This window comes from Pandoraea sp. NPDC087047, assembly GCF_044745225.1.
Lineage (GTDB): Bacteria > Pseudomonadota > Gammaproteobacteria > Burkholderiales > Burkholderiaceae > Pandoraea.
On record NZ_JBIUZU010000008.1, the window covers coordinates 284,197 to 384,017 of the forward strand.

Genomic DNA, 99,821 nt, shown 5'->3' on the forward strand with positions numbered 1-99,821 from the left:
CACCTGGTCCTCGGCATGCTCCAGATAGCCCGTGCTGCCCTTGCGGGAACTGCTCATCATCAAGATCTGTTTCACGACGCATGCCTCCTGGGCAGATGGTCTTGGGGGATGGGTACGCTTTGCGCGAAAACATCGAGTGTACCCGTCGCGCGAACGAACCCATCCACCGCGCGACCGACGTCACGCCACGTCTTCAAACCCGCGCCCGCATTTCTCATAAAGTGAAACGCCATACCGAATGCTGCAACCGCACACCAGAATTCGGACGTCGGACGCAAACCCTTGTGGCGCCGATGTCATACGAAAACCCTTATCCCACCTATAAGCTGCGGGGGTGTCACGACTCGAATTACCGGGTTTCCGAGCGCCCGGAGAAGGATTACACTCAGACTCTTATATAAGACTGCCCCTTATCGTCTGTCCTCCTGACGATGTGTCTGTCGCGAAATGCGTCGGCACGCCCGGCAAGAGGGCGAATGAAGTCGCGTCAACCTGGTTTTCAAACTCGAGTACAGCATCATGACTTCCACTTCCCAGCGTGGCGGCCTGAAGGTCGCAGACAATCTGATCGCGTTCATCGAAAAGGAAGCCCTGCCGGGCACCGGTGTCGATGTCGATGCGTTCTGGAAAGGCTTCGACGCCATCGTCCACGACCTCGCCCCGAAGAACCGCGCACTGCTCGCCGAGCGTGACCGTCTGCAAGGCGAGCTCGACAACTGGCATCGCGCCCATCCGGGCCCGATTGCCGACGCCGCCGATTACCGCGCTTTCCTCGAAAAGATCGGTTATCTGCTGCCCGCGCCTGCGAGCGTCAAAGCCACCACGGCCGACGTCGATTACGAAATCGCCGAGCAGGCCGGCCCGCAGCTCGTGGTGCCGCTGTCCAACGCCCGCTATGCCCTGAACGCCGCCAACGCGCGCTGGGGCAGTCTGTACGACGCCCTGTACGGCACCGACGCCATCCCCGAGACCGGCGGCGCCGAGAAAGGCACCGGCTACAACCCGAAGCGCGGCGAACGCGTGATCGCCTTCGCGCGCGGCTTCCTCGATCAGGCCGCCCCGCTCGCGCAAGGCTCGCATAAGGACGCCACCGGTTACAGCGTCGAGAACGGCAAACTGGTCGTCACGACCGAGAGCGGCAAGACCGCACTCGCCACGCCGGCCCTGTTCGTCGGCTATCAGGGCGACGCCGCCGCACCGCGCGCCGTGCTGCTCAAGCACAACGGTCTGCACTTCGAAATCCAGTTCGACGCCAGTCACCCGATCGGCAAGACCGACGCCGCCCATATCAAGGACGTGCTCGTCGAAGCGGCCGTCACCACCATCATCGATTGCGAAGACTCGGTCGCGGCAGTCGATGCCGACGACAAGGTCGAGCTGTATCGCAACTGGCTCGGTCTGATGCAGGGCACGCTGACGGAAGACGTCGCCAAGGGCGGCAAGACCTTCACGCGCCGTCTGAACCCGGACCGCGAATACACCGGCGCCGATGGCAAGCCCGTGAAGCTGCATGGCCGCTCGCTGCTGTTCATCCGTAACGTCGGCCATCTGATGACCAACCCGGCGATCACCGATCGCGAGGGCCGCGAGATTCCGGAAGGCATTCTCGACGGTGTGGTCACCGTGCTCGCCTCGCTGCATGACCGCAAGCATCGTCTGAACTCGCGCACCGGCTCGATCTACATCGTCAAGCCGAAGATGCACGGCCCGGCTGAAGTCGCGTTTGCCGACGAGCTGTTCGGTCGCATCGAAGACCTGTACCGCCTGCCGCGCAACACGCTCAAGATGGGCATCATGGACGAAGAGCGCCGCACCAGCGTCAACCTCTCGGCCTGTATCGCGGCAGCCGCCGCCCGCGTTGCCTTCATCAACACGGGCTTCCTCGATCGCACGGGCGACGAAATGCACACGGCGATGGAAGCCGGTCCGATGATGCGCAAGGGCGACATGAAGTCCTCGGCGTGGATCACGTCGTACGAAAAGAGCAACGTGCTCGTGGGTCTGGCGGCCGGCCTGCGTGGCCGCGCCCAGATCGGCAAGGGCATGTGGGCGATGCCGGATCTGATGCACGCCATGCTCGAGCAGAAGATCGCGCATCCGAAGGCCGGTGCGAACACCGCGTGGGTGCCGTCGCCGACCGCTGCCACGCTGCACGCCTTGCACTATCACGTGGTCGACGTGCAGGCCGTCCAGCAAGAACTCGAGAAGATCGATTACGCGAAGGAGCGCGACGCGCTGCTCACCGGCCTGCTGACGGTGCCGGTCGTGGCCAGGGCCGAATGGAGCGCCGACGACATCCGCAAGGAAATCGAGAACAACGCGCAAGGCATTCTGGGCTACGTCGTGCGCTGGATCGATCAGGGCGTGGGCTGCTCGAAGGTGCCAGACATCAACGACATCGGCCTGATGGAAGACCGTGCCACGTTGCGTATCTCGAGCCAGCATCTGGCGAACTGGCTGCGTCATGGCGTGATCACGCGCGAACAGGTCGAGGAGACCCTCAAGCGCATGGCGGCCGTGGTCGACAAGCAGAACGCGGGCGACAAGCATTACGTGCCGATGGCCCCGAACTTCGACACATCGCTGGCGTTCAAGGCGGCCAGCGCGCTGGTATTCGAAGGTCTGACGCAACCCAACGGCTACACCGAGCCGCTGCTGCACAAGTACCGTCTGGAGCTGAAGGCGAAGCAGCGCGGCTGATGGCCTGAGAGGATCGGCCTGCGAACTGTCTGACGACGGGTCGCTGCCCGAGACTTATCACGAGACGCCTGACGGGGTAACCTGTCAGGCGTCTTCGTTTTTTCAGGAGCCAGTTGCCCAATGGACTCAGCGGCCCCCACGGACCCCACGCCTCGTCCCGACCCCGCAACGCACGCCGCCATCGCCCTGCAACGCGCCGAACGGCGCGCGCTGTCGCTCCTTCTCGTGGCGCTCGCGATCTTCATCGCCACGCTCTTCATGCCGGTGAGTTTCTTCACTGGCTGGATTCGCGCAGCGGCCGAAGCGGCGATGGTCGGCGGCCTGGCCGATTGGTTCGCCGTCGAAGCGCTGTTCCGGCGCATTCCGATCCCCGGGCTCGCGCGGCACACGAACATTCTGATCCGCAAGAAAGATGCGCTCGGCGACGGCCTTGCCTGCTTCGTGCGCGAAAAGTTTCTCGATACGCCATCGGTCGTGCGCCTCATCGAGCAACAGAATCCGGCCGACGCCGTTACGCGCTGGCTCGGCTCGTACGAGAACACGCGTCAGTTGAGCGCCGTGCTCGTGAAGGTCGCGGGCGGCGTGCTCGATGTGATGGACGAGCGCAACGTGCAGGCATTTATCCGGCGCGCGCTCGATGCCATGATCGACCGTCTGGATCTGTCGCAATCGGCCGCCGCGATTCTCGACACGCTGACGCGCGACGGCCGTCATCAGGCATTGCTGGACGAGACGCTCGACTATCTCGTTGAGCTGCTGAACGAGCCGCAGACACGCGAATTCATCTCGGCGCGCATTGTCGACTGGCTCAAGAGCGATCATCCGAAGAAGGAAAAGGTGTTGCCGTCGGAGTGGATCGGCAGCAAGGGCTCGGACATGATCTCGGCGGCCGTCACGCGCCTGCTCGCGCAGATGGAGGCCGACGAGTCGCATCAACTGCGCAAGGCATTCGATCGCGCGGTGGCGGGGCTCATCGAGCGGCTCAAACACGACGCCGCACTGGGTGCGAAGCTCGACGACTTCAAGGCACAGCTCAAGGGCGACACGGCGTTGAACGCGTATGTCGGCGGCCTGTGGAACGAATGGCGTGGCCGGGTGAAGCAGGATCTCGCACGCCCCGATTCGGTCATCGGCACGAAGATCACCGGTGCGGCAGCGTGGATCGGTCAGGAACTCGCGCGCAGCGAGTCTTTGCGAAAGGCGCTCGATGCGCAACTGCGCGACGCTGCCGAGCGCATGGCCCCGGGCTTCGCAGACTTCGTGACGGAACATATCCGCGCGACGGTGCGCGGCTGGAACGCGGCGCATCTGTCGCAACAGATTCGCCTGAGCGTGGGGCAGGATCTGCAATACATCCGCATCAACGGCACGCTCGTGGGCGGCCTGATCGGCGCCGTGCTTTATCTGATTGCCCAGGCCCCGGTGTTACTCGCACGCGGGGCGTGAGCGCCCACGGCTGCCCCTCGATCGGGTCGTCTTTGGTCGTCTTTAGCTGTCGTTCCCGCCCGTCAGCCGCTCCCTCACTCCGCCCGCGCCCCACGTCACTGTCGGCCGCACGCAACGCCCGGACAGACGCCCCATTTTGGGGCAAAGCCCCGCCACACAAGTCCCACGGGGCTTTCCGGCTTATATCGATTTGTTTTATCGATATATAAAAAATCAAAATTATATTTATACAACCCCCTTCCCTATAGTTCCGTCCGAACCGCGCCCACTCTCGCTTAGCGCGCGGACAGACCTTAGAGAAAGCCACACGTCATGAAGACCACGATTCTGGCCCGCCTGGGCCTCGCCGGCGCATGCGCCGCCATGGGCCTCGCCGCCACCACTGCACACGCACAAAGCAACGTCACCATTTACGGCCTGATCTCGGGCGGCGTGGGTTACGTGAGTAATCAAGGCGGCAGCAAGACGTGGCAGGCACTCTCGGGCACCAACCAGAATCCGCGCTGGGGCTTGCGTGGGTCGGAAGACCTCGGTAACGGCACCAAGGCCATCTTCACGCTCGAAGCCGGCTTCAACATCATGAACGGCACGGGTGCGCAGAACGGTCGCGCCTTCGGTCGCCAGTCGTTCGTCGGCCTCTCGGACAAGACCTGGGGCACGTTCACGCTGGGTCGCCAGTACGACACCATTCACGATTACGTCGGCCCGATCATCATTTCGAGCAACGGCGTGAACATTGGCGATAACGACAACGGGTACAACGATATCCGTATGCAGAACTCGGTGAAGTGGGTCAGCCCGACCGTGGGCGGCTTCCACGGCACGGCGCAATACGGCTTCTCGAACTCGGCCCTCGGCTTTCGCAACAACAACGCCTACAGCTTCGGCCTGGGCTACAAGTACGGCGACTTCGACTGGAACGCCGCCTACGCGCAATACAACAATCCGTTCAGCGGCACGAATAACGACGGCGCCATCGCCAACGATTACGCCAGCCCGCTGCTGATCTTCTCGAAGAGCGCCACGCGTGCGAACGTCTTCGCGAGCCAGCAGCGCATCTTCGCCACGGGCGGCTTCTATCGCTGGGGCCCGGCCCTCATCGGCGCGATGTTCTCGGACGTGCAATACATGTACCTCGACAACTCGCACCTGAATCTCCAGAACTACAACCTGACGCTCAACTACAACGTCACCCCGGCCCTGGTGCTGGGCGCCGCGTACGGTTTCACGGCAGGTAAATACGATGTGATCAACACGCGTCCGCAATGGCACCAGGTCAACCTGCAAGCCGACTACTGGCTGTCCAAGCGCACGGACGTCGCACTCACGCTCAACGCACAGCAAGCCGCAGGCGACGCGAAATATGCGCAACTGTTCGGCTACGCCGCGTCGAGCACCAAGCGTCAGATGGCCGTGACGCTGGGCATGCGCCACACGTTCTGATGCGCACAGCGCCTCTTATTGCTTTACGGGTTCGACCACATGACGACAATGAACGAACTGAATGACACGGGTAGCCCGGCCGAAGGCAGCCAGGGCCACGACATCGCGCGCCACCAGCCTAGCCGCCGCAGCTTCCTGCGTACGTCGCTCGCGGCGTCGCTCGCCACGCTTGGCGTGACGGGTGCCGGCAGCGCTTTCGCCGAACTCACCTCGACCGATGGCGCAACGCGTCTGGCGGCAGACGGCTCGCCGCGCCGCACGGTCATCATCGACTGCGACCCGGGTCAGGACGACGCGATCGCCATCCTGTTCGCCCTCGGCGCACACGACCAGATCGACCTGAAGGCGCTCACCACCGTCGGCGGCAACGTGCCGCTGAACCTGACCGAGCGCAACGCCCGTATCGTGCGCGACTGGGCCGACAAGACCCAAACGCTCCCGGTCTACGCCGGTTGCCCGAAGCCCCTCATGCGCGAGCTGATCACCGCCGCGAACGTGCATGGCCGCTCGGGTCTGGACGGTGTCACGCTGCACGAGCCACGCGGCCCGCTGGAAAAGCAGCACGCCGTGACGTACCTGATCGACACCCTGCGCGCCGCTGCGCCGGGTAGCGTAACGCTCGTCGGCATCGGCCCGCTGACCAACATCGCGACCGCCCTGACCGCTGCGCCGGAAGGCGCGAAGGCGCTGCGCGAAATCGTGATTATGGGCGGCGCGTGGTACCAGCGCGGCAACATCACGCCCGCGGCCGAGTTCAACATCTACGTCGACCCGGAAGCCGCGAGCATCGTGCTCGGCGCCGGTGTGCCCGTGACCGTGGTGCCGCGCGACGTCAGCGTCAAAGCACCGATCACGCCCGAGCGCATCGTGCCGTTGCGCGCCCTGAAGAATCGCTGCGGTCCGATCGTGGCAGACATCATGGCCGCCGAAGTCGCGTATCAGAAGGGACGTATCGGTGTGGAATCGGCGCCGATGTACGACCCGTGCACCGTCGCCTATCTCATCGACCCGACGATGTTCGGCGGACGTCGCGTGAACGTGGCCGTCGAGACGACGGGCCTGCTCACGCTGGGCGAAACGGTGGTGGACTGGAACGGCCGCTCGAAGCGTCCGGCGAACGCCATGTGGCTCACCGACGTGGACGCCGATCGCTTCTACGACACACTGCTCGCCCGGATCTCGCGTCTGCCGTAATCGGGCAGGGCAGCAGGAAAGCGCAGGACGAAGCAAAGCGCGGTGGCCCGTCATGCGACGCGGCCGCCGCGTTTTCACGTGGCGAGCGAGCGCGGGGCAACCGCCGTCACCGCGCCAGATGCCTGGCGATCCAGTCTCGGCAAGCGCTCACTTGCGGGCCGCGCTCCTTGCCGACGAGCGACATCAGCGCAACGGTGCGCGTGACGCGCGGCGCGACGACGTCGAGCGCAACGAGCACCGGGTCGTGCAGGTGCAGTGTGTAGAGCTTGGGCAGGATCGCCAGCGCGAGCGAGCTGCGCACCAACGCGTAGAGCGGTTCGGTGTACTCCATGCGGTACTTCGGTTCGAGCCGCAGATTGTGCGAGCCGCCGGTGCGTTGCAGGGAATCGCTGACGTTGCCGCGCACGAACACGGCGAGATCGCGCTCGGCGAGTTGTGACCAGGTGACGAACGCCTCCGAGGCGAGCGGATCGTCGCGGCGCGCCACGAGCACGATCTCGTCGTCGAACAGGTCGTCGCAACGAAAGCCTTCGGTGTTGGCCGCGTGGCCGGCTTCGTCGGCCTCGTCGCGAATCCCGACGCCGAGGTCGATTTCGCCGCGCGCAAGCGCTGCGACCAGTTCGCTGTTCGGCAGATCGGACAGCGCGAAACGCACATTCGGATGCGCCTCGCGCAGACTGCCGAGCACCGGCAGCAGCCGCGCAGCGACCGACGGAATGAAACCGATGCGCACCGTCTGGGCTTGCAGCGTGAAGGTGCTCGTCATGTCGTCGAAAGTCCCGCGTGCGGCGTTCAGCAGTCGTTCGGCCAGCGGCAGGATGGTGATGCCGGCCTCGGTCAGCGTCAGACGGTGCGCCGAGCGTTCGAACAAACGGCCGCCGAGCAGGAACTCGATTTGCCGGATGGCGGCGGTGAGCGCCGGTTGCGTGACCGAGAGCGCCTGCGCCGCCTGCGTGAAGCTGCGCGAGTGCGCAAGCGCCACGAAGTACTGCACCTGGCGCAGCGTGAGCGCAGGCAAGGGCAGCACCTGCGGCGCCGGGGTCGACGTGGACGCCCCCGACGAAGCAGGTGAAGCAGGTGAAGCGGGAGACGTTCCCGCCTCGGCAGCCTTGGATGCCCGCGACTCGCTGGTGCGGGCCGCAGTGTTCTCGGTACGACGGGACGAAGTCGCCATGGCGCGCTCCTGTGGTGACGTCATGATGGTGACGGCGGAACAACGATTTCGCGATGCCGCTGGCAATGATGGCTGGCGTGAATCGCGCGGACGGCGCGGACAGCCCGGATATCCCCGGAACCCGCGAGCGTCGCGAAGAATAGATTCGAATTATCGAATCATAAGTAATTTCATTTTTTATTTATAGTCGCGCGCACGTAAAGTGCCACGCAAAGACCTTCTATTCTTGGCTTATGCAGACTTCTTCTCCTGAGCGCGACACGGCGCCTTCGCTGTCCCCGGGCCACACTGCGACGGCGCAGGGCGGCTGGCTCGAGCGCCGCTTCGCCATCGCCGCACGCGGCTCCAGCGTGCGCACCGAAGTGCTGGCCGGCATCACCACATTCCTCGCTGCGGCCTATCTGCTCGTCGTGATTCCGTCACTGCTCGCCACCGGCGGCATGGACCGCGGTGCGGCCACCACGGCCGTGATGCTGGTCTTCGTGCTGTTCTCGGTGCTGATGGGCTTCTACGCGAATCTGCCGTTCGTGGTCGGTCCCGGCATTGGCGGGTCGGTGATCGTGGGCGTCACGCTCGCCGCCACCGAACACGTGGCCTGGCAAACCGGCATCGCCATCGCGTTCCTCTCCGGCGTGCTGTTCCTGCTGCTGACCGTAATCGGCGCACGCAGCGTGGTGGCGCGTCTGATTCCGACGGCCATCAAACTGGGTCTGGGCGCCTCCATCGGTCTGTTTATCGCCGTGCTCGGCGTGCGTAACGCGGGGATGGTGATCGCCAACGCGAAGACGAATGCGTTCGCGTTGGGCGACTTCAGCAAGCCGGGCACCATCGTCGCCCTGATCGGTCTGGGCGTAGCCGTGTTGCTGCAAGGCCGCAAGGTGCCGGGCGCGATCCTCTGGTCGATTCTCGTTGCCGCGCTGGCCGGTGTGCCGCTGGGCGTGACGAAGGTGCCCGAGTCGTTCATCTCGCTGCCGCACAGCATGGCGCCGGTGGCGTTCCAGCTCGATCTGAAAAGCGCGCTGACGATTGCGTCGCTGCCTTACCTGTTCGCGTTCTTCGCGGCGGAATTCTTCTCCACGCTGGGCACCACGCTCGCGGTCGGCGGCAAGGCCGGCCTGCTCGACGAGCACGGCAACATGCAGAACATCAACCGTCCGTTCCTCGTCGATTCGATCGCGGCGACCGGCGGCGCGCTGCTGGGCATTCCCGCGCTCACCGCGCTGGTCGAGTCCGCCGCCGGCGTCGAAGCCGGTGGCCGCACCGGCCTGACGTCGATCGCGGCTGCCGTGATGTTCGCGCTGGTGTGCTTCTTCGTGCCTGTGGCCCTGGCCATTCCCAAGGAAGCCACGGCCCCCGCGCTGATCCTGATCGGTCTGTCGATGTTCAGCACAATCCGACATGTGCCGTTCGACGACTTCAGCGACGCGTTCCCCGTGCTCGCCATGGTGCTGCTCACGCTGCTCTCGAACAGCTTCGGCACCGGGATTGCCGGCGGTCTGCTGTGCTATGTGCTGGTCAAGGCGTTGATGGGCCGCTTCAAGGAATTGCCGTGGGGACTGTATGTGCTGGCGTTGCCGCTGGCGTATTACTTCTGGACGGTCGTGGGACGTCACTGATACGTCGCTGATACGTCGCTGATCGAGGGCCGGTAATCGACGGCCGGTTATGGATATACGCGCCCGAAACCCAACCGGCACCGGCGGGTGCCAATGAAATCACCAAGACTAGACGTTATGACAGAGACACCGGGCCATGTGCCCGCCGCACGCACCGGCGTGCAGATTCAGGAGGCGCATCGCACGTTCTTCCGTGCGATGCCGAAAGTTGAATTGCACTGCCATTTGCTGGGCGCCGTGCGTCACGACACGTTCGTGGCGCTGGCAGAAAAGTCGAACGCACCGCTCGAGCGCGCGGAGATCGACAGCTTCTACACGCGTGGCGAAAAGCCCATCGGGGTACTGCGCGTGCTGCGCGCGCTCGACGAGTATTTGCTGACCTCGCCGGACGATCTGCATCGCATCGCCTACGAGTATCTGGCAGACGCCGCCGCGCACAACGTGCGCTACAGCGAGTTCTTCTGGAACCCGACGGGCACCGTTCGCACCTCGGGCATTCCGTATGCGAGCGCACAAGGCGCCATCGTGGCCGCCATTCGCGACGCCGAGCGCGATCACGGCATCGTCGGCCGTCTCATTCCGAGCATCGACCGTGAAGCCGATGCCCGCGAGGCCGTCGAGATGGTCGAGTGGATGCGCGCGCACCGTGCCGACGAAGTGATCGGCATTGGCATCGACTATCGCGAAAACGACCGTCCGCCGGAGCTGTTCTGGAAGGCCTATCGCAACGCGCGTCTGGCCGGTTTCAAGACAACGGCGCACGCGGGCGAATTCGGGACGCCCTGGACGAACGTCGAGACCGCCGTCGAGCTGCTCAAGTGCGATCGTATCGACCACGGCTACACCATCGTCGACGCGCCGGATTTCGCCCGTGAATGCGCCGAGCGCGGCATCGTCTTCACCGTGGTGCCGACGAATTCGTATTACCTGCGCACGCTCACGCCGGAGCGCTGGGCGGAAGATCACCCGATCCGCCGCATGCCGGGCCTCGGCCTGAAGCTTCACCCGAACACCGACGATCCGACGCTGCACAAGGTCAATCCGGCGCAGGCGTGGGAGCTGATGTACAGCCACTTCGGTTTTTCGCTCGACGACCTGCGCGGCTTCATGCAGAACGGTCTCGACGGCGCGTGGATCGACGACAGCACGCGACGTGCATGGCAGCGCCCTTTCGCGCAGGCGTTCGACGCCGCGCGCGACGCGCTCACCGAGTCGCTGGCGGCCTGACCCGCAGCAACGCTTTTCCTTGGTCTCACCCGACCTTGAGCCGCCTTCGGGCGGCTTTTTTTTGCCTGCCGACAAATAAAAAACAAAAGGTTCCGAATCAGACTGCGGAAATTGAAAGCCGGGAAATATCAGATTCATTCCCGATGATTCACCCCAAAACCGCAGCCCTGTCTATTCGCCGTAACGGCAACCGATTAACATTCGCCCGAATTACAACGATTATTGGGCGAAAGTATCATGCAACCGAATTTCCGCGCACCCCCCTACGGCACGGAACTCACTGACGCAGCAGCCCGGAGTTCGCAATCTCCGGGGATGTCGCAACGTCGACTCAACGATTTTCTCGACGCCTTCGGCCGCCGCAACGGGCTGTCCGGCTTACAGGCCCGAACGTCTCCCGGCGCGGGTGTGACGCTGGAGAACGGCGACGCGATCTATTTTCGCGCCAACGACTCGGTCGATACGTTCGACGTTTACTTCCGGATCGACGTGCCACCGGCAATGCTGAGTCGGCCTGAACTAATTAACTTGATAATTAAAAACTGCATTTCAGGAGACATATGTCCCCCGACGCTCTTTATTTCCGAGCCGGAGGGATTTTTGCTTTTCGGATTAACTGACATTGAATATGGTGATACGCCTGAAAATTCAGAGAACCGCATCAATGCCTGTTTTTCCGAATATCGAAACCTGGTTAAATTTTTAAGAAATGAGGTGAATTAGTTCATTATGTTGACCGTTCAGTCAAACATTGCACGCGTACATTCCACCGGCAATCTTCTGGAAATGGCGCTTAGCACCCAGTTTCTGAATCGGGCACGCGTTGCGAGCGAGCCCGACAACCAGACACTTGAACGGCAGGTGCAAATGGCGCCGGAACGGCCCATGCCCGCGTTGCGAATCGATGTGGGTTTGAGAACGCGCTCCGATTCGTTGGAATCGCTGCCCGACAGTGCGGCCTTCGATAAGTATCGGAGAGTGGATGCAGGCCGCAATCTCTTCGACTGCGAACCCTACTATCCGAAGGCGGCCGCGCGCGTGGAGTTCGAGCGCAAGTTGGGACAGGCGCTGTGCGATGAGCCGCAGATACGCGATATTGCACGGCGCATCCGTGAGCTGACCGGAACCCCCATGCGCTTCGAAGATTTCGACGACTTCGCCCGGGCCAAGATTCAGGCGGAGCGGGTGGGTATCGGTGGCGCGGACGAATGCCTGAACTCGCGGGACACGCTCGACGCCCACGTACTGGCAACCCTCATCAAAGCCGAAGCGCCGCAGTACGACGCTCCCGATGCACCCAACCCGAAACGGCGCCGCAATATGTTCAACGCCGCGCCGCACCCCGACAATCCAATGAATCCGTGGAACCTGCGCGAGTTCGACGTGCCGATTGCCGAGATCACTTCGCCCATCCAGATACCGGTCCGGATCAAGAAGGTCATGCAAGACCGATGGGAAACGCTGAGAGGAATTGCTGTCGACGCAGCGTCGTTCGGCGAAGCCCTCACACATTTGGGCGTCGGGCGCGTGTGCAATGAGGAGGGCAACTCGGCGACGAAGGACGTCGTGGCATACATGTTCAAATGCAACCCTGAAGAACGCCATCGCCTTCTGCACGATGTTCTCGACATTACATGGAGCACCGCGGAGTACACCAGTGACGAAGCGAACGGCCGCGATCTGAATCCGATCGGGTCGCATGTGCGTCAACACCGTACGGGTGATCGCTCGAACATGGTCAAGACTTCCGATCGCAGCGATCCGCAGATCGCCGGATTTGCGTTGGGGGCGATCGTGCACGACAAACCAGTCATCTCCGGTCCGAGCGGCCATACGCTGCGTTATCTGAATCACTACGCGCAGTGTCGGGAAATGGCGGCTTACTCGGGAGACGTGTCCGATTGGCCGTCACTGGCCGAGGCTCGCATGGTCATGATGGCGAACCTGATGCCGCCCAAGAACCATCACTCATATCACGAGATCATGTCGGCTTCGATCGGTGTGACCGACGGCAGTGAAATGCTTCACTACCGCGATCGCGCGACCTATGCCGACCTCAAGGATACGGCGCTCGGCGCGGACATGCTCTCGCGTCTGAAGGATGACGCGTTACGCGCATCCCCCACCCCGGAAAATCTCGAGTAAAACGAGGTTCGGGCGAGAGTCACGACTCGTCGCCCGAACTTTCGCTTTCGGTGTCGAGCGAGTAATCCAGCACGACGGGCTCATCGTAGGCGCGCAACGCCTGCGGTGCGCGGAGAAAACGATCGGCAATGGTCTGTGCTCGCCGTGCCGCCGCGTCCGGTGTCGCCGCCAATGTGGCCTGCGCGATGTGCTGGACTTCGTTCGCGAACGCCATGCCGATTCGGCGACTGCTGCGATGCAGCGCAAACCGTCCGTTGGCCGGATCGAACAGGCCGCCGTCCGTGCGATTTTCGGCTTCCACTTCGGCACATGCGGCGCACGGTACGAAGCGGCCAGCCATCGGTACGACGATCAACGTATCGGATGGCAGGTTCAACCGCGCGAGCGCATCGCGATGCCAGACCTCGGCATTTTCTGCGATTGCCGCCTCGATACACTGCTCGGCGTGCATGGTCTGCGTGATCCCGGGCGGCAACGACGAGAGCCGGGGCACGCCGTCCATGGGGGTGTGCACCACGAGATTACGAAATGTCGGTGCGGCATCCGCGGCGTCTCGCAGCACGTCACGCAACGTGTCGAAAGCGTCGTCGAGCTGACGCAGCGCGCTGTCCGTCGGGAGCGCTCCCTGCGCCGGCAGACCCACGCCCGCGGTAATTTCGACGCGCGCCGCCGCACGCCTGTCGCGCAGACCACGGCCGTCGACATAGTGATCCCTGAGTTTGGCAATGTCGCGCACACGCCGGGACATGATCATCGCATCCCAGTCGCGTTCATCGCCCGGCGCGGGGCGTCGTGGCGCGCCCGACATGAGGGTGTCGTCCGTCAGCGCGAGATGCAGGGCCTCACGAATGCGGTCGGCGTGGAAATTCGAGGCAATGTGCATGCGGCCGCCGAAAACGCTCGCCTGAACTTCAAGCGGATCGATTTGCAGTCGAGTCCGCATCGTCATGTTCACGGCGATGGCGATATGCCGCAGTGACTGAGCGACGCGATCGAAGCCGAGGTAGCGCTTTGGCGCGGGTGGCGCGATCGGTCGTCGAACGATCCGCGAAACCTCGGGCTGACTCAGCAAGTAGTACCGGGCCTCCGCCGGTGCCGACGCCTGCGGCACCGCCTGCCGTGCCACCACATCGGCACCATGACGCGCGATCACGTCTTCCAGCGCTTGCTCGGCTTGCGGGGCAAGCGGACGAGCGCCCCGCAGGGCATTGGCGACGATGGCGTTCTCGACGCGCTCAGCGTTGGCGGGCACGTAGGGGGCGCCCTGCGATATTTGACTGTGGGAAGACGAGTGCAGCATTCAGGGAAAGGAACCAGGTGGGGATTTTCGTCCGGACGACATTCGACGGCGCCCGTGGGGTGTACGCGCTTTCCGGCATTGCGGTCAAAGCGGCCGCGCAAATTCTACGGACAATCCTGGTGAGCGCTTCTGAATTTGCACCGCGACTTGTCGTGCAGCTTCGCAGCGGACGACGGCACACCTCTGAAGGTGGTGCTTCCGGCGGCCCATAAAAAACCGCCGGCCTTGACGGTCCGGCGGCGGCGCATCGCTTGGGGTCGATGCGTGGATATTGCGGTGTTGCGGTGCTACAGAACGACTGTGCTGCGAAGACGCCGGATTACGAACGGTTGTCTTGGGCGAACACGATGTGCTCGCTCAGTTGCGCACGCACGTCGGCACGGGTCAGCGAGTCGGCCGGCGCTTCGATGGCGGCTTGCGCTTGCGTTGCCGTCACCAGCGGCGCACCGGTTTCGGTCTGGCTCAGTTGACCGTTCGCGGCGGCCTGCACCAGTTCGGCACGCACTTCGGCACGGGAAACCTGGCTTTGTGTGGCCACTTGCAGATCGGGGGCGTTGTCATCGTAACGGGCGTCGGCGAAAGCAGAGGCCGAAACAAGCGAAGCAGCGGCGACAACGGCGGCAAGGATACGGGTGTTCATGGTCATACTCCTGTCAATTTGGTTGATTTCGTCTCAAACAGCTAGCGTTCGGGGCATCGGCAGCAGGGAGGCCGGGGGGCACTTCGTTTTGCTGCGTTGCGGTGTCCGTCGCGTTGGCATGAGTGAATCTTAGGGAAAACCCGTGGTTTTTTCGCAACTGAGCGTCTACGAAATGCAACCGATCGTCCGATTCGAAAAATCGATTGAAAATCAACCACTTAACGCCGTTGAACTGGATATATGGCGCCTATCTGACGCGCTTCAGGCGGGATTCCGACGGGAAATGCCGCGGCGCGCAACAGCGTGTTTGATCCGAAGGGGTTTATTGCAAAGTGCGCCAGCAGTAGAGTGACAACATGATGAAGTTGGTCGACATCGTGACTCGCAAGGTGCGCCGCACCGCAGACGATGCCGGCTCATACAGGAGCATTCCCATGGCTGCCCTCGGTTCCTTCCTTTTGCTGGCGAGCGCCTCGCTGCTCACCGCCTCGTATCTGCGCAGCCGTGCCGCCCGTTCGCGTCGTGAGCAAGCTCGCGTGCGCGTGACGCGTCGCTGATCACCGGAGGTCGGGAGTCGACCCGGCGGTTTCGCCGGTCGCGACGAAGAATCTGCTTCGTCAGCCTTTGATTATTTCGTTTTCAGCAATGCGTCCTTATCCGGGAACGCATTTTTCTCCTTGTTACGCGCGCGTAAATTGGCGGCAATGACGGCGCCCATGGTGGACGTCTCGCCAGACAGGAGAAATGAAAATGAAACAGGTTCTGATCGCTTCGACGATTGCTGCCGCGCTGCTCGGTGCAGCCGCCATGACGAACGCTAACGCCGCCGAGAACACGCAACCGGCCGCACAACCCCAGCAAGCCCAGCAGCAGGCCCAGGTGCAGGTGCAGGCACAACCGGGTCCGGTGGCCGCCCAGCAAGGCACGGTCGTCTCGCCGGTGTACGAAGTTCCGGGTCGCGTGAATCGCGCCGGCTCGATCTACTTCGGCCAGTAAGTGCTCGCAAGCGTCGACGAGCGCCAGCGTTAAAAAAACACGGCAAGCCGGGGAGCCATCCGCCGGCCTGCCGTGGTTCCGATTTCCGGAACGTCCCCCACATGCGCCTCAAGCTCCCCTCAGCGCCCTCAGTAAGTCCGCTTCATCGCCTTCGCACACGCTGCTGACAGGCATCCGACCGCCAGCACGTACACCGCGATCCACCACGGCTTGTGACCGCCGTATTCGAGCAGCGTCGCCGCCACCAACGGTGTGATCGAGCTGGAGACGATGCCCGAGACCTGATACACGACCGAGATGCCGGTGTAGCGCACCCGTGTGTCGAAGAGCTCGCAGAACATCGACGCTTCCGGTCCGTACACGAACGCATACACCACGCCCAGCGGCACGATCACCGCCAGCGACACCCACCAGACGCTCGACGAGTAGTGCATGACCGCCAGCGCCGGGATCGCCGACACGCCGCATGCCAGCGCACCACCGGCGAACACCCGTCGGCGGCCGATACGGTCGGAGAGCTTCGACGCGTAGGGAATCGTCACGACCAGCACCGCCGCAGCGAGCGTGACGGCCAGCAGAATCGGCGTCTTCGGAAAATGCAGCGTGCCGACGAGATACGAGATCGCGAATACCGCGTAGACGTTGAACACCACGCCGTCGATATAACGCGCGCCCCAGCCGAGCAGGACATTGCGCCGGTAGTCGCGCACGATCTCCGAGAGCGGCACATGGGCCACGTGCTGACTGTCCTTGATGCGCGCGAACTCGGGCGTCTCCAGCACCCGCAGCCGGATGAACATGCCGACCGCCACGAGCACCAGACTGAGCATGAACGCGAGACGCCAGCCCCACGACATGAACTGCGCGTCGGTCAGCGTTGACGAAAGCAGCGCGACCACCCCCGTCGACAGACACAGCCCGACAGCCAGCCCGATCTGCGGATATGCCGCGAACTGCCCGCGTTTGTCGCGCGGCGCGTATTCGAACGCCATCAACACCGCACCGCCCCATTCGCCGCCCAAACCGATGCCTTGCAGCAGCCGCAGAAACAGCAGGATCAGCGGCGCAGCAATGCCGATGCTGTCGTAAGTCGGCACGAGTCCGATCAGGAACGTCGACACGCCCATGATGGAGAGCGTGACGATCAGCAGTGGCTTGCGTCCGATCCGGTCGCCGAAGTGACCGAAGAGAATGCCGCCGAGCGGACGCGTGGCGAAACCCACGGCGTAGACGGTGTAAGCGAGCGCGGTCGCCACGAAGGCGTCGCCGCTGGGAAAGAAAAGTTTGTTGAAGACGAGGCCGGTAATGGTCCCGTACAGAAAGAAGTCATACCACTCGACGGTCGTGCCGATCAGGCTGGCCAGCGCGACTGTGCGCACCGCTTTTTCGGCGTTGACGGCATCCCGCGCGCCAACCCCGGTGAGAACCTGTTCCATTGCGCCTCCTGTTGATGCGCCGCGCCACGGCGGCGCGCTGCGACGCGCCGGTCTGCACCGGGCGTCTGTCTCCTGGATGTCTCGATACCGCGATATCGGCACGCGGCTGTTTTTTTGATGATGGGTGTTGCGGGGACTGCGGGTAAGACTCGAAAACACGCATGCGTCGTCATGACGCGATAACGCACACGAAAACCGCCATACCGGCGTCGATCAGGCAACGACGCCAATGAAGTTGCGACCGCGCGGACCGTCGAGTGCCGCGGCGATCATCGCGCTGGATTCCGGCTCGCTCACGCCGTACGCGGAGAATTCCGTCGCCACACCCAGCCCGTTGAGGAACGCCGTGAGCACATCGGGCGCCCCCGCGACATCGCCATCGAACACTTGCGCGAGCACGGCGTCGCGGTCGGCACGGCGCCCGATCGCCAGACGCATCACCGCCGGCAACGTGAACGAGCAGGCGATACCGTGCGGCAAACCGTAGCGAATCGTCATGTCGTACGAAATCGAGTGCGCGAGCGCCGTCTTCGTATTCGAGAACGCCATGCCTGCCTGAAGCGCGGCGAGCGCCGCCTGCGTACGCAGCGCCATGTCGTGCGGCAACGCCATGAGCTTCGGCAGCACGTACATCATGTTGCGTGCGGCCGCCACGGCGAACGTGTCGGAAACCGGATTGGCGTTGACGTTCCAGATCGCTTCGAGCGCATGCGAGAGGGCGTCGAGACCGCTTTGCAGCGTGACGGCGCGCGGCAGCGAGCGTGTCAGATGCGGATCGACGATCGCCGCCTCCGGCCACGTCTCGGGCAGATGCAGCGAGTATTTCTTGCGCTTCACGTGACGATCCCACAGCGTGGCCCACGGCGTGACTTCGCTGCCGGTGCCTGCGGTCGTCGGGATCGTGATGAGACGCTTGGTGCGCGTAGGCCGGAAGGCGCCCCCGGCATCGAGCGCATCGACGAGGGTGGCGAAACGATCGTCGTCGCCCGCCACCATCAACAGCTTGGCCGTGTCGAGCGCACTGCCGCCACCCAGCGCCACGATCACTTCGCACTGCGCGTAACGACGCCAGAAGTCGCCGTACATCGGCGCGAGTTCGCGCACATCCGGGTTCGGGCTGACTTGATCGATCACCCCTGCGAGGCGCTGACCGAGCAACGCTTCGATCTGTCCGGTCATGCCGAGCGCACGCGCTTCGGGCATGGTGACGAGCACCGCGCGGTGGTGGCCAACGAGTTCGGGCAAATGGGCGAGGGCGCCCGCACCGAAGTGGACGTCGACCGGATTGTGAAAACGCGAACGTGCATTCATGGTGAGGACGGTGCCGCAGCGCCCGAAGACATTGCGATCGATTGACGAAGATTGAGCTGGATTATGGTCAGCGCCGTCCTATACTTCCAATTCACATTTTTTCGCCAATCTATTGGCAAAACCTATACCTCGTCACGGGAGCGTCACCGATGCGAATGACCCAGTTGCGCTCGTTTCATGCGGCGGCGCACCACGGCAGCGTCACGCGTGCGGCGCAGGCGCTGCATGTGAGCCAGCCCACGATGACCACGCAGATTCGTGCGCTGGAAGAGACCTACGGCGTCGAGCTGTTCTACCGTCATGGCAGGGGACTGACGCTCACGCCGACCGGCAAGGCGCTCTATGCGGTGAGTCTGCGCATCTTCTCCGACGAGGTCGAAGCGCTTGGCCTGCTCAAGGAACACGGCGGGCTGCGCACGGGCGAATTGCGTCTGGGGGCGGTCGGGCCGCATCACGCCATGGAGATCGTGGCGGCCTTCCAGCCGCGCTTTCCGGGCATCCGCATTTCCATGCGGCCGGGCAATTCGGAGGAGATGATCGAGAGCCTGCTGGTGTACCAGACGGACGTCGCCGTGCTCGCGCGCTATCACGACGATGGGCGTCTGCACGCGGTGCCTTATCGCACGCATCCTGTAGTGCTGCTGGTGCCGAGCACGCACCGCTTCGCACAACGCCGCAGCGTGAAACTCGCCGAGCTCGCGGACGAGCCGATGCTCATGCGCGAGCCGGGATCGACCACGCGTCACGCGCTCGAAGCGGCATTGCAGGAGGCCGGGGTCACGCCAAACGTCACCATGGAGATCGGCAGCCGCGAAGCGATTCGCGAAGCCGTGATATTGGGGCTAGGCATTGCTGCGGTGTCCGCGCGTGAGCATACGCCCGACGAGCGGTTGGCCACGGTCGCGATCCGCGACGCGCGCGTGGAAACCACCACCGTCATCGTGTGTCTGGCGGAACGGCGCGAGTCGCGCGTGATCGCTGCGTTTCTGGAGGTCGTGGCGGGACTGGTGTGATGCCGAAAGGCATCGCGGGAACGACGCGAGGGCAGCCGCTCGATAGGGCTGCCCTCGGAAGGCTTCAACTCTTACAGGTACTGACTTGCTGCGAGCACGACGGCCGAGGCGACGAGGCAGTAAATGCCGAACAGATACCAGCGGCCGTGTTCGAGCCAGCGCGACAACCAGCGCAGCGCCACGAGGCCGGCGAGAAAGCTGAACACCATGCCGACGAGGCTCGGCGTGAGCACCGACATGAAGTGACCGGAGAACGTTTGCGCGCCGCCCGATTTGTACAGACGGTAAGCCTCTTTGACGATCACCGGCGGCGTGAGCACCACGGCCAGTGCGAAGCTGAATTCTTCGACACGTACCTTGTCCAGGCCGCGCAGCATGCCCGTCGAGATGGTCGAGCCCGAGCGCGAGAAGCCGCGGAAGGGCAGGCAAATGCCCTGCACCGCGCCGATCCAGGCGGAATCGGCACCCCGCATCGGACGATCCCCCATCGGCGCACGCTTGCGGCCCGAGATCAGGATCAGAATGCCGGCCATCGCGAGACCGGCCGAGATGATGTACAGGTTGCCGAACAGATGCTCGATCTCGGCATGCTCGGAGCCGCGCATCAGCACCTTCTCGATGAAGAACATCAGCGCCAGACCGATCACGCCGGTGAAAGCCGTCGCAATGATGACCTGCTTCGCGTTGTGGATGAAATCGTGTTTCGACGAGAAATAACGTTCGCGCCACGACTTCCAGAAATAGACGATGACGGCGAGCATCGTGCCGGTATGCAGCATGACGAGCAACAACGTCATGGCCGGCGACGACGGATCGAGGCCCATCAGCTTCTCGGCCATGATCACGTGCGCCGAGCTCGACACGGGAAGCAGCTCCGCCACGCCTTGCACGATGGCGAGCACAAGCACTTGCAGATAATCCATGCGCAATCCTTGGGAAATGGGCAAGGACAGTACGCCGTCATTGTGACTTTTTCGTGACAGTCACATGACCGCGGCGCCGGTCGCCTGCCCTCAACCGGCTGCCGCGCATGATACTCCGACAGAATTGGCAGGCAATGAGGTTGCCAGGGGCGGCGCCAAAAACCGGGCCGCAAGTCGACGCGATCTGATGCAACGATTCGCGGCCTCGCGTCGGTGCCTTCGTCAGCGTTTTCGTCAGCGCCGCGCGCGCTTACTTGCGCAGCGCCTGATCCAGATCCGCGAGCAGATCGTCGATGTGCTCGATACCGATGGACAGACGCACCGTCTCCTCGCTCACCCCCGCCTTGCGCAATTCCTCCGGCGACAGTTGACGGTGCGTGGTCGACGCCGGGTGCGTGGCGAGCGACTTGGCGTCGCCGATGTTGACCAGACGCGTGAAGAGTTGCAGTGCGTCCTGAAACGCCGCACCGGCGGCACGTCCGCCCTTTACACCGAAGGTGAGAATGCCCGGCCCGCGTCCCGACAGGTATTTCTTTACGAGCGCGTGATCCGGATGCTCCGGCAGCCCCGCGTAATTCACCCATTCCACCTTCGGGTGGGTCTTGAGGAACTGCGCGACCTTCAGCGCGTTGTCGGTAATGCGGTCCAGACGCAGCGCGAGCGTCTCGATGCCCTGGAGGATCTGGAAGGCGTTGAACGGGGAGATGGCGGCACCGGTGTTACGCAGCGGCACCACACGGGCGCGGCCGATGTAGGCTGCCGGGCCGAAGGCTTCCGTGTACACCACGCCGTGATAGCTCACGTCCGGCTCGTTGAGTCGCTTGAAACGCTCCTTGTGCTCCGCCCACGGGAATTTACCGGAGTCGACGATCGCGCCACCCAGGCTCGTTCCGTGTCCGCCGAGGTACTTCGTCAGCGAATGCACCACGATGTCGGCGCCATGCTCGAACGGACGCAGCAAATACGGCGACGTCACCGTGTTGTCGATGATGAGCGGAATGCCATGACGATGCGCAATCCCGGCGAGCTTCGCGATATCGGTGATGTTGCCCAGCGGGTTGCCGACCGACTCCGCGAAGATGGCCTTGGTCTTTGCGTCGATGAGCGGCTCGAAGGATTCCGGTTCGCGCGGATCGGCAAAGCGGGTGGTGATGCCCGAGAGCGGCAGCGTGTGCGCCAGCAGGTTGTAGGTGCCGCCGTAGAGCGTGCTGGCCGCGACGATGTTATCGCCCGCTTCGGCAATCGTCTGAATGGCATAAGTGACGGCGGCCTGACCGGACGCGAGCGCCAGCGCGGCCACACCGCCTTCGAGGGCGGCGACGCGCTGCTCCAGCACGTCCTGCGTCGGATTCATGATGCGGGTGTAGATGTTGCCCGGCACCTTGAGGTCGAACAGGTCTGCGCCATGCTGCGTATCGTCGAAGGCGTAGGCCACCGTCTGATAGATCGGGACGGCCACGGCGCGCGTAGTCGGATCGGGGCGGTAGCCGCCGTGCACGGCCAGCGTCTCGAGTCGCCATTGCGGGGCTTGCGATGTTGCGTCGTTGTTGTCGGTCTTGTCAGTCATGCCGAATGTCTCCGGATAAGCGTTTCATCGGTTAGGTATCCGATGGCATTCTAATCGGTGGCATGCGGCGGCCTTATCTCCGATTGGCGGATGCTTAGCGCCTGATACGACGAATCGCTCGCAACCATTCGTAATATCGCGAAAGACACAGGGGACGTTGCGCGCGCTATCGTGCGTGCAGTAGCGGCACCGAGACGAGTCGCCGCACGTTCCGGGAGGGTTTCCCATGCCATTGCGTTTCGCCGCGCGCACGCGCCGCCCCATCTCCTCGTTCGCTTTCGCCCTCGCATGCCTGTCGTTCGCCGGGCTCGGCTTATCCAGTGGCAACGCGAACGCACAGGAGAAGATCAGCATCGCCTCGCTGGATACGGACGGCAACGGCGCGCCCGTGATGATCGACGCCTATCTGTTCCGAGCCGCCAACCCCAGCGGCCCGACACCCGCCGTCGTCTTCATGCACGGCTGCAATGGCATGTTCTCGCGCAAGGGCACGATCGCGCCTCGCGAACTGGACTGGGCGCACCGATTCAATGCGCAGGGCTATGCGGTGTTGATGGTGGACAGCTTCACGTCGCGCGGGCAAGGCAGCGAGTGTGTTCGCGGCGGGCCGGTCCGGCCGTGGGTCGAGCGTCCGCGCGACGCCTACGGGGCACTGCGCTATCTGCAATCGCTGCCCGGCATTCGCGCCGATCGCATCGCTTTGATGGGGTGGTCGCACGGCGGTGGCACCACGCTGTTCTCTATCGGCCCCAAGCGTCCCGGCCGGACGCAGGATGCGACGTCTGCCCCGGACTTCGTCGCGGCCGTCGCCTTCTATCCGGGCTGGTGCAACGCCAGGGCGCAGGGCGCGAACTGGACGACGAAGATTCCGTTGCTGCTGCTCACGGGCGCGGACGACGTCTGGACCAAAGCCGCGCCGTGCGAGGCCTTCGTGAAGGACGTCACGGCGCAAGGCGCCCCGATCACGCTCCACATCTATCCGGGGGCGTATCACGATTTCGATGCGCCGAATCTGCCGGTTCGCGCACGCACCGAATTCACGAATCCGAAAACCCACGTCGTGCCGATTACCGGCACCCAGCCCGAAGCGCGAGACGATGCCATTGCGCGCGTCACCGCATTTTTGGCGAAGGCATTTGGCGGGTGAATTTCCTGGAGAATTCGCTCCTGCCATCGATGGATGGCCGCAATGACTTGCCCCGCGGTCGTTTGCGGGCATTCGCATGACAGTTGTCCACCGGCCACCCACAGCTTACTCACAGAAGACGCGGGGATTTCCACAGGAAATCCACCGGCTTACCCCCGGTTGTTCAAGGCATATCCACCACATATCCACGGGATATCCACCGATTATCCCCATCGATTCGGTGACTTTTCCCTGAGCTTTCCACCGGCTATCCCCCGATCATCCACAGGGTTGCCCACAGGCGTGGCACAGCTTGTTCACAGCGTTATCGACAGACTTGTCCACAGCCGCCGTTTTACCGGTAAAACGGCGACATCGACAAAGCACGCGCCCAAAACAAAATCGGCCGCCATGAATGCGGCCGATTAGGTATCGGAGACGGCTACCCGGAGTCGCGTAGCGCGGTATTAGCGCCGGCTCACAGGTGATAAAGCAAGTACAGCGATTCGCGAACGCGATCAGTTGCCGAAATTAGTTACCGAAGTACGTGCTACCGGCGCGTTGCAGGCCACCCACCGAACCCATCGCGACCGGAGCGCTGGCCGTTGCGGGCTGTGCGCTAGGGGCGGCCTTCGGGTACACGGAATCGTGCTGGACCACGAGCCCCGCCTTCTGAGCCTGCACCAGTTCTTCACGAACCTGTGCGCGGGTCAACGCGCTGGTTTGGGGCACCCACGAAAATTCCGAAGGACCGTCGAACGCGTCGCTGGCGAGGGCCGAGCCGGCCGACACAGCCAACATTGCGGAAACCAGAGCCGAGGTAATAAGCGTGCGCTTCATGATGTTTTCTCCTGTCTGTTTGGAAAAGGCGATGTGTTATTCATCGTCGACAGATGCAGTCTATTACCACCATAAATCGCAATAAAGTCGATAGTTGTCTATTTATAATTTCTTTATTTGAAATAATTGGAGACGGGCTATGGAGATTATTGTGATCGTGCGCTCACCCAAAGAGTAAGTGCACGCTTCCGATAGAAACCTTATGAAACGGAGATTGAGTGAGGGACATATAAAATATATTTTTGCGTATATTTTATGAATTCGACCGACGCATGGGCGGCAGCGCTTTGCCGTGCATCCCCGGGAGCCACGACGAAATCCCCAGCGTTCTTGAGATGTCGAAATGAAAACGGGACGCCCTTTATCAGGCGTCCCGTGGGAGTTCCAGCTTGCCGTCGAGCCAAATGCACTGGCAAGCATTGCACCACTGATAGGGCTGGCTCGACCGGAGAGGCCGAGCCGCGTCTTGCTGGCGTTACTTCACCGTGGCGGCTTCCTCCGGCGTCGTCGCCGTCGCACTCGATTCCGCCGTGTGCGCCAGCACCGGTTTGAGCGCGATACCAGTGTGGCTCGCCTTGACCTTCGCCAGCGCGTCCGGTGAGGTTGCGGCGACCACCGTCCCCCCGTTCTTGCCGCCCTCGGGGCCCATGTCGACGATCCAGTCGGCTTCGGCAATCACATCGAGGTTGTGCTCGATGACGACCACCGTATGCCCACCGTTCACCAACCGGTGCAGCACGTTGATGAGACGCGCTACGTCCGCCATGTGCAGCCCGACGGTCGGCTCATCGAGCACATACAGCGTGTGCGGCGACTTCTGTCCGCGACGCGTGATGTCGTCGCGCACCTTGGTCAATTCCGTCACCAGCTTGATGCGCTGCGCCTCGCCTCCCGACAACGTCGGCGACGGCTGCCCCAGCGTGAGGTAGCCAAGTCCGACGTCCTGCATCAGTTGCAGGGGATGCGCAATGCTCGGCATCGACGCAAAGAACGTCACGGCTTCGTCCACTTCCATCGTCAGCACGTCGCCGATGCTCTTGCCGCGCCACGTCACCGCCAGCGTCTCGGCGTTGAAGCGTTGACCGTGGCAGACGTCGCACAGCACCTTCACATCCGCGAGGAAGCTCATGCCGATGGTGCGCACCCCTTGCCCTTCGCAGGCCGGGCAACGGCCCTCGCCAGTGTTGAACGAGAAGCGCGACGCCGAGTAGCCGCGCGCCCGGGCTTCGAGCGTGTCGGCAAACAGACGCCGGATCGTGTCCCAGAAGCCGATATACGTCGCCGGGCACGAGCGAGGCGTTTTGCCGATGGGCGTCTGATCGACTTCGAGCACGCGGTCGATCGTCTCCCAGCCAGTAACAGACTCACAGCCGTGCCAGGCATGCACCACCGGGCGGCGTGGCTCTGCCGGTGCCTCCGACTTCGCACGCGGCTTGCCGTCCGCCTTCACCGCATGACGCACGGTGCCCTTGCGCGCCCGGCGCTCAGCCGGCGACGACAACACCGAGCGGCCCACCGCGTCGAGCAGATTCGTCATCAGCACGTCGCGAGCGAGCGTCGATTTACCCGAGCCGGAAACGCCGGTAATCGCCGTCAACCGCGACAACGGCAGCGATGCCGTCACGTTCTTCAGGTTATGGAGCGTTGCACCGTGCACCGTCAGCCAGTTCGGGGGCACCGCCTCGACACCCTTCGCCGGCGCGACCACCTCACGGCGCGGCTGAATCGGATGCAGCAGCGGATGCGCGAGGAACTTGCCGGTCAGCGAATCGGGATGCGACGCGAGATCCGCCACCTTGCCCTGCGCGACGAGCGTACCGCCGCGTTTGCCAGCGCCCGGACCGATATCGATGATGTGATCCGCACGACGAATCGTATCCTCGTCGTGCTCTACAACGACCAGCGTGTTGCCCTGATCGCCCAGCTTGCGCAGCGCACCGAGCAGAATGCCGTTGTCACGCGGGTGCAGACCGATGGTCGGCTCGTCCAGCACGTAGCAAACGCCTTGCAGATTGCTGCCGAGTTGCGCCGCGAGACGAATACGCTGCGACTCGCCCCCCGAGAGCGTTGGCGCGGCACGCTCGAGCGTGAGGTAGCCAAGACCGACCTCTTCCAGAAACGCCAGACGCCCCTGAATTTCGCTGATGAGATCGCGCGCAATGCTCGCATCGCGACCTTGCAATTCGAGGCCCTGAATCCACTGACGCACATCGGTCACGGTCCATTGGGCGACGTCGGAAATCGCGTGTTCGTCGAACGTCACCGCACGCGCCACGCCATTGAGTCGTGCGCCGTGACAATCCGGACACGGCTGATCGCCCACATCCTCCGGTTCCTGGTCCTGCGACGGCAGCGAGTACTCGCGCCCGCGATTGTCCTGATTGAGCACGGTATCGTCGAACGCTTCGCGCTGCTCGCGCGTGAGAGCGAGGCCCGTGCCTACGCAGGTCGTGCACCAGCCGTGTTTGCTGTTGAACGAGAACATGCGCGGATCGAGATCCGGATAGCTCGTACCGCACACCGGACAGGCGCGCTTGACCGAGAACACCTCGATCTCGCCCACGCCTTCGCCCGGTTGTTCTTCGCCCATGGTGTCGCCGAGGCCGTCGAGCGGCGCGAGCAGATGCATCACGCCCTTGCCCAATTCCAGCGCCGCCGCCAGATGCGTGCGCAGCAGACCCTCGTTCTCGGGCACGATCACCACGTCGCCCACCGGCAATTCGATGGTGTGCTCGCGGAAACGATCGAGCTTCGGCCACGGATCGACCGGCAGGAACACACCGTCGACACGCAAATGCGAATGCCCGCGCGCTTTGGCCCACTTCGCCAGATCGGTGTAAATCCCCTTGCGGCCAACGACCAGCGGGGCGAGCAGCCCGACGTGCTGGCCGCGACGATCGCGCATCAATTGCGCCACGATGGAGTCGGGGCTTTGCGCAGTCACCGGTGCGCCATCGTGAATGCAGTGCTGAATGCCGAGCTTCACATACAGCAGACGCAAGAAGTGCCAGACTTCCGTGGTCGTCGCGACGGTACTCTTGCGCCCGCCGCGCGACAGACGTTGCTCGATGGCGACCGTCGGCGGAATGCCGTACACGGCATCCACTTCCGGACGCCCCGCCGGTTGCACGATGGATCGCGCATAGGCGTTGAGCGATTCGAGATATCGGCGCTGGCCTTCGTTGAACAGAATGTCGAACGCGAGCGTCGATTTGCCCGAGCCCGAAACGCCGGTAATGACGCTGAATTTGCCGCGCGGAATCGCGACATCGAGCGACTTGAGATTGTGCTCGCGTGCGTTGACGATGCGAATGTCGTCGCCCCCCGCCGGCTTGCGATGGGCACGCGCCGCGCGCAGTGCCGTTTGCAGCGGCATGCCCGCATCGCCCGACGCCTTGGCCGCCGCCACCGCTTGCGCAGGCGCGACCACGGTGCGCTCATAGTCGGCCAATGCGCGGCCGGTGTGCGACCCCGCGCACGCGACCACTTGCGCGAGCGTGCCGGCACACAGTACTTCGCCGCCGCCTTCGCCACCCTCGGGCCCCAGATCGATGATCCAGTCGGCGGCGCGCACCACGTCCAGATTGTGTTCGATGACGAGCAGCGAGTTGCCGCCGTCGAGCAACTTGCCGAACGCGCGCATGAGCTTGGCGATATCGTCGAAATGCAGGCCCGTCGTCGGCTCGTCGAAGATGAAAAGACGACCGCGATGCGCCACCTTCTGGCCACTCGCCGTCTTCTTCTGCGCGGCCTCCGCGAGAAAACCCGCGAGCTTCAGACGCTGCGCTTCACCGCCCGAGAGCGTGGGCACCGGCTGGCCGAGCTTTACGTATTCCAGACCGACGTCCACGATCGGCTGCAAGACACGCAGCACGTCGCGATCCGACGAGAACAGCTTGACGGCTTCGTTGACCGTGAGTTCGAGCACATCCGACACGCTCAGCTCTCGCATCGCTTCGCCCGGCACGGCGCGCTGAATCTTCACATCCAGCACTTCGGCGCGATAGCGCTTGCCGTCGCAATCCGGGCAGCGCAGATACACGTCGCTCAAGAACTGCATTTCCACGTGCTCGAACCCCGAGCCGCCGCACGTCGGACAGCGGCCGTTGCCGGAGTTGAAGCTGAACGTGCTGGCGTTGTAACCGCGTTGCAGCGCCGCCGGTTCGGCGGCGAACAACTTGCGGATTTCATCGAACGCGCCGACGTAGCTCGCGGGGTTGGAACGCGCCGTCTTGCCGATGGGCGACTGATCGACGAACACCACGCCCGAGAGTTGCTCGGCACCGATGAGTTCGTTGTGCGCCCCCGGCGCTTCGGTCGGATCGCCGAAGTGACGCGCGAGCGCCGGGTTGAGAATGTCCTGCACCAGCGTCGACTTGCCCGAACCGGACACGCCGGTCACGCACACGAGGCGGCCCAGCGGAATATCGACGTCGACTTGCTTGAGGTTGTGTTCGCGAGCACCGGTCAGCGACAGACGCGGCGTCGAATCATCGACCGGGCGCGCACGCCAGTTCGACGCATTCGCCACGTGCTTGCGTCCGCCGAGATAGCTGCCGGTCAGCGTGTCGGCATGACGCACTTCGTCGGGCGTGCCGTCGAAAACGATCTGACCGCCGCGCTCACCCGGGCCCGGTCCCATGTCGATGACCCGGTCGGCGGCGAGCATCACGGCCGGATCGTGTTCGACCACCACGAGCGTATTGCCCGCGTCGCGCAAACGATGCATGGCCGCCACAATGCGATCCATATCGCGCGGGTGCAGACCGATACTCGGCTCGTCGAGCACGAACAGCGTATTGACGAGCGACGTACCGAGCGCCGTCGTGAGATTGATACGTTGCACTTCGCCGCCCGAGAGCGTGCGGCTCTGACGGTCGAGCGTGAGGTAGCCGATGCCGACGTCGCACAGATACTTCAGACGCGTGCCGACTTCCTCCTGCAGGAGCTTGAGCGCGTCGTCGAGCAGGGTCGACGGGAGCGTGAGCGAATCGAAGAACTGACGCACGCGCGAAATCGGCATCAGCATCAGATCGTGCATGGTCAGGCCGGGCAGCGCTTCGAGCTGCTCGCGCGACCACGACACGCCACGCGGCATGAAACGCTGGGCGGGCGGCAGCACGGCGTCGGCATTGTCTTTCGTGCCGAGCCGCCACAGCAGGCCCTCCGTTTTCAGACGCGCACCGCCGCAGGTATCGCACGTGGTGTAACTGCGGTACTTCGAGAGCAGCACACGGATATGCATCTTGTACGCCTTCGACTCGAGATAGCCGAAGAAGCGGCGAATGCCGTACCACTGCTTGTTCCACTCGCCCTTCCAGTCGGGATCGCCCTCGACGACCCATTCCCGGTGTTCGGGCGAGAGCTTCGACCACGGCGTATCACGCGGAATGCCGGCTTTCCCGGCGTACTCCAGCAGGTCTTCCTGGATCTCTTTCCACGCGGGCGTCTGGATGGTCTTGATCGCACCGCCGCGCAGCGTCTTGCGCTCGTCGGGGATCACCAGACCGAGGTCGACGCCGATCACGCGACCGAAACCGCGGCAGGCTTCGCAGGCACCGTACGCCGAGTTGAACGAGAACAGCGCCGGCTGCGGATCGGCGTAATGCAGGTCGCTGTCCGGGCAATGCAGATCCTGCGAATACCGCCAGATCTCGGGCTCGCCTTCTTCGGCCAGCACGTAGACGTTCACGCGTGCGCGCCCGCGCTTGAGCGACGATTCGATGGCCTCCATCGCGCGCGCTTTCTCGGTGTTCTGCAATCGGAAGCGGTCGGCAACGACGTCGAGCACCTTGCGCGTACCGTCAGCGCTCGCCACTTCGCGCTCGGCCTGCACCCGGGTGTAACCGGACGCCGAGAGCCACTGCTCGACCTCATCGGGCGTCACGCTGCCGGGCAATTCCACCGGGAACGTGACAACCAGACGCGGATCGCCCTGAGCGGTGCGCGCCATCAGGTCGGCGTAGATCGTCTCGGGGGTGTCGTGACGCACTGCTTGCGCGGTTTCGCGGTCGAACAGCGCCGCCGCTCGCGCGAACAGCAGCTTGAGGTGATCGTTGAGTTCGGTCATCGTGCCGACCGTCGAGCGCGAGCTGCGCACGGGGTTGGTCTGGTCGATGGCGATGGCGGGCGGGACGCCTTCCACATGGTCGACCTGCGGACGATCCATGCGGTCGAGGAATTGGCGCGCGTAGGCGCTGAAGGTCTCGACGTAACGCCGCTGACCTTCGGCAAACAGGGTGTCGAAAACCAGGCTCGACTTGCCGGAACCGGACGGGCCGGTCACGACGGTCATCTCACCGGTCTGGAAATCGACATCGAGATTCTTGAGATTGTGCTGGCGAGCGCCACGAATACGGATGGCGTGGCTCGCCGACGGGTCGGGTTTCGAGGAGGACTTATCCACTTGAGATCAGGGCCGCTTGATAGACACTATAGACACGTGATGGACGACGCAGAGACGACAGAGCCAAACAACAGCGCGCGTTAGCGCATTCGCGCATTCGCGCCTCGGGGTAACTACTCTATCAGGCCGGTGCGACAGTCGCTGGCAGCTTCCAGGCATCGCTCGGCACGCTGCGATTGTACTGTATATTTGTACAGCATCATCGATTCCCACATCGGCGGTGGTCTTAATTCGGAAACCCTTATTCACCTCGACAAGCTGATCGCATCTCACGCGATTTCACTGGACGTTACGCTCGTGACGAACAATGAACGCGATTTCGCTGCGTACCCCGGCCTCCGGATCGAGAACTGGCTGAACACCTGACGCTTCTTGTCGGTCCGGGCAATTGGCGCTCCATTCAAGCCCGTATCGCGCCTGCCGCTTGCTCCCCCCGCTTGCCCACGGCATGCCCCCCACCCTCGATTTATCTCCCATCCCTCACCGAAGCATACGCACATGATATGATGCGAATGATTATCATTAACCTCAGAAGCTGCTAAATCAGCGAAGGTTGCGTACTCACGCGGCCGAGCCAAGATCATGATGCGTGACGACACCGGGGGACGCAAAGACCACGCACGCGCCGATGCGTCCGGCGTGGCCACGCTCTATCACGATCATCACGGCTGGCTACGCAACTGGCTGCACCGCAAGCTCGGCAACCACGGCGACGCCGCCGACCTCGCGCACGACACCTTCGTGCGCCTGCTCAGCAAAGAGACGCCCGTCTGTGTGCGCGAGCCGCGCGCCTTGCTCACCGTCGTCGCCCAGGGGCTGGTCGCCAATCTGCATCGTCGTCGCAAGATCGAAGCCGCTTACCTCGACGCACTCGCCGCACAGCCCGAGGCCGTTGCGCCCGATCCGGAAACGCGCGCGATCCTGCTCCAGACACTCATCGACATCGACCGTCGCCTCGACGGCCTGCCGCCAGTGGTACGTCGCGTGTTCCTCATGTCGCAACTCGACGGCCTCGCACAGCGCGATATCGCCGAGACGGTCGGGATCTCCATCGCCACCGTGCAACGCCATATCGTCAAAGCGTTGCACGCCTGCTGCTTCGGAGGCACCGCCACGTGAGTACCGGCAGACATCCGCACCCTGGCGCCGCCGCGGCTTCGGCTGCGCTGCCCGAATCGGTCACGCTGGCGGCCACCGAATGGTTCGTCCGCCTGCAAGCGCCCGATGCCGATGCCGACACCCACGCCAGCACGCAGGCCGCATGGCAACGCTGGCACGACGCCGACCCGCAACACGCGCTCGCTTGGCAGCGGCTGGTCGAGTTCGGCACGCATCTGCGCACCATTCCGCCGCTCGTCGCGCACAAAACGCTCGTGCGCGCCCGCGCCCCACAGACAAACTCGGGCCGACGCCGCCTGCTCGGCCTGATCGCCGTCGCCGGGGTAACGAGCGCCGTCTGGTCGGCCACAGACTCCAACACCGTGCGCGCCTGGCGCGCCGATCTGCGCACGGGCGTCGGTGAACGACGCACCGTGCAACTGGCGGACGGCACCGTCCTCACGCTCAACACCGACTCCGCCGTCGACGTGCACTTCTCGGAGGACGTCCGTCGCTTGCGTCTGGTGCGCGGCGAGATCGCGATCACGACCGGGGCAGACGCCGATCGCGGCCATCGCCCGTTCTTCGTCGATACCGCTCAGGGCAGCCTCCAGGCGCTCGGCACTCGCTTCGCGGTACGTCAGCACGACGACAGCGCCGCCGTCGCGGTTCTCGAAGGCGCCGTGCGCGTCGTGCCGGCCAACGCCGCGAACGCCACCGTAGTGCTGACGGCCGGACAAGGCGCCACCTTCGACGCCTCCGCACTGCGCTCTCGCTTCGACGATGCGAGCCTCGCCAATGCCGCGGCCGCGTGGACTCAGGGCATGCTCGTCGTGCACGCCATGCCGCTCGGCGACTTTCTCGCGGAACTCGGCCGCTACCGTCGCGGCCACCTCGGCTGCGCGCCGGAAGTGGCCGCGCTGCGGGTCTCGGGCATTTATCCGGTCGACGACACCGACCGCGTGCTCGACATGCTCTCGCGAGCCCTGCCGGTCGACATACAGCGCTTCACGCGCTGGTTCGTGCGCGTTCAACCGGGCAGTCGCACGAGCACCCGCAGCGGAACCGGCCGCGAGGAATCGCCCGACAACGTGCCGACACGGCGCGCCATCGGCGGCGAGCGCACACACACCTGAAACGCCAGAGGCCACCCGCCAGGAAATATTTCTGACGCCGGATGAGGGGTTTTCGAATCTCGAGGGGCATAGACAGGAAAGCCCATCTCGATATTTCGATGCTCCATAGAAAGGAATCCGCCGTCATGCCTTCTCACGTCAGCCACACGCTCACGCGTGCCGCACGTGCCCGCACGTTCGTCCGTGCCGAAACTGCCACCGCCCGCCGGGCCGTCACGCTCGCCGCCAGCACCCTGTTTGCGCTCGCCGCGATCAATGCCCTCACCGCCGCGAACGCTCACGCGCAGTCTGCTGCCTCGTCTGCTGCATCTACTGCGGCCGCCCCGGCCACCGCCGCACGCGCCGCGCAGTTGCTGCACATCCCCGCCGGATCGCTGCAACAAGGACTCGTGGCCTTCGCTCAGCAGACCGGGCTGATGATTTCGTACGACGCAGCCCAAGTGGCCGACAAGCGCACTGCGGGCGTCTCCGGCACGTACACGCCGTCGCTCGCGCTCGCCCTCCTGATCGAGGGCACGGGCCTGCAAGCGACCGGTCAGCCCAATGGCGGCTACATCGTCGCTCCCGGCCCGAACGCCGCCGGTGCGGGCGGCGCGGCCGTTGCGCTGCCGCAAACCAATGTGAACGCCCGCGCCGAGCGCGACGTCGCCCGCGGCCCCGTGGTCGGCTACGTGGCCACGCGCAGCGACACCGCGACCAAGTCCGACACGTCGATCATGCAGACGTCGCAATCGATCAGCGTGATCCCGCGCGACCAGATGAACGACCAGGGCGTACAGACCGTAAGCGACGCGCTCAAGTACGCCGCCGGCGTGACTGCCGACCCTTACGGCAACGACACGCGCGCCGACTGGTTCTACATTCGCGGCTTCAACGCCGATGTCTATTGGGACGGCCTGCGCGTGCCGCAGATCGCCAATCGTCCGGGCAGCTACGCCGCCATTCGCGTCGATCCGTACACGCTCGAGCGTGTGGAAGTCCTGCGCGGTCCCAGCTCGATTCTCTATGGCGCGGGCAACCTCGGCGGCCTCGTCAATCTGGTGAGCAAGGTGCCGAGCGCGGAGCCCTATCGCGAGATCGGCATCGACTACGGCACGTTCGACCGTCGCCAGTTGCGTGTCGACATGACGGGCCCGGCCAATGAAGACGGCACGCTGCTGTACCGCATCACCGGTCTGGGCCGTCTGTCCAACGCGCAGACCGACAACGTGAGCGACGACCGCATCATGATCCAGCCGTCGATCACGTGGCGTCCGAACGCGCAGACGAGCCTCACCTGGTTCTTCAACTACATGCAGGACAACATGGGCTCGTCGGTCAGCTACGGCCCGGCACTCGGCATGGTGAACGAGTCCCGTTGGGGTCGCATCGACCGTGACCTGCTCACCGGCGATCCCGCCTTCGACCGCTACCGCAAGACGCAGGTCGCCACCGGCTATCGCTTCGAGCATCGCCTGAACGACGCGCTGCAATTCCGCTCGACGGCGCGCTTCACGCACATGAATCTCGACTACAAGTCGATCTATGGCACTGGACTGCTGCCCGATCAGCGCACGCTGCAACGCACCGCGTATCAGGCCGAGCCGATCCTAAACGGCTGGCAGCTCGACAACAACGTGCAATACGACACGGCCACCGGCCCCGTGGCGCACAAGGTGGTCGGTGGCGTGGACTTCCAGACGCAACGCTTCCTGAACCGCGTGTGGAGCGGCTCCGCACCGTCGCTCGATCTCTATGCGCCGGTCTATGGCGTCAAGGGCGTGCTGCCCGCCAACCCGACGACCAGCACCGACCAGACACAAACGCAGCTCGGCCTGTACCTGCAGGATCAGATGCGCTGGGATCGCTGGTATCTCACGCTCGGTGGGCGCGAGGACTTCACATGGTCGACGACCGACAACAACATCGCCAAGACGACGGTGAAACAAACGCCAAGCAAGTTCACCTGGCGTGCCGGCCTGCTGTACGAATCGGCCATCGGCCTGTCGCCGTACTTCAGCTATTCGACGTCGTTCCTGCCCACGCTCTCGACCAACCTCGCGGGCACGCCGCTGCAGCCCACGACAGGCCAGCAGTACGAAATCGGCCTGAAGTACCAGCCGTTGAATACCAATGCGATCTTCACGGCGTCGCTCTTCAACCTGACGCAACAGAACGTCTCGACCGCCGACCCGGCCAACACGCGCAACACCATCCAGACGGGCGAAGTGCGCTCGCGCGGTGTGGAACTCGAAGCGCGCATGAGCCTCACGTCGAAACTCAACGTGGTGGCGAGCTACACGTATCAGGACGTGGAGGTCACGCGCAGCAACAACGTCGATCTGGGTAAGCGTCCGTATGGCGTGCCGCGCAACATGGCATCGTTCTGGGCCGACTACAACTTCGGCAGTGTGGGCGACGCGAAGCTCGGCGCGGGCGCGGGCATCCGTTATCTCGGCCAGACGGCGGGCGACACGGCAAACTCGTTCTCGGTGCCCAGCGTGACGCTCGTCGACGCGTCGCTGCACGCCGACATCGGCTGGCGCTGGCGTCTGCAACTGAACGCGACCAACCTGTTCGACCGCACCTATGTGGCCGGTTGCAATACCACCGTGCAGTGCTATTACGGCACGGGCCGCACGGTGATCGGTAGCGTTACTGCGCGCTGGTAAGCCACGCGCGGCGCAGGCAAGACCGGCGGGGCGCGCCCGTGTCGATGGGGTAGCATGGCGGCATTCAGGCTCTCTCTCGCACGACATGGGCGCAATTCTCGCAGCGCGCGGCGTCATTCTGCGCGCTACCTCTGCTGTCTTTGCCACCTCCGCCATCGCAGCCCCCCTCGCACCTCCCATCAAGCAGGGCGATGTTTGTGCGACGCGGGGACACCGTCACGGCGCGTGGCTCACCACGCTCCTGCCGCTCGTGGTGCTCGCCGCCTGCGCGAGTGCGCCCGAGCCGCATCAGGCATCCGAGGTGTCCCTGGCGTCCCGGCCTGCGGCGCTCGCCGCGCCGACCACGCGCGACAACATCGAGCGCTTCCCCATCGAGCATTACGATCAGAACGTCGATCACTGGATCCGGCCTGACGCTCCCGGCTACGACCAGCCACTGCTCTCCGCACAGGCACAGACCCGGCAACTCGACGCCTTTCGCGCACGCTACTTCGGCACCGCAGCGCACGATCCGTCGCCGTGGAATGGCGCATGGCTCGCGACGTCGCTGCTGAACGCCGCCGGAGCGCAGGAGGTCGCCGCGACTCAAGGGCGTCGCGTCAGACGCTTCGACAACGGCCGCCCCGGCGTGCGCAAAACCTACGGCGCGAACTTCCAGCCGCACACGTCCGCATGGAATCGCGCCATCGAAACCAATATGGCGCTCGCGCAACTCGACGCCGATCACGCCAACTGGCGATACGATCCGCGCCGTCGCGGCATCACGGTCGATAACGCGCTCGTGCGCCTGCTCCCGACCCACGACCCCGCGTTCTACGATTTCCACGAGGCGGGCCAGGGCTATCCGTTCGACGTTTTGCAAGACTCTGTGCTGCGGCCCGGCACACCGGTCTACACGCTGGCGCGCAGCGCCGACGGCGCCTGGCTGCTCGTCTGTTCCCCCGACCTGGTCGGCTGGGTCGACGCACGTACGGTGGCGTCCGTCGACGAGCGCTTCGTCGCCACCTGGCGCAACGCCGCACAGCGCAACCTCGGCGCCATCGTGCGGGCCAACGTACCGCTGGCCGATACAGCGCCGGGCACGTCGTCGGCCGTCTATCGCACGTTCGCCCCGATCGGCACCGTCCTGCCGATAATGCGCGCGCACGACGGACGTCAACTGACGATGTTCCCCGTGGCCGATCGGGAACGCCGGGCGCAGATTCGCGTGACTGCGCTCGACGCATCGAGTGTCGTGCCGATGCCGTGGACACTGACGCCACGCCATATGGCGCAGGTGATGAAGCAACAGATCGGGCGTCCGTACGGCTGGGGCAACACGCTGGTCTACAACGATTGCTCGGCCGAGACGCGCAGTCTCTTCGCGCCGTTCGGCGTGTGGCTGCCGCGTCATTCGTCCGATCAACTGAACGCGGGCCAGCGCACCGATCTGCGCGCCGCCGATATCGACACGCGGCTGCGCACACTGGCCGAGCGCGGTCGGCCGCTCATGACGCTGATTCACATCAACGGTCACATCATGCTGTATCTGGGCAATGTCGAGCGCAACGGCGTGAGCGTGCCCATGACGTATCAGAACGTGTGGGGCCTGTCGCCCGCGGATAACAGCCGACGCAACGTGATCGGCGGCTCGGTGATCCTGCCATTGCTCAAGACCTACCCGGAAGACCCCGAGGCGCGCTCGCTCGCGGGTAAGCCGCTGTTCGAGATCAGTGTGATCGGTGGCGACGTCGCACATGCGCCCGGTGCCGCAAGCGCTCCGAACCTCAATTCGCAGGAAGAAATGCCGCAGTGAGTGCGCGGCACACGGCCGCGATCAGCTCGCGATGTTCCGTCACGCAACGCGCGACGAGTGTGCTGTAGTGCCGTGCGATCTCTGCATGACGTGCGGGTGCCGAGTGGTACCGGTAGCGCGCGAGAAAGGGCGCTATCGTTCGCATGGCGGAGGGGTGATAACGCACGTCCGTCGAACGATTGCGCGCATAGCGCAGCAGCGTGCCGAGGTCGCGCGCAAACGCATACGGATACACGCCTTCACGTTGCATCAGCCCGGCGTTGCCGAACGACGTTTCGTTGCCGGGGGACTTGCGGTCGACGAGCGCGACCGACAGGCCGCGTCGCCGCAAGTGGACGGCCACGGAAACACCAACGATACCGGCACCAAGCACTAGCGCGTCGAACGTCATGGGGGGGCTGTCGATCGAAAAAGGGGGGAGGGGAGGGGCGGGGCTCACGCGCGAGGCACGCAGCGGTGAGCCCGTCAGACACCTATCGTGCCGCGCGATTACACCAGTGCGGTCACGGCGATTTCGACTTCGAGACCGGCGCGCATGAGCGGCGACTGCACGCAGGCACGCGTGGGGGCGTGACCTTCGGGCACCCAGGCGTCCCACACGGCGTTGAATTCCGCGAAGTGCTTGGCGTCGGACAACCAGATGTTGGCGGTGAGCAGACGCGACTTGTCGACACCCGCTTGTGCGAGCAGCGAATCGATACGGGTGAGGATTTCGGTGGTTTGCTGCGTGACCGACACATTGGCCGTGTCGGGAACCTGACCGGCCAGATACACGACGCCGTTAGCGATCACGATCTGGCTCATGCGAGCGTTGGTATGCAGACGCTTGATTTCGTTCGACATAGGGGGGCACCGTAAAAGAAGAAACGGGCCGGGAGTCGGCCCGGGTGCCGTTATCTTATACGACGCTTGCGGATAGCTCCCCTCGTCGACAAATCGCCGACGGTATTACTGACGGATCAGCGCCATCGCGCAATCGAGCACGGTGCGCTTGAGATCGGCCATGCCTTCGGGCGGCAGGAACGGCCCCATCATGTGACGATACGAAACCGTCTTGCTGATGGCCGACGTGAGCATGAAGAACATCACGTCTGCGTCAGACACGGGGCGCTTCTGCGCTTCGAGCCAGTCGGCGACGAGCGGCACCATCGCGTCGCGATACGGACGCACCAGCCGCTGCGTGAGGATATCGAGTCGCTCGCCTTCTTCAGTCGCTGCCGTCGAGAAGAACATGCCGACATCCGGATTCTCGAACACCGCCTCCACGAAGACCCGCACCGCCTGCTCGATGCGCTCTGCCGGCTCCAGCGGCGCCTCACGCAACGCGTTCGTCTGCTCGATCATCGAATGCGTGAGCGTCGCAATCTGATCGACGACGGCGACCCACAGCGCCTCCTTCGAGCCGAAATGGTGCGAAATCAACGCAGCATCGACCCCCGACGCCTCGGCAATCTGCCGCACGCTACTCGCATAGAACCCTCGCTGCGCAAAGATGCGCCGGGCGTTGAGCAGCAACGCGTCGGCACCATGCGTGCAGTCGCACGTAGGACGCCCGCGCGTGCGTTTGCGGGGCGGTTCGGCTTGCGAGACGGGTTTATTTAGAGTCATTGAACGATGGGTTAGTCGAATTCGCGACAGCAATGCGCCAAGTCTACCCGACCCGAACGCGCCTGCCTGCCCAGACACTTCCTATTTGACACGCCGGGGCCACGGTCGCTATTATGCGCTTATTCATCACTTGTTGAATTTGACATTTCCCCCCAAATGTCTCGCGCAAACCGAATCGTGATTGTCGGTGGCGGTATCGCCGGCCTGATGCTGGCAACCCGTCTGGGCCGTACGCTCGGCCGTGCCGGTGCTGCGCGCGTGACACTTGTCGACAGTCATCCCTCCCATCTCTGGAAGCCAATGCTGCACACCGTGGCGGCAGGCACGCGCGACGTTGCGCACACCCAGGTGGCCTATCTCGCCCATGCGTGCGGCAACGGTTTCACGTATCAGGCGGGATGCATGGGCGCGCTGGACCGCACGCGCCGGGAGGTTGTGCTCAAGGAAATGGAAGGACACGACGGCAAGCGCCTGCTGGGCGAGCGCCGTGTGCCTTACGACGCGCTGGTGCTCGCACTCGGCTCGCAGGCCGACGACGCCTGTCTGCCCGGCGTGCGTGACGTCTGTCATTTCATCGACAGCCAGCCGCAGGCGGAGGCCTTCAACGCTGCGTTGCATTGCGAAGCGCTGCGTAGCGCCGTGAACGACGACGCGTTGCGTATCGTGATCGCCGGTGGTGGCACGACCGGCGTGGCCCTTGCCGCCGAGTTAAGCCGTACGTTCGCACTGGCGGCCGGATACGGCGATCCGCAGATTGGCGAGCGGCTCAAGCTCACGCTCGTCGAGAGCGAGTCACGTCTGCTGGGTGCATTTCCGCCCGATATTTCCGCATCGACACAGGACCAGCTCGAACAACTGGGCTTTCGTGTGCTGACGGATACGCGCATCGTGTGCGCCGATCGCGACGGCTTCTATCGCGACGACGGTCAGCTCATTCCCGGCGATCTGCTGGTGTGGGCGGCGGGCGTGAAGGCGCCCGACGTGCTGCGCGGCATTGGCGGGCTGACGACCAACGGCGCGAATCAGATCGTGGTGCGCGCGACATTGCAGACGGCGCAAGACGAGCGAATCTTTGCGCTCGGCGATTGTGCGTCGCTCACGCTCGCAGAAGGTGAGTGCGCGTTGCCACCGACGGCTCAGGTGGCAACACAACAGGCGGAGCATCTGGGCCGCCATCTAGGCGCGTGGCTTGAAGGCCGCGCAATCCCGCCGTTCGCTTATCGCGATCCCGGCGCGTCGCTGGCGCTGTCTGGCTACAACGCGTTCGGTGCTCTCGGGCGATTCGGCTTTTTCAAAGGTGGCATCGTGCGCGGACGCTTCGCGCAGTGGAGCCACGCCATGTTGTACCGGCGTCATCAGCACGCGCTGCACGGGTTCGCCCGAGCAACGGTGTTGCTGGGCGCGGAAAAACTCGGCGGCCTTCGCGGGCCGCGCATCCGGCTGGCCTGATCATGCGAAGCGACCAAACTAATTGCCCAAACCGAAGCGGCAGCAGCCGCGCGCCGGGGACTTCCCCGTCGACATCAACCTCCCGTGCCTCGCGCTCGTCGCGCGCTGCCTTGCGCGATCAAGGCGTGTGGCAACACACCGTCGCGATGCTCGATGCCGAGCCCGTCGTGTGCCAGCCGGTGATTCCCTACACGCGACGTGCGCCCATCGTCCGCGTGCTGGAGCTCTCCAGCGAGTTGACGATTACCGTGTCGTGGAACGACGCCACCGGCGGCAACTACGGTGCGCAGATCTGGCGCATTCGCAAAGCGCCGCACCCGGGCGTTTGCGCATTGACGAACGAGACCATCGACGCCGGCGACTTCGTCTACCGTCCGCTGTTCGGTGACGTCCCCCCGCTTAATGCGGATGCGATGATCTCCGCCGAGGCGATTCGCGCCATGCGTGAAGCCGAAAGTCGAGAACTCGAACCCGCGTTGTAAGACCCGCAGGCGATTCACCCGAAATACCCACGCGCTGAAAAGCTGTCCCCTCCCCCCCGTTTGGTTTCAGCGTGTTGCCGCCCCCCAAGGGCGGCTTTTTTTCGTCCGCGAACTTTGCAATACACCCACTTCGCGTAGTCATGTGCGCATTGCGCACCCTCCATATCGCTAAAAAGCGGCTGACGCATCGTGTCGGCACTCGCGGGCCGGAAAGCTGAAGTATGTGAACTTTCACAAAAATCTGGATTTGAGCGAGCGCTTACATTGGCAGCGGTCATCATTCGTGCCCCCTCTATAAGTTACCTCGCGATAGTTAATGCTCATTAAGCAAACAAGGGCCCTGTTAGTGGCCTTTTCGCTGCTGACGTCAGGGGCCCAGGCCCAGCAAGCTCCCCCACAGGCACCTTCACCTACAGATAGCGCAGCCGCAGCTCGCTTGCGTGCGGAGCAAGATCAGCAGCGCCAACAACAACGAGAAGCACGGGAGCGTGACGCCATGATCAATGCGCCGTCCGTGCGCTCGGCGAGCGAGCCGGTCTCCGGCTGGCCGGTACTGCCGAGCGAAACCCCATGCTTTCGGATTGACGCCATCGTCCTGGAGACGCCGCAGGCGTTGCCCGAGTCGACGAGGACACTCGGTGCCTCAACGCTCCCGCTGGACCGATTCAGCTTTGCCCAGGAATGGGTGAATCATTACGCAGGGAGTTGTCTGGGCAGGCAGGGGCTCGATACGGTTGTCAAAGGTCTGCAACGGGTCATTCTGAGTCGCGGCTACATCACGACACGCGTCCTGTTGCCGGAACAGGACCTCTCGGCCGGCACACTTCGAGTCGCATTGATTCCCGGCGTTATCGGTCAGGTACGTTTTGCTGATCCGACGCTACGCGGCACATGGAAAAGCGCGTTTCCTGCGCGAGAGGGAGACCTGCTGGACCTGAGAGACCTTGAGCAGGGACTTGAGCAAATGAAGCGCGCGTCGAATCAGGACGTCTCGATGCAGATCATGCCAGCCGACACCGATTCACCGGGCCAGAGCGACGTCGTGCTAGACGTCAGACGCACCAAACCATGGACGCTCATCGCGTCGGTAGACAACGCCGGAACCCGCGCGACCGGCAAACTGCAAGGCAGCCTGTCTGTCTTGAAGACCCGAACGCTATCGGCGGGGTATTCACCACACGGCCACGGGCCGGAGAGTGGAACAGCGACTACCTCTACACGTCCTACTGGGGAGTCGCGACGGCCAACACCGTGACATCGATCAGTCCGCAAGCGCAAATCATGTCCGGCGCGAACCTGGATGCATCAGCGGTGAATTTGTTCCAGAACTACTGGAGCGCGGTGTCCGCCGCGGGCGACATCAAGTCGCCACATACGCTGGACCAGAACAGTTGGCAGGGCCAGGCCGCCCCCGCCGTTCGCGTCAGATACTCGGGGCAATATCACTACGACAATTACGACAAGAGCAAAGGTAACTGGCAGCTTCCATTTGGGGATGCCACATTCGTGACGCAACGCCCGGGGGGCTATACACAAGCGGCGCCCGCAGATATCCGTAACTACGCACTTCCGGCATACGAATCCACCTTTGTCGCAAACGGCACGCTGTCCGGCACGGGCGTGAGTGTCGACAACACGGCGGGGAACGCGGGGCTACCGTCGCTCGGCCTGGTCCCCGGCCAGATCGGGGTGAATCCGCAAACTACCGCGAAGCGTCTGGGAGACGGCATGTACGAGCAGCAACTCGTGCGAAACCAGCTCACGGCGCTGACCGGCAAGACGGTGCTCGGTCCCTTCGCCGATACACAGTCGATGTACGAGGCGATGATGGCGTCGGGTGCGGAACTCGCGAAGTCGCTGGACCTTGCGCTGGGGGGCGGGTCTGTCGGCGGAGCAAGTTGCGGCGCTCACCAGCAATGTCGTCATCATGCAGACGCAAATCGTGGACGGGCACCCCGTGCTCGTGCCCGTGGTCTATCTGGCGCAGGCAAATCAGCAGCAGACGAACGGGCCGCGGATCGCCGCGAGCGACATCGATCTGAAAAACGCGAAAACGTTCATCAACAGCGGGACAGTTCAAGCGGATCGATCGTTGAGTGTCGATGGCGAGTCCATCGATAACGCGTTCGGCGCGCTCAAGAGCGGTGGCGCGATGACGTTGACGACGGTGGGTGATGTCGACCTGAGTTCTGCGACCGTGAGTGCGGGAAGTCTGGCGCTCAATGCCGGGGGCGACCTGCTGCTGAACACAACGACGAATACGCTCGATCAGGTCAGCGACAGCGGCGCCACGCGTGTTTCGACAACGCTCGGGCCGTTGGCTTCATTGAATGTCGCCGGCAATGCTGCGATCACGACGGGCGGCAACTTCGAACAGAATGCGGGCGCCTTGAACGTTGACGGGAATCTCGGCATGGCTATCGGCGGCGACTGGCGTCTGGGCACGGTGCAGACCGGTGAGCAGAAGGTGGTCAGGCGCGCGAACGGGGTGTCGGACACGAATATCAACACCGCGACGGGTAGCACCGTCAACGTCGGTGGTGTCTCGACGATTGGCGTGGGTGGCAACCTGAATGCCACCGGCGCGAACCTGAATCTCCAGGGCGGCGGTGTGCTGGCGGCGAAGGGCGATGTGACGTTGGAAGCCGCGGTGACCACGTCCACCGTGAACAGCAGCAGCGCCGGCGCGGATCGTGGCGGCAGCTATTCGGAGTCGTCGTATCGATCCGACGACGTGGTGCTAGGCACCACCGTGCAAAGTGGCAACAGCCTCACCGTGGCTTCCGGCAAGGACATCAACGTGCTCGGTAGTGGCATCACCTTAGAGCAGGGTACGGTCACGCTGGTAGCTGCGGGCGACGTGAGCATCGGTGAAGTTCGAGAGACGCACGAATACAGTAAGCGCGACAGCGTGGTGGGATCGGCACTGACGAGCGGCCTGTTATCTAGTTTGGGCTACGGCGTAGGAAAATTCGGTGAGTCCAGTCTTAACAACGCCACTAGGCCAACCATAGGCAGAGATAAGAATTGGGTAGCCACTGAAATATGGTCCAAAGGTGGCTGGAACTTGCTAAATCCAAACAACCTTCCTGTGATCTTCGGAACGGGGGTCGGCGGCCTCGGACAAGAAATTTTCAACAAAGCGCACGACGCGCTGAACTCGACGGTACCCAGCGAAAAATGAAGAGACTTCCCATGTTTTTTATATGTAGCTTGGTGGTTTGTTGGGCAACAGTGACTGTTGCGTGGAGTATCGGCATAGCAATTAACTGTGCTTTAATAGAAGATTGTCGTGAAAAATTCGGAATTATTTATTTAATAAAATTAATGAACGACGAGTCCGGCCGCGTGCACCGCATAGCGGGTGAAAACAACCTAATAAGATTGGCGGGGCGATCGGAACGGCTGTCAATAACGCGGTGCACGGCAATAAGGACCGCGGCCGTGAGTGGTGTTGGGTCAGCATTCGGTTTTGGCGCGGGCAAAGCTATCGATACCGCCCCGGCGTTGAAAGCGCAGTACGAGCTGGAAGCTAGCCTGGTCCGCAGGCGGTGACTACCGAGCAACGATGCATGCGGCCGCACAACACCCGTTGCAACCATTACATCCGTTACGTCGGTTACCTCCCCATACCCTAGGTGCGCTCCCATTTGGGCTTACGCTTCGGGTCTACGTCGCCGTGCCTCACAATGACGCTCGACCACTGGCCCCCCGAGCCTCACGCGTCATATCAGCGCGATGAGCCCTCACCAGGAGACCTCCATCAATGACCAAGCCTCACCTCACTCTTTTTGCCGTACTAGCAGCGACCGCCGCGATTGGCTGGATGACTTTCAGTGCCCGCAGTTACGCCGCAGAGCCCAACCCGCAGGTCCAGACGAATCCCCGACGCGACGAGATCAAAGCGCTCGTCGATAAAACCGTCGTGCCTCTCATGGCGCGTCAGGATATTCCCGGCATGGCCGTCGCCATCGTCTTCGACGGGCAGTCCTATGTCTTCGACTACGGCGTCGCCGACAAAGCCGCCAACAAGCCCGTGACGGACAACACCCTGTTCGAAATCGGCTCCGTCAGCAAAACGTTCAGCGCAACGCTCGCCGCCTACGCGCAAACTACAGGCGCACTTGCACTCACCGACAAGACAAGCCGCTTTGTGCCCGAACTCGCGGGCACACCTTTCGGCGACGTGAAACTCCTGAATCTCGCCACCCACACCACTGGTGGCATGCCGCTTCAGGTGCCCGACAACATCCGCAACACCGACGAAATTCTCCAGTACTTCAAGACCTGGAAACCCGCGAAGCCAACCGGCACCGTACGCACGTATTCGAACGCCAGCATCGGCGCGCTCGGTTGGCTCACCGCACGCGCCATGCACGGCGATTTCCCCTCGCTCGTGACCGATCACGTCTTCAAGCCGCTCGACATGACGCACACCTTCTTCCGTGTGCCGGAGAATCAACAAGCGAACTACGCTTGGGGCTACAAGAATGGCAAGCCGGTGCGCGTCAACCCTGGCGTGTTCGAGCCAGAAGCCTATGGCGTGAAGACGACCGCCAGCGACTTGCTCCAATTCGTGCGAGCGAACCTCGGCCAATCAGTGACCGACCAACGTCTGCGACATGCGATTGAAACAACGCACACCGGCTATTTTTTCGATGCGCCGATGACACAAGACCTCATCTGGGAACAGTACCCCTATCCCGTCGGCATCGACGCTTTGCTCCAAGGCAATTCCTCCCGGATGGCACTTGAGCCGACTTCCGTACACGAACTCGTACCGCCAATGGCACCGACGCCGGATGCTTGGGTGAACAAAACGGGATCGACGAACGGCTTCGGGGCGTACGTGGCCTTCGTGCCGTCCAAGCAGATGGGCATTGTGATGCTCGCCAACAAGAACTACGCAATGGATGAGCGCATCCGCGCAGCGCACCGCATCCTGACGACGCTCGATGGCGGGTGTTCTGCCTGCGAATCAAGGAAGTGATCGCGTAGGGACCGCGCCCCGGATCTGGTCGACCTGACGTCGGTGGTATCGTGCGCAATATCCCACGACTCGCAGTCGTCACGTCAATGATCCGATCCGTTCTAACCCTCGCCTTGAGCCTGGCGACCGTCGTCGCGCCATCCGTCGCAACGGCGGCGCCCCGCTCAACGGAGATTCAGGCACCAGGCCCAAACGGAATGCAAGGTCCGCTCGCGGGAACGTTCGAAGCCCCGGCGGACAGCCGTGCCACGGTCCTCATCATTCCAGGCTCCGGCCCAACCGATCGCGACGGCAACAGCCCGCTCGGGGTGAAAACGTCGATGTATCGCCTGCTCGCAGACGGACTCGCGCAGCAGGGCATCGGCAGCGTACGTATCGACAAGCGCGGCATGTTTGGCAGCGCCAAAGCGGTACCGGATGCGAACGCCGTCACCGTCGACGACTATGTGCGCGACACGCTATCGTGGGTCGACACTATCCGCACGACGACCGGAACGCGTTGCGTCTGGCTACTGGGGCACAGCGAAGGTGGATTGATGGCGCTCGCCACCGCCGCACGTCAGCCCGAATCCATTTGCGGTTTGATACTCGTATCGACGGCGGGGCGTCCGTTGGGCGATGTCCTGAGCGAACAGCTTCATACCAATCCCGCAAACGGCACGCTCACTGAGGCTGGTGACATCGCCATTCACTCGCTCACGCAGGGGCATCGCGTCGACATGAAGACGCTCCCAACGCCGCTCGCACCGCTGTTCAATCCAGCGGTGCAGGGATTTCTGATGAGTCTTTTCGCACAAGATCCGGCAAAGTTGATTGCACAAGTCCGTGTGCCGGTACTCATCGTGCAGGGCGAGCGGGATCTTCAGGTCGGCACGGTGGATGCGGAACGTCTCAAACAAGCAGATCCGGCAGCCACACTCGTGTTGTTACCTGACACGAATCACGTCCTGAAAACGGTGACGAGCGACGACCGCGCCGCGAACATCCACACCTACGGCGACGCATCGTTGCCACTCGCACCGGGCGTAGTCGACGCTATCGTTCGTTTCATCGACGCTATTCCGAAAGCGCACTAAACCGAACATCACACGTACTGCGACGCCTCAAGGCCACTCGCACCGGGCGTAGTCGACGCTATCGCTCAGGCCATCGGCGCGAATCCAGCAGCGCTTTGGACCGATTTTCACGCTTACTGCGACGCCTCAAACCTCCGCCCTCCGGCTCGCTCAACGCCACCCGTCGTTTGGCAAACCGGTATCCGGCAACGCGTCAACGACCAAAAACCGTCTCAAACGCCGCCGCCATATCGTCAATCAGATCCTGCGGGTCTTCCAGGCCGATGTGCAGACGCACGATCGGGCCGGCGTGCGTCCAGTCCTCGCAGGTGCGCGTGCCAGCGACGTTCGATACCGTCGCCAGACTCTCGAAGCCGCCCCATGACGCGCCGATGCCGAACAGCGCAAGCGAGTCGACGAAGCGATCCGCCTGCGCGGGCGTCGCGTTGGCGAACTCGAAAGAGACCAGACCGTTGGTGCCCATGCAATCGCGCTGCCACAACGCATGCCCGGGATCGGTCGGCAGCGCCAGACAGAACACGCGCGCGACGTCGGGAAGGCCGTTCAGCCAATGCACGACCTCCAGCGCATGACGCTCATGCATCTGCAACCGCGCCGCCAGCGTGCGCGTGCCCCGCAGCACGAGGTAAGCATCGTCGGGACTCACGGCAACGCCTTGCGCGTCGGCCATCGTGGAGAGCGTCTGCCAGACTTCCTGCGTCGTCGTGACCGTGCCCATCATCACGTCGGAGTGACCGCTCAGGTACTTCGTCGCGGCCATGACCGACACGTCGGCGCCCAGCATGAGCGGACGGCACTGCACGCCCGAGCCCCACGTGTTGTCCGCGACCAGCAACGCGCCGTGACGATGCGCCAGCTCGGCCAGCGCCGGGATGTCGCACATTTCGTAGACAAGCGAGCCCGGCGCTTCCACGTAAATCAGCTTGGTGCGCGCGGTCATGTGCTCGGCGGCGTCGCTACCGTCCGCGCGGAAAAAGGTGACGTGCACACCCCAGGGCTTGAGAAACGTCTCCACGAAATGACGCAACGGCTGATACACGCAGTCCGAGATCAGCACGTGATCGCCGGGGCGCACATAGGCGAGAAACACCATCGAGATCGCCGCGAGCCCCGTCGGAAAGAGTCGTGTGCGATACCCGCCCTCCAACCCGGCGACGACATCCTCCAGCGCGAAACCGGTCGGATTGCCCCTCGCGCCGTAGGTGAACATGCGCTCGGCGCCGCGACGGCGGCGCGCGTCGTTCATGTCGTCCATCGACTCGAACAACACGGTGGATGCGCGCACAACAGGCGGATTGACGGCGCGACCGCCCACCACGGCGGTGTCGGTGCCGCCCTTGACAAGGCGGGTGGCGAGTCTTTTCTGGGGAGATGGTCGGGACATGATCTGGCTTGGGCGAAAACGGTTCGAACGATTCGGGACGATTCGGGACACGCATCATCGGCGCGCGCGACGGGAAAGGATCGCGCACGCCAACGTCAGAGATTACTTCGTGGCGGCGGCATCACCAATACGGAATGCCCCGCGCTCCTGCTCGTCCAACTGCGCGAGCAGACCCGTCTCCCACGCCAGATACTGACGCGCCGCCGCCTTATTCCCATCGTGACGGTCATGCACGAAGAACAGGTAGTCGATGCAGTCGGCATCCGGCGGCGAATCGGGCGTGGTCTGCACCGGCTGGCCGGCCGCGGTCCACGCCTTGAAGCCACCGGCGAGCAGCGAGAACGTGCGCGAATCCTGCGCGTTCTCACGTCGCCAGTCGGCCACGAACAACTCGGCAACACCGGGCTCGTCGGCAATCAGCACAACATTGCCGGACGCGGGCAACGCCGGCACACGCGGGCGAATCGCCCACTGCGAGCCCGGCACATGCTCCCGGCGATAGCTCATGCTCGGACGCACATCGATCACGGTGACGCTGCCCGCTGCCAGCGCATCGGCGAGCGTTGCGACATCGATCTCGGACAGCGTCGTGTCCACGCCCGGCGCGTGCGCGGCCAGCGACGCACCGCTGGCGAGACCGTCGCGCAGCACGTAGGCGTCGTGACCGAGCTGACGCAGCCAACTCGCGACGATCGGTGCGCGTACGCCATCGTTATCGAACAGCACCACGCGCGCATGACGCACCCCCACGTACTGATCCGTCGCCTGAATCAACTGACCGCCCGGCGTGTGTTGCGCACCCGGCAGCGTGCCGGCGGCGAATTCCTCCGGCGTGCGCACGTCGCACAGGAACAGCGTGCGCGTCGTATCTTTGGCCCATTGCGCGAACGTTGCGGCGTCCACCTCGGGAACCGCGAAATGCTCGGCCAGCGCGCCGCTGGCGTCGCGCATCTGTGTGAGGCTCGACGGCGTCACCGCATCGGGATAGCGACGCGTGCTGCCATGCTCCAGGGGCAGGTCCTCCAGATACCAGCCCTGCGTGCCGTTCTCCAGCGCCATCACCGGATTCGGAATGCCGAGGTTGATGAGCGTCTGCGCGCCGATGATGCTGCGCGTGCGACCGGCGCAGTTCACGACGATGGGCGTGGTGGTGTCCGGCACCAGATCGCGAATGCGATAGCCGAGTTCGCCGTTCGGGCAGCAGATGGACGACGGGATCGTCATCTTCAGATATTCGCTGACGGGACGTCCGTCGAGAATCACCACGTTATCGCCGCGCTCGCGCATGGCGGCCAGTTCGCGCGCCGTCACACGCGGCGTGTGATACGCCATTTCGACGAGCTCGCCGAACGTCTTCGACGGCACGTTCACGCCGGCGAACAACGTAAAGCCCGCCTGTTGCCAGGCGTCGGTGCCGCCTTCGAGAACGTAGACGCCGGTGTATCCGAGCGCGTCGAGACGCTGCGCCGCCAGCACGGCAACGCTCTGGTCGGTGTCGTAAAGCACCACGCGTGCGGCGCGGCGCGGCGCCAGACGCACAATGTCGAGTTCGAGCCGGCTGTAGGGCAGCGTCACACCATAGAAGAGATGCGCTTCGCCGTACTGGCCGTGCTCGCGCACGTCGAACACGGCGATCTCGGCGCCGTCGTGCAGCCATTCCTTGAGTCGGGCGGACGGCACAAATTGAGGAGTGAACGAGGTCATAGCATTGCGTCGGTTATCAGTTCCGCCCGGCCATGGCCAAAGCGTAGAGATGAGCAGGCCCGCACCGCCCGTCAGGGCGGCGTGATGCGGGTGGCGCGAAGGGATCTCGCGCCGTCAGGGGGTGTCTTGTCACCGCCGCCGGATTCGCCGGCGGTCAGTGAAGCGTCAGCAGATCAACGTCGCGTCTTCACGCCGATGTCCATCACCTGATACGTGCCATTGGCGAGATCGAAGGTGATGCGCTCGGTGAGCGTTTCCAGCGCGCGGCCATACATGTGCAGATGTCGGATCGGTGCGTCGCCCTTGATCTCGACAGCGTGAATGTCTTCCGACGCCAGCGCGATGCCTTTCCCCGGATCGACCACGACCGTGTCGCTCACTTCCAGCGTGCCGACGCCGGGCGTGTTGCCGTCGTCGGTGCGGCGGTAGACATAGTTGTATTCAACGCCGTCGACCGCCGCGATGCACGCCCACGTGGTGTGGTTGTGCGGCGTGATCTTCTTGCCGGGACGCATGACGTTCAGATACAGCGCGTAAGTCTTGTCGGCGTCTTCATGAATCAGATAGCGCGCCTGCAACTCGCCGTCGGCCGGCGGCGGGAAGTCGGCTTCGCTCCACAGCGCGCTGCGCGCGGCGAGCGATTTGACCTGTTCGAGCACGGCGGCCAGCGCGGGACGCGTTTCGCCCCCCGGTGCCAGCGCAGCCTTCATGGCGGCGATGGCATCACTGACAGCAGCCTGACGTTGTTCGGGAAGGTGGGTCGTGGACATGGTGAAAGTCTTCTCCGTAGTGCTTTGTTATGCGAGGTGCCCTGGGTGAGGCGTTGTCGGGTGGGGTTGTCGTTATCCGGTCTGTGTCGGCACGGCGTCAGGCCGGTATCGCGTCGCGCGGCACGCCGATCATCGGCGACGGCCGCAGTACGTCCTGCAGGAAGCGCTGCGCACGCGCATGCTTCGGCTGGCTGAAGAACTCGGCAGGCGGCGCGTCTTCGAGCAATTGGCCCTGATCCATGAACCAGACGCGACTCGATACATCGCGCGCGAATCCCATCTCGTGCGTGACGATCATCATCGTGAGGCCCTCGTCCGCGAGCGAGCGCATGACCTGCAGCACTTCGTGCACCATCTCCGGATCGAGCGCGCTCGTGGGCTCGTCGAACAGCATGAGCGGCGGCTTCATGGCGAGCGCACGCGCAATCGCCACGCGCTGTTGCTGACCGCCCGAGAGATTGGCGGGCATGGCGTCGATCTTGTGCGCGAGCCCGACCTTGGTGAGCAGCGCTTCGGCCTGCGCAACGGCTTCGTCGCGCGACATGCCGAGCACTTTCGTCGGCCCGAGAATCAGGTTCTGACGCACCGACAGGTTCTGGAACAGATTGAAACTCTGGAAAACGAAGCCGATGCGCGCGCGCAGCTCATTGAGCTTCACATCGCGCGCGGTAACGTCCTTGCCTTCGAAAAGGATGCGGCCCTTCTGAATGGCTTCGAGGCGTGTGACGGTGCGAATCAGCGTCGACTTGCCCGAGCCCGACGGCCCGCACACGACAACGACTTCGCCGCGTCCGATGGTGGCGTTGATGCCCTTGAGGACATGATGTTCGCCGTAAAACTTGTCGACATTCTCGAATGCGAGCATGGTCATGATCGCGTTCTCCTTCTTGAACCCTGCGTCTGTGCTCATGACGCCAACCCCGCACGTTGGCGCGCAATGCGACGCTCCAACCAGCCGGCGAAGCGCGAAATGGCGAAACACAACACGAAATAGAAAGCTGCGAGCACGAGGAACGTTTGCAGCGGCTTGGTCAGCACGATCGTGTTCACCTGTGCGGCCGAGTACGTCAGTTCAGGCACGCCGATCACATAAGCGAGCGACGTCGCCTTGATGATCGACACGAACTGATTGACGATGGACGGCAGCATGTTCGCGAGCGCTTGCGGCAGTTGCACGTAACGCATGCTTTGCAGCCACGACAGCCCGTTCGAGCGCGCCGCTTCCATCTGGCCGCGCGGCAGCCCTTCGAGACCCGCACGCACGATCTGCGACAGGAAGGCGCTTTCGTAGACGATGATCGCGCACACGGCTGTCGTAAAGGCCGACACCTCGGCGCCCACGAGCAACGGCACCGCAAAGTACGCCCAGAAGATGATCATCAGCAGCGGAATGCCGCGCACCAGCCGTGTCCAGATCCCGGCGAGGCGTCGCATCCAGCGCCATGGCGAGACTTGCGCCAGGCCGATCAGCACCGAGATCGGAAACGAAATCACCAGACCGAGCGCCGACAGAATCAGCGTGATGGCGACACCGCCGAGCGGACCGTTGGGCCAACTGCCGACGAGGAACAGCGCGAGATAATCATGAACAATCTCGAACATCGTCAGACTCCCGAGGGCGCCGTGCGGCGTTTGGCGAAGTGCTCGGAGAGCGCCATCAGGGCCAGCGTTCCGATCAGATACAGGATCGTCGCCACGAGAAACACGTCGAACGTGCGGAAGGTCAGGTTGTCGATCTGGCGCGTGCGATACAGCAGTTCGTGCACGCCAATGGCCATCGCCAGCGAACTGTTCTTGAAGAGCAGCAGCGACTGATTGAGCAGTGCGGGCAGCGCCACGCGAATGCCCTGCGGCAGGATCACGTAACGAAACGACTGCAAATACGTCAGACCAATGGACCAGGCGGCTTCCTGCTGGGTGTGCGGAATCGCACGCAGGCCGGAGCGCAGGTCTTCCGAGATGAACGCCCCGGCGTTGAGCGCCAGCGCGACCGTCGCAAAAAAGAACTCGGTGTTGCCCGCGTTGATCCAGTCACGCATGCCCTCGGGCAGCAGTTGCGGCACGCCGAAGTACCACACGAGAATCTGCACCAGCACCGGCACGTTGCGGTGGTACTCCACCACCACGATCACGAAGCCCTTGAAGAGCTTGACCGGCAGGGCGCGCAGCGTGGTGAGCGTCACGCCCACCACGACGGCCAGCAGACCCGAGACCACGAACAGCCTGAGCGTGGTCAGTACCCCGTCGCGGAACAGCTTCAGGTACCCGTCTTCGAGCAGAAACGAAAGATCGAACATTGTGCGACGTCTCGCTCACTGCACCTTGATCGGCTCGACTTTGTAGTCGCGCGTGAATTTGTAGACCGACTTGCTGCCGAGCCACTTCTCGAAGCTATCCTGCAAGCCATTCGACTTGTCATAGTCGAGCAGGATCTTGTTCACGGCGGCGAGCAACGCGGGCTCGTTCTTGTTCATCACCACGCCCCAGCGCTCCTCGAACACCGGCTTGGTGAGCAGGCGGTACTGCTGGCCGCCCTTCGTGGCGGCTTCGTTGGCGAAACGGGCAAGGATCAGTTGGCCCGCGACGAGCCCCTCCACCTTGCCTTGTTGCAGCGCGAGGAACGCCGACGAAATGTCGTGGAAGGTGAGCAGGTTCGAATCGGGCAGACGCGTGACCGACACCGCCGCCGAGCTGGAGCCTTCGGACGCTGCGATCTTCTTGCCCGCGAGCTGGTCGAGGGTCTGCACCGGCGAGTCGGCACGCACCAGCACGCGAATCGGCGCGACGAAGTACTGATCGCTGAAGTCGACCTGTGCAGCGCGCGCGGGCATCCAGGCGACGGCCGCGGCGAGCATGTCGACGCGGCGCGTCTTGAGTTCGGGGATGCGGGCGTCGGTCGACAGGGCGCGGTGTTCGAGCTTCACGCCCAGACCCTTCGCGATCGCGGTGCACACGTCGACGTCGAAGCCGACGATCTTGCGCGTGGCGGCGTCGGGGAACGCATAGGGCTCGCTGGCATTTTGCGTGCCGCACACGAGCGTGCCGCGGGCCTTGATGTCAGCCAGTTGATCGGCGTGCGCGATGCCCGTCACGGCGAGGGTCGCGAACAGCGCGGCTGCCAGGTGTCGTTGCCACATGTTCCTGAGTCTCCTTGGGTTCGACCGAAGGGCAGATCGATTCAGGGACGCCCGCACGAATGCAAAGCACTGGAATCGATTAGCGGGGAACCGATCAATGCCGGCTACCGCTCTGCAAAACCCCGGTCACATAAATATTGCTTGAGTGTCAGGCAGGTTATCCACCAAAATTCTCAAGAACAATTTAATTTTTATCTCGAAAACATTAGCGTTTCTGAAGTATCCATTCGGACGATCATGCGAAATCTCGATATCGATCTGTTGCGGACTTTCGTGGCGATTGCACAGCATGAAACCTTCGCGGCGGCGGCCACGCGCGTGGGCCGCACGCAGTCCGCCGTCACGCAGCAGATGCAGCGGCTCGAGCAGGAAATGGGGTGTCCGCTGTTTGAAAAGCAGGGGCGGCAGAAGACGATGACGGCCGATGGGGTGCGTCTCGTCGCCTATGCGAACAAGATCCTCGCGCTCAACGATCAGGCCGTACAGGTCATGCAGACGCGCGGTCCCGCGGAGAAGCTGCGCATCGGCTCCCCGCACGACGTGGCGGAATCGATTCTGCCGAGCATGCTGCGACGGCTCTCGAAACTCTCGGCGGAATTGCAGTTGGAAATCATCGTCGGACGCAGCCCGCACTTGATGGATGCATTGCGCGACAACGAACTGGATCTGGCGATCTCGACGCGTTACGACGAAGGGTTTCCCGGCATCAAATTACGCACGTCGCCGATGGTATGGATTTGCGCGGACGACTTCATCTTCAACGCCGCGGCGCCTGTCCCGCTCGTGATGGCCGACGAACTGAGCCTGTTCCGGCGGCTGTCCATCGAAAGGCTCAACGCCGCAGGCATTGCGTGGCGCACGAGCTTCATCTCACCGACGCTCACCGGCATCAAGGCCGCGATCAGCGCGGGCCTTGGCGTGACGGCTCGCACAACCGAGCTGCTCGACGCGAACATGCGCGTGCTCTCCGAAGCCGATGGTCTGCCACGTCTGCCGGACGTCGCGTTCTATCTCTATGTGCAGCCGACGTGCACGAGTCAGGTACTGCGCGAGTTGTTCGAGTCGACGGAACACATCGCCACGCGCTTCGGGCCGCCTTTTTTGATTGGCGAATGAGGCGACGGCAACCGAATGCGTGCGATGTCGAGGTATGACCGGTATGACGGGTATTACGCCTTCGGTAGCGTTCCCGGGCGCAGATACGCAAGCGCGTGAGCGACGTACTCGCCTTTGCCAAGTTCGACACCGTGCTGACGCAAGATGCTATAGGCGGCATTGGTATGGAAATAGAACTGCGGCAGCGCCCAGTCGCGGGCATATTGCTCGCCGGTCATGTCGAAGATCACGCCGTTGGGCAGTTCGAGGGCGATGTCGATGTATTCGCCCGCGTCGAGCGCATTGTCGGGCAGGGCTTCCAGAAAGGCGATGGCCTCGGCCAGACGCGCCTTGGCTTCGGCAAACGTGCCGGGACGCTGCCCGCTGTTCCATCCCTCGCGTTGCACGGCCTGAGCCGCTTCCGGAATCGCTTCGCCGCGCAGCCGATACACCGGCTCCATCGAGAGGTAGCTCGCAAAGCGTGCCTGTGCGGCGAGCGGATACATGTCGGGGGCGAGACGCAGCGTCATCAGCGCATCGGGCTCCTTACCGTTCGCCTTTTCGTACGCGGCAGCCTTGTCTAGCCACACCGACTGGCCACGCAACATCTGCAAGAACGTGGGGATAAGAATTTCGGTCAGCGTCATGCGGTCTCTCCGGTGATTTTCTGAGTTCGCGCGGCAATCCGCGCCGCCGGGGAGCATATCGCGATCTCGTTCGTTTCGCACGTCAAGATGCGCAATTCGTTGCACGCCAATTGCCCGCGGATTGCCCGCGAACGACGAGGCGTCTACGTCGTGGCGATCAGCAGTTCCTCTGCGTTGGCGGGGGGACGCAATCCGTCGGACCGATTCGCGAAATAACGTTCGGTCAACGCGTCGGCCGACACGTGTTGCGCGTGTTCGAAGCCATTCGTTTTGGCGAACGTCATCATGTCCTGCGGCGTGAAAAAGCTGATGAACGGTGTGCCACTCGCACGCGCGCCTTTCTCGGCCATCTCCAGACCGGGACGCACATCGGCGCCCGCCATCTCCAGCGGTAAAAGGAACGTCATCGCCAGGGTCGAGCCGGACGCGAGCGACGCCACCTCGCGCAACGTCGCCGCATTCGCTTCGCGCGTGAGATACATGCTCACGCCGGTGGAGACGATGACGGCGGGCTGTTGAGCGTTGAAGCCATGTTGCGTCAGCGCATCGCGCCACGATTGTCCGGCTTCGAAATCCACTGGGACGAAGTGCAGCCAGTCCTGCACGCCATAGCCCAGCGCAATGAGCCGGTCATGTTTCCATCGCTGCGGGCCCGGGCGGTCGACTTCGAAAATCGTGAGCGACGTCGCCAGTTCGGGATGCCGTTGTGCGAAGCTGTCGAGACCCGCGCCAAGGATCACGTATTGGCGCACGCCACGCCGCATCTGCGCCATCACGAGGTCTTCGATATAGCGCGCGCGAGCGATGATGGACGCGCGAAACGGGCGTGTGAACAGCGCATGCATATCGCCGCGCTCGCGCCAGTCGTCCGGGGGATCGAGCAGACGCAGTCCGACGTCGTCGGCCAGCACGGGCGGCTCGGCGTCGACTTCCAGATGCAATGCACGCCATAGCGCCACGCGCGCTGCCGTGCTGTCGGGCGCGATGTCTTTCGGATCGGTCATGACGCTCACCTCGCGAATTCATGGGGTATGCGCCGATTCTTGCACAGCCTTGGCCACCCTGCGCGGCAATCGCTCACGGCTGGCGATAGTGCTCTGCCATGAAGTCGATGAACGCGCGCACCCTCGAATTCACGTGTCGCGTGTGCGGATAGAGCGCGTAGTAGTGGCTGCGTCCCAGCGAATACTGCGGCAGCACGCGCACCAGCGTGCCGCGCGCCAGTTCGGCGCGCACGGTGCGCTCGGTGAAGGCCGCAATGCCGGTACCGGCGAGCGATGCTGCGAACAAGGCGGTGATGGCGTCGGTGGTAAACGCGCCATCGAGCGGCACACGTTGAGTGTGCCCGTCAGGGCCGGTGATCGCCCATTCGCGCGGTGTGCTGGCGCCGGCGAAGACGAGGCGTTGATGCGTGGCAAGATCGTCGGGCACGCGGGGCAACCCGAACTGCGTGAGATAGGTGGGTGAAGCGACGAGCACCGTCTCCGAAGCCGTCAGCAATTTCGCCATCAAACTGCTGTCGGCCAACGCAGCGCTGCTGATGCGCAGCGCCATGTCGAACCCCTCGGCGAGCAGGTCCACATAGCGATCGCTGCACGACAACGTGAGCGCAATACCCGGATACCGCAGACGAAACGCCGGCAGCCACGCGGGCAATTCGAGGGTGCCGATGGCCAGCGGGACCGTCAGGCGCAGCGGGCCGCTCAAGTCCTCGCGTTCGTCCGTCATGGCGTGGGTCATGGCGTCGATCCGCGCGAGGATATCGATGCAGTGCCGGTGATAGCGCTCGCCCGCACTGGTGAGCGCGAAGTGACGTGTGCTGCGATGCACGAGCGCCACGCCCAGCGCCGCCTCCGTCTGCTTCAACTGACGCGACACACTTGAGTGCGACATGCCCAGCACCTCGGCGGCGCCCGAAAAACTCCGGGCTTCGACCAGGGTGTGAAACACGCGCATTGCCAGCAATTGATCCATGTCGTCTGCGGCGCTGAAGGGTGGGGTGGGTGGCGCGGCGGCGTGACGGAAGTGGCTTCAGCGCAATGGCAAACGAAGCACTTCGTCCGTGGTCATCACGTCGCCGAACGTGTCCTCGATCTCCGCGAGAGCGGCGCGATGCAAAGCGTCGCTCGTCACGCGGGAGCCGTCGGCACGCACGATGTCACGGGTCGCGGTGGCGTCCGATGCTACCACGACGGTATAGCCCAACGGCACGGCGTCCCGCGCGGCGCCTGCCACACAGGCGTGCGTCATCAGACCGGCAATCAACAGCGTGTCGATGCCCTTCGCCTTCAGGCGTTTGTCGAGATCCGTGCTGGCGAACACGCTCACGGAAGTCTTCTGCAGCACGGTGTCGCGAGCACGCGGCGTCGCGCCGGGAGCGAAGGCGACGCTCGCGCCATCACTGGCGAATACCGCGGCACCGGCCGGCGCTACGTGTTGAATCTGGAAGACGGGCATGCCCGCAGCATCGGCCATCGCGATCAGTTTCTGCGTGTTGGCGAGCGCCTTTTTGCCGTCCGGAATCGGCATGCGACCCGTGAAGTATTCGTTCTGGAAATCGATCACGACGAGCGCCGTGCGTTTCGGATCGAGATGATCGACGGGGGCCGCACCGAGCATGGCGCGAATGGTCGGATGCCGGCCGGTGTCCGTGGCGCTGGCCGTCAGCGCCATGCCGGGCACGGCGGCGGACAGCGACAGGCCAAGCGTTGCGAGTTGCAGGGTGCGAAGCAGCAGATGGGTCATGGGGATTCTCCGTTAAGTCATAAGTCGTCGAGGCACCCAGTCTAGAGACGCCGCGCCGCGCACACCAGCCGCCGGCGGGCACATCACTTGTTCGTCATTTGCACGAATCGCCCTTATGCGTTGAAGAAAATATGCGCCGCACCTTGGTACCCGACATACAGCCCGACCAGAACGATCAGCCCGCTCGAGAAGTAAGGCGCCTTGCGTGCGAAGTCGCCGAAGCCGCTCCACCGACGCGACACGTGCCGTACGCTGAGCGCCGCCAGCACCCCGGACGCAACCATCGTCATCGCAAGTCCGATGCTGAAGCACACCACCAGCCCGGCCCCCAACGCGAAACGCTTCAGTTGCAGACAGAGCAGCAAGACCGTGATCGACACCGGGCACGGCACCAGCCCCCCCGTCAGACCGAACATGACGATCTGGCCCGTGGTGATGTCGCGTCCTGAGAAGCGTCGTTGGATGTCGCGGGCGTGGGCGCGTTCATGCGCGTCCCGATACGCCCCATCCTCCCCATATTCCCCGGCCGAGAGGGCCGCATGCGAATGCGTGTGGGGATAAGCATGCGACGGGTGCTCGTGGTCGTGATGATGGCTGTGCCCGTGGTCTTCGTGATAGTGCGTGTGGCCGCGCTTGGAGGGCGTGGCCCGCACATTATCGCGCCAGGTCCGCCACAACATTCCGCCGGCGATCACCAGAATCAGCACGCCCGACGCGAGCTGAAAATATGGCTCGGAGGCTTCGGCATTCCAGTTGCGGCCGAAATACATTCCCGCCATGGCAACGATCCATACGACAGCCGTGTGCGACACCGTCGCCGAAAGTCCCAGCAACACCGCCTGTCCGACAGTGCCGCGAATCGCGACGATAAATGCCGCCATCATCGTCTTGGAATGCCCCGGCTCCAGACCGTGTAAAGCGCCCAGCAGTATCGCGCTCGGGATAAAGAGCCAGGCATTTCCCTGCTGGAGGAGGGTCGAAAATTCGGTCATGGCACACCACTCAAGGGGTTGAACGTCGTGCCGCGAATATACTACCACCCAGTATATTTGTGGTAGGATTTTTTTCATTCGACAGACAGAAAACAGGAGCGCGACAGGCGTGCACACGATTCGGGACAAGAACAAGTTGTTGGCACGCGTGCGTCGCATTCAGGGGCAGACGCAGGCGTTGGAGCGGCAGTTGAGCGAGGAGGGCGACTGCGTCGAAATCCTTCAGCAGATCGCGGCCATCCGCGGTGCGATCAATGGGCTGATGGGTGCGGTCATCGAGGGGCATCTCGTCGATCACGTCATCAACGAGCCCGACCAGGCCCAGCGTGAAGCCGAGCTGGCGCCCTTGCTTCACGTCATCAAGGCCTATCTGAAGTGACCCGCCACGCCCCTATGCTCCGGTTCGAGAACCTCACCCAACGCTTCGGCGATTTCACCCTTTTCGAAAACCTGCACTTCCGTGGCGATCACGGGTGCTTCGCGTTGCGCGACGAAGGCGGCGGCGGCAAGACCACGCTGCTCGGCATGCTCGCGGGCACTGTCGATACGCAGGGCGGCAAGGTCTGGATCGACGGACACTCGATGCAGGACACACCGAGCGCCGCGCACGCCGCAAAAGCCGCCCTCGCGGTGGTGCCGTTCGATTGTCTGACGCAGCCGTCGCAAACGGGGCGAGGCTTTCTCGAACAGCGCGCCGCCGAGCGCAACGTGACGCTCACCGCCAACGTGCTCGATCTGGCGGAGCGCTTCGGCCTCATACCGCACATGGAAAAGCGCTTCGATCAGATGTCGCTGGGCACACGTCGCAAGTTCTACCTGACGGCCACACGGTTCGGCGCCCCGCGCGTGATCCTCGCGGACGAACCCAGCGGCGGACTCGACGGTCCGTCCCGCGCCGTACTCATCGACCTCTTCAAGACCCTCGGCAAGGATCGCTGCGTCTTCTTCTCGACGCATGACGACGAACTGGCCAACGGGTGCCACGCCACCACGCTCGGCTTCCCCGATCTTTCACGCGCGAACGCCGGCTGACATCACGGACCGGCCGAGCACATAGAACTCGACGGAGTCGGTCTGTGCGCCAGAAGGCGCACACAACGCCCTGCTCGCACCCCAAGCGCGGCAGCGGCGCTGCGTTCCACGCTACAAGATCCGAAAGACATTGAAAGGAATGACGGCCGCCGTTGAGTCGCTCAGCATGCGCATTGATTTGCGCTCACTAAAGTTACTGCCACGTTGAGCCGTAAGCGCAGAGAAGAATGAAGAAGTATCGGCAGCAATGTATCGATGCGACGGCGCTGGCAGTACCGCCTGAGCGGTAGTTCCCCCCAATCAACGGCTCGCTCGCGGGCCTACCGATGAAAGCCCATGAAAGTCACTTCGTTGCGAACCCGAATTCTGCTTATTACCTGTCTGACCGTAGTGGGGGCGCTGATTCTCTCCGGCATCACGACCTACGTGATCGTGCGCGACAGCATGATGTCGAGCATCGCGCACACGCTCTCGGCCGTCGCCAACGGCAATGCGGCCACCGTCGAGCGCTGGTCGGCCGACAAGGCGCAGGCGGTCGTGGCCACCTCGCAAGTCGTCGAGAAAGGCGATCCGGGCGGTCTCGTGAAGCTCATGGGCAAAACCAACGACTTCCCGATCACGAGCATCGGCTGGTCGGACAAGACCTTCTTTTCCACCGCCCCCACGCCCGCAGACTACGATCCGACCGCGCGCCCCTGGTACAAGAGCGCCGTTGCGGCGGGCAAGCTGACCGTCACCAAGCCGTATGGCGATTCGTCCACGGGGATTCCTTACGTCGCCTTCACCGCGCCGCTCGTGCGTGACGGTCAAACGACGGGCGCCATCAGCGGCGCCGTGGCGCTGACCGGCGTGCAGGACATCATCAAGGCGGTGCATCCCACGCCGTCGAGCCTCGCGCTCGTGGTCGCCAGCGACGGTCAGGTGATCGCGCACCCCGACAGCAAGTACTCGCTCAAGCCGTCGACGGACGTATCCGCCACGCTCACCGCCGACTCGCTGCCGGGCATGGCCGCCGAAGACGCCGCCCCGGTGACCATGGCGCTGGCCGGTGCGCCCAAGCTGCTCAAGGCCAAGCGCATTCCCGGCACGGACTGGTATCTCGTCGTTGCCCTCGATCGGGCGGAAGCCACCGCGGGTCTCACGCACGTGCTGACCGCCACCCTCATCACGCTGGTCGTGCTCACGCTCATCGCGCTGCTGCTCGCGTCGATCTTCACGTCGCGCGCCTTCAAGCGCCTGTCGGCCGTGCGCGACGCCATGGACACCATCGGCTCGGGCGACGGCGACATGACACAGCGCCTGGACGTTGCCGGACACGACGAAGTCGCGCAGATCTCGAAGTCGTTCAACGCCTTCGTCGACAAGATCAGCACCGTCATGCTCGATGTACGCACCGGCGTGTCGTCGATGACGTCGGCCACGAGCGAGATCGAAATGGGCAACCGCGATCTGTCGCAGCGCACGGAAGCCTCGGCCGGGTCGTTGCAGGAGACGTCCTCGGCCCTCACGGAGCTGACCTCCAGCGTCAAGCAGACGGCCGACACCGCCGAGCACGCCACGCGTCTGGCCAACGATGCGAGCGCGGCGGCCGTACGTGGCGGTCAGGTCGTGACCGATGCGGTGGGCACGATGGCCGAGATCACGCAGTCGTCGGAGCGCATTACGGAAATCATCAGCGTGATCGACGGCATTGCGTTCCAGACCAACATTCTGGCGCTCAATGCGGCGGTGGAAGCCGCACGTGCGGGCGAGCAGGGCCGCGGCTTCGCCGTGGTCGCGGGCGAAGTGCGTACGCTGGCGCAGCGCAGCGCGGCGGCGGCGCAGGAAATCAAGGGCCTGATCGAGACGTCGGTACAGAACGTGAAGAGCGGTACCGAGCGCGTGCAGGCGGCGGGCACGACGATGAACGAGATCGTCGACGGCATTACGCGTGTTCAGCGTCTGGTGAGCGAGATTCACGGCGCCATGACCGAGCAGAGCGCCGGCATCAGCCAGATCGACCGGACGGTCTCGGAGATGGATCAGGCCACGCAGCAGAACGCGGCGCTGGTGGAAGAGTCGGCCGCCGCGTCGGCCATGCTCAGCGAGCAGGCCCGTGTGCTGGCGGAGACAGTGGCTCGCTTCCGTCTGCGCGAGGGGCATCACGTAGATTCCCTCGGCTTCGGGAGCGCCCGCGCGCCAGCGCTGTCGGTGGTGAGCGCACCGCAGCGCCGGGCCGCCTGACGCCGTCGAAGTGTCGAGACGAGTGCATCGTTGCGATGCACTCAATGCCCATATCGGCAAGGGGTACTTGTGCGGAATTTAATTTTCCCGGTACAATCGCGCTCCCTTGCAGGACAAAGCCGACGTGGTGAAATTGGTAGACACGCTATCTTGAGGGGGTAGTGGCGAAAGCTGTGCGAGTTCGAGTCTCGCCGTCGGCACCAAGGTTAAAAAAGGCAGAAGATCGAGAGGTCTTCTGCCTTTTTGTTTGCCGGTTCGTTCGGCCGCCTGGTTCGGCCGCTTCGTTTTCTACGGCGAAACGTTAGTCGAACTTCCGTTAGTCGAACTTCCGCCCGCGCGTCTCGGGCATCTTCAGATAGACCACCAGCGAGATCGCCGCGCAGACCGTCACGTACCAGTAGAAATACGACTCGTGACCGCTTGCCTTGAACCGCAGGGCGACGAACTCTGTCGTGCCGCCGAGGATCGCCGTCGTCAGCGCGTACGGAAAGCCCACCGCCAGCGCACGGATACGCGGCGGGAACAGTTCGGTCTTCGCGAGCATGTGCACCGACGTGAAGCCCGAGAGCATCACCAGCCCGGCGAACGACAACAGAAACGCCACCAACGGGTCCTTCGTGTGGCTCAGCGCGGTGAACAGCGGCACGGAAAAGAGCGTCGTGCTCACGCCGAAGATCATCAGCACCTTGCGACGCCCAATCACGTCCGACAGCAGCCCGAACAGCGGTTGCAGCGGCATGTACAGCAGCAGTGCGAGCGTAGAGACGAACGTCGACGACTCCTTCGACAGCCCGACCGAATTCACCAGAAACTTCTGCATGTAGACGGTAAACGTATAGAACGCCACCGTACCGCCGATCGTGATGCCGATGGCCAGCAGAATCTGACGCCAATGCGCGAACACCTCACGCGCAATCGACGTCTCGCGCTTCTTCGCGCTATCGACAAACGCCGCGCTCTCCGTCACGTTGCGGCGCATGTACAGCGCGAAAAGCGCCAGCACGCCGCCAAGCACGAACGGGATACGCCATCCCCAATGCTCGATCTGCTCCGCGCTCAGCAGCCAGCGTTGCATGACCATCATCAGGCCGAGCGCGACAAGTTGCCCGGCGACCACGCTCACTTGCAGGAAGCCCAGGAAGAAGCCCTTACGATTCTCGGGGGCGACTTCGCTCAGATAGGTGGCGCTAGTCCCGTACTCGCCGCCCATCGACAGGCCTTGCAGCAGACGCGCCGCGATCAGCACGATCGGCGCGAAGATGCCGATGCTCGCATAGCCGGGCGTGAGCGCAATCATCATCGAACCGACGCTCATGGCCAGCACCGACCCCGTGAGCGCGGCCTTGCGGCCACGCCGGTCGGCGTACAGCCCGATGAGCCAACTGCCCAGCGGACGCGCCACATAGCCGACCGCCGCAATCGCCGCCGTGTTCATCAGTTGAACGGTCGGGTTGTCGCCCGGGAAAAAAACCTTCGCGAAATAGATCGAGAAGATGCTGTACGCGAGAAAGTCGTACCACTCGATCAGGTTGCCCGCGAGGCCACCCACGATGGACCCGATCTTGACGGGCGGCCGGGCGGTGGCGGCGTGCGGGGGGTGTGATTGACGTGCCTGATGTGTTGCGAGGGAATCCGAGGGGGGCGTCACAATCTGTCTCCAATACTTTTTGTTTGATGCCGTCATGCAGTGGTGCTGTCGTGCGGCAAAGCTGTGCTGCTGGAAAAAGGGGGCGACGCCTCACGTGCCGGGCGTCGCCGTGATACGCAAGCCGGTGCCGCTCAGTCGGCGGCGTATTGCCTGTCGAGGGCGTCGTAGAACGGCTTGTTCACAAGGCGCTGACGCTCGGCAAAAGGCACCACGAGCGACGGATCTTCGTCCAGACGCCCCGTATCGCGCAGCGTGCCCAGCGCCTTCTGCATGCCCAGCACGGCGCTTTGCAGCGCGGCGTTCGCGTACAGCACGATGCCGTAGCCCAGCTCGGCCAGACGCGGCTGCGATTGCGTCGGCGTCTTGCCGCCAATCACGATGTTGATCAACTGCGGACGCTCGAACAGCGCCGGCAGACGTTCGATATCGGCCAGCGTCTCCGTCGCCTCGATGAAGAGAATGTCGGCACCGGCCTCGATGAAGCGGCGGCCGCGCTCGATCGCCGCGTCGATTCCTTCGACGGCGGCGGCATCGGTGCGGGCGATGATTTGCAGGTTGCTGTCTTCACGCGCGTCGACGGCGGCGCGAATCTTGCCGACCATTTCATCGACCCCGATCACGGCCTTGCCGTTGAAATGGCCGCACTTCTTGGGCAACACCTGATCTTCGAACTGGATGGCGTCGGCGCCGCTGCGCTCGAGCACGCGCACGGTGTGACGCACGTTCAGCGCATTGCCGAAGCCGGTATCGGCGTCGACGATGATCGGCAGCGACACGGCGTCGCGCACGCGGGCGGTGTGTTCGGCCATCTCGGCCAGACCCACGAACGCGAGGTCGGGCAGCCCGAGCGACATATTGGTGACGCCCGCCCCGGTGAGGTAGAGCGCTTCGAAACCGGCGTCTTCAATCACGCGCGCCGAGAGGGCGTTAAAGGCGCCGGGCACGAGCAGGCCGCGGCGGGCCTCGACCTTGCGGCGAAATTCGGCACGGCGTTGTGCGGTCGCGGTAGTCATGATGACTGTCTCCGAAAGGTGATGGGGAAATGCCAATACCGTTCGCAATCTGCGTGCCAGCCGTCATCCGATTTGAGAATGCCGCGCAATTCGTCGTCGAATCAGGGACTTGCGCTGGACAGCCCGTTTTCCACGTATGTGGCAAAATCGACGCACAACATTTGAAACGTTTCGTGAAACGCTTTTGAAACGCTGTCGAAACACCCGTGAAACGGTTTCGTGAAACGTTTCGCCAGCGCCGGACACGCAGTACGGAGACATCGTCATGCCCACCCGCCTTTCCGGTACGGTACCGCCGCGCCATGCCGCGCCCGCCCCGTCCGATCCACGCGAGCGCCGCCCGGGCGTCGCCCTTGTCAGCATCAGCCGCTTGCAGACCCTGTGCGAAACGGTCGCGCCGCGCTACACCGACCGTGCGCGCTTCTACTCGGTGCGAGAGGGCTATGGCGCGGCGGTCACGGCATTGCAGTCGTATGTGGAATCGGGCGCGGTCGATGTCGTGCTAGCCGCCGGTTCGAATGGCGCGTATCTGCGCGAAAACCTCTGCGTACCGGTTGTGACGGTGAAGGTCAATGGCTTCGACGTGCTCAGCGCGATCACGCGTGCAACGACCACCTGGCCGGATCAGCCGCTGGGGCTCGTGCTGCATGAGACGGTGTCGCGCGAACTCGACGATCTGGGACAGTTGCTCAAGATCCAGATCCGGCAGCGCGCATACCGTAGCGCGGACGAAGTGCAGGACGCCGTCGATTCGCTGGCCGCACTCGGCTGCAAGGTCATCATTGGCCCCGGCATGGCCTGCGACTTCGCGCAACAGGCGGGGCTCGAACACGTCTTCCTCTACTCGCTCGGTGCGGTGGACGAGGCGTTCGAGCGGTCGGTCGAGTTGGCGCGCGTGAGCCGCGAAAAAGAGTCGAAGCGCCTGCGTCTGAACACCATCGTGGCGCATATGCGCGATGGCGTCGCCGCGTTCGACGACAACGGACAACTGGAAGCGGTGAATCCAGCGATGTTCACGCTGCTGGGGGTGGACGCCGAGCGCGTGGCGACGCCGGGCGCACGTCAGTTCGAACTGACGCGCAAGCTCGGGCCGATGCTGCGGGAGTTGTCGGAGAGCGGCGTCGCGATAGAAGAGCGTCTCGAGCATATCGACGGGCGCGCGTTCATCACAAGCTGCGTGCCGATCTATGAGCACGGCCTGCGCGCCGGAGCGGTCGTGACGGTGCAGGACGCACAGATGGCCCAACGCATCGACCGCTCATTGCGGACGACGCAACGGCCCAGGCATCTTGTTGCGAAACACGAGCTTGCCGAATTGGTGGGGAATTCGCCGCGCATCGACAAAGTGCGGCGTCTCGCGCGTACGGGGGCGTCGCACGATGCGACGGTGCTGCTCACCGGCGAGAGCGGCACGGGTAAGGAACTGGTCGCGCAGGGCATTCACAACGCGAGTGCGCGACGCGGCAATCCGTTCGTCGCGTTCAACTGTGCCGCGTTGCCCGAGGGACTGATCGAGAGCGAGTTGTTCGGGCATGACGAGGGCGCGTTTACGGGCGCGCGGCGCGGCGGCAAGGCCGGGCTCTTCGAGATCGCGCACACCGGCACGATCTTCCTCGACGAGATTGGCGAGATGCCGGCCGCGATGCAAAACCGCTTGCTTCGCGTGTTGCAGGAACGCGAGGTGATGCGGCTCGGCTCGGGCCGCCCGGTGCCGGTGGACGTGCGCGTGATCGCGGCAACGCACCGCGATCTCAATACGCTGGTGGCGGAGGGGCGCTTCCGCGCGGATCTGTATTTCCGGCTGAACCTGCTTCAGGTGACGCTGCCCGCCTTACGCGAGCGTCGAGAGGATATTCGTCTGCTGGCACAGACGCTGTTGGCGAGAAACGCGGTGCAGTTCGGACTGAATGCACGCGCATCGGCGTTGATTCTCGACGTGCTCTCGCCGCTCTTCACGCACTACGACTGGCCGGGGAACGTGCGCGAGCTGGAGAACCTGCTCGCCCGCGCGGCGATCTATCTCGATAGCGACGTCACCCATCACGCGCAGACACTGCATGACGTGTTTCCCGAATTACAGCGGCTGAGCGAGCCGGAAAAGCCGGCGCGCAACGATGTCGCGGCTCACGCCCCGCAAACATCGGCTACGCCGATCATCCCGCTCACACGCGATGCAGCGCTTGCTGCCTTGCACACCGCTTGCGGCAATCGCGCGGCGGCGGCGCGTGCACTGGGCATCAGCCGCACGACGTTCTGGCGACTGATGAAGGACGGCGGTTGACGTCGACTCGGCCCCCGGCGTCTACGTACGCAGGCGCTCACGCCTCCCGCCATCGAAAACGGGGCAAGCCTCCTGATTTTCGACAATGACATTTTCAAATGCGCCCGAAGCCGACCGTTCCATTAGGGAATGGAGCAATAAGTCCCTCATAGGGAGCAAACTTTCAAAAGCACGCTCTCAGTTCTTCGATTTTTAATTCACACAAACCGAAAAACCGAAGGACGAATGTGACGAAACGATTCCACGGAGAAATTCTGCGGGAGTTTGGGGAAATGATCGGCGTCCCCGCTCTCGCGTTTGACGACGCCGGTACCTGCGGCTTTATCGTCGATCAGACACGCGAGCTGGTGATCCTGTGTACCCGCGATCAGTTGGTATTGACGCTGTCCGTACCGCTGCCCGACGCCCTCATGGAACTGCCCGCGAAGCAGGTGCTCTCGCTGTTTCCCAGAATGACCCTCGAGACGCTACGCGGCGAATCGCCGGTTGTCGTGTGGCACCCGCAGGCGTCGCACCCCATCGCCATCGCAACGCTTCCACAACACCTCGCGAGCGCTGCCCAACTGGCCGCGACGACAGTCGAGTTGCTCGACTGGTGCGACCAGTGGTGCAAGTCGATCGACCACGCCCAGATCGGGCTCGGCGACGACATCCGCCGCGTGCGGCAATCGCATGACCCGGCACGAGCGCCCGCGCTGTGCTGAGCCGCCCCGCCCGGTCACGGGTGTGATCTCGCGCGCATCATGGCTTCACGGCATACGTGGCGACGAACGTCGGCAAGAACCGGTCGATCACGAATCGCGGATTCGGTTGTTCGTCCTCAACGAAGCCTTTGAGGACGAAGCCCGCGTCGAGTTGTCCGCCGATCTGCTCGGTGAGGCTGTGGCCAAAGATCAGTGCGTCGCCGCTTGATTGCTTTGCGGCGAGTTCATCGGGCGTCAGGTCGCGCAGGTCGGAGTAGGGCACCTTGAAGCGCGGGCGGAGGATGCCCTGCGCCAGGTCTTGCGCATTGCGATCCGCCACGAACACCACCGGGTTGAAGAAGCTGCTGAGCAGCCGGCCGCCGGCGCACAGCACGCGAAAGCACTCCCGCCACACCGGGCCGATGTCCGGCACGTACTGGTTGGAAATCGGATGGAAGACGACGTCGAACGAGGCGTCTTCGAACCTGGAGAGATCGCGCATGTCGCCCCGCACGGTCGTCAGGGTCAGGCCGTCGCGACGCGCGACCATGTCGTCTTGCGCGAGCTGTTCGTCGGAAACATCGAGCACGGTAACGTGTGCGCCCGCGGCACTGAGCACCGGGGCTTGCTGTCCGCCTGCGGATGCGAGACACAAGATGCGCACGCCGCGCACGTCATCGGGCAACCAGCCGGCGGGCAGCGCGCACGGCGTCAGATGAACGCGCCAGTCGCCTTTTCGCGCGTCGGCAATGACTAGCGGATCGACAGGGCGCGACCACTCGCATTGTTGCGCCGCCTGGCGATTCCACGCGGCGCGGTTGTGTTCGAGAACATTGGGAAATTTCGTCGTTGATTCAGGCATGGTGTCTTCCTGTCGCAAAGTTGGGAACTGCCTGTGGGCGAGAAACGCATATCGATGCGCGAGCCTGCGCACGGTGTGGACGGTAAAAGCGCTGCCCGTGAGGACAGCGCTTTTTCGTGACGACGACACTACGGCAGACGTCTCGCTCAGATCACACCTTGTGCGAGCATCGCGTCGGCGACCTTCACAAAGCCGGCGACGTTCGCGCCATTCACATAGCTGACCGATCCGTCCGCGCGGCGGCCATGCTGTACGCAAACTTCGTGAATGCTGCGCATGATGTCGTGCAATCGTGCATCGACTTCCTCGCGCGGCCACGAAATGCGCATGGCGTTCTGGCTCATCTCCAGCCCCGACGTGGCGACGCCGCCCGCATTGCTGGCCTTGCCCGGTGCGTACAGAATGCCCTTGCTCTCGAAGCGCTTGGCGGCTTCGTTGGTCGAGGGCATGTTCGCACCTTCCGCCACGCAGATCACACCGTTCCCGATCAGCGTCTCGGCGTCGTCGGCATTCAGTTCGTTTTGCGTAGCGCACGGCAGTGCGACATCGACGGGGATGTGCCACGGGCGCTCGCCGGCCAGGAATTTGAGGCCGGTGCGTTTGGCGTAGTCGCTCACGCGTCCGTAGTGATGGTTCTTCACGTCCATCAATTCGGCGAGCTTTTCGGTGGTGAAGCCGTCTTCGTCGACCACGGTGCCGCTCGAATCCGAGACGGTGACGACCTTCGCGCCGAGCGCCATCGCTTTCTCGACGGCGTATTGAGCGACGTTGCCCGAGCCCGAGACGCTCACGCGCAAGCCGTCGAAGCTCCGGCCCGTCTGTTTGAGCATCTCCTCGGCGAAGTACACCGTGCCGTAGCCGGTAGCTTCCGGACGAATCAGCGAGCCGCCGAACGACAGCCCTTTGCCGGTAAACACGCAGTCGGCGCGGTTGGAGAGCTTCTTCATCATGCCGGCCATGAAGCCGACTTCGCGAGCGCCGACACCGATATCACCGGCGGGCACATCCGTATCGCTGCCGACATGGCGGAACAATTCGCTCACGAAGGCCTGACAGAAGCGCATGACTTCGCCGGGGCTCTTGCCCTTCGGATCGAAGTCGGCGCCACCCTTGCCACCGCCCATCGGCAAGGTGGTCAGCGCGTTCTTGAAGGTCTGCTCGAAGGCGAGGAATTTGAGGATGGAGAGATTGACCGACGGATGCAGGCGCAAGCCGCCCTTGTAGGGGCCGATGGCGGAGCTGTGCTGGATGCGATAGCCGCGGTTGACCTGAACGTCGCCATGGTCGTCGACCCACGACACGCGGAACATAACGGTACGTTCCGGCTCGACCAGTCGGTCAAGCAGTCCGTGCTCGGCATATTTGGGATGTTGCGATATGAACGGCCACAGGCTTTCCATCACCTCCGTGACAGCTTGCAGGAATTCCGGTTGGCCGGGGTTGCGCTCGGCGGTGGCGCGAAGAAAGTCGTCAAGTGATTGATATTTCATCTCGGGTGCCCATCAATGGTGCTTATTCTTGTGCGGAAAAAGCATTTTGCACCAATTGGGATCGCGAGATGATTGAAAAAGAAAAAAATTTGCGTGAAATTCGGCAGATTGTGCTGGCATAGCACGTACTGCCAATCACTCGCGCTGGCGCCAAAGGAATATCGCAATGTGGCGCTACCGTCGCTATGTCCGGTCGACGAGCACTTTCACTGCCAGCGCCGCAGCCGTGGCGCGAGTTTCCACGTTCAGCTTGCGGAACAGGTGTTCGAGGTGCTTGTTTACGGTCCGCGGCGCCATGCCGAGGATGTCGCCGATATCCCGATTCGTCTTGCCGCGCGATACCCACAGGAGGACTTCGGCCTCGCGCGCGGTCAGACTGAAGCGCGCCGCAAGGGCGTTGCAGTGCGCGGTGTCGTCGGCTTCGGTGAGCATGACGATCCACTCGCCGAGTTTTGGCGCCGGTGTGGCGGTCGCCGAGCGTCGTACGTTGCCCACCGTGAATTCGTGCATGGCGTCCGCAGGACCGCCTTGCGCCAGCCAGTCGACGAACCAACTGCGCAACGGCGCGGGCAAGCGCGTTTGCTCGGCGGTGTTTCCCGGCAGTTCACCGTCGTCTGCACTCTCCCCGCGCTCCCCGCCATATGCCACGATCTGCCGCGCGGCGTGCGGACTGCGCCAGCGAATGGTCCCGGCATCGTCCACAATCAGCGCGGCGCGTGCATCGAGCGATAGCGCCGCTTGTGCGTAGGACTGTGCGCGCGAGCGCAAGACGTGTGCTCCGATACGAGCACAAACCTCCTCCGGCCGAACGGGCTTCGTCACGTAATCGATCCCGCCCACGCGAAAGCCTCGCACCACGTGCTCGCTTTCGGTGAGTGCCGTCATGAAGATCACGGGGAGATGCTCGTGACGGGCGTCCTGCTTCATCCGGCTACATGTCTCGAACCCATCCATCTCGGGCATCAATGCGTCGAGCAGCACGACGTCGGGCGTGACACGCGCCAGGCACTTCAATGCCGCCTCGCCGCTCAACGCAACAAGCACTGCGTAACCATGCGCCTGCAACGTGTCGGAAAGGAACGCCAGATTGTCCGGCGTATCGTCGACGATCAGCACGACGGGGCGATCGCCCGCCCATGCCGGCGGGTCGTCGGCCTCGATGCGAACGTCATGCATCGGAATGGCGGGGCAGTCGGTCAAGTGCATTCTCAAGGTCTCGCAACTGAAAACGCTCGGCCAGTGCACGCAGCGTGTCGATCTGAGCGCAAAGCGCCGGGTAAGTGGCGCGCGCCGCTTCGAGCTGTTCCACCACGCCTTGCATATAGCCGACATCGAGATGGGCACGTATGCGCTGCAAAATCGGCGCGGGCAGGACAATACGGCTTTCGACAGGCGTCGGCGCGGGAATCTCGGCGGGCGCAGGCGTATCCGACGCAATCCATTCGAGCGTCAGGAGTTGCGCGAGCTTGTCGAGCAGCAGATTTACTTGCAGCGGCTTGGCCAGATATCCCGCACACCCGGTGGCGCTGGCGCGCTCGCGATCGTCGGCAAATGCGTTGGCGGACAGCAACACGATGGGGGCGCTCGAGAGCTGGTTCTCGCGAATCAGACGACTCGTTTCGTAGCCGTCCATCAATGGCATGGAGACGTCCATGATGATGGCGTCGGCCGTATGGGTGCCGAGCCAGCGCAATGCGTCGGGTCCGCTCGACGTCTGCGTCACGTCGAAACCGAGCGGCGAGAGCAGTTGTACGACGATGCCCCGCTGGTCCGCCAGATCGTCCACCACGAGAATGGCGCGACGCGGCCCCTCATAGCCGCGAATGGCCGCCAGTTCCGTGTAGACGTCCGGCGCACTGTGCACGGCGGGTGCGAAGAGCTTCACGACGAAGCGCGTGCCGCGCCCCACCTGACTGTCGACTTCGAGACTGCCGCCGAGCGCGTGCGTGAGCAACCGGCAGATCGTCAGCCCGAGCCCGGCGCCATGATCGTGTGCGTGTGCGGCGTCCCCCCGCTCGAAGGGGAGAAAGAGCCGCTCCATCTCTTGCGGCGCAATCCCCGGACCGGTGTCGGCCACTTCGAATTTCAGCGTGTCGAGCGCATGACTCACGCGCAACGTCACCGTGCCCGCCGACGTGAAACGAATCGCGTTGCCGATCAGATTGGTGAGAATCTGGCCGAGATACTTCTGGTCGCACTTCACCGTGGCGGGTATCCGGCCGATGGTCTGCACGTCGAAGGCCAATGCCTTCTCCATCGCCAGCGGACCCAGCATCGATGTGACGTGCGTCACAAAATCGGTGAGGGACACCTTCGCGATGTTCAGTTGCAGCTTGCCCGCTTCGATGCGCGCCACGTCCAGCAGGCCGTCGACCAGCGCCAACAAATGCTCGCCGCTGCGATGAATGGTGCGCACCGCGTTGTAGCGAGACGGCGTCAGTTCGTCTTTCGCTTGCAACAGCAACTGCGCGTAGCCGAGGATGCTGTTCAGCGGGGTACGCAGCTCATGACTGAGCCCCGAGACATAGCGGCTCTTGGCCTGATTCGCCGATTCGGCCGCTGCGGTGGCGCGCTTGAGCGCTTCGTCGGTTTTCTGGTGCGCGTCGATTTCGGCCATCAACAGCTCGTTCTGCCGCTGCGATTCCTCCTGAGTGACGTGTCGGCTTTCGCGCTCCAGCACGAACCACCACGCGGCAATGCAGCCCACGAGCGACAGCGCGAAGAAGATCTTCAGGAAGCTGCTCGCAATGGTGCGTCCGGTCTGTGCGTCGAGCGCGCCGAGCGACATCACGCTCTGCGACCAGATCAGATACAGCACGCCGGCCAGCACACTGAGCATCGCCAGTACGAGACTCGCATACCGGATGAGACGCAGCGCGGAAGGACCGAGCCGCACCCTCGGAAACACGCGGTGCAACGCGTGATCGGCTTGCGCGGAGAAGCGCGCATGCGGTTTGCAGCGATCATGACAGCGCGAGTCGAGCGAGCAGCACAGCGAGCAGATCGTGCCGCCGTACGCGGGGCAATGCGCGGTGTCTTCCGGCTCGAATTCGTGTTCGCAGATCGCGCAGCGAAGTGAGAGGGCGTCGCCCGTCGCCTGTGGCTCGCGCGCGAGGTAATACTTGCCGCGCGTGGCCACGGCGATGAGTGGCGCACAGACGAACGCCACGCCGAACGCAATGAACAGCGACATCGCCTCGCCCAGCTCGCCGAACAGGCCACCTCGTGCCAGCAACGCGACCGCCGCGGCAATCAGCATCGATCCCAACCCCACCGGGTTCACGTCGTAGAGATGCGCGCGTTTGAACTCGATATGACGCGGACTGAATCCGAACGGCTTGTTGATGACCAGATCCGCACACAACGCGCCCACCCACGCGACGGCCACGTTGGCATACAGCGACAGCACCTTGCCGATCACGTCGAATACGCCGATCTCGACGAGCAGCAACGCGATCATCACGTTGAACACGAGCCACACAACGCGTCCCGGATGACTGTGCGTCAGACGTGCAAAGAAGTTCGACCACGCGAGCGAGCCCGCATAGGCGTTCGTCACGTTGATCTTCAACTGGGAGACGATGACGAACAGCGTCATGGCAGGCAGCGCCCACCCCGCCAGTCCAACGGGGTCGAGCAGTATGTGATACGCCGCGAGATACATTTGCGTGGGCTGCGCGGCGTGTGCGATATCCACTTCGTGCTGAACTGCAACGAACGCCAGGAACGCGCCGCCGAGCATCTTGAGTGCGCCGGGCACAATCCACCCCGGTCCCGCCGAGAGCAGCGCGAGCCACCAGCGCTTGCGATTCTTCTGCGTGAGCGGCGGCAGGAAGCGCAGATAGTCCACCTGTTCGCCGACCTGCACGATCAGGGCAAATACCACGGTCGACGCCTGCCCGAACGCAATGAGACTGAACGCCCGCCCCTGCGGCGCGAAGCCCGCGAAGGTGGTCCAGTCGGCCACCAGACCGGGCTGGTGCCACAGCACCGCCGCATACGGCAGCACGAGCAGCAGCAGCCACAGCGGCTGGGTCCAGCTCTGCAGGCGGTTGATAAGCGTGATGCCGAACATCACGAGCGGAATCACCACCAGTGAACTGATGACGTACGCAATCGCCAGCGAGATGTGAAAGGACAGTTGTAGCGCCAGCGCCATGATGGCCGCCTCCAGCGCGAAAAATAAAAACGTGAAGATGGCGTAGAGAAGGGAGGTGACCGTCGAGCCGATATAGCCGAATCCTGCACCACGCGTGAGCAGATCCATATCCACGCCGTAGCGCGCGGCGTAGTAGCTGATCGGCAGGCTCGTGAGATAGATCAGCACCGACACGACAGCGATGGCCCAGACCGCGTTCGTGAATCCGTAGTTGATGACGAGGCTGCCACCGATCGCCTCCAGCACCAGAAACGACACGCCGCCAAGCGCCGTGTTGGCCACACGCAGCTCCGACCAGCGGCGAAACGAGCGCGGCGTGAAGCGCAATGCGTAGTCTTCGAGCGTCTCGTCCCGCACCCAGGCGTTGTAGTCGCGGCGCACCTTGACGATGCGCTGCGTGCCGGGCGCGCGTACTGAATTCTGGTGCATCTTGGCCATGACAACGATCCGGATTGGTGCAAAAACAGCGCAGGCTATGTCTCAAGCAAATTACATTCCAAGCGGATAACCGGGAAATACGTCGTTCGACGTATTTCGATCGCCAAATTGGCTCCCTACATTGCGTTCAACCCCTTGAAACCAGCCCGTCGCGTTTTCGCACAGGGCCCAAGACCAGGAGAACGTGATGTCTGCAAACGATCGATTCGAGGATGACGAGCGCACGGCTTCGCCGTTGCGCAGGCGGTTGCTTGGCGGCCTGGCCGCCGCCCCGCTCATGGCGCTGGGCCTGCCGCGTGCGTCGTACGCGCAGGTGCCGCCGACAGCCAAGGTGAACACCACGGGTCTGGCCGTGACGGATACGACCGTGACCGTCGGCCAATTGCACTCGGCCACCGGCACGATGGCCATCTCGGAAACCGGCTCGATTCAGGCCGAGCGGCTTGCCATCGAACAGATCAACGCCATGGGCGGTGTGCTCGGTCGCAAGATCAACATCATTCAGGAAGACGGTGCGTCCGACTGGCCGACCTACGCCGAGAAGTCGAAGAAACTACTCGAGAACGACCATGTCGCCGCCGTGTTCGGCTGCTGGACGTCCGCTTCGCGCAAGGCGGTGCTGCCGGTTTTCGAGAAGGACAACGGGCTGCTGTACTACCCAACGTTCTATGAAGGTCTGGAGCAGTCGAAGAACGTCTTCTACACCGGGCAGGAAGCCACGCAACAGATCCTCTGGGCGCTCGACTGGGCGTCGAATACGAAGAAGGCGAAGACGTTCTTCCTGATCGGCTCCGACTATATCTGGCCGCGCACGTCGAACAAGATCGCGCGCCGTCACATCGAGCAGCATCTGCACGCGAAGGTGGTGGGCGAGGAGTATTACCCCCTCGGCACAACCGAATTCAATTCGCTGATGAACAAGATCAAGCTCGCGCGCCCCGACTGCATTTTCGCGACGGTGGTGGGCGGCTCGAACGTGGCGTTCTACAAGCAGCTCAAGGCGGCTGGCATCACGCCGCAAAAGCAGTTCCTGCTGACGTTGTCCGTCACCGAAGACGAAGTGCTGGGCATTGGGGGCGAAAACTTCGCCGGCTTCTACTCGTCGATGAAGTACTTCCAGTCGCTCGATAACGACAACAACAAAAAGTTCGTCGCCGCGTTCAAGGCGCGCTACGGCGCGAAGTCGGTGATCGGCGACGTGACGCAGGCGGCCTACCTCGGGCCGTGGATCTGGAAGGCGGCTTGCGAGCGTGCGGGCAGCTTCGACGTGAACAAGGTGGTCGCCGCCTCGGCGAACATCGAGCTGCCGAACGCCCCGCAGGGCTACGCGAAGGTCGATCCGAACCATCACCTGTGGAGCCGTTCGCTGATCGGGCAAGGGCAGGCGGACGGGCAGTTCAAGGTGGTGGCGCAATCGCCGGAACCGATCCATCCGGATCCGTTCCCGAAGGGCTACATGTAATCCGTCAACCCGCAGCAGCGCGATGGCCGTGCGGCCATCGCGCGAGGAGCGTTCAATGTCCGCCAACGACATTTTCAACATCACGCTGATGCAGGGCTTCGCGGGACTGAGCCTGTTCAGTGTTCTGCTCCTGATGGGGCTCGGGCTTGCCGTGATCTTCGGCCAGATGGGTGTCATCAATATGGCGCACGGCGAGTTCATGACGATCGGCGCCTACACCGTCTACATGTTCTCGTGGATCACGCAGAACGTCTGGCCAGTCTTCACGCCGGTTTATTTCTTCTTCGCGATCGTTGCGGCCTTCGTGCTCGCATTCGGTGCAGGCTGGCTCGCGGAATGGGCATTGATCCGGCATCTGTACCGCCGCCCGCTGGACACCTTGCTCGCCACCTGGGGGCTGAGTCTGGGCATGCAGCAGGTGTTTCGCTCGACGTTCGGTCCGAAGGAAGTCAGCCCCGCGCTGCCCGACTGGCTCATGGGATCGTGGGAGCCGTCGCCGGGTCTCGACATTCCGGTGAGCGGCATGTTCGTGATGGGCCTGGCGCTCGTCATGACGGGGGGCCTGTTGCTCGCGTTGTACCGCTCGCGCTGGGGACTGCGCGTGCGCGCCACGGTCGCCAACCGTCCCATGGCGAACGCGGCCGGGATCAACACGCGTCGCACCGACCGCATGACCTTCGCCATCGGCTGCGGCATTGCGGGCGTGGCCGGCGCCGCATTCACGGCCATCGGCTCGACCGGGCCGACGAGCGGGTCGCTCTATATCGTCGATTCGTTCCTCGTCGTGACGTTCGGCGGGGCGGCGAGTCTGCTCGGCACGGTGGCGTCCGCGTTCGGCATTGCGCAGATGCAGTCGATCAGCGAGTTCTTCCTTTCCGGCTCCATTGCGCGCGTGCTGACGTTGCTGATCGTCGTGATGATTCTGATGGTGCGCCCGCAAGGGTTGTTCGCCTCGAAAGTGCGACGCGTGTAAGTCTCGCGACCGGGCACACGACAGGCCCGGTCGCTCACCGATTCTCTGTATGGAGAGATGTACATGAAACCCATCCAACCTGCGGCGGGCGATGTCTCCCTCGGGTCCGAACCCGATGCCAACGCCGCGCCCGGTGGCTGGCGCGCGCTCGCGGCCCGGTTCGACGCGTCGGGATATGCGGGCATCGTGATCCTCGCGCTGCTCATCGTGGTTGTGTTCCCGCTCGCGCTCGACACCTTCCGCCTGAATCTCATGGGCAAGTACCTGACTTACGCGTTCGTGGCCGTGGGTCTCGTGATCGCCTGGGGCTACGGCGGCGTGCTCAGTCTCGGGCAGGGCGTTTTCTTCGGGCTGGGCGGCTACGCGATGGCGATGTTCCTCAAGCTCGAAGCCTCCAGCGCGGCGGCCACGAGCACCCAGACCACGCCCGGCATTCCGGACTTCATGGACTGGAACCAGCTCACCGCGTTGCCCGACTGGTGGCGGCCGTTCCACTCGCTGCCGTTCGCGATTCTCGCGGTACTGGCCGTGCCCACGGCGCTCGCTTTCGTGGTCGGTTACGCAATGTTCAAGCGACGGGTGGGCGGCGTGTACTTCGCGATCATCACGCAAGCGGTCGCCCTCATTCTGTCGGTGCTCATCATCGGCCAGCAGGGCTATACCGGCGGTGTGAACGGCATTACCGACCTGCGCACCCTGCTCGGCTGGGACATTCGCACCGATCACGCGAAGCTGGTCCTGTACTTCGTCAACGCGGCGCTCCTGATCGTGGCGCTGCTCGTATGCCGCTGGGTGCAGCGCGGCAAGCTCGGCACGCTGCTGCTCGCCATGCGCGACAAGGAAGATCGCGTGCGCTTTTCCGGCTACGACGTGTCGATGTTCAAGGTGTTCTCGTTCTGCTTTGCAGCGCTGCTCGCCGCGATTGGCGGCGCGATGTTCACGTTGCAGGTCGGCTTCATGTCGCCGTCGTTCGTCGGCATCGTGCCGTCCATCGAGATGGTGATCTACGCCGCGGTGGGCGGGCGCATGTCGCTCGTGGGCGCGGCATACGGCGCGATTCTCGTGAACCTCGGCAAAAGCTGGTTTTCCGAGAGCTTTCCGAACCTGTGGCTCTACCTGATGGCGGCGATGTTCATCGGTGTGGTGATGGCGTTCCCGAACGGCCTGGCCGGACTGTACGAAGCGCACTTGCGCCCGCGCATGCGCCGCATGCTCGGCGTGACGAACAAGGAGGCGTGAGGCATGAGCAACACCGACTTTCTACTGGCCATCGAAGACCTGACCGTCTCGTTCGACGGGTTCAAGGCCATCGATTCGCTGAATCTGTATCTGGAGCGCGGCGAGCTGCGCGTGGTCATCGGGCCGAACGGGGCGGGCAAAACCACGCTGCTCGATCTCATCTGCGGCAAGACGAAGGAAACCGCGGGCAGCATCAAGTTCCGCAATGAAGAGATCACCCGGCTGGCCGAGTTCCGGCGCGTTCACAAGGGTATCGGCCGCAAGTTTCAAACGCCGTCGATCTACGAAAACCTGAGCGTCGCGCAAAACCTTGAGGTGTCGTTTCCTCGCGGGCGCGGCGTGTTCGGTGCGCTCTTCTACCGTCCCGACGCCGAAGTGGCGGATCGTGTGCGTGCGGTCGCCGACGAAATTGGACTGGCGGCGTTGCTGGACCTCGAGGCGGGTCTGCTCTCGCACGGGCAGAAACAATGGCTGGAAATTGGTATGCTGCTTATGCAGGATCCCGAACTTCTGATGCTGGACGAGCCGATTGCCGGCATGAGCGTGCGCGAGCGCGAACTCACGGCCGAGCTGCTTGATCGAATCTGCCGAAACCGCTCCATGATCGTCATCGAGCACGACATGGCGTTCGTCGAGCGAATCGCGCACAAGGTCACTGTCATGCATCAGGGCAAGATTCTGGCGGAAGGCCCGATGGCTCGGGTGCAGTCCGACCCGCGCGTGATCGATGTCTATCTCGGCCACTGAACGGAGGGACACATCATGCTGGAAGTCGACGATCTTGTCGTTAGCTACGGTCAGAGCGAGGTGCTGCACGGCATCGGGTTTTCCGTCGCGAGCGGCGAAAGCGTTGCGGTAATGGGCCGCAACGGCATGGGCAAGACCACACTGTTCAAATCGCTGATCGGCATGCTGCCTGCCAATCGCGGCACGGTGCACGTGGACGGCACCGACGTGTCGAAAGACGAAAGTTATCGGCGCGTGGCCAAAGGCATCGGATACGTGCCGCAGGGGCGGCAGATCTTCGCGTCGCTCACCGTCGAAGAAAATATTCAGACGGGCCTCGAAAACGCGGGACGCCAGTCCGTCCCCGACGATCTCTACGCCCTGTTCCCCGTACTGTTCGACATGCGCCGCCGCAAGGGCGGCAATCTCTCGGGCGGACAGCAACAACAACTCGCCATTGCGCGCGCGCTCGCCACCGATCCGAAGGTGTTGCTGCTCGACGAACCGACCGAGGGCATTCAGCCGTCCGTCATCAAAGACATCGCAAAGGCGCTGAACCAGATTCGCGCGACTCGCAACATTGCCATCGTCGTCTCGGAACAAGTGCTGAGCTTCGCGTTGGACGTTGCGGATCGATTGTTCGTGATCGAGGGCGGACGCTTCGTGCATCAGAGCACGCGCGACGCTGGCGACACCGACCGTATCCGCGAATACCTCTCTGTGTAAACCCGGCGCCACGAGGCGTCTATTTGATCGCCGGTGATCCGAACCGGCACTTGAAACCAGGAGCGAGCGCAATGGCTGACACTCTCATCAAGGTCGACCTGAACCAATCCGCGTACGAGAACGAGCAGGTGCACAACCGTTGGCACCCGGACATCCCCATGGCCTGCTGGGTGAACCCCGGCGAGGACTTCATTCTTGAAACCTACGACTGGACCGGCGGCTTCATCAAGAACAACGACAGCGCCGACGACGTGCGCGATATCGATCTGTCCATCGTGCACTTTCTCTCGGGGCCGGTGGGTGTGCGCGGCGCCGAACCGGGCGATCTGCTGGTCGTCGATCTGCTCGATATCGGTGCGAAGGCGGATAACCAGTGGGGCTTCAACGGCTTCTTCTCGAAGAATAACGGCGGTGGCTTCCTCACGGACCACTTCCCGCACGCACAGAAATCGATCTGGGATTTCCACGGGCTCTACACGAGTTCTCGGCACATTCCCGGCGTCAATTTTGCCGGGCTGATCCACCCGGGTCTGATCGGCTGTCTGCCCGATCCGAAGCTGCTCGCGACGTGGAACGAGCGTGAAGTCGGCCTGATCGCGAAGGAGCCGGATCGCGTGCCGCCGCTGGCCAATCCGCCGTTCGCAGCGACGGCGCATATGGGCAAGCTCGGCGGCGACGCCCGCGATAAAGCTGCGGCGCAAGGCGCGCGCACGGTGCCGCCGCGCGAGCATGGCGGCAACTGCGACATCAAGGATCTGTCGCGCGGCTCGAAGGTGTTCTTCCCGGTGTATGTCGACGGAGCCGGTCTGTCGGTCGGCGATCTGCACTTCAGTCAGGGCGACGGCGAAATCACGTTCTGCGGCGCGATTGAAATGGCCGGCTGGGTGCACATGCGCGTGAACATCATCAAGGGCGGTGTGGAGAAGTACGGCATTCGCAATCCGGTATTCCAGCCGAGTCCGATGACGCCGGCATACAACGACTACCTGATCTTCGAAGGGATCTCGGTGGATGAACAGGGCGGACAGCATTATCTGGACGTGACGGTGGCTTACCGTCAGGCGTGCCTGAATGCCATCGAGTACCTGAAGAAGTTCGGATATTCGGGCGCGCAGGCTTACTCATTGCTGGGATGCGCGCCGGTGCAAGGGCATATCAGTGGCGTGGTGGACATTCCGAATGCCTGCGCGACGTTGTGGCTGCCGACGCAGATCTTCGACTTCGACATCCGACCGAACGCCGACGGGCCGATCCGTCATGTGAAGGGCGGGGTGGACATGCCGTGTTCGCCCGATCTCGTGAAAGTCTGACGCGTCGACCGATACGGAGGCACACATGCCGATTTACGACTTTGAATGTGCGAGCTGCGGGCCGTTCGCCGTCATGCGGCGCATTGCCGATCGCGACGATCCCTGTCACTGCCCGGATTGCGGCAGCGAAGGGGCTCGCGTGATGACAGCGCCCTCGCTCGCGTTGATGGGGAATGCGAGCCGCACGGCGCACGTAACGAACGAGCGGGCCGCGCACGCGCCGCGTCACTCCGGCGACGGACCTTCGCAGCGTCACCGGCCTGGGTGCAGTTGTTGCTCGGGCGGGAAAGTGTCGTTGGCGGAGGCGAGCAAGGAGACGTCAGGGGGGCTCAAGCGGCCGGCCGGGCGTCCCTGGATGATCAGTCACTGAACCTGCCGCCCCTGAACCATTAACCCATTGTTCACTGCGGCCCGGTGACCCCGGGCCGAACCGTGCACTTGTGTGCTTTTTTTGCGTTTTGACGGAGAAACGATTCATGCGACATGGGGATATTTCGAGCAGCCGCGACTGTGTAGGCGTCGCGGTCGTCAACTACAAGATGCCGCGCCTGCATACGAAGGCCGAGGTACTGGAGAACACGCGAAAGATCGCCGATATGGTGGTCGGAATGAAGCAGGGCCTGCCCGGGATGGATCTCGTGATTTTCCCCGAGTACTCCACCCACGGCATCATGTACGACCGGCAGGAGATGTTCGATACGGCATCGACGGTGCCCGGTGAAGAGACCGACATCTTCGCGGCGGCGTGCCGCAAGGCGAACGTGTGGGGCGTGTTTTCGCTCACGGGGGAGCGGCACGAGGCGCATCCGCACAAGGTGCCGTATAACACGCTGGTGCTCATCAACAACCATGGCGAGATCGTGCAGAAGTACCGCAAGATCATGCCGTGGACGCCCATCGAAGGCTGGTATCCCGGCGACCGCACTTACGTCACGGAAGGGCCGAAGGGGCTGAAGATCAGCCTGATCATTTGCGACGACGGCAACTATCCGGAGATCTGGCGAGACTGCACGATGAACGGCGCCGAGCTGGTCGTTCGTTGCCAAGGGTACATGTACCCTGCGAAGGATCAACAGGTGCTCGTGGCGAAAGCGATGGCGTGGATGAACAACACCTACGTCGCCGTGGCGAACGCGACCGGATGGGATGGCGTGTATTCGTACTTCGGCCACTCGGCGATTGTGGGCTTTGACGGCCGGACGTTGGGCGAGTGCGGCGAAGAAGAAATGGGTGTGCAGTACGCGGAGCTGTCCGTCAGTGCGATTCGAGATGCCCGCAAGAACATGCAGTCGCAGAACCATCTCTACAAACTGCTGCATCGCGGTTACACCGGCACGATCAATTCCGGCGAAAGTGCGAATGGCGTTGCAGAATGCCCGTTCGGGTTTTATCGCGATTGGGTGCGGGATCCGGAAGGGACGCAACGCAAAGTCGAGGCAATCACGCGAACGACACCGGGGACGGCAGAGTGTCCGATCGAGGGGATTCCTCACGGAAACGAATAAGCCGCAGGCGGCGAGAGCGCAAGAGGCCGAGGCTCCGGGCATCCTCTTGCTCTCCGAATAAACGCCGGTCGTCCGGCGGGCGTTTTCGCGGGCGCCTTCGCAGACGCTTTCTTTACGCGCTCAAATTCGTCAATATGTTGAGCATCGCGCCCATTACCGGCTCGATGCATAACGAACTACAACATTGACATAGGAGCGAACCGATGACGTTTTCGAGGACCCCTCGCCAAGTTCTGATCCACACGATGGCGACTACCGCGCTCGCCCTGAGCGCCGGCGCTTACGCCGTCTCCGCCATGGCCGATCAAGCCAAGCCGCGCATTCTGGTACTTGCCACCGGCGGCACCATCGCCAGCACCGGCGACGCCCGCTCGGCAATCGGTTACAACGCCGGGGGCGTCACGGGCGAGCAACTGACCGCCAGCGTGCCGGGCCTGGACAAGCTCGCGACGATCAAGGCCGAACAGATCTCGAACATCGGCTCGCAGGACATGAACAGCAAGGTCTGGTACCAGTTGGCATCCCGAATCAAACAGGCATTCGATCGCAATGAAGCCGACGGCATCGTGATCACGCATGGCACCGACACCATGGAGGAAACCGCCTTTTTCCTCGACAACGTACTCGACACGAACCGGCCGGTCGTGTTGGTCGGCTCAATGCGGCCGAGTACGGCCGTGAGTGCGGATGGTCCCGGCAATCTTTATGAAGCCGTCGAAGTGGCGGCAAACCCGCAGTCACGCAACCGCGGTGTGCTCGTGGTCATGAACGATACGATTCACGGCCCGCGCTGGGTGACGAAGACGCATACGACGTCGGTGCAAACCTTCCAGAACCCGAATGCGGCACCCGTCGGGTATGTGGATCCGGCATCGGTTCGCTATCTCTCGGCGGCGTCTGCCGGGCGCAAGGCTGCGCTTAACGTGCCGAGCGGCGGCTTGCCCCGCGTCGACATCGTCTATGCGCACGCCGATATGGATGCGGTTCAGATCGACGACGCGGTGCGTGGTAACGCGAAGGGCATCGTGCTGGCGGGGGTCGGTGACGGTAACGCGTCCAAAGCCGCGCTCGATGCGCTGGAAGCCGCAGCGAAAAAGGGCGTTGTCGTGGTGCGCGCCTCCCGCGTGGGCGGCGGCTTTGTCAATCGCAACGTCGAAGTCTCGGACGACAAGACAGGGTTCGTCGTCTCGTATGACTTGAATCCGCAGAAGGCAAGAGTGCTGACGCAGCTGCTTATCGGCAATGGCGTGAGTGCTGCGGATAAGGTCCAGAAGGCGTTTGACGCGACTTACTGATGGGATGACGCCTGCGGGCGTGCCATGCGCTCGCAGGCTAGTGAGAGCCTGTTCCGGCTTTCCCAACCCGATCACGTGTCCTGACGTCACCCCCCCCGTGGCGTCAATTTTTGGCAAAACGGTCGATATGACGATAATGCTCGTCATATCGACGAAAACATCCGTCCTTTCGACGATCTTGCGCTAGATTCTGACAACAGCGCTCCCTAGAATCGATGCACGGTTTCCGTGTGCGTTGTCCGCCGAAAAGGCGCGTGGACATTGGGGCGAGACGCCCTCGCAGGAAACCCGTCTGCTTCGTCCACCATCACTTCCAAGGGAAAAATCATGAAGAAGATCGCCTTGCTTGGCGCGGGCCATATCGGCCAGACCATTGCCCGGTTGTTGACCGACACCGGCGATTATCGCGTGAGCGTTTTCGACCGCAGCGCACAGGCGCTGAGCCACGTCCGAGAGCATGCCGCCGAGGTATTCGAGCTGAGCGAGAGCGACACGGGCACCCTGCGCAAGGCGATTGCCGGTCACGACGCGGTGATCAACGCGTTGCCGTACACCATGGCCACGAGCGCCGCGGCTGCGGCCGTCGCGGCGGGCTGTCATTACTTCGATCTGACGGAAGACGTTGCCGCCACGCAGGCCATTGCGCAACTGGCCGAAGGCGCGACGACGGCGCTGATGCCGCAGTGCGGTCTGGCCCCGGGCTTCATCTCGATTGCCGCGCATCATCTTGCCGCAGACTTCGAGCGCATCGACTCGGTCAAGATGCGCGTGGGCGCGCTCCCGGCCTTCCCGACCAACTCCCTCAAGTACAACCTGACGTGGAGCGTCGACGGCCTCATCAACGAATACTGTCAGCCGTGCGAGGCTATTCGCGACGGCGAGCGACTCAGCGTGCAACCGCTGGAAGGTCTGGAGCATTTCTCGCTGGACGGCGTCGAGTACGAGGCGTTCAACACGTCGGGCGGTCTCGGCACGCTCTGCGAGACATTGGCCGGACGCGTGTCCGATCTCGATTACAAATCGGTTCGCTACCCTGGGCACGGCGCGCTTATGAAGGTGCTGCTCGGAGAACTCCGGCTCAAGGACGACCAAGCCACCCTCAAGGGATTGCTCAAGCGTGCAGTGCCAAGCACGTCGCAGGATGTGGTGCTGGTCTTCGTCGTCGTGAGCGGAATGCGTGATGGCGTGCTGACGCAGGAAGTCTTCGCGCGCAAGATCTTTGCCGAGCGCAACAACGGACAAAGCGCCAGCGCGATTCAGATCACGACAGCGTCGGCCGTGTGCGCGGCCGTCGATCTCTTCTTTGCCGGAGAGCTCCCGCAACACGGATTCATTCGTCAGGAACAGATCGGGTTGCCCGGCTTCCTCGCCAACCGCTTTGGCAATGCGTACATGCACTCGACCAATATCGAGTCGCTGTCGTAACGCAACCAGACTTCACCGAATGCAGTGATCCGGCGATGGCGTGCTGTGCACGGCATCGTCATCGCCTCCGTCAATGCCTCCGTCAACGCACCGGCACGCGGCTCGACGCTTTGACTTCCTTGAGCGAGAGCGTCGAATGTATGCCGGTCACGCCCGGCAGCATTTTCAATACGGTATCGACGAAGACCCCATACGCGTCGAGATCCTCGCTCACCACCATCAGCATGTAGTCGGCTTGCCCCGTCACCTTGTGACACGACAGCACTTCCGGGCATTGCCGAATCGCCGTTTCGAACTGCGCGGGCGCGTCCTGATCGGTATGGATGTCGAAATCGATCTGCACGAAGCCCAGCAGTCCGAACCCCATGCGCCGCCGGTCCAGCGTGGCCTGGAAACCGGTGATGAATCCCTCCTCCTCAAGTTTTTTCAGCCGCCGCCAGCAGGGCGTGACGCTCAGCGCCAGCGACTCCGCCAACTGTGCCGTCGACACACTGCCGTCCTCCTGCAATTTTTGAAGAATCTGCCTGTCTGTGGCATCCAGATCGGAATAGAGTCGATTGCTCTTCATTTGCTGTCTCTTTGAGTCGTTTTTTACAAAAAATCTAAGCCAGACAAAAAGAAAAGGCAAAGCAATTTCAAGTCCGAATCCACATACTTGCCTCTTGTCCGAACCCTTCAAGCGGCACGCATGCTGACCATTTATAGCGACTTGCACTTCTCTCACCGGGGCACCGAATGGGTCAACGGTGAACGGCATCCGAGCGTGGAATCCCCCGCGCGGGCGACCCACGTCCTGTCCGCGGTTCGTGCCGCAGCGCTGGGCGACTGCCGCGTTGCCGAACCCTATCCGATCACCGATTACATGAGCGTGCATAGCGAGCGCTACGTCCGGTTTCTGGAAAGCGTCTGGCGAGTCTGGAGCGACGCGGGACAAACGCACCACGCATTGCCCCTCGTCTGGCCGACGCGCACCATCACGAACGATCGCGAACCGGAGCACGTCGAGGGCAAGCTGGGGTTCTACGCCGGCGACGCATTCGCCGCGATTACCGCCGGCACATGGGAAGCGGCACGCGCGAGCGCCGATGTCGCGCTCAGCGCAATGCAGGTGGTCGCGCGAGGCGCGTCGAGCGCATTCGCGTTGTGCAGACCGCCGGGGCATCACGCCGCACGCGAAACGATGGGGGGCTACTGCTACCTCAACAATGCCGCGCTGGCCGCGCAGGGCTTTCTCGACAGAGGGGCGTCGCGTGTGGCGATCCTCGACATCGACTATCACCACGGCAACGGCACGCAGAGCATCTTCGAAGCGCGCGACGATGTGCTCTTCGTCTCGCTGCACGGCGACACCCACCGGACGTATCCGTACTTCTGCGGCCACGCCGACGAGCGCGGCACCGGCGAGGGCCTCGGTTACACGATGAACCTGCCGCTGCCGCATGGCACTGGCTGGCACGGATATCGCGATGCGCTGGTACATGCCTGCGATCGCATTGCCGAGTACTCGCCGGACGCGATTGTGATCTCGCTCGGCGTAGACACGTTCAAGGACGATCCCATCAGCCGGTTCGCCATCGAAAGCGACGAGTACCTCCAGATCGGGCACCAGATAGCGAAGCTCGCACGCCCGACGCTGTTCGTCATGGAAGGCGGATATTGCGTCGACGATATCGGCATCAACGTCAGCAACACGCTGATCGGATTCAAGAATGGTTAGTTGACACAGCCGCTTCATCGTCCGTCGTTCGGGCGATAACCCCCGGAAATCGGACTTGGCACACCGCGCTCGGGAGGCGGCCGGGGTGCGCTCACGCCTGCGTTTCGGAAACCGAGAACGTCGAGTCGAAGACGTCGTGTTGCAGCAAGGTCAGACGAGATTCGCCAGCCGTTTTCCGGCGATCGAAGTGTGGCCCGATTTCGAGATTTGATGTCTCCATTCGCGGAGCAATCAAAAAAACCGACTCCTAAGATCGGCTTCGGAATGTTGCGCAGCAAAGCAAAAAAGCAACGTTCCACCCACAGCACTCTCGAAAGGTGTCCGGCGTCAGGCTGCCCATGCGACATGCGTACAGGCAACGCGAGAGTCAGTTCACTCAACGACAGAGAAGAGACAAAAATGAAATATCCACTTGGCCGTCTGAGCGCAGTCCTCGCAGCGCTCGCCGTCACCACGTCCGTTGCACACGCGCAGTCGAACGTGACGTTATACGGGATCGTCGACCTTGGCATCGAAGCGCTTACCAACGTGCCGGGAACCAATGGGGAGAAGACGACGCTGGTGCGTCAGACGTCCGGCAACATGGCCGGCTCACGCTGGGGTCTGCGCGGCACGGAAGATCTCGGCGGCGGCTTGCAGGCGCTGTTCGTCCTTGAGAATGGCTTCAGCGCGAACAGCGGCGTGACAGGGCAGAGTGGCCGCGAGTTCGGTCGAAAGGCGTTCGTCGGACTGAAGGGCGACTTCGGAACCGTGATGCTCGGGCGTCAGCAGAATCTGCTTTACGACATCTCGATTCGCTACGACCCGATGTTCTATGCAGCGTCCTATTCGGCGTATGCACACGACCCGTATCTCGCCGCGCGCACCGACAACACGATCAAGTACACGGGCAGTTTCGGCGGTCTGACGTTCTCGACGATGTACAGCAGCGGGTACGACTCCACCATCCCGAACGGGGCGCAGGTGCCGGGTCACACCAAGGTGGGGCGCGACATGGGTGCCGGTGTCATGTACCAGAACGGTTCGCTCGACGTGGGCCTCGTGTACGACCAGCGCCAGGGATCTTCGATCGACTCGGCGGACGACACGGCGCGCCGCGTCATCGTCGGCGTCGCCTACAAGTTCACGAACACCGATGTCTTCGGGGCGTATCGCTATCTGCAGCAGACTGTGGGCGCTACGCAAAGCCACGCCCATTTGTATTGGCTCGGGGTCACACAGCACTTCTCGCCTGCGTTCACGGTGTCCGGCGCGGTGTACCACACCGACGTGGTCGGATCGGGCCAGGACCCGACGTCGTTTGTGCTGGCGCTCGACTACTACCTGTCCAAGCGAACGGATCTCTACTGGAATCTCTCCTACGCGCTCAACCGTAACGGCTCGAACCTGGGCGTCGACGGGATGGGCGTGAATGTCATCGCCGGCCAGAACCAGTTCGGTACGGTGGCCGGCATTCGTCATCGCTTTTGAAGAGGCGGCGTGCGCGATCAGTTCCTGATGGCGCGCACGCCAGAAGCATGAGCGACGCCACCCAGATACTCCTTGGGCGTGCGTCCCATGGCCGTGCGGAACATCGAGGTAAATGCGCTCGGGCTTTCATAGCCGAGATCGAGTGCGATGGTGGTGACGGCGTCTCCTGCGGCCAGACGCGAGAGCGCCACCATCAGGCGAAGTTGCTGGCGCCACGACGAGAACGTGATGCCGGTCTCGGTGCGAAACAGCCGCGTCAGCGTGCGTCGGCCGACCGCGCCGATGCGCGCCCAGTCGTCGAGATCGCCGGCGTTGCCGGGGTCTGCCAAAAGCAGACGGCAGATTCTCAGCAGGCGGGGATCGCGAGGCATCGGCAGGTGCAGCGCAAGGGTGGGGGCGCTGGCGATTTCATCGACGATCAACGCCATCACGCGCCCGTCTCGGCCATGTTCTTCGTAGAGCAGCGGAATGTCCATGGCCTCGGCAATGAGGCTGCGCAGCAACGCGGAGACTTCGATGATGCAGCAGTCTGCGGGCAGGTTCGGTGACGCGCTGGGCTCGATGTAGAGGGAGCACGCGAGGATGGCCTGGCCGCGTCCGTTGCAGTTGTGCGTGACACCGGCGGGAATCCAGGCGGCGCGATGCGGTGGCACAAGCCACGTGCCGGTGGCCGTCTCGATGGTGTACACGCCCTCGATCGCGAAGAGCAGTTGTGCGCGGCGATGCGAATGGGGCGGATCCGCATCGAGCAGCGTGGGGTCGGTGAAGTCGGACACCATGACGGTGACGGGTCGGGGAAGGTCCTGATAGTCGACGGAACAAGTGCTTCTTTGCATTGGATGTTGGCCCGATTTCGCGAGTGGATGTCCCTTCGCACACAGCATGGTGATTTTTGGAACTCTAGAATTTTTTCGGTTCGTTGTCATCGGCAGGACATTTATGTACCGGCCTTGTCCACCACATTAGCAACCTGAACCACGAAATGAATAAAGAGATACACCTATCCCGCGCCGATGACGTCGCATCGCCGATCGATCCGGACATGACTCGCTTCATGGCGCTGCAGAGCGAAGACGGCGCGCCGTTTGCGCGCTGGGATCTGGGTACGCCCGAGCAGGCGCGGGACGCCTTCGAAGTGGTGCGCCGCCGCTGGACCAGCGGTGGCCCCGTCATGCACGACACGGTCGAGCGTCAGGTGCCGACCCGGCATGGCGACGTTCGTATCCGCGTGTATTACCCGAGCGCACAGCGCGCGATGCCCGCGTTGATTTACCTGCATGGCGGGGGTTTCGTGGTTTTCAGTCTCGACACCCACGACCGCGTGATGCGCGAATACGCCGCGCGTGCCGGTGTGGCCGTGGTGGGCATCGACTATTCGCGTGCGCCGGAAGCGCGTTTTCCCCGCGCGCTGGAAGAGATCGTCGACGTGACGCGCTGGTTGCACCGTCACGCGGATTCGCTCGGACTCGACGCTGGCGCGCTGCTCATCGGCGGCGATTCGGCGGGGGCCAATCTGTCGCTGGGCACGGCGTTGCAACTGCGCGATGCCGATGAAGCCCTGCTGCGCGGCATGCTGTTCAACTACGGCGCGTTCGACATGATTCCGTGGCGCGATTCGTTCGCGCGCTTCGGCGGCGGCGAATACTCGTTGTCGTCGCACGACATGGTGTGCTTCGTGAATCGCTACATCAATCATCGCGACGAACTCGACGATCCGCGCCTGCGCCCCATCGTCGCCGATCTCACGGACCTGCCGCCCGCCTGCTTTGCCATCGCCGAACTCGATCCGCTCTACGACGAGAACATCGAGATGGCCGAGCGCCTGCGCCGCGCGGGTATCGGTGTGAGCGCCACCGTATACCCCGGCACGATCCATAGCTTCCTCGAAGCCGTCTCCATCGCGAGCGTCAGCGACAGGGCGTTCGCCGAGCAGGCCGACTGGATTCGCGATCTGCTTGGCCGTCGCTGAACCGCACCAGATTTCCATCGATACGTATTCACAGGATTCCCCATGTACCGTCCCGCGCCCTACCAGGAGAACGCCCCCGACACGCTGCGCACACTCATGCGCCGCTGGCCGTTCGCCGCCCTCGTCACCTTCGGCCCCGGCGGGCTGACGGCGACCCATTTGCCATTTCTCATCGATGTCGACGCACAGGGCGAGACCGTGCTCACCACGCATCTGTCGCGCCTCAATCCGCAGTACGACGACCTGAAGCAAGGCAGCACGGCGATGGTGATCTTTCAGGGGCCGAGTGCCTATGTCTCACCGAGCTGGTATGACGAAAAACGCACGTTTCCCACCTGGAACTATGCGGCGATTCATGCGTACGGCGATGTCGACGTGGTCGACGACCCCGACGGCATCAAGCACATTCTCGATCGCGTCGTTGAAACGTTCGACGCGCCGGTGGCGGGAGAGTGGTCGTTTGCCGGCATTCCCACCGGGATGACCGCGCTACGCCTGCCGAAAATCGCGGGGGTGGTGCTCAAGGTGTCGCGCCTCGAAGGGGCGCTCAAGCTCAATCAGGATCACAGCGCGGCAGACCGTCACGGCGTGATTGCCGCGCTGGAGTCGCGTGGCGATGCGGGGGGACGCGAGATCGCGGCGCTGATGCGCGAAACGCTGTCCGCAGAGGAATCCATGCCGGACGGCGCCGCGCGTGCGTGATTTTTTTCCGATTTTTGGCGCCAATATTAGCCGCAATAACATGTCGGCTCGTGCGACGGCCCGGACGCCGGAAACGTCCGTGGCCCTCGCCTGAACTCATGGGAGATTAGACAGACGATGTCCACATTCCAGCAGTTTCCGTTCGTTTCCGTGAACGGTCGTCCCTATGAACGCGGCGTACAGTACGGCCGCGCGGCAGTCGGTCGCGTGCGTGCGAGTGCCGCGATGTACGGTCAGACGCTTCACGCGCTCGGCTACAGCGCATCGGCGCGTGCCGCGCTCATCGGGCACTTCGAGACGATGATCGGCGAACTCGACGCCTCCTATCTGGAGGAGATGCGCGGGATTGCCGACGGCGCCGACGTGCCGTTCGCCGACATCGTGATGATCAATGCCCGCACCGAGGTGCTCGCCAAGGCGCGTGCCGATAAGGCGGAGGCAGAAGGTGAAGCCCTGCTCGACGGATGCACGGGTGCGCTTGTCTTGCCTGAGCGCTCCGCCACCGGCAACCTGCTGCATGCGCAGAACTGGGATTGGCGCGCCGATTGTGTCGAGACGGGCATCGTGCTGCGCGTGCAACGCGACGACGGCCCCGACTTCCTCACCTTCGTCGAGGCGGGCGGTCTCGCGCGCAGCGGCATGAACAGTGCAGGCGTGTCCATCACGGCCAACTATCTCGAATCCGATCGCGACTTCAAACAACTCGGCGTGCCGCTCGCGATCCTGCGTCGCAAGGTGCTCGACCAGCCGGTGTTCGCCAACGCGCTCAAGGCCGTGGCCACCACGCCGAAGTCGTGCTCGAACAACATCATGCTGGGCATGGCCGAAGGCTTCGCCATCGATTTCGAGTGCACGACGAACGAAGCGTTTCCGCTGTATCCCGGCGCCGACAACCTGATCGTGCATGCGAATCACTGGGTCAGCCCGGTCGCGCGCGCGAAGCTCGTCGATACCGGTTGCGAGAACTCCGCCGACAGTTACTACCGCGACTGGCGCGTGCACAAGCTGCTGAACCAGCACGAAACGATTTCTCGCGACGATCTCAAACAGGCGCTGTTCGACGACTTCGGCACGCCGTTCTCCGTTTGCCGTCCGCCGCGCGAAGGTGTGCGTCACTCGATCACCGCCACGGTGGCGATGGTCGTCATGGAGCCGGCGCTCGGCGAAATGGACGTTGCACCGATGCCAGCCCTCAACCGGCGCTTCACGCGCTATCGCCTCAAGGGCGATCCCGTCCTGCTCGACGCGCCATCCGTCTGAACGCCTTCGAGCCCGCGCCATTCCGATTTCATTTTTCGACTGACCAAGACCATGACCACCACCCCACGAGACAACAACGGCCTAAGTACCGAAGCCCGCACCCGCAATCTCTACGACCTGGGTTCGACCACCGTCTTCGCACATGCCGGCGATCCTCGCTTCTCCTACGCGCTGTATGTGCCGCGCTCCATTGCGCAACCGGGACACCGCGTGGAGCTTTTGGTGGCCGTTCACGGCACCGGACGCCAGTTCACGATGTATCGCGACGCCTTCGCCGAGTTCGGCCGCTGGCAGGACTGCCTGATCCTCTGCCCGCTGTTCCCGGTCGGGGTGCGTGGCGATGGCAATCCGGGCGGGTTCAAGCATCTTGTCGAGGCCGATATCCGCTACGACAAGCTGATTCTCGACATGGTCGAAGAGGTCGGACGCAAGTACGAAACCCGCTTCGACCAGTTCGCGCTGTTCGGCTATTCGGGTGGCGGCCAGTTCGTCAATCGCTTCGGTTATCTGCATCCCGAGCGGTTGTGGGCGCTGTCCATCGGCGCCCCCGGCTCGGTCACGCTGCTCGACCCGCAGCAAAACTGGTGGGTCGGCATTGGCGATATGCAGACGAAGTTCGGCAAGGCGCTCGATCTCGACGCACTGCGTCGCGTGCCGGTTCACATGGTCGTCGGCAAAGCCGACACCGAAACGTGGGAGATCACGCACCGCGAGGGGGGGCCGCACTTCATGCCGGGCGCCAATTCGGCAGGGGCAAACCGACAGGACCGGCTGGCGTCGCTGCGCGATTCGTTCGTGCGTGCCGGTGTCAATGTCACGTTCGACGTGCTGGACAACGTGCCGCACAACGGATTGATGGCGGTGCCGGCAGTGCAGGATTTCCTCGCTGACGTTCTGCGCAAGAAGCGCGCGGCTGCCTGACGTAACAGTGTCAACGGTGCCGTATCGCGCGCATTCCGATACAGGAACGCGCGCCGCACGGCGAACGGTCTGCCGTTCACTCTTGGGAGCGCGAACATGCTTCGTTTTCTTTTGTCCCGGATTCTTGCCGCGACACCCACGCTGCTGATCGTCACGGTGTCGGTCTTCGTGATGATCCGGCTGGTGCCGGGCGATCCGGCGCAGTTGTTGCTCGGCGATCTGGCCGACCCTGTCTCGCTCGCGGCCATGCGCGCAAAGATGGGTCTCGACCAGCCGTGGACGACGCAATTCTGGATCTGGTTTTCTAGCGCACTGCATGGGGACCTCGGCACGTCGATTACGACCGGCGAACCCGTGAGTCACCTGGTCTGGTCGCGTTTTCTGACCAGCGCGCAAGTCGTGCTCTGCGCGGTGTTGTTCGCGGCGCTCGTCTCGGTGCCCGCGGGCATGATCGCGGCCTGGAAGCAGAACAAGTGGCCCGATCTGCTGCTGGTGGGCAGCGCCACGCTGCTCGTATCGATGCCTGCGTTCTGGCTCGGTCTGCTCATCCTCCTGTTCTTCGGTCTGAAGCTCCAGTGGCTGCCGGTGGTGGGCTACGTCTCGATCGCCGACGACTGGCGAGGCGGATTGCTGTATCTCGTCATGCCGATTCTCACGCTGTTCCTGCACGAGATCGGCGTGCTGATCCGCATGGCACGCGCCAGCACGCTCGACGTGCTGCGTCTCGACTACGTCACGCACGCGCGCGCCAAGGGTTTGTCGGAGCGGGCGGTGCTCACGCACCACGTGTTTCGCAACGCCTTCGGGCCCACCTGGACGCTGATCGGGCTCGTGCTCGGCAACCTGCTCGGCGGCATTGCGGTCGTCGAGACGGTGTTCACGATACCGGGGCTGGGCAGATTGCTCGTCGATTCGATTTTTGCGCGCGACTACCCCGTCATTCAGGGTTGTCTGCTGTGTGTCGCAACGGCCTACGTGCTGGTGAATCTCGTGATTGATCTGTGTTATCCGATTTTTGATCCCAGGGTGACGGTGCAATGAGACATCGACTTTTCTCCAATGCTGCGATTGGCATTGCGCTGCTCGCATTTCTGCTCGGTTGTGCTGTGCTCGGGGCCATATGGACACCGTTCGATCCGCTGCGCATTCAGTTCGGCCTGCGCCTGCATCCGCCGGGCGGCGTCAACTGGCTCGGCACCGACGAATTCGGCCGCGATGAACTCTCGCGATTGCTCAGCGGCGCGACGACGAGCTTCTGGATCTCGGCACTGACGGTCGCCTGCGCCATCGTCATGGGCAGCACCATCGGGCTGCTCGCCGGCTTCACGCGGGGCTGGACCGACACCATCATCATGATGTTCAACAACGCCATGCTGGCGTTTCCTGGCCTGCTGCTCGCGCTGGGCTTGCTGACCATCGTCGGACCGAATCAGTACGGCATCGTGCTCGCACTGAGCCTGGCCTACACGCCATCGGTCACGCGTGTGGTGCGGGGTGCGGTGCTCTCGTTGCGAGAGCGTGAGTTCGTCGAGTCGTCGCGGGTGCTTGGCAATTCCGATCTGTACACGATGTTTCGTCACGTGCTCCCGAACTGCATCGCACCGATTACCGTGCTCGCCACGTCGATGTTCGGGTGGGTCATCCTCGCCGAGAGCGCGCTGTCGTTCCTCGGTCTCGGGGTGCCGCCGCCGGCGCCGACCTGGGGCAACATGCTCGCCTCGGCGCGTCCGTTCATTTCGCAGGCGAGCTATCTGTCGATCTTCCCCGGCGTGTGCATCGCGCTCACGTTGCTTGCCATCAACCTCACTGGCGATGCGGTGCGCGACCGTCTCGATCCGCGCATGCGAGGGATGAAATGAGTCTGATCCTTTCCGAATATTCGACACTCGTCGACACGCAGTCCGCAGCGTCGACCGAATCTGCTTCGCTGGCACAGCGCGGCGACCTGGCCAAACCGATTCTCAGCGTTGACGATCTGACGCTCACCATCGGGGCCAGTGGCCGCGAGATCGTCTCCGGCGTTTCCTTCGACGTTGCGCCGGGAGAGATCGTTGGTGTCGTTGGCGAATCCGGTAGTGGCAAGACGCAGGCGGCGCGCGCCATTCTGCGTCTGAACCCGGAGCCGGTAGTGCGCTCGGCCGGACGTATCGTGTTCGCCGGCGAAGATATGACGCGTGTGGACGTCAAGCGCTTGCGGGAGTTGCGCGGCGGCAGCATCGGCATGGTCTTTCAAGAGCCGATGACGTCGCTCAATCCGTCGATGACGGTCGGGCGGCAACTGGGGGAGGCGCTTCGACTGCATCGCCGCTCATGGTCGGGCGCGGAGCGTCGCGAGCGCATTCTCGACATGCTGCATCGCATTGGCATGCGAGACCCGAGGCGCGCACTGGATGCCTGGCCGCATGAGTTCTCGGGCGGCATGCGTCAGCGCATCATGCTCGCGTCGGTCATGTTGCTGGCACCCGCGTTGCTGATTGCGGACGAGCCCACCACCGCACTCGATGCCCTCGTGCAGCGCGACGTCCTTGAACTGCTCGTCTCGCTCACAAGAGAGCAGGGGACTGCGGTGCTGATGATCAGCCACGACTTGCCGATGGTCGCCCGCTATACCGAGCGCATGGTCGTCATGGAGCGCGGCAAGGTCGTGGAGCAGGGCGACACGGCGCAGGTGCTGGCGGCACCGCGCGAGGCCTATACGCGCCGTTTGCTCATGGCCATGCCACACCGCTTGCCCGCGCGAGCGCCCGTGACCCTCGCGCCGGTCGTCGACGTGCGCCATCTGCGAGTGGACTACGCCGGCCGGCGACGCCTCTTCGGCACCACACAGGGCACGCGGGCGCTGCATGACGTCTGCGTGCAGGTGCGTCCCGGCGAGGTCGTGGCGGTGGTGGGGGCGTCGGGCTCGGGAAAGACGACGCTCGGGCGCGCGATTGCCGGATTGCTCAAGCCGACGGGCGGTGAAATCCTCTTCAACGGACGCGCCATCCATCGCTCCGATGACGCATGGCGCGACTATCGGTTGAATTGTCAGATGGTGTTCCAGGATCCGAGCGCCTCGCTCAATCCACGCATGACGGTCGCGCAACTCGTCGGCGAAGGACTTCGACATGTGCCTGGCTTGTCGCGCGCCGAGGTGCAGGCTCGTGTCGACGAAGTTCTCGACGAGGTCGGGCTGGAGCCTGCCTATGGCACGCGGCTGCCCCACGAACTCTCGGGCGGGCAACGGCAGCGTGTGGCCATTGCGCGGGCGATCGTCAGACGACCGTCTTTCGTCATCGCTGACGAGCCGGTGTCGGCGCTCGACGTCACCGTGCGCGCACAGGTGCTGGAGGTCTTCGCGAAACTCCAGCGCAGCCACGGCTTCTCGTGTCTGTTCATCAGTCACGATCTCGGGGTGGTGGAGCAACTGGCGGATCGCGTCATCGTGATGCGTGACGGCGCGATTGTGGAAGCGGGGACGCGAGACGACGTGTTCGATTCGCCGCGACACGAATACACCCGCGAGTTGCTGCGCGCGATTCCGATGCTCACGCCGAGCGATCAGGGCGGTGTGATGCTTCGGCAGCGCACGGTCGCCACGCAGACGGAGTGACGATGAGTGCAACCGCACCGCAGAACCTCGTCGATCGCATTGTGAGCGACATCCAGTCGGGCAAGCTCGTGCCCGGCAGTTGGCTCAAGCAGATCGATTTGCAGGCGCGTTATGAGGTGACTCGTCCGGAGGTCAGGCGGGCACTCGACCAGCTCACGCGCATGCGCGTCACGGCGCATGTGCCGAACTGCGGCTATCACATCCAGTCGATGGATACGCAGCGGCTCCACGACATCCGCGAGATTCGCGTGATGCTGGAAGTCGGTGCGGCCGCGGATCTGATCGGGAACATCAAGCCGTCGCAGATTGCGAGGTTGCGCACGCTGGCCAAGCGCTTTCATGCGCTGACGTTCGACGGCACCGTGCTCGACCTGCATCCGGTGAATGCCGAATTTCACAGCTTGCTTTACTCGGCTTGCCGTAACACCGAGCTACCCAACCTGATTCACGAGATGCGCACGCGCATGCCGTCCGGGATGGCGACGCAAACGCGTACGCGTGCTCGTGTCGAGGCATCCTCGCTTGAACACTTCGCCATCGTCGACGCGCTCGAAGCTCGCGACCTGAAGGCGCTCCAGCGTGTCATCGCCGCGCATGTGCGGCAACCGGCAACGTCTGGCAAGCCACGCCATCACGCAACACCCCGCTGATTCCGGAGAAAAAAATGAGAGATCGTTTGTTGTTTGCCTGGCTGGCTTCGCACAAATTGCCGCGCGTCGGTGCTGCGGCGCTGCTGCTGTTTGCGGGTGCGCCGGGGGCTTTGAGTGCCGTCTCCGCGCAGACGCTCAACGTGGCGCTCGCGGCGGATATCCGCTCCACCGACCCCGGCGTCAATCGCGACGATATGACCGACGCGGTCGTACTGCATGTCGTCGAAGGGCTGGTTGGTTATCGCGAGAACGGCACCGTCGCGCCCTTGCTCGCGGAGTCGGTGCAGACCTCGAAAGACGGCCTGACGTACACGTTCAAGCTGCGTCGCGACGTGCACTTTCACAACGGCAACAAGATGACGTCTGCCGACGTGCTGTGGAGCTGGCAGCGCTACATGAATCCGAAAACGGGTTGGGCGTGTCTGGACGAGTTCGACGGCCGCAAGGGGCTGAAGGTCACCAAGGTGAGCGCGCCGGACGCCGCCACGGTGGTCATGCAGCTCAACCATCCGTCGAGCCTCTTTCTCGACACGATGGCGCGCACGTACTGCGGCATGACAGCGGTGCTCGACAAGGCCTCCGTGAAGGCGGACGGCACGTGGGACAAGCCCATCGGCACGGGACCGTTCAAGCTGACGGAGTGGAAGCGCGGCGAGTCCGTGCTGCTGTCGGCGTACGCCGGTTACAAGTCGCCGCCGGGCAACCGGCCTGACGGGTATGTCGGCGCCAAGGCGCCGCTGGTCGATGCCGTGAAGTTCGTGATCGTGCCGGACACGTCGAGCGCCAAGGCCGGGCTGCAATCGGGCGCGTTGTCGATTGCGCGGATTGCGCCGTCGGACATCGCCGAGTTGCAGGCAGATAAGCGGCTCAAGGTGGTGGTGGGGCAGGTGGCTTCAAAGAACGCGTTGTTGTTGCAGACGCGCGACCCGGTGCTCGGGAATCAGAAACTGCGTCAGGCGATTGCGGCGTCGCTCGACGTTCCGCAGATTGCCGCGGCCATTTCGGAGGGACACAGTCCGGCGAACGCTTCGGCTGTGCCGACGTCGTCTGCCTACTACGACGGGGTGCAAAAACGCGGTTATGCGTATGACCCTGTGCGGGCGAAACGTCTGCTGCGCGAAGCTGGGTACAAGGGGCAGAAGATCACGATCTTCGCGAACAAGCGGGTGAACGTGCCGAGCTACACCATCGCGGTGCTTGCGCAGGCGATGATGCAGGCGGTCGGCATCAACGCGGTCATCGAAGTGCTGGAGTGGACGACGCAACTCGACCGGTACTACAGCGGGGCATATCAGATCAGTTCGTTCTCGTATTCGTCGCGCATCGATCCGGCGCTGAGTTACGAGCAGTTCGCGGGCGACAAGACCCGTCAGCCGCAAAAGGTCTGGGACGATCCGCAAGCGCTCTCGCTCATTGAGCAAAGCCGCGACGAGGTGAATGTGGCAAAGCGGCAGACGATGTTCGACCAACTGCACACGACCATGCTCGATCAGGTGCCGGTCATCTTCCTGAGCAACGGCGTCGACCCATGGGCCGTCGGCCAGCGCGTCGAAGGGTTCATGCCGTGGGAAGGGAAGCCAAGACTTTGGCAGACGCGGGTTGGGAAGTGAGTAGGGAGCTTCGCTGCGGTGCCGCCGCCCAGATGGAGGTCTGGGGGCGGTGTCCGATCGACGGTTCGACGACACCCGCGTAGTTCCCGCTAGCATTGCCGCGCGAGTAACTGAAACTGCCGGATGCGCCCCCCATGCTGAGGTTCAGCCCACCACCCATGCTTTCCTGATGCGCGGA

General features: G+C 63.3%; 79 protein-coding genes, 1 tRNA gene and 4 pseudogenes (1 of these 84 running past the window's edge). 51 read left to right on the forward strand and 33 right to left on the reverse strand.

Going from position 1 to position 99,821, the window contains the following annotated elements; all coding sequences use genetic code 11:
* Window positions 1–75, reverse strand: the start of a protein-coding gene (gene pepE / locus ACIPHM_RS17435; RefSeq protein WP_400330627.1) for a dipeptidase PepE. It extends 639 nt beyond the left edge of the window; only the first 75 of its 714 coding nucleotides appear in the window; its start codon is at window positions 73–75; its stop codon lies beyond the left edge, outside the window.
* A 444-nt stretch (window positions 76–519) separates the two neighbouring features.
* Here pepE and ACIPHM_RS17440 point away from each other — a divergent pair, with 444 nt between their 5' ends.
* From ACIPHM_RS17440 to ACIPHM_RS17455, 4 genes are all read left to right on the forward strand, one after another.
* Window positions 520–2,700 carry a malate synthase G gene (locus ACIPHM_RS17440; protein WP_400330630.1) on the forward strand — a complete coding sequence of 727 codons (2,181 nt, stop codon included), beginning with the start codon at window positions 520–522 and terminating at the stop codon, window positions 2,698–2,700.
* Window positions 2,701–2,820: 120 nt separating this feature from the next.
* Window positions 2,821–4,146 carry a DUF445 domain-containing protein gene (locus ACIPHM_RS17445; RefSeq protein ID WP_400330633.1) on the forward strand — a complete coding sequence of 442 codons (1,326 nt, stop codon included), beginning with the start codon at window positions 2,821–2,823 and terminating at the stop codon, window positions 4,144–4,146.
* Between the two features lie 312 nt (window positions 4,147–4,458).
* Window positions 4,459–5,589 carry a porin gene (locus tag ACIPHM_RS17450; RefSeq protein WP_400330636.1) on the forward strand — a complete coding sequence of 377 codons (1,131 nt, stop codon included), beginning with the start codon at window positions 4,459–4,461 and terminating at the stop codon, window positions 5,587–5,589.
* A 48-nt stretch (window positions 5,590–5,637) separates the two neighbouring features.
* Complete coding sequence (locus tag ACIPHM_RS17455) at window positions 5,638–6,783, forward strand: nucleoside hydrolase (protein ID WP_400330639.1); 1,146 nt, start codon at window positions 5,638–5,640, stop codon at window positions 6,781–6,783.
* Between the two features lie 106 nt (window positions 6,784–6,889).
* Here ACIPHM_RS17455 and ACIPHM_RS17460 read toward each other — a convergent pair whose 3' ends face one another.
* Window positions 6,890–7,957, reverse strand: a complete 1,068-nt coding sequence (locus ACIPHM_RS17460) for a LysR family transcriptional regulator (RefSeq protein ID WP_400330642.1) — start codon at window positions 7,955–7,957, stop codon at window positions 6,890–6,892.
* Between the two features lie 233 nt (window positions 7,958–8,190).
* On the opposite strand from ACIPHM_RS17460, the gene ACIPHM_RS17465 reads away from it, so the two are divergent.
* From ACIPHM_RS17465 to ACIPHM_RS17480, 4 genes are all read left to right on the forward strand, one after another.
* Window positions 8,191–9,573: an NCS2 family permease gene (locus tag ACIPHM_RS17465; RefSeq protein ID WP_400330645.1), complete on the forward strand. Its 1,383-nt coding sequence runs from the start codon at window positions 8,191–8,193 to the stop codon at window positions 9,571–9,573.
* Between the two features lie 117 nt (window positions 9,574–9,690).
* The gene (locus ACIPHM_RS17470; RefSeq protein ID WP_400330647.1) at window positions 9,691–10,800 is read left to right on the forward strand and encodes an adenosine deaminase; all 1,110 of its coding nucleotides are present in this window, start codon (window positions 9,691–9,693) and stop codon (window positions 10,798–10,800) included.
* 237 nt (window positions 10,801–11,037) lie between these two features.
* Window positions 11,038–11,523: a hypothetical protein gene (locus tag ACIPHM_RS17475; protein WP_400330650.1), complete on the forward strand. Its 486-nt coding sequence runs from the start codon at window positions 11,038–11,040 to the stop codon at window positions 11,521–11,523.
* A gap of 162 nt (window positions 11,524–11,685) precedes the next feature.
* On the forward strand, window positions 11,686–12,945 hold the full coding sequence (locus tag ACIPHM_RS17480; protein WP_400330652.1) for a hypothetical protein: 1,260 nt from the start codon (window positions 11,686–11,688) through the stop codon (window positions 12,943–12,945).
* A 19-nt stretch (window positions 12,946–12,964) separates the two neighbouring features.
* On the opposite strand, the gene ACIPHM_RS17485 is transcribed toward ACIPHM_RS17480, so the two are convergent.
* On the reverse strand, window positions 12,965–14,197 hold the full coding sequence (locus ACIPHM_RS17485) for a hypothetical protein (RefSeq protein WP_400330654.1): 1,233 nt from the start codon (window positions 14,195–14,197) through the stop codon (window positions 12,965–12,967).
* 367 nt (window positions 14,198–14,564) lie between these two features.
* Complete coding sequence (locus ACIPHM_RS17490; protein ID WP_400330656.1) at window positions 14,565–14,885, reverse strand: DUF4148 domain-containing protein; 321 nt, start codon at window positions 14,883–14,885, stop codon at window positions 14,565–14,567.
* A gap of 434 nt (window positions 14,886–15,319) precedes the next feature.
* Between ACIPHM_RS17490 and ACIPHM_RS17495 the strand changes: the two genes are divergently transcribed.
* On the forward strand, window positions 15,320–15,442 hold the full coding sequence (locus ACIPHM_RS17495) for a hypothetical protein (RefSeq protein WP_400330658.1): 123 nt from the start codon (window positions 15,320–15,322) through the stop codon (window positions 15,440–15,442).
* 193 nt (window positions 15,443–15,635) lie between these two features.
* Window positions 15,636–15,881, forward strand: coding sequence for a hypothetical protein (locus ACIPHM_RS17500; protein ID WP_400330660.1), 246 nt, complete (start codon window positions 15,636–15,638; stop codon window positions 15,879–15,881).
* 128 nt (window positions 15,882–16,009) lie between these two features.
* On the opposite strand, the gene ACIPHM_RS17505 is transcribed toward ACIPHM_RS17500, so the two are convergent.
* Both ACIPHM_RS17505 and psrA read right to left on the reverse strand, forming a co-directional pair.
* The gene (locus ACIPHM_RS17505; protein ID WP_400330662.1) at window positions 16,010–17,317 is read right to left on the reverse strand and encodes an MFS transporter; all 1,308 of its coding nucleotides are present in this window, start codon (window positions 17,315–17,317) and stop codon (window positions 16,010–16,012) included.
* A 213-nt stretch (window positions 17,318–17,530) separates the two neighbouring features.
* Entirely contained in the window at window positions 17,531–18,628 is a 1,098-nt protein-coding gene (psrA, locus tag ACIPHM_RS17510) for an iron-containing alcohol dehydrogenase PsrA (RefSeq protein WP_400330664.1), read from the reverse strand.
* Window positions 18,629–18,777: 149 nt separating this feature from the next.
* Here psrA and ACIPHM_RS17515 point away from each other — a divergent pair, with 149 nt between their 5' ends.
* On the forward strand, window positions 18,778–19,641 hold the full coding sequence (locus ACIPHM_RS17515) for a LysR substrate-binding domain-containing protein (protein WP_400330666.1): 864 nt from the start codon (window positions 18,778–18,780) through the stop codon (window positions 19,639–19,641).
* 71 nt (window positions 19,642–19,712) lie between these two features.
* On the opposite strand, the gene ACIPHM_RS17520 is transcribed toward ACIPHM_RS17515, so the two are convergent.
* Window positions 19,713–20,564: an undecaprenyl-diphosphate phosphatase gene (locus tag ACIPHM_RS17520; RefSeq protein ID WP_400330669.1), complete on the reverse strand. Its 852-nt coding sequence runs from the start codon at window positions 20,562–20,564 to the stop codon at window positions 19,713–19,715.
* A gap of 250 nt (window positions 20,565–20,814) precedes the next feature.
* Window positions 20,815–22,131: an O-acetylhomoserine aminocarboxypropyltransferase/cysteine synthase family protein gene (locus ACIPHM_RS17525; RefSeq protein WP_400330672.1), complete on the reverse strand. Its 1,317-nt coding sequence runs from the start codon at window positions 22,129–22,131 to the stop codon at window positions 20,815–20,817.
* Between the two features lie 226 nt (window positions 22,132–22,357).
* On the opposite strand from ACIPHM_RS17525, the gene ACIPHM_RS17530 reads away from it, so the two are divergent.
* A complete protein-coding gene (locus ACIPHM_RS17530) occupies window positions 22,358–23,278 on the forward strand; it encodes a dienelactone hydrolase family protein (RefSeq protein ID WP_400330675.1) in 921 nt (306 codons plus the stop codon).
* Between the two features lie 510 nt (window positions 23,279–23,788).
* On the opposite strand, the gene ACIPHM_RS17535 is transcribed toward ACIPHM_RS17530, so the two are convergent.
* Window positions 23,789–24,097, reverse strand: coding sequence for a DUF4148 domain-containing protein (locus ACIPHM_RS17535; RefSeq protein WP_400330678.1), 309 nt, complete (start codon window positions 24,095–24,097; stop codon window positions 23,789–23,791).
* A gap of 475 nt (window positions 24,098–24,572) precedes the next feature.
* Window positions 24,573–30,503: an excinuclease ABC subunit UvrA gene (gene uvrA, locus ACIPHM_RS17540; protein ID WP_400330681.1), complete on the reverse strand. Its 5,931-nt coding sequence runs from the start codon at window positions 30,501–30,503 to the stop codon at window positions 24,573–24,575.
* Between the two features lie 246 nt (window positions 30,504–30,749).
* Between uvrA and ACIPHM_RS17545 the strand changes: the two are divergent.
* The 5 genes and pseudogenes from ACIPHM_RS17545 to ACIPHM_RS17565 form a co-directional block, all read left to right on the forward strand.
* Window positions 30,750–30,869, forward strand: a pseudogene (locus ACIPHM_RS17545) (VapC toxin family PIN domain ribonuclease); the annotation flags it as partial.
* A gap of 219 nt (window positions 30,870–31,088) precedes the next feature.
* Window positions 31,089–31,622 (forward strand): sigma-70 family RNA polymerase sigma factor, encoded by a 534-nt coding sequence (locus tag ACIPHM_RS17550; RefSeq protein WP_400330888.1) that lies wholly within the window; start codon window positions 31,089–31,091, stop codon window positions 31,620–31,622.
* On the forward strand, window positions 31,619–32,737 hold the full coding sequence (locus tag ACIPHM_RS17555; protein ID WP_400330684.1) for a FecR domain-containing protein: 1,119 nt from the start codon (window positions 31,619–31,621) through the stop codon (window positions 32,735–32,737). Before ACIPHM_RS17550 ends, ACIPHM_RS17555 begins: the two co-directional genes overlap by 4 nt.
* A gap of 125 nt (window positions 32,738–32,862) precedes the next feature.
* Complete coding sequence (locus ACIPHM_RS17560; RefSeq protein WP_400330687.1) at window positions 32,863–35,388, forward strand: TonB-dependent siderophore receptor; 2,526 nt, start codon at window positions 32,863–32,865, stop codon at window positions 35,386–35,388.
* 85 nt (window positions 35,389–35,473) lie between these two features.
* Window positions 35,474–37,183, forward strand: a complete 1,710-nt coding sequence (locus tag ACIPHM_RS17565; protein ID WP_400330690.1) for an SH3 domain-containing protein — start codon at window positions 35,474–35,476, stop codon at window positions 37,181–37,183.
* A 13-nt stretch (window positions 37,184–37,196) separates the two neighbouring features.
* Here ACIPHM_RS17565 and ACIPHM_RS17570 read toward each other — a convergent pair.
* The 3 genes and pseudogenes from ACIPHM_RS17570 to ACIPHM_RS17580 all read right to left on the reverse strand — a co-directional run.
* Window positions 37,197–37,574 (reverse strand): annotated as a pseudogene (locus ACIPHM_RS17570) (FAD-dependent oxidoreductase); the annotation flags it as partial.
* A gap of 98 nt (window positions 37,575–37,672) precedes the next feature.
* Complete coding sequence (locus ACIPHM_RS17575) at window positions 37,673–38,026, reverse strand: RidA family protein (RefSeq protein ID WP_400330693.1); 354 nt, start codon at window positions 38,024–38,026, stop codon at window positions 37,673–37,675.
* Between the two features lie 105 nt (window positions 38,027–38,131).
* Window positions 38,132–38,791, reverse strand: coding sequence for a TetR/AcrR family transcriptional regulator (locus ACIPHM_RS17580; RefSeq protein WP_400330696.1), 660 nt, complete (start codon window positions 38,789–38,791; stop codon window positions 38,132–38,134).
* A 156-nt stretch (window positions 38,792–38,947) separates the two neighbouring features.
* Here ACIPHM_RS17580 and ACIPHM_RS17585 point away from each other — a divergent pair, with 156 nt between their 5' ends.
* From ACIPHM_RS17585 to ACIPHM_RS17610, 6 genes and pseudogenes are all read left to right on the forward strand, one after another.
* Entirely contained in the window at window positions 38,948–40,240 is a 1,293-nt protein-coding gene (locus tag ACIPHM_RS17585; RefSeq protein WP_400330698.1) for an NAD(P)/FAD-dependent oxidoreductase, read from the forward strand.
* Between the two features lie 125 nt (window positions 40,241–40,365).
* Window positions 40,366–40,722 carry a DUF3331 domain-containing protein gene (locus ACIPHM_RS17590; protein WP_400330701.1) on the forward strand — a complete coding sequence of 119 codons (357 nt, stop codon included), beginning with the start codon at window positions 40,366–40,368 and terminating at the stop codon, window positions 40,720–40,722.
* Window positions 40,723–41,038: 316 nt separating this feature from the next.
* Window positions 41,039–41,863, forward strand: a pseudogene (locus ACIPHM_RS17595) (POTRA domain-containing protein); the annotation flags it as partial.
* Window positions 41,864–41,904: 41 nt separating this feature from the next.
* Window positions 41,905–43,750 (forward strand): annotated as a pseudogene (locus ACIPHM_RS17600) (hemagglutinin repeat-containing protein); the annotation flags it as partial.
* Window positions 43,751–44,488: 738 nt separating this feature from the next.
* Window positions 44,489–45,712: a PNC family class C beta-lactamase gene (gene blaPNC, locus ACIPHM_RS17605; protein ID WP_400330704.1), complete on the forward strand. Its 1,224-nt coding sequence runs from the start codon at window positions 44,489–44,491 to the stop codon at window positions 45,710–45,712.
* 197 nt (window positions 45,713–45,909) lie between these two features.
* Entirely contained in the window at window positions 45,910–46,788 is an 879-nt protein-coding gene (locus ACIPHM_RS17610) for an alpha/beta hydrolase (protein ID WP_400330706.1), read from the forward strand.
* Between the two features lie 193 nt (window positions 46,789–46,981).
* On the opposite strand, the gene metC is transcribed toward ACIPHM_RS17610, so the two are convergent.
* From metC to ACIPHM_RS17645, 7 genes are all read right to left on the reverse strand, one after another.
* Complete coding sequence (metC, locus tag ACIPHM_RS17615) at window positions 46,982–48,172, reverse strand: cystathionine beta-lyase (protein ID WP_400330709.1); 1,191 nt, start codon at window positions 48,170–48,172, stop codon at window positions 46,982–46,984.
* Window positions 48,173–48,274: 102 nt separating this feature from the next.
* Window positions 48,275–49,876, reverse strand: a complete 1,602-nt coding sequence (locus ACIPHM_RS17620) for a rhodanese-like domain-containing protein (protein ID WP_400330712.1) — start codon at window positions 49,874–49,876, stop codon at window positions 48,275–48,277.
* Between the two features lie 173 nt (window positions 49,877–50,049).
* Window positions 50,050–50,646: a hypothetical protein gene (locus tag ACIPHM_RS17625; RefSeq protein ID WP_400330715.1), complete on the reverse strand. Its 597-nt coding sequence runs from the start codon at window positions 50,644–50,646 to the stop codon at window positions 50,050–50,052.
* 97 nt (window positions 50,647–50,743) lie between these two features.
* Window positions 50,744–51,517, reverse strand: coding sequence for an amino acid ABC transporter ATP-binding protein (locus tag ACIPHM_RS17630; RefSeq protein ID WP_400330891.1), 774 nt, complete (start codon window positions 51,515–51,517; stop codon window positions 50,744–50,746).
* A gap of 35 nt (window positions 51,518–51,552) precedes the next feature.
* Window positions 51,553–52,248 carry an amino acid ABC transporter permease gene (locus tag ACIPHM_RS17635; protein WP_400330718.1) on the reverse strand — a complete coding sequence of 232 codons (696 nt, stop codon included), beginning with the start codon at window positions 52,246–52,248 and terminating at the stop codon, window positions 51,553–51,555.
* A gap of 2 nt (window positions 52,249–52,250) precedes the next feature.
* Window positions 52,251–52,943 carry an amino acid ABC transporter permease gene (locus tag ACIPHM_RS17640; RefSeq protein ID WP_400330721.1) on the reverse strand — a complete coding sequence of 231 codons (693 nt, stop codon included), beginning with the start codon at window positions 52,941–52,943 and terminating at the stop codon, window positions 52,251–52,253.
* A gap of 15 nt (window positions 52,944–52,958) precedes the next feature.
* Window positions 52,959–53,783 carry a transporter substrate-binding domain-containing protein gene (locus ACIPHM_RS17645; protein ID WP_400330724.1) on the reverse strand — a complete coding sequence of 275 codons (825 nt, stop codon included), beginning with the start codon at window positions 53,781–53,783 and terminating at the stop codon, window positions 52,959–52,961.
* A 237-nt stretch (window positions 53,784–54,020) separates the two neighbouring features.
* Here ACIPHM_RS17645 and ACIPHM_RS17650 point away from each other — a divergent pair, with 237 nt between their 5' ends.
* Window positions 54,021–54,899 carry a LysR substrate-binding domain-containing protein gene (locus ACIPHM_RS17650; protein WP_400330727.1) on the forward strand — a complete coding sequence of 293 codons (879 nt, stop codon included), beginning with the start codon at window positions 54,021–54,023 and terminating at the stop codon, window positions 54,897–54,899.
* Window positions 54,900–54,952: 53 nt separating this feature from the next.
* Here ACIPHM_RS17650 and ACIPHM_RS17655 read toward each other — a convergent pair whose 3' ends face one another.
* The 5 genes from ACIPHM_RS17655 to ACIPHM_RS17675 form a co-directional block, all read right to left on the reverse strand.
* Window positions 54,953–55,525, reverse strand: a complete 573-nt coding sequence (locus ACIPHM_RS17655; RefSeq protein WP_400330730.1) for a DUF1993 family protein — start codon at window positions 55,523–55,525, stop codon at window positions 54,953–54,955.
* A gap of 143 nt (window positions 55,526–55,668) precedes the next feature.
* Window positions 55,669–56,529 (reverse strand): class I SAM-dependent methyltransferase, encoded by an 861-nt coding sequence (locus ACIPHM_RS17660; protein WP_400330733.1) that lies wholly within the window; start codon window positions 56,527–56,529, stop codon window positions 55,669–55,671.
* 73 nt (window positions 56,530–56,602) lie between these two features.
* Window positions 56,603–57,499, reverse strand: coding sequence for a LysR family transcriptional regulator (locus tag ACIPHM_RS17665; protein WP_400330736.1), 897 nt, complete (start codon window positions 57,497–57,499; stop codon window positions 56,603–56,605).
* Window positions 57,500–57,556: 57 nt separating this feature from the next.
* Window positions 57,557–58,198, reverse strand: coding sequence for a cysteine hydrolase family protein (locus tag ACIPHM_RS17670; RefSeq protein ID WP_400330894.1), 642 nt, complete (start codon window positions 58,196–58,198; stop codon window positions 57,557–57,559).
* A 185-nt stretch (window positions 58,199–58,383) separates the two neighbouring features.
* A complete protein-coding gene (locus ACIPHM_RS17675) occupies window positions 58,384–59,262 on the reverse strand; it encodes a nickel/cobalt efflux protein RcnA (RefSeq protein ID WP_400330739.1) in 879 nt (292 codons plus the stop codon).
* Between the two features lie 109 nt (window positions 59,263–59,371).
* On the opposite strand from ACIPHM_RS17675, the gene ACIPHM_RS17680 reads away from it, so the two are divergent.
* The 4 genes from ACIPHM_RS17680 to ACIPHM_RS17695 all read left to right on the forward strand — a co-directional run bounded on the left by ACIPHM_RS17680 (window position 59,372) and on the right by ACIPHM_RS17695 (window position 62,720).
* Window positions 59,372–59,641 carry a metal/formaldehyde-sensitive transcriptional repressor gene (locus ACIPHM_RS17680; protein WP_246184500.1) on the forward strand — a complete coding sequence of 90 codons (270 nt, stop codon included), beginning with the start codon at window positions 59,372–59,374 and terminating at the stop codon, window positions 59,639–59,641.
* Window positions 59,642–59,655: 14 nt separating this feature from the next.
* Window positions 59,656–60,294, forward strand: coding sequence for an ATP-binding cassette domain-containing protein (locus ACIPHM_RS17685; protein WP_400330743.1), 639 nt, complete (start codon window positions 59,656–59,658; stop codon window positions 60,292–60,294).
* A 336-nt stretch (window positions 60,295–60,630) separates the two neighbouring features.
* On the forward strand, window positions 60,631–62,517 hold the full coding sequence (locus tag ACIPHM_RS17690) for a methyl-accepting chemotaxis protein (protein ID WP_400330746.1): 1,887 nt from the start codon (window positions 60,631–60,633) through the stop codon (window positions 62,515–62,517).
* Window positions 62,518–62,635: 118 nt separating this feature from the next.
* A tRNA-Leu gene (locus ACIPHM_RS17695) sits at window positions 62,636–62,720 on the forward strand.
* A gap of 113 nt (window positions 62,721–62,833) precedes the next feature.
* Here ACIPHM_RS17695 and ACIPHM_RS17700 read toward each other — a convergent pair.
* Both ACIPHM_RS17700 and ACIPHM_RS17705 read right to left on the reverse strand, forming a co-directional pair.
* The gene (locus ACIPHM_RS17700) at window positions 62,834–64,165 is read right to left on the reverse strand and encodes an MFS transporter (RefSeq protein ID WP_400330749.1); all 1,332 of its coding nucleotides are present in this window, start codon (window positions 64,163–64,165) and stop codon (window positions 62,834–62,836) included.
* Between the two features lie 131 nt (window positions 64,166–64,296).
* Window positions 64,297–65,178: an oxaloacetate decarboxylase gene (locus ACIPHM_RS17705; RefSeq protein ID WP_400330752.1), complete on the reverse strand. Its 882-nt coding sequence runs from the start codon at window positions 65,176–65,178 to the stop codon at window positions 64,297–64,299.
* Window positions 65,179–65,443: 265 nt separating this feature from the next.
* Between ACIPHM_RS17705 and prpR the strand changes: the two genes are divergently transcribed.
* Both prpR and ACIPHM_RS17715 read left to right on the forward strand, forming a co-directional pair.
* Entirely contained in the window at window positions 65,444–67,459 is a 2,016-nt protein-coding gene (gene prpR / locus ACIPHM_RS17710; protein ID WP_400330755.1) for a propionate catabolism operon regulatory protein PrpR, read from the forward strand.
* Window positions 67,460–67,686: 227 nt separating this feature from the next.
* Complete coding sequence (locus tag ACIPHM_RS17715) at window positions 67,687–68,163, forward strand: CesT family type III secretion system chaperone (RefSeq protein WP_400330758.1); 477 nt, start codon at window positions 67,687–67,689, stop codon at window positions 68,161–68,163.
* A 37-nt stretch (window positions 68,164–68,200) separates the two neighbouring features.
* Here the strand turns inward: ACIPHM_RS17715 and ACIPHM_RS17720 are convergent, their stop codons facing one another.
* The 4 genes from ACIPHM_RS17720 to ACIPHM_RS17735 form a co-directional block, all read right to left on the reverse strand.
* Window positions 68,201–69,004 carry a class I SAM-dependent methyltransferase gene (locus ACIPHM_RS17720; RefSeq protein ID WP_400330761.1) on the reverse strand — a complete coding sequence of 268 codons (804 nt, stop codon included), beginning with the start codon at window positions 69,002–69,004 and terminating at the stop codon, window positions 68,201–68,203.
* 146 nt (window positions 69,005–69,150) lie between these two features.
* Window positions 69,151–70,494: an NADP-specific glutamate dehydrogenase gene (gene gdhA, locus ACIPHM_RS17725; protein ID WP_400330764.1), complete on the reverse strand. Its 1,344-nt coding sequence runs from the start codon at window positions 70,492–70,494 to the stop codon at window positions 69,151–69,153.
* 183 nt (window positions 70,495–70,677) lie between these two features.
* Window positions 70,678–71,670: a response regulator gene (locus ACIPHM_RS17730; RefSeq protein WP_400330897.1), complete on the reverse strand. Its 993-nt coding sequence runs from the start codon at window positions 71,668–71,670 to the stop codon at window positions 70,678–70,680.
* Complete coding sequence (locus tag ACIPHM_RS17735) at window positions 71,663–75,091, reverse strand: ATP-binding protein (protein ID WP_400330767.1); 3,429 nt, start codon at window positions 75,089–75,091, stop codon at window positions 71,663–71,665. The genes ACIPHM_RS17730 and ACIPHM_RS17735 overlap by 8 nt, the downstream gene beginning before the upstream one ends.
* A 187-nt stretch (window positions 75,092–75,278) precedes the next feature.
* Between ACIPHM_RS17735 and urtA the strand changes: the two genes are divergently transcribed.
* The 10 genes from urtA (at window position 75,279) to ACIPHM_RS17785 (ending at window position 85,752) form a co-directional block, all read left to right on the forward strand.
* Window positions 75,279–76,553 carry an urea ABC transporter substrate-binding protein gene (urtA, locus tag ACIPHM_RS17740; RefSeq protein ID WP_400330770.1) on the forward strand — a complete coding sequence of 425 codons (1,275 nt, stop codon included), beginning with the start codon at window positions 75,279–75,281 and terminating at the stop codon, window positions 76,551–76,553.
* Between the two features lie 55 nt (window positions 76,554–76,608).
* Window positions 76,609–77,526, forward strand: a complete 918-nt coding sequence (urtB, locus tag ACIPHM_RS17745) for an urea ABC transporter permease subunit UrtB (RefSeq protein WP_400330773.1) — start codon at window positions 76,609–76,611, stop codon at window positions 77,524–77,526.
* 63 nt (window positions 77,527–77,589) lie between these two features.
* Entirely contained in the window at window positions 77,590–78,765 is a 1,176-nt protein-coding gene (gene urtC / locus ACIPHM_RS17750; RefSeq protein WP_400330776.1) for an urea ABC transporter permease subunit UrtC, read from the forward strand.
* A gap of 3 nt (window positions 78,766–78,768) precedes the next feature.
* On the forward strand, window positions 78,769–79,512 hold the full coding sequence (gene urtD, locus ACIPHM_RS17755) for an urea ABC transporter ATP-binding protein UrtD (RefSeq protein WP_400330779.1): 744 nt from the start codon (window positions 78,769–78,771) through the stop codon (window positions 79,510–79,512).
* A gap of 15 nt (window positions 79,513–79,527) precedes the next feature.
* Complete coding sequence (gene urtE / locus ACIPHM_RS17760; RefSeq protein ID WP_400330781.1) at window positions 79,528–80,217, forward strand: urea ABC transporter ATP-binding subunit UrtE; 690 nt, start codon at window positions 79,528–79,530, stop codon at window positions 80,215–80,217.
* A 71-nt stretch (window positions 80,218–80,288) separates the two neighbouring features.
* The gene (fmdA, locus tag ACIPHM_RS17765) at window positions 80,289–81,527 is read left to right on the forward strand and encodes a formamidase (RefSeq protein WP_400330784.1); all 1,239 of its coding nucleotides are present in this window, start codon (window positions 80,289–80,291) and stop codon (window positions 81,525–81,527) included.
* 25 nt (window positions 81,528–81,552) lie between these two features.
* Window positions 81,553–81,897, forward strand: coding sequence for an FmdB family zinc ribbon protein (locus ACIPHM_RS17770; protein WP_400330787.1), 345 nt, complete (start codon window positions 81,553–81,555; stop codon window positions 81,895–81,897).
* Window positions 81,898–82,003: 106 nt separating this feature from the next.
* Window positions 82,004–83,032, forward strand: coding sequence for an aliphatic amidase (locus ACIPHM_RS17775; RefSeq protein ID WP_400330790.1), 1,029 nt, complete (start codon window positions 82,004–82,006; stop codon window positions 83,030–83,032).
* Between the two features lie 245 nt (window positions 83,033–83,277).
* Complete coding sequence (locus ACIPHM_RS17780; protein WP_400330793.1) at window positions 83,278–84,327, forward strand: asparaginase; 1,050 nt, start codon at window positions 83,278–83,280, stop codon at window positions 84,325–84,327.
* Window positions 84,328–84,654: 327 nt separating this feature from the next.
* Complete coding sequence (locus ACIPHM_RS17785) at window positions 84,655–85,752, forward strand: saccharopine dehydrogenase family protein (RefSeq protein ID WP_400330795.1); 1,098 nt, start codon at window positions 84,655–84,657, stop codon at window positions 85,750–85,752.
* Between the two features lie 82 nt (window positions 85,753–85,834).
* Here the strand turns inward: ACIPHM_RS17785 and ACIPHM_RS17790 are convergent, their stop codons facing one another.
* Entirely contained in the window at window positions 85,835–86,320 is a 486-nt protein-coding gene (locus ACIPHM_RS17790; RefSeq protein WP_400330798.1) for an Lrp/AsnC family transcriptional regulator, read from the reverse strand.
* A 120-nt stretch (window positions 86,321–86,440) separates the two neighbouring features.
* On the opposite strand from ACIPHM_RS17790, the gene ACIPHM_RS17795 reads away from it, so the two are divergent.
* Window positions 86,441–87,469 (forward strand): histone deacetylase family protein, encoded by a 1,029-nt coding sequence (locus tag ACIPHM_RS17795; protein WP_400330801.1) that lies wholly within the window; start codon window positions 86,441–86,443, stop codon window positions 87,467–87,469.
* A gap of 399 nt (window positions 87,470–87,868) precedes the next feature.
* Window positions 87,869–88,939 (forward strand): porin, encoded by a 1,071-nt coding sequence (locus tag ACIPHM_RS17800; protein WP_400330900.1) that lies wholly within the window; start codon window positions 87,869–87,871, stop codon window positions 88,937–88,939.
* A 17-nt stretch (window positions 88,940–88,956) separates the two neighbouring features.
* On the opposite strand, the gene ACIPHM_RS17805 is transcribed toward ACIPHM_RS17800, so the two are convergent.
* Complete coding sequence (locus tag ACIPHM_RS17805) at window positions 88,957–89,775, reverse strand: AraC family transcriptional regulator (protein ID WP_400330804.1); 819 nt, start codon at window positions 89,773–89,775, stop codon at window positions 88,957–88,959.
* 146 nt (window positions 89,776–89,921) lie between these two features.
* Here ACIPHM_RS17805 and ACIPHM_RS17810 point away from each other — a divergent pair, with 146 nt between their 5' ends.
* The 9 genes from ACIPHM_RS17810 to ACIPHM_RS17850 all read left to right on the forward strand — a co-directional run bounded on the left by ACIPHM_RS17810 (window position 89,922) and on the right by ACIPHM_RS17850 (window position 99,643).
* Entirely contained in the window at window positions 89,922–90,908 is a 987-nt protein-coding gene (locus ACIPHM_RS17810; RefSeq protein WP_400330806.1) for an alpha/beta hydrolase fold domain-containing protein, read from the forward strand.
* Between the two features lie 42 nt (window positions 90,909–90,950).
* Window positions 90,951–91,610: an FMN-binding negative transcriptional regulator gene (locus ACIPHM_RS17815; RefSeq protein WP_400330809.1), complete on the forward strand. Its 660-nt coding sequence runs from the start codon at window positions 90,951–90,953 to the stop codon at window positions 91,608–91,610.
* 117 nt (window positions 91,611–91,727) lie between these two features.
* Window positions 91,728–92,870, forward strand: a complete 1,143-nt coding sequence (locus ACIPHM_RS17820; RefSeq protein ID WP_400330812.1) for a C45 family autoproteolytic acyltransferase/hydolase — start codon at window positions 91,728–91,730, stop codon at window positions 92,868–92,870.
* 51 nt (window positions 92,871–92,921) lie between these two features.
* Window positions 92,922–93,791, forward strand: coding sequence for an alpha/beta hydrolase (locus ACIPHM_RS17825; RefSeq protein WP_400330815.1), 870 nt, complete (start codon window positions 92,922–92,924; stop codon window positions 93,789–93,791).
* Window positions 93,792–93,887: 96 nt separating this feature from the next.
* A complete protein-coding gene (locus ACIPHM_RS17830; RefSeq protein WP_400330817.1) occupies window positions 93,888–94,832 on the forward strand; it encodes an ABC transporter permease in 945 nt (314 codons plus the stop codon).
* The gene (locus ACIPHM_RS17835; RefSeq protein ID WP_400330820.1) at window positions 94,829–95,650 is read left to right on the forward strand and encodes an ABC transporter permease; all 822 of its coding nucleotides are present in this window, start codon (window positions 94,829–94,831) and stop codon (window positions 95,648–95,650) included. Before ACIPHM_RS17830 ends, ACIPHM_RS17835 begins: the two co-directional genes overlap by 4 nt.
* Window positions 95,647–97,383, forward strand: a complete 1,737-nt coding sequence (locus ACIPHM_RS17840; protein ID WP_400330823.1) for an ABC transporter ATP-binding protein — start codon at window positions 95,647–95,649, stop codon at window positions 97,381–97,383. Before ACIPHM_RS17835 ends, ACIPHM_RS17840 begins: the two co-directional genes overlap by 4 nt.
* 2 nt (window positions 97,384–97,385) lie before the next feature.
* On the forward strand, window positions 97,386–98,033 hold the full coding sequence (locus ACIPHM_RS17845) for a GntR family transcriptional regulator (RefSeq protein ID WP_400330826.1): 648 nt from the start codon (window positions 97,386–97,388) through the stop codon (window positions 98,031–98,033).
* A gap of 14 nt (window positions 98,034–98,047) precedes the next feature.
* Window positions 98,048–99,643, forward strand: a complete 1,596-nt coding sequence (locus ACIPHM_RS17850; protein WP_400330829.1) for an ABC transporter substrate-binding protein — start codon at window positions 98,048–98,050, stop codon at window positions 99,641–99,643.
* Window positions 99,644–99,821: the final 178 nt, after the last annotated feature.

Bases quoted from the DNA above. Each gene is read 5' to 3' on its own strand.
- ACIPHM_RS17440 (WP_400330630.1), top strand. From the start codon at position 520: ATGACTTCCACTTCCCAGCGTGGCGGCCTGAAGGTCGCAGACAATCTG.
- ACIPHM_RS17445 (WP_400330633.1), top strand. From the start codon at position 2,821: ATGGACTCAGCGGCCCCCACGGACCCCACGCCTCGTCCCGACCCCGCA.
- ACIPHM_RS17450 (WP_400330636.1), top strand. From the start codon at position 4,459: ATGAAGACCACGATTCTGGCCCGCCTGGGCCTCGCCGGCGCATGCGCC.
- ACIPHM_RS17455 (WP_400330639.1), top strand. From the start codon at position 5,638: ATGAACGAACTGAATGACACGGGTAGCCCGGCCGAAGGCAGCCAGGGC.
- ACIPHM_RS17460 (WP_400330642.1), bottom strand. From the start codon at position 7,957: ATGGCGACTTCGTCCCGTCGTACCGAGAACACTGCGGCCCGCACCAGC.
- ACIPHM_RS17465 (WP_400330645.1), top strand. From the start codon at position 8,191: ATGCAGACTTCTTCTCCTGAGCGCGACACGGCGCCTTCGCTGTCCCCG.
- ACIPHM_RS17470 (WP_400330647.1), top strand. From the start codon at position 9,691: ATGACAGAGACACCGGGCCATGTGCCCGCCGCACGCACCGGCGTGCAG.
- ACIPHM_RS17475 (WP_400330650.1), top strand. From the start codon at position 11,038: ATGCAACCGAATTTCCGCGCACCCCCCTACGGCACGGAACTCACTGAC.
- ACIPHM_RS17480 (WP_400330652.1), top strand. From the start codon at position 11,686: ATGCCCGCGTTGCGAATCGATGTGGGTTTGAGAACGCGCTCCGATTCG.
- ACIPHM_RS17490 (WP_400330656.1), bottom strand. From the start codon at position 14,885: ATGAACACCCGTATCCTTGCCGCCGTTGTCGCCGCTGCTTCGCTTGTT.
- ACIPHM_RS17495 (WP_400330658.1), top strand. From the start codon at position 15,320: ATGGCTGCCCTCGGTTCCTTCCTTTTGCTGGCGAGCGCCTCGCTGCTC.
- ACIPHM_RS17500 (WP_400330660.1), top strand. From the start codon at position 15,636: ATGAAACAGGTTCTGATCGCTTCGACGATTGCTGCCGCGCTGCTCGGT.
- ACIPHM_RS17505 (WP_400330662.1), bottom strand. From the start codon at position 17,317: ATGGAACAGGTTCTCACCGGGGTTGGCGCGCGGGATGCCGTCAACGCC.
- psrA (WP_400330664.1), bottom strand. From the start codon at position 18,628: ATGAATGCACGTTCGCGTTTTCACAATCCGGTCGACGTCCACTTCGGT.
- ACIPHM_RS17515 (WP_400330666.1), top strand. From the start codon at position 18,778: ATGCGAATGACCCAGTTGCGCTCGTTTCATGCGGCGGCGCACCACGGC.
- ACIPHM_RS17520 (WP_400330669.1), bottom strand. From the start codon at position 20,564: ATGGATTATCTGCAAGTGCTTGTGCTCGCCATCGTGCAAGGCGTGGCG.
- ACIPHM_RS17525 (WP_400330672.1), bottom strand. From the start codon at position 22,131: ATGACTGACAAGACCGACAACAACGACGCAACATCGCAAGCCCCGCAA.
- ACIPHM_RS17530 (WP_400330675.1), top strand. From the start codon at position 22,358: ATGCCATTGCGTTTCGCCGCGCGCACGCGCCGCCCCATCTCCTCGTTC.
- ACIPHM_RS17535 (WP_400330678.1), bottom strand. From the start codon at position 24,097: ATGAAGCGCACGCTTATTACCTCGGCTCTGGTTTCCGCAATGTTGGCT.
- ACIPHM_RS17550 (WP_400330888.1), top strand. From the start codon at position 31,089: ATGCGTGACGACACCGGGGGACGCAAAGACCACGCACGCGCCGATGCG.
- ACIPHM_RS17560 (WP_400330687.1), top strand. From the start codon at position 32,863: ATGCCTTCTCACGTCAGCCACACGCTCACGCGTGCCGCACGTGCCCGC.
- ACIPHM_RS17565 (WP_400330690.1), top strand. From the start codon at position 35,474: ATGGGCGCAATTCTCGCAGCGCGCGGCGTCATTCTGCGCGCTACCTCT.
- ACIPHM_RS17575 (WP_400330693.1), bottom strand. From the start codon at position 38,026: ATGTCGAACGAAATCAAGCGTCTGCATACCAACGCTCGCATGAGCCAG.
- ACIPHM_RS17580 (WP_400330696.1), bottom strand. From the start codon at position 38,791: ATGACTCTAAATAAACCCGTCTCGCAAGCCGAACCGCCCCGCAAACGC.
- ACIPHM_RS17585 (WP_400330698.1), top strand. From the start codon at position 38,948: ATGTCTCGCGCAAACCGAATCGTGATTGTCGGTGGCGGTATCGCCGGC.
- blaPNC (WP_400330704.1), top strand. From the start codon at position 44,489: ATGACCAAGCCTCACCTCACTCTTTTTGCCGTACTAGCAGCGACCGCC.
- ACIPHM_RS17610 (WP_400330706.1), top strand. From the start codon at position 45,910: ATGCAAGGTCCGCTCGCGGGAACGTTCGAAGCCCCGGCGGACAGCCGT.
- metC (WP_400330709.1), bottom strand. From the start codon at position 48,172: ATGTCCCGACCATCTCCCCAGAAAAGACTCGCCACCCGCCTTGTCAAG.
- ACIPHM_RS17620 (WP_400330712.1), bottom strand. From the start codon at position 49,876: ATGACCTCGTTCACTCCTCAATTTGTGCCGTCCGCCCGACTCAAGGAA.
- ACIPHM_RS17625 (WP_400330715.1), bottom strand. From the start codon at position 50,646: ATGTCCACGACCCACCTTCCCGAACAACGTCAGGCTGCTGTCAGTGAT.
- ACIPHM_RS17630 (WP_400330891.1), bottom strand. From the start codon at position 51,517: ATGACCATGCTCGCATTCGAGAATGTCGACAAGTTTTACGGCGAACAT.
- ACIPHM_RS17635 (WP_400330718.1), bottom strand. From the start codon at position 52,248: ATGTTCGAGATTGTTCATGATTATCTCGCGCTGTTCCTCGTCGGCAGT.
- ACIPHM_RS17640 (WP_400330721.1), bottom strand. From the start codon at position 52,943: ATGTTCGATCTTTCGTTTCTGCTCGAAGACGGGTACCTGAAGCTGTTC.
- ACIPHM_RS17645 (WP_400330724.1), bottom strand. From the start codon at position 53,783: ATGTGGCAACGACACCTGGCAGCCGCGCTGTTCGCGACCCTCGCCGTG.
- ACIPHM_RS17650 (WP_400330727.1), top strand. From the start codon at position 54,021: ATGCGAAATCTCGATATCGATCTGTTGCGGACTTTCGTGGCGATTGCA.
- ACIPHM_RS17655 (WP_400330730.1), bottom strand. From the start codon at position 55,525: ATGACGCTGACCGAAATTCTTATCCCCACGTTCTTGCAGATGTTGCGT.
- ACIPHM_RS17660 (WP_400330733.1), bottom strand. From the start codon at position 56,529: ATGACCGATCCGAAAGACATCGCGCCCGACAGCACGGCAGCGCGCGTG.
- ACIPHM_RS17665 (WP_400330736.1), bottom strand. From the start codon at position 57,499: ATGGATCAATTGCTGGCAATGCGCGTGTTTCACACCCTGGTCGAAGCC.
- ACIPHM_RS17670 (WP_400330894.1), bottom strand. From the start codon at position 58,198: ATGGCGCTGACGGCCAGCGCCACGGACACCGGCCGGCATCCGACCATT.
- ACIPHM_RS17675 (WP_400330739.1), bottom strand. From the start codon at position 59,262: ATGACCGAATTTTCGACCCTCCTCCAGCAGGGAAATGCCTGGCTCTTT.
- ACIPHM_RS17685 (WP_400330743.1), top strand. From the start codon at position 59,656: ATGCTCCGGTTCGAGAACCTCACCCAACGCTTCGGCGATTTCACCCTT.
- ACIPHM_RS17690 (WP_400330746.1), top strand. From the start codon at position 60,631: ATGAAAGTCACTTCGTTGCGAACCCGAATTCTGCTTATTACCTGTCTG.
- ACIPHM_RS17705 (WP_400330752.1), bottom strand. From the start codon at position 65,178: ATGACTACCGCGACCGCACAACGCCGTGCCGAATTTCGCCGCAAGGTC.
- prpR (WP_400330755.1), top strand. From the start codon at position 65,444: ATGCCCACCCGCCTTTCCGGTACGGTACCGCCGCGCCATGCCGCGCCC.
- ACIPHM_RS17720 (WP_400330761.1), bottom strand. From the start codon at position 69,004: ATGCCTGAATCAACGACGAAATTTCCCAATGTTCTCGAACACAACCGC.
- gdhA (WP_400330764.1), bottom strand. From the start codon at position 70,494: ATGAAATATCAATCACTTGACGACTTTCTTCGCGCCACCGCCGAGCGC.
- ACIPHM_RS17730 (WP_400330897.1), bottom strand. From the start codon at position 71,670: ATGCATGACGTTCGCATCGAGGCCGACGACCCGCCGGCATGGGCGGGC.
- ACIPHM_RS17735 (WP_400330767.1), bottom strand. From the start codon at position 75,091: ATGGCCAAGATGCACCAGAATTCAGTACGCGCGCCCGGCACGCAGCGC.
- urtA (WP_400330770.1), top strand. From the start codon at position 75,279: ATGTCTGCAAACGATCGATTCGAGGATGACGAGCGCACGGCTTCGCCG.
- urtB (WP_400330773.1), top strand. From the start codon at position 76,609: ATGTCCGCCAACGACATTTTCAACATCACGCTGATGCAGGGCTTCGCG.
- urtC (WP_400330776.1), top strand. From the start codon at position 77,590: ATGAAACCCATCCAACCTGCGGCGGGCGATGTCTCCCTCGGGTCCGAA.
- urtD (WP_400330779.1), top strand. From the start codon at position 78,769: ATGAGCAACACCGACTTTCTACTGGCCATCGAAGACCTGACCGTCTCG.
- urtE (WP_400330781.1), top strand. From the start codon at position 79,528: ATGCTGGAAGTCGACGATCTTGTCGTTAGCTACGGTCAGAGCGAGGTG.
- fmdA (WP_400330784.1), top strand. From the start codon at position 80,289: ATGGCTGACACTCTCATCAAGGTCGACCTGAACCAATCCGCGTACGAG.
- ACIPHM_RS17770 (WP_400330787.1), top strand. From the start codon at position 81,553: ATGCCGATTTACGACTTTGAATGTGCGAGCTGCGGGCCGTTCGCCGTC.
- ACIPHM_RS17775 (WP_400330790.1), top strand. From the start codon at position 82,004: ATGCGACATGGGGATATTTCGAGCAGCCGCGACTGTGTAGGCGTCGCG.
- ACIPHM_RS17780 (WP_400330793.1), top strand. From the start codon at position 83,278: ATGGCGACTACCGCGCTCGCCCTGAGCGCCGGCGCTTACGCCGTCTCC.
- ACIPHM_RS17785 (WP_400330795.1), top strand. From the start codon at position 84,655: ATGAAGAAGATCGCCTTGCTTGGCGCGGGCCATATCGGCCAGACCATT.
- ACIPHM_RS17790 (WP_400330798.1), bottom strand. From the start codon at position 86,320: ATGAAGAGCAATCGACTCTATTCCGATCTGGATGCCACAGACAGGCAG.
- ACIPHM_RS17795 (WP_400330801.1), top strand. From the start codon at position 86,441: ATGCTGACCATTTATAGCGACTTGCACTTCTCTCACCGGGGCACCGAA.
- ACIPHM_RS17800 (WP_400330900.1), top strand. From the start codon at position 87,869: ATGAAATATCCACTTGGCCGTCTGAGCGCAGTCCTCGCAGCGCTCGCC.
- ACIPHM_RS17805 (WP_400330804.1), bottom strand. From the start codon at position 89,775: ATGCAAAGAAGCACTTGTTCCGTCGACTATCAGGACCTTCCCCGACCC.
- ACIPHM_RS17810 (WP_400330806.1), top strand. From the start codon at position 89,922: ATGAATAAAGAGATACACCTATCCCGCGCCGATGACGTCGCATCGCCG.
- ACIPHM_RS17815 (WP_400330809.1), top strand. From the start codon at position 90,951: ATGTACCGTCCCGCGCCCTACCAGGAGAACGCCCCCGACACGCTGCGC.
- ACIPHM_RS17820 (WP_400330812.1), top strand. From the start codon at position 91,728: ATGTCCACATTCCAGCAGTTTCCGTTCGTTTCCGTGAACGGTCGTCCC.
- ACIPHM_RS17825 (WP_400330815.1), top strand. From the start codon at position 92,922: ATGACCACCACCCCACGAGACAACAACGGCCTAAGTACCGAAGCCCGC.
- ACIPHM_RS17830 (WP_400330817.1), top strand. From the start codon at position 93,888: ATGCTTCGTTTTCTTTTGTCCCGGATTCTTGCCGCGACACCCACGCTG.
- ACIPHM_RS17835 (WP_400330820.1), top strand. From the start codon at position 94,829: ATGAGACATCGACTTTTCTCCAATGCTGCGATTGGCATTGCGCTGCTC.
- ACIPHM_RS17840 (WP_400330823.1), top strand. From the start codon at position 95,647: ATGAGTCTGATCCTTTCCGAATATTCGACACTCGTCGACACGCAGTCC.
- ACIPHM_RS17845 (WP_400330826.1), top strand. From the start codon at position 97,386: ATGAGTGCAACCGCACCGCAGAACCTCGTCGATCGCATTGTGAGCGAC.
- ACIPHM_RS17850 (WP_400330829.1), top strand. From the start codon at position 98,048: ATGAGAGATCGTTTGTTGTTTGCCTGGCTGGCTTCGCACAAATTGCCG.